Origin of the sequence: Halorubrum lipolyticum DSM 21995, from assembly GCF_000337375.1 — an archaeon.
Lineage (GTDB): Archaea > Halobacteriota > Halobacteria > Halobacteriales > Haloferacaceae > Halorubrum > Halorubrum lipolyticum.
In genome coordinates, this window is the sequence record NZ_AOJG01000017.1 from 54,144 (window position 1) to 164,598 (window position 110,455).

A 110,455-nucleotide genomic window follows, 5' to 3' on the forward strand; every position below is an offset into this window, starting at 1 on the left:
ACGATCGTTGAACTCGCGAGCGCGGCCGCCGCCGTCGACGCCGATCCGGGAGAGTACGGCCCCGAGGACTTCGCCGCGGAGTTCCGCGCCCCCGGCCACGTCCACGTGCTGCGCGGCGCTCGCGACGGTCTACGCGGCCGGACCGGGCACACGGAGCTCGGGCTCGCGATGGCCGAGGCGGTCGGCGCCGCGCCCGCCGCCGTGGTCTGCGAGATGCTCGACGACGAGACGGGCGCCGCGCTGACGCCCGCGGACGCCGAGGCGTACGCTCGCCGCCGCGGGATTCCCTACGTCGAGGGGGCCGCGCTCGTCGAGGCGCTCGAGTAAGCGACGTCCGTGCCGTGCGGTGGCGCGCCCCGGTGCGAGGGAGTCGCGAGCAGAGAGGGACCTCCAGTCCCTCATGCAGCCGGCGCGCAGCGCCGGCGACGAAGCGAGCGACGAGGCTGGGGAGGCGTGAGGTGCGGTTGCAGTGCGGATGGGTGGGACTCAAAGGGGCAGTCGCCGGCGGCTGCGCCGCCGGCTTCCAGAGGCGCGAAGCGTCTCGCTGCCGCGAGGACGAAGCACGGCGCAGCAAGCCGCGCGAGTCGTCGACGGCTGGGGCTTTGGAGGAATTCGTCGTCGGTACGCTATCAACTATTTATAAGTAAGCGGCTGGGGCGTTGGAGCTCTCACCATTGATCCGCCAGTTACGATTTATAAGCAAACGGCTGAAAACTCGGAGACATCCCGCGGGACCAGCACCGAGGTGGAAACCCAACCCCGAACATCGATCCGACACCGACCGTTCCGGAAGCCCCCGTCCGGTTGTTACAGTTTTAAGCCCGCCGACCGCAACCTCCGGGTATGGGATTCGACGAGATGGACGTCGACACGATCTGGAAGAACGGTGAGTTCCTCGACTGGGAGGACGCGACGACTCACGTTCTGACGCACGCGCTCCACTACGGGAGCGGCGTGTTCGAGGGTGTCCGCTGTTACGACACCGAGCAGGGACCGGCGATCTTCCGGTGGGACGAGCACCTCGACCGGCTGTTCGACTCCGCGAAGATGTACGACCTCGACATCGAGCACTCCCGCGAGGAGATCACCGAGGCGACGCTCGAACTGCTCGACCGGCAGGATCTTGAGTCGTGTTACATCCGGCCGATCGCCTACTACGGCTACGACTCGCTCGGCGTCTCGCCGAAGGAGTGCCCGACCGATCTGGTCGTCGCCGCGTGGCCGTGGGGCGCGTACCTCGGCGAGGAGGCGTTAACGGACGGCGTCGACGTGATGGTCTCCTCGTGGCGGAAACACGCCTCCTCGCAGGTGCCGACGAACGTCAAGACCACCGGGCTGTACGTCAACTCCATGCTGGCGGGCGAGGAGGCCCGCCGCAACGGCTACGTCGAGGCCATCGTCCTCAACAAGGAGGGCAACGTCGCCGAGGGGCCGGGCGAGAACATCTTCATGGTCAACGACGGCGAGATCTACACCACCGGCCTCGCGCAGTCGATCCTCCAAGGGATCACCCGCGACACCGTCATCGAACTGGCGGAGGAGCACGGCTACACCGTCCACGACGAGGCCGTCATCTCTCGGGGCCAGCTGTACACCGCCGACGAGCTGTTCTTCACCGGCTCCGCGGCCGAAGTGACCCCGATCCGCTCGGTCGACGACACGGAGATCGGCGCGGGCACCCGCGGCCCGGTCACCGAGGAGCTCCAGAGCGCCTTCTTCGATCTGGTGGAACGCCGGACCGACGACCACGACGACTGGTTCAAATACGTCTAGACGGGTTCTTTCCGCCGTTTTGAACGATTTTTCTCCGATATGTTGGGTCGCTTCCCCCGCGGGTCTCCCTTTTTCCCGCCGCGATTTCCGCCCCGATCAGTCGCCGTCGCTGCTCCCGTCGGTCGACGGGCGCTCGGACTCGCCCGGGGTCCCGTCGGTGCGGACGCCGCCGACGCCGCCGGGCTTGCCGGTGGTCCCCTCGGGCGGGCGCTCCTCCTCGACCGGGACCTGATGCGCGGACTCGGCGAAGCCGGCCGAGAGGACGCGCGTCATCCCCTCTTCGACGGTCTCCCCGGTTTCCTCGATTCGCTCCGGCTCGACCTCGATGACGAAGCCGGTGGTGATGTTCGGCGCGGTCGGCATGAACAGGACGATCTTCCCGTCGCGGGTCTTCTTCCCGGTCCGGAACGCGGTCATGCGGATCCCCGGCCACGTCTCGATGTACACCGGGCTCTGGAGCTCGTCGGTCCCGGAGACGGCCGTCTCGATCGCGAGCTTCGAGGCGTTGTACACCACGCGCAGCGCCGGAATCCGGTTTATCGCGCCGTCGACGGCCGACTCCGCCAGCCGGCCGAGCGTCGTCCGCATGAAGTAGCCGACCGCGAGGACGACCGTCGCGAACACCGCCAACGCGATGATCACCCTGGACACCGGCTCGAGGGGCGCGGGAATGATCGCCGGCTGGAGCCCCTCGATAAGCGGGATCGACGCGATGTACCGGTAGATCCACTGGAGGACTAAGAGCAGCACCAACAGGGGGGCCAGCACGATGAGACCGCTGGCGAAGTCGCGTTTCCACGTGGACATCTATCGAGTCGATATGTGACGGCGACCCTTAAGAGGGCTTCTACGGGACCGCACGGACGCGGTCCCTCGGCTCGCGGGCGGGCGCCCGCGACGGTCGCTCACCGCCCGACCGCTCACGATCCGATCGCTCACTGCCCGACCACCGCCCGCAGCGCGAACGTCAGGTTCTGTCTGCGCTCGCGAACCCGCCGGTAGAAGTACGAGAGCCACTTGGTCCCGTAGGGGGCGTACTGGGCCACGTCGACGCCCTGCGCGGCGAGGTCGCGCTGGGCGTCGTCGCGGACGCCCATCAGCAGCTGGACCTCGTAGCCGGTCCCGTGCTCCCGCGCGAGCCGGTCCGCCAGCGAGATCATCTCGGGGTCGTGGCTGCCGACGGCGACGCCCCGGTCCCGGCCCTCGAACAGGAGGCGGAGGTCCTCGCGGTACGCCTCGTCGACCCGCGACTTCTCTTTGTAAGCGATCGACGCCGGCTCGTCGTACGCCCCCTTCACGAGCCGGAGCTTGCCCGGCACGTCGAGGAGCCGGTCGAGGTCCTCGCGGGTGCGCTTGAGGTTCGACTGGACGCACTGGCCGACGCTCCACGGGTACTCCGCGGCGATCGACTCGAAGGCGTCGAGCGTGGCGTCGGTGGTGTCGGCGTCCTCCATGTCGCACCAGACGAACGCGTCGAGCTCGTGGGCGCGGGCGACGATCTCGCGGTAGTGCTCCTCGAAGAGGGCGTCGGACACGTCGAGTCCGATCTGAGAGGGTTTCACCGAGACGCAGGCGTCGAGCCCGCTGTCGGCGATGTCCGCCAAGAGCGCGAGGTACGCGTCGGTGTCCGCGCGCGCGTCGGCGGGGTCGTCGTAGTGCTCGCCGAGCAGGTTCAGGATGACGGCGACGCCGTCCTCGTTGCGCGCTCGGGCGTGTTCCAACGCTTCCGGGACGCTCTCGCCGGCGACGAACCGCCGCGCGATCGGAGGGATCATACCTCCCACTCGCGGCGGTAGCGACTTCACTGTTGCCGACGCGGCGGGCTTCTGGATCGGCGGTCGACCCCCGGACGTCGCCGCGATCCGGGATTTATATAGCCCAGACGGGCGAGAGTCTGGTATGATCGGTTCGCTCGTCGCGACCGCGTTCTGGGCGATGTTGCCCGCCTACGTACCGAACAACGCCGCGGTGCTGGCCGGCGGCGGCCGCCCCATCGACGGCGGCCGCGAGTGGCGCGGCGCCCGCCTGCTCGGCGACGGGAAGACGTGGCGCGGGACCGCTGTCGGCACCCTGACCGGGGTCGTCCTCGCGCTCGCGCTCAACCGTCTCGCCGAGCCCGCGAGCGCCGCGCTCGGCGTCGACCTCCCGACGTTCGCGCTCCCGGCCGCGGTCGCGCTCGCGTTCGGCGCGATGTGCGGCGACATCGGCGCCTCCTTCCTCAAGCGACGGTCTGGCCGGGAGCGCGGAGCGGCGTTTCCGGGGCTCGACCAGCTCGACTTCGTCGTCGTCGCGCTCGCGGCCGTCTTCGTCGTCGACACCGACTGGGCGCTCGCGGTGTTCACCCCGTCCGTCCTCGCGGTCGTCCTCGTGATGACGCCGATCCTCCACGTCGTCACGAACGTCGGCGCCTACGCGCTCGGGCTGAAGAACGAGCCGTGGTGAGCGCGCCGGGGCACGCGTCGCGGTGACCGCTTCGCTTCCTCGCCCCTCGTTCACACGGCACATCCGCTTGCTGTAGGTTTTTGCGCCGACGGGCACAACCGATCGATCGATGACTCCAGAACTCGACGAGATCGACCTCGACACCGTTCAGCTCGGCCGAACCGGCCTCCGGACGAGCGAGTTCCAGCTCGGCACGTGGCGGTTCGGCCGCGTGACCGAGGCGGGCAACGTGGAGATCGACGAGGCCCGCGCCCACGAGCTGCTCGACGGGTACGAGGCCGCCGGCGGCCGGTACGTCGACACCGCCGACGTGTACGGCGGCGGCGACTGCGAGCGCTGGATCGGCGACTGGCTCGCCGAGCGCGACCGCGAGCGCTACACGATCGCGTCGAAGGTGTACTGGCAGATCCGCGACGGCGACCCGAACAGCCGCGGCACGAACCGCAAGAACGTCCGCCACCGCGTGGACGCCCTCCTCGACCGGCTCGGCACCGACTACCTCGACGTGCTCTACATCCACCGGTGGGACGACGAGACGCCCGCCCGCGAGCTGATGAAGACGCTCAACGGGCTCGTGGAGTCCGGCAAGGTCCACTACCTCGGCGCCTCCACGCTCCGCCCGAACGCGTGGAAGGTCGCCCGCGCCAACGAGATCGCCCGCAACGAGGGCTGGGAGCCGTTCACGGTGCTCCAGCCGCGCTACAACCTCGTCGACCGCGAGGTCGAGGGCGACTACCTCGAGTTCGCGCGCCAACGGGACCTGGCCGTCTCCCCGTGGAGCCCGCTCGGGCAGGGGTTCCTGACCGGGAAGTACGACCGCGACGAGGACCTCCCCGAGGAGTCGAAGGCCGCCGAGTCGAGCCGCTTCCAGGAGGCGTACCTCACCGAGGCGAACTTCGACCTCCACGACGAGCTCGACGCCGTGGCCGACGAGGTCGACGCGACGCCCGCGCAGACCGCGCTCGCGTGGCTCGCCCACCGCGACGGCGTCACCGCGCCCATCGTCGGCGCGCGCACGACCGACCAGCTCGCGGAGAACCTCGCGGCCGCCGCGATCGATCTGTCCGACGAGCAGGCCGACCGGCTCACCGCCGCGAAGCCCGGCCCGTACGACGGGCTATAGGGCGCGCCGTCAGTCCCCGTTCTCCGACCGCTCCGCTTCGTCCGACCGCTCCGCTTCGTCCGACCGCTCTCCATCCTCCCCCGTCGCTTTCCCGTCCCTCCGGTCGCGCTCTCTCGCCGCCGGATCGCGCTCCGCGGGGTCGCCGTACCCGCCGCCGCCAGGCGTCCGGACCGTCACCGTCGTCCCCGGCTCCACGTCGACGGTCGCCTTCGCGGAGACGGGCTCGCCGTCGATCAGGTTCTCGCCGAGCGCGCCCGGCTCGCCGCCCTCGCGACCCGCGGGCGCGCGTCGGCGCCGCTCGGTCAACAGCGAGACCGTCGCCGCGGTCTCGACGCGGACGCTCCGTTCCAGTCCGAGCCCGCCACGATGACGCCCGTCGCCGCCGCTGTCGGGGCGGAGCGCGTATCGCTCCACCCGGAGCGGGTAGGCCGCCTCCAGCGCCTCGACTGGCGTGTTGAGCGTGTTCGTCATCCCGACCTGCACGCCGTCCATCCCGTCGATGTCGGGACGCGCGCCGAACCCGCCGCCGATCGTCTCGTAGTAGGTGAACGACTCTCCGGCGTCGGCGTCGCGGTCGCCGACGCGCTCGCCGTCTCCACTACCCTTGCCGCCCCCACCGCGGTTCCCGATCGTGAGGTTGTTCATCGTCCCCTGCCCCCCGGCGGTCACCCGGTCGGGAGCCGCCTCGCCGAGCGCCGCGAGCACCACGTCGACCGCGCGCTGGCTCGTCTCGACGTTCCCGCCGACGACCGCCGCCGGCGGCTCGGGGTTCAGGATCGATCCCTCGGGCGCCGACACCGACACCGGCTCGTAACAGCCGTGATTCGGCGGAATCGACGGGTCGGTCACGCAGCGCACGGCGAAGTAGACCGCGCTCTTCGCCACCGCGAGGGGAGCGTTGCAGTTCCCCGCGACCTGGTCGGCGCTGCCCGCGAAGTCGACCGCGAGCGACCCCCCGTCGATCGTCACCGCCGCGCGGATCGGGATGTCGGCGTCGGTGACGCCGTCGCCCTCCAGGGCGTCTTCGGCCTCGTAGGTCCCGTCCGGAAGGTCCCGGAGCGCGGCGGCCGTCCGCTCCCGCGAGTAGTCGATCACGGCGTCGAAGGCCGCTTCGAGCCGATCGCGACCGTGTTCGGCCGCGAGGTCGCGAAGCCGCTCTCCCGCTCGCTCGTTGGCGGCGAGTTGCGCCTCGAAGTCGGCGCGGCGCTCCGCCGGGTTCCGCACGTTCGCGAAGATCAGGTCGAAGGTGTCCTCGACCCGCTCTCCCCCGTCGACGAGTCGGATCGGCGGGACCCGGAGGCCCTCCTGGTAGATCTCGCGGGCGCCGGCCGGCATGCTTCCCGGGGTCATCCCGCCCACGTCGGCGTGGTGGGCGCGGGAGACGGCGAAGCCGACCGCGTCGCCGCCGAGCGCCAGCGGCGAGACGAGCGTCACGTCCGGGAGGTGCGTCCCGCCCGTGAACGGGTCGTTGAGGACGAACACGTCGCCGGGCGCGGGCTCCCGCTCGCGGACCGCCGCGACCGCCTCCGGCATCGCGCCGAGGTGGACCGGGATGTGCTCCGCCTGCGCGACCATCCGCCCGTCGGCGTCGAAGAGGGCGGTCGAGCAGTCGCGCCGCTCCGTGATGTTCGGGGAGTACGCCCCGCGGGTCAGCACCGTCCCCATCTCCTCGGCGACGCCCTCGAGCTGGTTCCGGAGGACTTCGAGCGTCACCGGGTCGATAGCGCGGTTCGAGCCGTCCGCCCCGCCGCCGCCGGTCACCGCTCGTCACCCCCGGCCGCTCCCTCGGACCCCCCGGTGCGCTCCAGCGCCACCGTCCCGTCCCGCCGGACGCGACCGCCCCACCCGGGCGGGACGACGGTCGTGCTCTCGGTGCCCGCGAGCACCGCGGGACCGCCGAGAGCCGCTTCGGGCCCGAGCGCGTCGCGGTCGTAGACGGTCGCCTCGACCGCGCCGGCGTCGGAGAAGACGACCTCGCGAGCCCCCCGCTTCGCGTCGGGCGCGCCGGTCCGCGAGACGACCGGGGGATCGACCTCGACCGTCGCCGCGACTCGGAGCGTGACCGCCTCCACCGCGGCGTCGAGCCGGTAGCCGTAGGCCCGCTCGTGGGCCGCCGCGAAGCGCTCGGCGAGCGCGGCGGGGGCGGGCGGCGCTCCGGGGTCGGCCGCCCCGTCGCTCCCGCCGCCACCCGCGTCGACGGTCAGCTCGAAGCTCTGGCCGGCGTATCGGCAGTCGGCCGCCAGCTCGACCCGCGCCGCCTCGGGTTCGGAGGCGTCGGCGAGGACGCGGTCGGTCAGCTCCGCGAAGGCGTCACCGAGGTCGCCGGCGGTCGCCGCTCCCTCGCCGGTCGACTCGGCGAGGGTGAGCCGGACGGTCCGGGCCGCGTCGTGGGTCTCGTCGGCCGCGAGCAGCCCGTACGCCGACAGCACGCCGGCCGGCCCCGGGACGAGCACGCGCTCCATCCCGAGCCGGTCGGCGAGCGCGGCGGCGTGCATCGGCCCCGCGCCGCCGAAGGCGACGAGGTCGAACGCGCGGGGGTCGCGGCCGCGCTCGACGGTCACCGACCGGATCGCCCGCGCCATCGTCGCGTTGGCGACGCGGTAGACGCCGCGGGCGGCGGCGGCGGGAGCACCGAGACCGTCGTCGCCCTCGATCCCGGCCGCGTCGGCCAGCCGTTCGAGCGCCTCGCGGGCGGCGTCGACGTCGAGCGCGAGGTCGCCGCCGAGCGCCGCGTCCGGACCGATGTAGCCGAGGAGTACGTCGGCGTCGGTGACCGTCGGGTCGGTCCCGCCCGTCCCGTAGCAGGCCGGCCCCGGCTCCGCCCCGGCGGACTCCGGGCCGACGCGGAGCGCGCCGCCGGCGTCGGTCCACGCGATCGACCCGCCGCCCGCGCCGACCGTCTCCACGTCGACCGTCGGGGTGCGGAGGGGGACGCCGGCGATCGTCGTCTCCGCGGCCCGCTCGGCGCGCCCGTCGCGCACGAGGCTCACGTCGCTCGACGTTCCCCCCATGTCGAAGGTGACGGCGGCTGCGGAGGAGGTAGAGGAGGCGCCGTCCGGCTCCTCCCCGCCGAGCGTCGCGCCGCCCGCGACCGCGGCCGCGCCGACGACGCCGGCGGCGGGTCCCGAGAGCACCGTAGTCACGGCGCTCTCACGGACCGTCTCCGCGTCGGCGACGCCCCCGTTCGAGCGCATCACCCGCGGCTCGGGGAGCCCGAGGTCCTCGGCGCCGGAGACGATCCGCCCGAGGTAGTCGTCCAGCTCCGGGGTCAGGTAGGCGTCCGCGGCGGTCGTCGCCGTGCGCTCGAACTCGCGGAACTCCGCGAGCACGTCGTGAGACGCGGAGACGGGGACCTCCAGCTCCTCGCGCAGGAGTTCGGTCACGACGGCCTCGTTCTCCGGGTGGGCGTACGCGTGCAGCAGCGAGACCGCGACGCTCTCGGCGTCGCTCTCGGCGATCTCGTCGGCCAGACCGCGGACCGACTCGGGGTCGACCGGTCGCTCGATCCCCTCGGTCGTCGCGCGCTCGTCGACCTCGAACCGACGCCGCCGAGGGACGAGTGGGACCGGCTTCTCCGCGTCGAGATCGTAGAGGGCGGGGCGGGTCTGCCGGCCGATCTCGAGCACGTCGCGGAAGCCGGCGGTGGTCACGAGCGCGGTCCGGGCGCCGTCGCGTTCGAGGAGGGCGTTGACCGAGACCGTGGTCGCGTGCGCGAAGGCGCCCACGTCGGCGGGATCGATCCCGGCCGCGTCGCAGGCCTCGCGGACGCCGTCGAGGACGCCAGCGTGTTGGGGGGTCGTCGTCGGCACCTTCGCGGTCGTGAGGTCGCCGTCGACGACCAGCGCCACGTCGGTGAACGTGCCGCCCACGTCGACGCCGAGCCTGACGGGGTGGCTGTCGTCGCCCATCCTCGGACGCTACCGCTCCGCGCAGAACTCGACGAAGTTCCGCAGAATTCTCAGCCCCGTCTCACCGCTCTTCTCCGGGTGGAACTGCGTGCCGAACACGTTGCCCGCCTCGTTGGCGACGACCGCGGGGAAGTCGACCCCGTAGTCCGCGGTGGCGACGACGGCGTCCGGGTCGTCGGGCTCGGCGTAGTAGGAGTGGACGAAGTAGGCGTACTCTCCTTCCACGCCGTCGACGAGGGGGTGGTCGCGCTCGACTTCGAGCTCGTTCCAGCCCATGTGCGGGACCTTCCGGTCCACCTCGAACCGGACGTTGGTGCCGGGGACGAGACCGAGGCCGGTCACCTCGCCTTCGCCCTCGTGGTCGGCCTCCTCGCTGGAGGTGAGGAGCATCTGCATCCCGAGGCAGATCCCGAAGAGCGGGCGGCCGGCGTCGGCGTGGTCGACCAGCGCCTCGCGGAGGGGGCCGGCGTTCTCCATCCCCTCGCGGAACGCGCCGACGCCCGGGAGGACGACGCCGTCGGCGGCCGCGAACGCCTCCGGGTCGTCGGTGATCTCGACCGACGCGCCCGCGCGCTCTAACCCGCGGGTCGCGGACCGGAGGTTCCCGAGGCCGTAGTCGACCAGAACCACGTCCGCCAGCGTCTCCGCGGGCGGTTCGAAGGTGCTCATACGCCCCCTGGGAGGGGAACGGAAAAGTCGGTTTCCCTTGTGGCAGTTCGGTGGACGCCCGTCCACTCCTGACGGGTGCGACAGCCTCAGACGGGACGCGGGCGGCGGAGCGCCGCGGCGTTCACTTCAGCATCGAGTCGGCCATCCGGCGCGGGAAGCCGGTGATGAGCTCCCAGATGCTCATCTCCACGTCGTCGGAGCGCAGCCGCGACCGGAGCCGCTGGCTGAACAGCTCGACGGAGATGATGAGCAGGAAGATGGCGAGCAGCGTCGCCATCATGTTGGTGAACCGCAGCAGGTTCTGCTGGGAGGCGAGGACGTAGCCGAGCCCGCCAGCGCCGATGACGCCGACGGTGACGCCGATCCGGACGTTGATCTCGAAGATGTACAGCGTCCACGCGATGAACGCGGTCCGGACCTGGCTCAACATGCCGAAGAAGACGATCTGCGGCTTGCTCGCGCCGGTCGTGCGCATCGCCTCGATCGGGCCGTCCTCGATCTCCTCGAGCTCGTCGACGAAGAGCCGCCCGAGGTTTCCGATGGTGTCGAACGCGATCGCGATCGCGGCCGAGGAGGGACCGAGCCCGAGGAACGGGATGAAGATGAGCGTCCAGATGATCGCCGGGACCGCCCGGATGAAGGACATGGTGCCGCGGAAGATGAAGTTGAACGGGAACGGGGTGACGCGTTCGGAGCCGAGCGTCCCGAACACCAGGGCGAACGGGAACCCGAGGATCGTCCCGACGAATCCCATCGCGAGCGTGATGCCGGCCTCGCCGAAGATCTGGAAGATTCCGAGCTCTAAGAAGAAGAACGCGTAGATGTCGGCGGGATTCGGCGGGAACTGGAACAGCAGTCCGCCGATCTCGGGGTCGTACAGCAGGCCTCCCTCTCGAATGAACTCGAGGTACCGACCGACGTCGAGGAACGGGATCACGCCGAAGTAGTCGGTGATCGGGAAGAACCCGACCAGCGACTCTCTGAACGTCTCCAGCCGCGCGTCCGGATTCAGCAGCTCCGTCGCGGCGAACGCCTGGAGCGTCGTGAACGCGAGGAACACGAACAGTCCGAGCCAGCCGAGCGCTCGGCGCCGCCGCGTCTGCTTGATGTTCTCGAACTGTTCGGTGATGCGGTTCGGAGGGTCGGTCGCAGAATCGGTACCGACGCCGGCCGATCCGCGCGCTCCGTCGGATTCCGTGGTATCTGTTGTCACTCGTAGATCAGCTCCGTTCTCGTCACGTCGTCGCAACCTCGTCGGTCTCGGCGTCGGCGTCACCGTCGTCGCTGACGAACATCCCCTCGGTGTCGATGTCGCCGTAGAGGTCGTCGATGACGTCGATCGTCAACTCGTCTCGGTACCCGTCGAACACCTTCTTCCCGTCCCGGAGACCGATGAATCGGTGTCCGAACTTCCGAGCGATGTTCACTTGATGGAGGCTACAGAAGGTCGTCAGATCACGGTCGTCGGAGGCGGTCCGGAGGTACTCCATCACGTCCTGCGCGCTGCCGGGGTCGAGGCTCGCGACCGGCTCGTCGGCGAGCAGGACGCTCGGCTGCTGGACGAGCGCGCGGGCGATGCCGACGCGCTGCTGTTGGCCGCCGCTCATGCGCCGCGCCTTCTGTTCGGCCTCCTCCAAGAGGCCGACCGTGTCGAGCGCGTCGAGCGCGCGGTGCTTCTCCTCGGTGTCCTGAAGCTGTAGCACGCTCGAAAGGAACCCGGAGCGGTGGACGCCGCCGGAGAGCGAGTTGGAGTACGCCGTCATGTCGCCGATGATGTTGTGCTGCTGGAAGATCATCGCGACATCGGGGCGGGGCTCGATCATGGGCTCGCCGTCGATCAGGATCTCGCCCTCCGTCGGGGAGAGCAGCCCGCTCAGCGTCCGGAGGAGGGTCGACTTCCCGGAGCCCGAGACGCCGAGCACGATGACGAACTCACCGGGGGGAACCTCGAAGGACACGTCGTCGAGAGCGACCGTGTCGCCGAACCGTTTCGTGAGACCGTCTACTTCGATGTAGGTCATAGAAGGAAGTTGTAGTTGGCCGCGCCGCCTACAGGTCGCTCCAGTCTAAACCGAGCTCTTGGCCGAGCTCCGCGACGGGGTCGTAGTCCTCGGTGCTCGCCTCGACGACGCCGCTGAACCAGAGCGCGTGGGCGTCGACCAGATCGAGTTCGTCCTGCTGTTCGTCGCTGAGCTCGGACTCGTCCATGTCGAGGATCTCGGGGTCGATGTTGAGCGCCTCGGCGATGTCCGCCTGCGAGTCGTGCTCGAACGCCTCCTGCTCCGCGTCGATCATCAGCTGTCGGACGTCGTCCTTGAGCGACTCCTCCCACGCGGCGTTGCTCACGATCGGCGCGCGCGGGATCGGGTCGGAGACCGAGAGGAGCCGCAGTTCGGGGTCGCTCTCGCCGGCGCCGTCGTACTCGGCAGAGATGTCGACGAACTCCTGTGACATCTCGTCGAACTGCTCTTGCGGGACGTGGGCGGCCGTGGAGAACGCGCCCGTCCCGGCGGCCGCGATCCGGTCGTCCTGGATGAGCTGTTCGCGTGCGGTCGAGTGGTCCGAGGTCCGGAGCTCGAAGTCCTCGGGCGATCCGGAGGGGGCGTTCCCGATGTCGAGCCCGGCGTTGCTGAGCATGAACAGCGGGAACAGCGTCCCGGAGACCGAGGTCGGCGCGGCCGACGCGACGACCTCGCCCTCCAGGTCGGAGAGCGACTCGATGCCGCTGTCGGCCGTCGTCGTGATGAGCGAGAAGTACTTCTCCGCGCCGTAGGCGACTCGCATCCCGGTCACGTCGATCTCGTCGGGGATCTGCGCGACCGCGCCGGGCGAGGTGTCCGCGAAGACGCGGTCGCCCTCGCCGGCCCGGCGGAGCTCCTGTGCCGTCCCGGAGTAGCTCGCGGTGGGCTGTTCGATGATCTCGATTTCGGCCTCGGACTCGAGGTACTCGAAGAGCGGCTGGTACTGGACCTGAATGTCGATCTCCTCCTCCGCGGGGTTCATGACCCACGTGATCTCGGTCGCGGAGTTGCCGGAGTCGCCCGCGGTCCCGCCGTCGCTTCCGTTACCCGACCCCCCGTCGCCGCCGTCGCCGCCGTCGCCGCCGGAACAGCCGGCGAGCGCGACCACACCGCCCGCACCCGCTGTCTTGACAAACGTACGCCGATCCGCCGACCACCTGTTGTCGGACATACAACCGGTTCTTTCGCTCACGCGACTAATCGTTTTCTATGTTTTCTATATAGATCATGAACGACCGTCTGGTCCGGGCGGCGTCCGACCGCCGGATCAGAACTCTCCCAACCGCGACTGGCCGTCGCCGCCGCCCTCCCGCCCTCCGACGCCGCTCAGTTCGCCGGCCCGTGCGATGGTCTCGAAGAACCCGTCGCGCTGGCTCCGGTCGTACAGCGTCGCCGCCGGGTGGACGGACAGCAGCACGCGCCGCGACGCCCCCGCGATCCGCGCGTCGACCACGTCGCCCGACTCCGAGGTGATCGCCACCGAGCGGTCGAGGAGGTGCTCGCTCGGGACCTTCCCGAGCGTCACGATCAGCGCGGGATCGAGCCGGTCGATCTCGCTTTCGAGGTGCCCGCGGCAGTTCGCTAACTCCTCGGTCGTCGGGTCGCGGTTGTCCGGCGGACGGCACCGCACGCAGTTCGTGATCCGCACGTCCGCCCGCGCGAGCCCGGCGTCGCGGAGCGCGTCGTCGAGCACGTCGCCGGACCGCCCGACGAACGGCTCGCCCCGCTCGTCCTCCTGTGCGCCCGGGCCCTCGCCGACGAACAGCAGCTCGGCGTCCGTCGGGCCGACGCCGTCGACGATCCGGCTCCGCGACTCGACGAGCGCCGGACAGCGCTCGCAGGACGGCACTCGGAGGTCCTCGTCGAGCGCGCCTTCGCTTTCGGTCATGGATCGAGGTGCGGCCGGGGTCGACATAAGTCCGTCCGCCTCGCGACGACGGTTCGATGCGGTAGCGTCTCGATCGCGTTGGTAGTGTCAGCTATTTATACGCGGTTGCCGGCAGAGCGGCGTCGAACGCTTCCAAAGCCCCAGCTGCGGTTTCGCCGCCGGCGACTGCCCCTGTGAGTCCCACCCATCCGCGACCGCAGCCGCACCTCACGCCTCCCCAGCCTCGTCGGTGGCCCTCCGCGTTGCTCCGGACCANCCCCAGCCTCGTCGGTGGTCCTCCGCGTTGCTCCGGACCACCGACTCCCTCGCACCGTCGTCTCGCGGCCCGCTGGGCCGCGAGCCGGGGCGCGCCACCGCCTCGTTTATTTATAAAGTACGTCCCTCCCCTCCGTCTCGCGTCTCCACGACGATCGCCCGCAGGTCGTTGACGTTGGTCCCGGTCGGCCCGGTCCACAGGAGCGCGCCCGCGTCGTCGAGGAGCGGGTACACGTCGTGCCGGTCGAGGGCGTCTCGGGCGGCGTCGGGGTCGAGCGTCGCGGCGTCCGCGATCGCTCCGGCGGCGTCGGTCGGCCCGTCCAGCCCGTCCGTGTCGACGCTCGCGACGACCACTCGGGGGGTGTCGTCGCCTCCACTCTCGTCCCCGCTTCCCTCGACGACTTCGTCCCCTAGCGGCCCCTCCGCGAGCGCCACCCCCGCGCTCGCGACGAGCTCCGCGTTCGGGCCGCCGGTCCCCGGCTCTTCCGCGTCCGCGAGCGTCACGGTCGTCTCGCCGCCGGAGAGCAGCACGGCCGGCGGCTCGACCGGAGACCCGCGGGCGGCGCACTCCTCGGCGATCGCGGCGTGGGTCGTCCCGGCCTCGCGCGCCTCGCCCCGGACGCTCGCCGAGAGCACCAGCGGCTCGTACCCCCGGTCCGCCGCGGCTTCCGCGGCCGCGTCCAGCGCCGTCCGCCCGTTGCCGACGACGAACGCCGCGCTCCGGGCGAACGCCGGGTCGCCCGCGGTCGGGGTCTCGGGCAGTTCCCCCTCGGCGCCCGCCGACAGACGCTCGCGGACGCCGGCGGGCGCGTCGAGGTCGTACCGGTCGAGGACCGCCAGGGCGTCCGCGTACGTCGAGGGGTCGGGAACGGTCGGGCCGCTCGCGATCGTGTCGAGCGGGTCGCCGATCACGTCGCTGACCGCGAGCGTGACGGTCGTCGCGGGGGCGGCCGCGCGCGCCAACCGCCCGCCCTTCACCGCCGAGCAGTGCTTCCGGACCGCGTTGATCTCGTCGATCGACGCGCCCGACGCGAGGAGCCCCGACGTGAGCGCGCGGAGGTCGCCGACCGAGATCGGGTCCGCGGGCGCGGCGAGCAGCGCGCTTCCCCCACCGGTGATAACCGCGAGAACGAGGTCGTCGGGACCGGCGCGCTCGGCGGCGTCGAGGAGCCGTCTGGCGCTCTCGGCGCCCCGGTCGCTCGGCAGCGGGTGATCGCCCGGGAGCACGTCGATCCCGTCCGCTGCCGACGCTTCGGCCGAGCCGTTTTCCGACGCCTCCGGCGGGTCGTCCGTGACGACGAGCGCCTCGTCGAGCTCTCGGTCGCTCTCGCCGAGCACGCCGGCGACCCCCTCTGCCGCGCCCGCCGTCGCCTTCCCCGCGCCGAGGAGGACGACCCGGTCGGACGCGTCGAGATCGTACTCGCCGACCGCCCCGTCGGCGTCCTCGATCCGGAGGGTCCCGTCTCGGACCGAGACGGCGTCCCGGATCAGGCGCTCCGGGAGCGCAGCCTCGATCCCCGCCGCGAGGCAGTCGAGGGCCGTCTCGCGGGCCGGCGTCCGAGCGAGTCGCTCGCGGTCGCGAAACGTCGCGGCGTCGTCGATCGCGGAGTTGTCGTCGGTCATAGCGGGGGATATCGGCGGGACGACATATATCCGACGCGGACCGGCGCCGCGATCGGCTCCGTCGGGACGTCGATCACCCCTCCGCCGTCGCCTCCCGATGCGCGCTCGCCGCGATCGCGGCGATCCGGAGCGGCTCCGGCCGGCGGAACCCCTCGCGGACCAGCCCGCGGACCGCGGCGGCCGCGTCGTCGGTCTCCACCCCGACCGCGCGGACGAACAGGGGTTCGAGGGGGTCGCCGGCGGACTCCCCCGTCTCGTCGCGCTCCACCCGAGCCCGGGGCGGTAGTGACCGGTAGATGTCGAGCCGCCGCGCGAGCGCCTCGCCGTCGAACGCCTCGCGCAAGGCCGGTTCGAGTCCGGGACTCTCCTCGTAGCTCACGCTGTAGACGGGTCGAGCGACGGCGTCGCGGATTCGCGGCAGGTCGATGAGGTTGAACCACGCGGGCGCGATCCCCGCCACGGCGACGTGGCGCACGTCTTCGCGACCGAGCCGGTCGACGAGCGCGAGCACGGCGTCGGTCGCGTCGACCCCGCCGACGGTGCAGCTCCCGAACCCGAGCCCGTCGAGGGCCCCGTCGGCGGTGACGACGGCCCCGGCTAAGTAGCTGGTTCGGTCACCGTCTGAAAACGCGATACCGAGCGTCCGGCTCGGCTGACTCACCCGATCAGGTCTCCTCGGACTTGATTTCCTGGAGCCGGTCGAGCAGCTCGTCGTTCGACGCGCCGGGCTCGTAGTCGACGGACCCCTCGTGTACCTCTTCCGCGGCTCGGACTCCGTCGTCGTCGTCGAAATCCGCGTCCAGGTCTTGGTTCTCCTGTTCGGATTCGTCGTAGCTTCCGAAGCCCATATGTGAGTAGAGCTAACACGCCGCGACGGATAAATCCCCGGGCGGATCGGGGTGGTCCGGAAACGGTCTCCCGCGGGGACTGCACGCTTTTACCCCTCGGGCGCCCTTCGTGGGCGTATGGAGCCGATCACCGTCACCGCGGACGCGGAGGAGTTCACCTGCAACGCGTACCTCGTGCCCGGCGAGGCGACGACGCTCGTGGACGCCGGCACGATGCCGGGCGTCGACGAGGTGATCGCCGACGCGCTCGAGGAGGCCGGCGTCGAGGGGCTCGACCGGGTGGTGTTGACTCACCAGCACCACGACCACGTCGGCGAGCTCGACGCGGTGCTCGACCGCTTCGACGCGACGCTCTACGCCAACGCCGCCCACCCGCGACGCGACGTGGGGATCGTCGACGGCGACGAGATCCTCGTCGGCGACGAGCCCTGCGAGGTCGTGTTCACGCCCGGCCACGCCGACGACCACGTCGCTTTGGCCGGCGACGAGCGGCTCTACTCCGGCGACGTGGTCGTCTACAACGACGGCGCGTTCGACGACGGATCCTTCGGCCGCACCGACATGGCCGGCCAGTCGCGCGAGGAGCTGATCGAGAGCCTCCACACCCTTCTCAACGTGCTCCCCGACACCGTCGAGGCGATGTACCCCGGCCACGGCGACGTCTACCGCGCGAGCGACGGCTCCGACACGGTCCGCGAGGTCATCGAGCGCGCCACCGAGCGCGCGGAGCGCCGCGAGCCGAAGTACCCCGACGAGTAGCGGGAGAACAGGCGGCCAACGCTCGCGACTGTTTATAAATAGAGATGCGGTGGCGCGCCCCGGTGAGCGGCCTCGAGGCCGCTCACCGACGGTGCGAGGGAGTCGCTGGCGCCGCTGGCGCCAGCGACGAGGCTGGGGAGGTGAGAGGTGCGGTTGCTGTGCGGTTGCAGTCGGGTGGGACTCAAAGGGGCAGCCGCGAGGCGGGCGGAGGCGTTCACGAGAGCGGAGCTCTCGTGAGCCAATCAGAACGCAGAGCGTTCTGATGACGACGTAAGGACCGCAACGAGTGAACGGAGCGAGTGACGAGGAGCACAGCGAGCGTCCGCCCGCCTCGCGGCTGGGGCTTTGGAGGTGTTCTCCGGCGATCCATGATCAATCATTTATAAATGCCCGCCGAAAAAACGCCGGTCCCGCGGAGACACACCGCTCGGACCCGCGCCACACACCGGATCGGGCCTCGATCGCGCGGACCGACCGCTCTAGAGAAGCGATCTGCAGGAGAAACGAGGGGCCGGTCGAGGACCGGTCTACGCGGCGCGGCGTTCCTTCGCCTTCGGGCGGAGCTTCGTGTAGCCGCACTTGCGGCAGCGGTCCGCGTCCGGGGAGTTGCGGGCGTTACAGCGCATGCAGATGTGTCGGTCGAGGTTGCGGCGTTCCGCGGCGTCGAAACTGGCCATACCGCTACTGTCGGGCCGACGCTGTAAAAGGTTGCGAGACGCGGCGGGTCGGGCCCGGTCGCCTCCGAGCGTCCCGAGAGCCCCGAGAGCTCGCGACGTGCTCCGTCAGGCGCCCGCTTCGGAGAGCGCGGCCTCGATGTCCTCGCGCTGGGTGACGCCGACGAACCGGTCGACGACGCCCTCGTCGTTCTCGACGATGAGGGTCGGCAGCGAGCGCACCTGGTACTGGTTGGCGACGTCCTGCTCCTCGTCGACGTTCACCTTCTGCAGCTCGAAGGCGTCGCCGAGGTCCTCCTGGATCTCCTCCAGAATCGGGTCCTGCGTCTTACACGGGCCGCACCAGTCAGCGTGAAAATCCAGCAGTCGAACAGTCATTATCCGGCGCAATCTACCGCCGGGCCGCGCATAAGGGTTTCCCACTCGCGCACGCGCCGGCGTCGAACTGCGGTCGCCGCTGTCGGATCGACGCGCCGAGCGGGCACGTACCGATCGCCGAACGAAACGTTTAGAACGCCGCCAAGCACACTCTCGGGTATGAGCAGTGGTTCCAACTCCGGCGGGCTGATGTCCAGCGCGGGGCTCGTCCGCTACTTCGACAGCGACGACCGGGACGCGATCACGATTAACCCGAAAACCGTCCTCGCGTTCTGCGTCCTCTTCGGCGTGTTCGTACAGATCCTCTCGCTGACGGCCGCATAGGTCGACCGCTCGGGGTTCGGTCCCGCTCGCCGCCCTCACCGACTTCGGCAGCTTCCCGCTTCCCGCGTTCCGCTCCGTAGCGCGCCCTTTTTGCCCGTCCCCCACCGACCGATTCCCATGCAAGCAGGCGTCATCGCCGTCCAGGGGGACGTGGCCGAACACGCCGCGGCCGTCGAGCGCGCCGCGGCCGCCCACGACGAGCCCGCGGAGATCGTCGAGGTCCGGGACTCGGGGATCGTTCCCGACTGCGACGCGCTCCTCATGCCGGGCGGGGAGTCGACGACCATCTCGCGGCTGATCCACCGAGAGGGGATCGCCCCCGAGATCCGCGACCACGTCGCGAGCGGGAAGCCCGTGCTCGCCACCTGCGCCGGGCTCATCGTCTGCTCGCGGGACGCGAAGGACGACCGCGTCGACGCGCTCGGGCTCGTCGACGTCTCCGTCGACCGCAACGCGTTCGGCCGGCAGAAGGACTCCTTCGAGGCGAAGATACCGGTGACCGGGCTCGACGACCCGTTCCACGCCGTCTTCATCCGCGCGCCGCTCATCGACGAGGTCGGCGGGGGCGTCGAGACGCTCGCGACCGTCGACGGCCGGCCGGTCGCCGTCCGGGACGGCCCCGTCGTCGCCACCGCGTTCCATCCGGAGCTCACCGACGACTCGCGGGTCCACGACCTCGCCTTCTTCCCCGAGCGGGAGGTGGTCGCGTGAGCGACCCGGACGCGGGCGGCGAAACCGGCGACGATCCGGAGGTCCCCTCCGAGGCCGTCCTCGACGAGCTGTTCGCCACCATCGAGTCGCGGAGAGAGGAGCTTCCGGAGGGGTCGTACACCGCCTCGTTGTTCACCCACGAGAAGGGCGAGAACGCCGTCTTAGAGAAGCTCGGCGAGGAGTCCACGGAGACGATCCTCGCGGCGAAGGACGACGACCTCGACGAGCTCACCTACGAGAGCGCCGACCTCGTCTACCACCTCCTCGTGCTGTTCGCGATGAAGGACCTCGACCTCGACGACCTGCGGGAGGAGCTGCGGGACCGGTTCTGACGGGCTCGACCCGTCAACGCTAGCCGATTCGGAGCTGCCGATCCGGTCCGGCGATCAGTCCGGCCGGTCGAGTTCGCCGCGGCGCTCTCCGTGCATGATCTCGCCGACGAACAGCCGGAGCTTCGACGCGAGTTCGGCCTCCGTCTCGTACGTTTCGACACGCACGTCCCAGCGAACGCTCGCCGAGCGGATCATCGCGCTCGTGACGCAGTCCTCGTGGACGAATATCAATCGGTCGCCGTGGGTTTCCGAAAGCGCTTCGAGGATGCTTCCGGCCTCCTCTCCGACACCGAAGTTGTGCCCGAGAAACGGCAGCACGAACGCCGTCGCGTTACTGTGTCGAGCGAACTCGATGCTCTGTGTCGCCGCGTCGACGGCGTCGGTGTCCACGCCGACGTCGAGCGCTAGAAACGCGTTGACCCCCGGGTGGACCCGGAGATCACCCTGTAACCGCCGTAGAAGGGCCTGCGCCGCATCGACCTCGTCTTTGCTCTGAAAGAGCCGGCGAAGCGGTCCCGGAAGATCGGCCACGTTAACCTCGCGACGTTCCCGTTCGTCGAGGATGTAGTTGAGGTTGAACGATTTGTACGGGCCCATCAGATAGAACAGAAATCGGTCGTGTCGGACGTGGCCCAACCGATCGGCTATCAGATCACGCGTGATCTCCACGCTCATGACCGATGATCTCGGCGGGACAGTATATAAAAAAGCGGTTTTTTTGGGTATGTTGGCTTGGGAAATACTAAATCGAATGCACACCGATCCGTCGATAGGATGTCGACGAACGACACGCGAACCGCCGGCGGGGAGTTCCCCGAGGATCCAGCCGATCTCCTGCCGGAAGGGAGCGTCCTCAGCCTCGACGAGTACCTCGCGATGCACGCCGCCGTGGGGCACCGAACTCGCTACGAGATTCTCTACCGCCTCGTTCACGGCGAAGAGATGAGTCCCAAGGAACTGGAAGAAGCGATCGATATCGACGACAGCACGCTCCATTACCATCTTAACAAGCTCGTGGACGTCGGGCTCGTCGAGAAGCGTCAGCGAACCGATCGAGGTCAGGACGGGCTGTACGCGTACTATCGGGCGACGGTGTTCGGCGAAGTAACACTCACCGATGGAATCGACGAACTGATCCGCGGAGAACGCGAGTTCGGTGCGATGTACGACAGTTCCGCGGACCACTGATCGGGACGACCGTTCCGCGAGCTACCGACGGCGCTACCGCTCCCGTTCGAGTTCGCGGTCGATGTCGTCGCGCTCCTCGGTCTCCAGTTCCTCGCCGATCCGGCGCTCGAACTCCGCCTCGCTGATCTGTCCCTCGACGTACTGCCGGCGGAGGCGGTCCTGTCGGCTCTCCGTGGCGTTACCGGTCGACGCCACCGAGGACGATCCCGACGTCCCGAGCGAGTCGCTCGCGGAGTAGTCCGCGTCGTCGCCGCCGAACAGCCACGCACCGGCCTTATAAAGAACGTAGACGACGCCGGCGAGCACGGCGAGCGTGACGATCCCGGAGACGATCGCCCACGCGAGACTCAAGAGCGCCGAGACCACGGAGACGACGATGCTGACCCCGATCAACACCGCGAGCCCGATCGCCGCGTAGTAGAGGGCCTTCGTGCCGTCCATACCCCGGAGTCGGGTGGCCGGCCGCAAATACCTTCTCCCGGGAGCGCTCCGCTCGTCCGTTCGTCAGAAGACTTATTCGCCGCTGCGGTCGTGACCTAGTGAAATGCATTCGGAGCCGCGGTCTTCGACGGACGTTCCGCCCACGGACGACCCGGAGGTGCGCCCGTGACCGATCGCGCCGACGCCGCGGGCGATCGGTCCGACTCCGGCGTCGACCGCCGGACCGTCCTCGGCGCGCTCGCGGGGGCCGGGAGCGCCGCGGTCGCGGGCTGTTCCGGCTCGGAACCGGACGACGCCGCGACGATCGGACTGGAGCCGGACCGGCTCGACGAGCTCGCGGCGCGGTTCGCGCCGACGCTGTACTTCGACGCCGCGGAGCCGTGGTTCCCGACCGACCCCCGACCGTACACGGTCGAGGAGGACGGCGAGACGGTCGTCGACGGGTTCGCGGCGTTCGACGGCTACCACGAGCGGTACGACGAGGCGGGCGAGCCGCCGGACCCGACCGTCTTCTACAACGGGGTCCGCTACGAGGACTCCCCGCTCGCGGTCGTCCAGTTCTGGATCTACTCCGCGTTCGACCAGTTCACGGCCAACTTCCACTGGCACGACTGGGAGGTGCTCCACGTTTTCGTCGACCTCGACACGGGCGACCCGCAGCTGTACGTCGCCAGCTCGCACTCCCGCAGCGTGCCGAACAACGAGTTCCTCGACCCCGATCCCGACGCGGTCCCTCGGATCCTCACCGAGCTCGGCTCGCACTCCAGCACCCTCTCGGTCAACGAGATCCCCGACGGCTTCCGACGGGTCGGCGAGGAGGGACTGCTCGCGGACATCACCAACACGACGATCGACACCGTCGAGGACCTGCTCGGGATCCCCATCGCGTACGGGCTCCCCCGCGACGAGGGGATGCGGCTCCCGTTCGTCGTCCCCGAGTACGAGGGCGCGCCGATCTACGAGCATCCGGACCTCCCCTCGGTCACCGCCGAGTCCCTGGTCGACGACGCCCTCTCGATCCGGTCGCTCGACGCGCTGCGGTCGCCGCCGACCGACCTCCCGCTCCGGGAGACGGGAGTCGCCTTCCGGCACGCCGACCGCGAGGACCCGGTCGCGGACGAGACCGCCGAGGAAGTGGTCGCGTACGACCTCGTCGAGACCGCCGAGCTGGAGGACATCTCGGCGTTCACCGGCCCGCAGCTCAGCTTCGAGTTTGCGGTCCCGGAGGCGGTCGAGGACGCCCTCGCCGGCCACATCACGACCACGGGCGTCCCGTGGGAGCAGCCGCGGTACGAGAACCCGGCGCGCGACGTGACCGCCGGCAACCACCGCGCGGAGCTCGCCGACCGGTACGACGCCATCGCCGACGACGAGTCGTTCGGCGCCGGAGCGGCCGAGGGACTCGACGCCGTCGTCGCCCGCGTCACGCGAGCGACCGAGAGCGACGACGCCCCCGCCGGCGAGGGGCTGACGACGACCGACGCGGTCACCGAGTCGTTCGTGCTGATCGAGAGCGACCCCGAGGCGGTCCCGACGTTCGGCGGCGGGATCGCGGTCGCGAACGGGGTCCCCGAGGGCGACCACCGGCTCACGGTCAACGGCGCCGGGCAGGCCCCCCACAGCGAGCGGCTGACCGTCTCCGCCGACGAGCCCGTGACGGCCGCCGGCGTCGACGGCGAGATCCCCCTCGTCGCCCGCGAGAACGCGACGAAAGTGGAGCTCGACGACGCGGAGAGCGACGTCGACCTGACCCGCACGGCGATCGAGGACGACTTCGCCGGCCGGATCTACGACTCCGCGATCGACGGGAGCGACGCGGTGTACGTCCACGCCGGCGGCGCGTACACGACGGAAGTGCGCGACGCCGACGACGAGATCGGGGCGTACCGGGTCAACCCGGACCCGCCGGGGTCGGGGGGCGACGACGGCGACGATTCGGACGACGGTGACGACTCCGACGGCGACGAGGGGCGGGATCCGATCCGGATCGACCGCCCCGAGACCGGGGCGGCCCCGCTCGCCGGCTACGTCGCGGACGTGGCCGAGGAGACGCGCGCCGCGGTCGCGGCGGCGGAGAGCGACGGCGATTCGGACGACGGAGACGACGATGACGACGACGGGAGCGACGACACGAGCGGCGGGAGCGGCGGCGGGAACGACTCCGCCGGCGGCCCGTCGAACGCGGTCAACGGGCTCGAACGAGCCCTCGCCGCCGCGGTCGAGGCCGCGGAACGGGCCGAGGAGCGCGCCCGCGAGGGCGACGGCGAGGGGACGGATCGCCAGCTGCAGAACGTGCTCGATCGGATCGCTCGGATCCAAGAGCGGCTCGAGGCGGCGCGCGAGGGGCTCCCGCCCGGCCTCGCGAACGCGACCGACAGGCGGGTCGAGCAGGCGACGCGGCGGGTCGAGCAGGCGCAAAACGCCGGGAAGCTGTAGGCGGCGATCCGGTTTCGGCCGGCCACACCGCCGCCCACGAGGGGGTGTGACACGCCGCACCACTGGATGGAAAGCTATACGACGCCGACCCGACCACGGGTATATAAGCAGATGTCTCAGGAGGGTTACGACCACACCGCGGTCGAGAAACGGTGGCAGGAGGCGTGGGACGACGCCTCCGTGTATCGCACGCCGGACGAGGTGGACGACCCCACCTACGTGTTGGGAATGTACCCGTATCCGTCGGGGAAGCTCCACATGGGCCACGTCCGCAACTACACGATCACGGACGCGTACGCCCGGTACCGTCGAATGCGCGGCGACGACGTGCTCCATCCGATGGGGTGGGACGCGTTCGGGCTCCCCGCCGAGAACGCCGCCAAGGAGCGGGACACCAACCCCCGCGACTGGACGTTCGACTGCATCGACACGATGCGAGGGCAGATGCGGTCGATGGGGTTCGGCTACGACTGGGACCGGGAGATCACCACCTGTACCCCCGAGTATTATCAGTGGAACCAGTGGCTGTTCCGCCGGTTCCACGAGGCGGGGCTCGTCGAGCGCCGCGACGCCGAGGTGAACTGGTGTCCCTCCTGCGAGACCGTCCTCGCCGACGAGCAGGTCGAGGGCGACGACGAGCTGTGCTGGCGCTGCGACACGCCCGTCGAGACCCGCGACCTGGACCAGTGGTTCCTGGAGATCACGGAGTACGCCGACGAGCTGATCGACGCGATCGACGAGCTGGAGGGGTGGCCCGACTCCGTGCGCCAGATGCAGCGCAACTGGATCGGCCGCCAGCACGGGACGACGCTGGACTTCGAGATCGGCGAGGCGCGAAGCGCCTCGAACGGACGCGGCGAGGGGACCGAGCCGCGGGAGTACGGCCCCGTCGAGGCGTTCACCACTCGCGTCGACACGATCCACGGCGCGACGTTCTTCGCGCTCGCGCCGGACCACCCGATCAGCGAGGAGCTGGCCGCGGAGGACGACGAGATCCATCAGTTCGTCCACCACGAGGCCGACCCCGAAGGCGACGAGCCGAACGGCGTCGCGACCGGCCTCACCGCCACCAACCCCGCCACGGGCGAGGAGATCCCCGTCTTCGTCGCCGACTTCGTCCTCTCGGACGTGGGGACGGGCGCGCTGATGGCGGTCCCCGGCCACGACGACCGCGACCACGCGTTCGCCGAGAAGATGGGCGTCGACATCGAGCCGGTGGTCGCGCCCGAACCCGACGACTGGGACGGCGAGACGGTCCCGGACGCGCCCGACGTGAGCGAGGCGGCGTTCACCGACGACGGCGTCGTCATCAACTCCGGCGAGTACAGCGGCCTCGACAGCGAGACGGCCCGCGAACGACTCACCGAAGATATCGAGAGCGCCGAGGCGACCACGCAGTACCGCCTGCGCGACTGGGGGATCTCCAGACAGCGCTACTGGGGGACCCCGATCCCGGTCGTCCACTGCGACGACTGCGGCTCGGTGCTGGTGCCCGAGGAGGACCTGCCGGTCGAACTGCCCGAGTTCATCAACACGACCGGGAACCCGCTCGACGCAGCCGAGGAGTGGAAGGCGACGACCTGCCCGGAGTGCGGCGGGCCGGCCACCCGCGAGACGGACACGATGGACACGTTCGTCGACTCCTCGTGGTACTTCCTGCGGTACGTCTCGCCCGGTGACGAAGCGGTCCCCTTCGACCTGGACCGCGCGAACGACTGGATGCCGGTCGACCAGTACGTGGGCGGCATCGAACACGCCGTGATGCACCTGCTGTACTCGCGGTTCGTCACCAAGGTGCTGGCCGACGAGGAGGGGCTCGAGCACCGCGAGCCGTTCACGAACCTGCTGGCGCAGGGGATGGTCCAGCTGGAGGGCGAGAAGATGTCCAAGTCGAAGGGGAACACGGTCTCCCCGCAGCGCATCGTCGACGAGTACGGTGCCGACACGGCCCGGCTGTTCATGATGCAGGCGGCCCAGCCCGAGCGCGACTTCGACTGGTCCGAGGAGGGCGTCAAGTCGACCCACCGCTTCCTGGCGCGGCTGACCGACCTGGTCGAGGGGTACGCGACGGGGGAGATCGCGCTCGCCGGCGACGGCGACCCAGCCGACGCCGACCGCGATGAAATCGACGACTACGTCGCCGGCGAGGTCGACGCCGCGGTCGCCATCTCGGGCGCGGAGTACGACGACCTGACGTTCAACGTCGCGCTCCGTGAGGCGCAGGACCTCGTGGGGACGCTCCGGAGCTACCGCGAGCACGCCGAGCCGCACCCGGAGACCTACGAGCGCGGGCTGGACGCGGCCGTCCGCCTGCTCGCGCCGGTCGTCCCGCACCTCGCCGAGGAGCTGTGGGAGACCCTCGGGCGCGACGGGTTCGTCGTCGAGGCCGACTGGCCGACCGCGACGGCCGACCGCGAGACGGTCGAGCGCCGCCGCCGGCTGGTCGCCAACACCCGCGAGGACGTGCGCGACATCGTCGCGGTCGCCGGCATCGAGGACCCCGAACGCATCGACGTCGTCGTCGCGCCCGACTGGAAGTACGACGCCCTCGACATCGCGATCGACAGCGACGCCGACAACCTCATTTCGGAGCTGATGCAGGAGTCCCACATCCGCGAACAGGGGGACGACGCGGCCTCGTACGGCCAGGACCTGCAGGCGAACCGCGAGGCGCTCCGAGAGACCCTGTCGGGCGACGACGAGTACGAGGCGCTGCGCGCGGCCGCGTGGCTGATCGAGCGCGAGTTCGACGCACCGGTCCGCGTCGAGCGCGCCGCGGACGCCGACGATTCGGTGGTCCGCAAGGCCGAGCCGGGTCGGCCCGCGATCGACATCGTCGAGTAGCGGCTCGGTCAGTTTTTTAAATACCTCGTCCGTCCCCGGAAGCGATTAGTCGGCGGCGGCACCCGATCGCGTATGGACGACCCCTACGCTCCCGCCCGCGACGCCCTCGCGGGCGGCGGGCTCGGCGGCGGCGCGGATGACGGGGACGCGGGCGACGCCGCCGCCTCCGACCCCGCTATCCTCGCCGCCCGCCTCGACGACAACGACCCGCTCTCCGCGTTCGCGGATCGGTACCGCGTCCCCGACGGCGTCTTATATATGGACGGCAACTCGCTCGGCCCCGCGAGCGACGCCGCCCTCGCGAGCCTCGACCGCGTCGTCGACGAGTGGCGCGACCTGCTCATCTCGGGGTGGACCGACGCCGACCCGCCGTGGTTCTCGGTCGGCGAGCGGCTCGGCGACGCGCTCGCGCCCCTCGTCGGCGCCGACCCCAGCGAGGTCGTCGTCGGCAACTCGATCACGGTGAACGTCCACACGCTCGTCGGCACCTTCCTCGACGAGCTGCTGGCGGGCAACGGGCCGGAGCGGGCCGGGTTCGAGCGGGCCGACGGCACGTGGGACCCCGCTGTCGACCCCGCCGTCCTCGTCAACGAACTCGACTTCCCCTCCGACCACTACGCGGTCCGCGCCCAACTGCGACAGCGCGGGCTCGACCCGGACGAGACGCTCCGCGTCGTCGAGAGCCGGGACGGGCGGACGATCGACCCCCGAGACGTCGAGGGCGCGCTGGCGACGCACGACGACGTGGGGATCGTCTTCATGCCGACCGCGCTCTACCGCTCGGGCCAACTGTTCGACGTGTCGCGGATCGCCCAGGCCGCCCACGAGGCGGGCGCGTACGCCGGGTTCGACGCCGCGCACTCCGCGGGCGCGGTCCCCCACGAGTTCCGGGAGGCCGGCGTCGACTTCGCGGTGTGGTGCACGTATAAATACCTCAACGCCGGACCCGGCTCTATCGGCGCGCTGTTCGTCGCGGAGCGCCACCACGGGCTCACGCCCGCCTTGGCGGGGTGGTGGGGCCACGAGAAGGCGACCCAGTTCGAGATGAACACCGAGTACACCCCGGCCGACTCGGCGGGCGCGTGGCAGATCGGAACGCCGCCGCTGCTGTCGGCCGCGCCCTTAGAGGGCTCCGTGGAGCTCCTGCGGGAGGCCGGGATCGAGCGCCTGCGCGCCAAGTCGCTGGCGCTCACCGACTTCCTCATCGCGCTCGTCGACGACCGGCTCCCGGAGGTCGGGGTCGGCACGCCCCGCGATCACGCCGCCCGCGGCGGGCACGTCGCCCTCGAACACCCCGACGCGGAGCGGCTGAGCGCGGCACTCACCGACCGCGGCGTGGTCGTCGACTTCCGGCCGCCGAACGTGGTGCGCGTCTGCCCCGCGGCACCGTACACCTCCTTCGCCGACGTGCTGGAAGTCGTCGACGGGATCGGGGCGATCCTCGATTCTGGGGCGCACGAGGAGTACGCGACGGGAGGAGGCGGAGTGACGTAGGCGATCCCTGGAATCGCTTATAAATGGCTGTGCGGTGGCGTGCGCCTGTGAGCGCCCGGAGGGCGCGAACAGCCCGCGCGAGGGAGTCGGCGCGGCGCTAATAAGCGCCGCGCCGACGAGGCTGGGGAGGTGTGAGGTTGCTGTGCGGGGCGGGGTGGGACTCAAAGGGGCAGCCGTTGCGGGCGGCGCAGGCGACACAAGCACCGCAACGAGGGAGCGAACGGAGTGAGCGACCGAGTGAGGCGCGCAGCGAGCGTGCGCCGCCCGCAACGGCTGGGGCTTTGGAGGTCTCCGCCGCCGATTCTCCCCTAGCGACCGAGAGTACAACGGTCCAACCGTCGATCACATATAAACAGAATTCGTACAGCGACGGGCTTAATCGGCCGAGCGCCCAACGTTCGACGATCAGATAATGGCGGAACCGTCGGGCATGGACGCGTTCGCGCACCTCGGGAGCGAACTCCGGGAGGCCCTTTCCGAGCAGGGATTCTCAACGCCCACCGAACCCCAGCGCGAGGCGATCCCGCCGCTCGCCGACGGGAAGAACGCCCTCGTCCTCGCGCCGACGGGGACCGGGAAGACGGAGACCGCAATGTTACCCGTCTTCGACGCGATCGTCGACGCCCGCGATTCGCCCGGCGACCAGCCCCGCGAGGGCATTTCGGCGCTCTACATCACGCCCCTCCGCGCGCTCAACCGCGACATGATGGACCGGCTGGAGTGGTGGGGCGACCGGCTCGGCGTCGAGGTCGCGGTGCGCCACGGCGACACCACCCAGTACGAGCGGTCGAAGCAGGCCGACGACCCGCCGGACGTGTTGATCACGACGCCGGAGAGCCTCCAGGCGATCCTGACGGGCTCGAAGATGCGGGTCGCCCTCGAAGACGTGGCCCACGTCGTCGTCGACGAGGTCCACGAGCTCGCCGCCGCGAAGCGCGGCGCCCAGCTGACGGTCGGGCTCGAACGCCTCCGGCGCGTGGCGGGGCCGTTCCAGCGGATCGGGCTCTCCGCGACCGTCGGCGACCCCGAGGAGGTCGGGCGTTTCCTCGTCGGCTCGGGGAAGCGCGACCCGAGCCGCGAGGGCGACCGCGCGTTCGAGATCGTCGAGGTCGCGGCCGGGACGCGGACCGACGTGCGGGTGCTCGACCCCGATATCACCGATCGCGACACGACCCTGGCCGGCGAGCTGGCGGTCGACGAGACGACCGCGAGCCACGTCCGGACGATCCGCGAGATCGTCGCCGACCACGAGTCGACCCTGATCTTCGTCAACACGCGACAGACCGCGGAGGCGCTCGGCTCGCGGTTCAAGGCGATCGCGGAGCGGGAGGCGGATACCGGAGATATCGACGATCCCACCGAGATCGAGGTCCACCACGGCTCGCTCTCGAAGGACGTGCGAATCGACGTGGAGGACCGGTTCAAGTCGGGCGAGATCGACGGGCTCGTCTGCACCTCCTCGATGGAACTCGGGATCGACGTGGGGCGCGTCGACCACGTGGTCCAGTACGGGAGCCCGCGCGAGGTCGCCCGGCTGCTCCAGCGCGTCGGGCGCGCGGGCCACCGCCGCGACCTCGTCTCCGAGGGCACCGTCGTGACGCAGGGCGGCGACGACACGCTCGAGGCGCTCGCGATCGCGCGTCGCGCCGACGCCGAGCTCGTCGAGCCCGCCGACATCCACCACGGCAGCCTCGACACGGTCGCCAATCAGATCGTCGGGGTCGTGATGGACGAGGGCGACGTGCACGCCCGCGAGGCGTACGAGACCGTCACGAGCGCGTACCCGTTCTGCGACCTCTCCGAGCCGCAGTTCCAGGAGATCGTCCGCGAACTGGACGGCAACCACCTGCTGTGGCTCGACGAGGGGTCGGACACCCTCGAGAAGTCGGGGGGTACGTGGCAGTACTTCTACGCGAACCTCTCGATGATCCCCGACGAGTCCACCTACGAGGTGTACGACATGTCCTCGCGGCGGCAGATCGGCACCTTAGACGAGCGGTTCGTCGTCAACTTCGCCGGCCCGGGCGAGACGTTCGTCCAGCGCGGCGAGATGTGGCGGATCACCGAGGTCGACGAGGAGGAGGAGCGCGTGAACGTCACGCCCATCCCGGACCCGACGGGCGAGGTCCCCTCGTGGATCGGCCGGGAGATTCCGGTCCCGAAGCCCGTCGCCGAGGAGGTCGGACGAATTCGGGGCGAGGCCGCCGCGGCGCTCAAGGCCGGCTCGACGCCCGAGGCGGTCGCGGGCGATCTGGCGGAGCGGTACCCCGCCGACGAGGGGACGATCGCGGCCGCCCTGAAGCCGGTCGTCGACCACGTCGACGCCGGCCATCCAGTCCCCACGGACCGCCGGGTCGTGATCGAGGGGAGCGCCCGCACCGTCGCGGTCAACGCCGCCTTCGGCCACGAGGTCAACGAGACGCTCGCGCGCCTGCTCGCGGCGCTCGTGGGCCAGCGCGCCGGTTCGTCGGTCGGGATGGACGTCGACCCGTACCGGATCGAGTTCGAGGTCCCCCACGGCGTCGGTCCCGGCACCTTCCGCGAGGTGCTGGAGACGACCGACCCCGACAGCTTGACGGCGTACCTCGAACTCGCCCTGAAAAACTCCGACGCGCTCAAGTTCACGCTCGCGCAGGTCGCCGCGAAGTTCGGGTCGGTCAAGCGCTACCGCGAGGGGCGGGGGCGCTTCGGCGGCGACCGCCTGCTCGCGGCGTTAGAGGGGACGCCCGTCTACGACGAGGCGCTCCGCGAGGTGTTCCACGCCGACCTCGCGGTCGCGGAGACCGCGACGCTGCTCGAGGGCGCGCAGGACGGGTCGATCGAGACCGAGATCGCCCGCGAGCGCACGCCCCTCGGGACCGCCGGGCGCTCGTCCGGCACGGAGTTCCTCGTCCCCGAGAACGCCGACGCCGACGTGATCGAGACGGTCCGCGAGCGCATTCGGAACGACCGCGTCATCCTCTTCTGTCTCCACTGCGCCGACTGGCACCGGACGACGAAGGTGCGACGCGTGCCCGATCAGCCGGAGTGTCCCGACTGCGGGTCGACCCGCGTCGCCGCGCTGAACCCGTGGGACGACGAGACGGTCGCGGCGGTCCGGGCGACCGAGAAGGACGACGAGCAGGAGCGGCGCACCGAGCGCGCCCACCGCGCCGCGAGCCTCGTCCAGACGCACGGGAAGCGCGCCGTGATCGCGCTGGCGGCTCGCGGGGTGGGACCGCACAACGCCGCGCGGATCATCAACAAGTTGCGCGATGACGAAGACGAGTTCTACCGCGACGTGCTCCGACAGGAGCGCGAGTACGCGCGGACGCAGTCGTTCTGGGACTAGACGCGTGTCGGTGTTCGATCGGGTCCCTACCGGGTGTCGACGCGATCGCCCGTTTATAAGCGGTTGTTGGCAGTGGATCGACTGCGACGGCCTCCAAAGCCCCAGCCGGGAGGACTCGCTCGCCGCTCGAACTCCTCGCCCGTCTACCCCAACACCGCGACCGCGAGAAGCATCCCGCCGGCCGCCGCGGGCGGAATGGTGAGGTTGTCGTCGACGGCGACGCCGCGGATGATCGGCGGGAGCCCGTCGGCGACCGCGGCGGGGGCGGCGCCCGCCATCGCGACGACGATTCCCACGTCGGGGCCGAACGCGGGGATCGTGAAGGGGACGGCGAGCCCGAAGCAGACGAGGAACATCGCGATCCACGCGGCGGGCCGCTTCGCCTCCGTGGCGTCGTTGTCCCCGAGCGCGCCGCTGACGGGGTCACCGACCGACAGCATCCACATCGCGGGGATCGCGAGCGTCGGCTCCAAGAGGAGGACCACGCCGGTCATGCTCACCTGATACAGCGCGTAGCCCGCGAGCGCGTCGGTCTCGTACTCCCGGGTGAGCCTCCGGTAGAGCGAGTGATCGAGCCCGACCACGAGCCGGAGGAACTCCAGCGCGAGAACGACGGCGAGCGCGGCGACGAGGAAGTAGCGCGTCTCCGTCCACGTGAGCCAGCCGAGCAGGAACGGCACCGGGTAGAGGGTCCCGCCGGAGTGCACCAGCCGCCGCTCGAACTCCACCTCGGCCCGCCACTCCGCCGCCGGAAGGGACACGAGTCAGTTGGTCTCGACGTCGGTCGCGACGGTCTCGTAGCGGTCCACCAGCGCGTCGAACTCGCCGCCCCCGCGGAGCGCGACCAGTTCCTCGGCCAGCTTCCCGGCCGGTACGCGGACCTGCGCCGCGGAGTCGCGCTCGCGGACGGTCACCGTCTCGTCGCCGTCGCCCTCGATCCCGTCGCGGTCGATCGTGACGCAGAATGGGGTACCGATCTCGTCCTGTCGGCGGTAGCGCCGGCCGATCGAGCCGGAGTCGTCGTACGCGACCGCCAGCCCCGCCTCGCGGAGGTCGGCGGCGACGCGGTCGGCCAGCTCGGTGAGCCGCTCGTCGTTGGTCACGAGCGGGAAGACCGCGGCGTCTTGGGGCGCCACCTCGGGCGCTAAGGAGAGGTACGTGCGCTCCTCGCCGTCGACCTCGTCCTCGCTGTAGGCGTGCGCCAGCAGGGTCTGGACGGTGCGGCCCACGCCGAACGAGGGCTCGACGACGTGCGGCGTGAGGTGCTCGCCGTTCTCGGTCACCGTCTCGACCGAGAAGTTCGCCACGTCGGCGTCGACCTCGTGGGTCTCCGCGCCGTCGCCCTCGCCGACCTCGACCGACACCGTCTCGCCGTCGAACGCGCCGGGGTCGCGCTCGGCGAGCGTCTCGAGCGCCTCGGCGACCGCGGCGGCGTCTCCGCCGAACTCGGGACCGAGCACGGACATGTCCGGGTCGACGGTCGCGCGCTCGACCGTCTTCGGCTCGTCGTAGCGCTTGAACACGGTGAACGCGTCGTCGCCGTACTCGCCGTGCTTCGAGAGGTCGTAGTCGGCGCGGTAGGAGAAGCCCGCGATCTCGATCCAGTCGCCGTCGACCTCGCTCTCGGCGTCCCAGCAGTCGGACGCGTAGTGGGCGCGCTCGCCCGCGAGGTGCTGGCGGAAGCGGAAGCGGTCGAGGTCGACGCCGACCCGGTCGTACCACTCTTTCGCGACGCCGAGGTAGTAGCCGACCCACGGGGAGCCGATGATCCCCTCGTCGACCGCCTCGCCGACCGTGGTCTCGACGTACTCGCCCTCGTCGGCCTCCTGTTCGGTCGCGGGGTACAGCCGGACCGACACGTCGCGCACGCGGTCCAGCGGCGGCTCGTCCGCCTCGGGGTCGATGAACTGCTCCAGTTCGGCCTGCGTGAACTCGCGCAGCCGGAGGAGCCCGCCGCGCGGCGAGATCTCGTTGCGGTAGGCGGGGCCGATCTGGGTGATCCCGAACGGGAGGTTCCCGCGGGCGTACTCCTTCAGCCGCGGGAACTCGACGAAGATCCCCTGCGCAGTCTCCGGGCGGAGGTAGCCGGGCTGGCCGTCGCCGGGGCCGATGTCGGTCGCGAACATGAGGTTGAAGTCCTCGACCGACTCGCCGGCGAGCGGGGTGCCACAGGAGGGGCAGGCGATGTCGTTGTCGGCGATGAGGTCCTCGACCTCGTCGCCCGGGAGCGCCTCTGCGTCCTCGATCTCCGTGACCGCCTCGACGAGGTGGTCGGCGCGGTGCGACTCGCCGCACTCGCCGCACTCGACGAGCATGTCGTCGAACCCCTCCAGGTGGCCGGACGCCTCGAAGACGGCCTCCGGCATGATCGTCGGCGCCTCGATCTCGCGGTTCCCCTCCCGGATGGTGAACCGGTCGCGCCACGCGTCCTCGACGTTCTTCTTCAGCGCCGCGCCCTGCGGACCGAAGGTGTAGAAGCCGGCGGTACCGCCGTACGCCCCGTTCGAGCCGAAGAAGAAGCCGCGCCGCTTCGCCAGCTCGACGATCGCCTCGGACGCCATTTATAAGCCCTCCAGCAGGTCCACGTCGCGCACGATGCCGTCGAGGTCGGTGCCGTTGACGAGCGGCACCTGCTCGATGTCGTTGCTGATGAGCTCCTGTGCGACCTCCTTCGCGGTCCGCGTCCCGCTGACCGTGACGAGGTCCGCGGTCATGAAGTGGCGCGTCGCCTCCGCCGGGATCTCGACGTTCCGGGTCGGGAGGTAGCGGGCGCCGGTCGCCTTGATCCCCTCCCAGGACCACTCGGAGTCCTGCTCGGCGATGGAGTCGCCCGTGCTGGCCTCGCCCTCGACGACGCGGGCGACCTCCAGCACGTCGACCTCGGTGAGGATGCCGGCGATCCCGGCGTCGTCGTCGAGCACCACGGCGTAGGGGACGTTCGCCAGCCCGATCTCGCGCTCGGCGACCGGGAGGGGGGTCTCCGTGTGGGTCGCGTTGACCGCGCGGGTCGCGAGCCCGCCGACCTCGGTGTCGCCGTCGATCTCGCCGCGGGCGATGGCTCGCACCACGTCGGTGACGGTGAGGATGCCGACGAGCGACTCGCCGTCGACGACCGGGAGCCGGCGAGAGCCCTCGGCGACCATCGTGGCGGCGGCGTCGCCGATCGCGTCGTCGGCGTCAACCGTCGGCACCTCCCGCATCAGCAGCGCGAGCTGGTCTTCGTCCGGCTGCTCGATCAGGTCGTCGCGGGAGACGAGCCCGCGGTACACCTCCTCGCCGTCGACGTCTTTCACGACCGGCACCGACGAGAAGCCGTACTCCTGGATGTACTCCAACACGTCGTTCCGGCTCCCCGGGATCTCGACGACGACGAGATCCGACCGCGGCGTCATGGCGTCTGATACGTTCATGCACCGTCTTTCAGCGTGCCACCTCTTGTATACTGCGAAGGTGGTTCGCGAGCGGTCGGCGGCCGGCGGCCGGATCGCGCCGCCGTTCGCCGGGTGTCGGGAGTCGCTCTCGGGGAGCGGTCTCGAAGTCGATTTCGAGAAGCGGTCTCCAGCGGCGTTCCCGGGGCTCCGAGTCGCCTCGTCCGCCTCGCGGCGGGGACTCCGACAACGAGCCAAACGGTTCTCCGACAACGAGCCAAACGGTTCTCTGACAACGAGCCAAACTGTTCGTCAGATCGACGCCCCAATCCGTCACTTCACTCGTGATCGACGACTGATACGGGCTCTCGTCCCCGATCTCTCCCTCAGATCGCGGATCCGCCGACGGCGGACGCTCTCGGTCCGGAACCCTTATACGTACTGTGAACAATTCACAACCATGTCACGGAGTTCCACCCCATGGGACGACCCGGACCCCGATCACCGCCGGACGGCGTTGCCGACGGACCCGGCCCTCGACGCGGCGGACTCACCGGACATCATGGCGTCCATCGACTCCTCGTCGTCGCGACCGGAGCTCGTGATCGCGGACCTCTCCCGGGAGAACGCGTGGGTCTCGGTGGACGAGACCGACGCCACCGTCCTCGAAGAGTGGTGTTGAGCCCCCTGGAGAAGCCGTCGCGTCCATCGTAGCCGTCGCAGCTGACCCCCGTCCGTTTTCCGTTCGAGATCACTCCGCCGCTTCGTCGGCGTCCGCTTCGGGTCGAACCCCCGCCCCGGCCTCCCACGCTCGGATCAGCGACGCGACCGTCCGACACGTCGGCGCCGACACGCCGAACCGGTCGGCGCGCTCGGTCGCGGCGCCGTAGATCGCGTCGACCTCGGTCCGGCGACCGGCGGCCACGTCCTCGCGCATCGACGACCGGTTGGCGGCGGTGTCGGCGGCGACGCGTTCGACGGCGTCGACCGCCGCCTCCTCGTCGAGCGCCACGCCGTCGGCTCGGGCGACGCGCGCGACTTCCCGCGCCGCCTCGCGGGCCGCCTCGCCGCCCGGCCCGTCGAGGGTCGCGCCGTTCGAGAGCCGGGCGAGCGCCGAGGGACCGTTGATCCCCGCGTTGACCGCGAGCTTCTCGTACCGGCGGCGGGGCATGTCCGCGGCGACGGTCGTCTCGATCCCGGCCTCGGCGAACGCGCTCCCGACGCGCTCCGCGAGCGGGTCGGTCCCCCCGGAGAGCGCCCCGACGACGACCTCGCCGATACCCGTACACGTGACCCGACCGGGCTCGACGAACCGGGCGCCGTAGCTCGCGGTGCCCGCGAGCACGGTGGGGTCGAGCGCCGCGACCAGCCGCTCCTCCGTGAGGCCGTTCTGGAGCGAGCAGACCGCGTCGTACTCGCCGGTCGCGAGCGCCCGCGCGGCCGCGTCCGTGTCGTACGCCTTCGTCGTGACCACCGCGAGGTCGGCGGAGCGGTGCGTCCCGTCGGTGAGCGCCCGGGGGCGGACGCGGGCGTCGATCTCGCCGTCGATCCGGAGCCCGTCCTCCCGGACCCGTCGCATGTGCGGGTCGCGCCCGACGAGGGTGACCTCGTGGGTCCGCGCCAGCAGCCCGCCGACGAGGCTCCCGAGCGCGCCCGCGCCGTAGACGAGGACCTCCATACGCCTTCCCACGGGGCGAGACTGAAAAGGGGTGGCGGTAGAACGATCGCTAGAGCGCCGCGCTTAGCCCTTCAGCCCGCTCCCGGTCAGGGGGACGACCACGTCGTCGTCGGGCGAGAGGACGCCGCGCTCGCGGAGTTCCCGGAGCGCCGCCGGCGCCACGGCGCAGGTCGGCTCGGTGTAAAACCCCGCGGCGTGGAGCCGGTCAAGCTCCCGCTCGGCCGCCGCCTGCGTGACCGCGAGGGCGTCGCCGTCGGTGTCGGCGACGGCGGCGAGGATCTCCCGCTTCCGGACCGGCTCGGCGATCTGGATCCCGTCGGCGGCCGCGTTGACGCGCCCCTCGGGATCGGCCGCGTCCGCGCCGTGGAGCTCGCGGACGATCGGCGCGACCCCGGCCGCCTGCGCGCCGAACAGCCGCGGGACCTCGTCGATCCAGCCCGCGCGCTCTAGGTGGCGAAACCCCCGATACGCGCCGAGGAACAGGGTGCCGTGCCCGAGCGGGGTCACGACCGCGTCGGGGGCCTCCCAGCCGCGCTGGAACGCGATCTCGTAGGCGACCGTGGCGGTCCCCTCGAAGAACGCGGGGTTCCACGCGTGGCTGGCGTACCACGCGGAACCCTCGGAGTCCCCGGAATCGCCTTCGCGTCCGCGCTCGCCCTCGCCGCCCTCGCCCAGCGCGGCCACGCACGCCTCCGTCACGTTCGCCCGGCTCCCCTCGATCCGGACCGGCTCGGCGCCGGCCCGGCGGATCGCGCGTAGCTTCGACTCCTTGACGTCGGCCGGGACGTACACCGCGGCGTCGATCCCGGCGCGCGCCGCGTACGTCGCGATCGCGGCGCCGGCGTTGCCGGAGGAGTCCTCGACGACGCGCTCGACGCCCAGTTCGCGGGCCCGGGTGAGCGTCGTCGTCGCGCCGCGGTCCTTGAACGAGCCGGTGGGAAAGACGTACTCCAGTTTGAACGCGGCGTTCCAGTCGCCGGCGCCGGGCGGTTCGCCGCTGTTCGCTCGGCCGTCCGCGTCGACGAGCGGCGTCATCCCCTCACCGAGCGTCACCCGATCGGCGGGGTCGTCGCCGACGGCGAGGAAGGCATCGAACGCCCACAGGCCGTCTCGGGCGTCTATCGAGTCCCGATCCCGGCTCTCCGGAATCGGCGGGTCGGCGAACTCCAGCGGGGCGCCGCACTCGCATCGCCACCGGTCCCGCACGGTCGCGCCGCACTCGGGACAGGCGAGGTCCCGGATCGAGCCTCGGTCGTCGGACCGGTCTCGGTCCGGGTCGCGGTCGCCGGGCATCAGTACTCGTCGACGTTGGTACCGACCGAACAGACGTACTCGCCCGCCGCGACCTGCGGGAGCCGTCGGGTGCGCCAGAAGACGCCGTCGTCGTCGGCGGTCACTCGCCCTTTCAGCTCGCCGAACACGTCGGTCACCTTGTAGAGCACGTCGCCGGTCGAGACGCGCTCGCCGAGCTCGCGCTCGAACCGGACCAGCCCGCCCGCGGGCGACCCGTACTGGTCGAAGCCGCGCGCCCTGACCTGCCGTTCGAGCGCCACGTCGCCGTCGAGGAAGCCGTAGTGGCGGAGCACGTTGAAGACGCCCTCGACGCCGTATCGGATCGACTCCTCGTCCCAGCCGACGACGCCGCCGAGCTCGGGGTCGACGGTCGGGATGCCGTGTTCCGGACCGGCGCGTGCGAGCTGTCCGTCGGGCCCCTTGATGTCGAGGACGTGGCCGCAGCCGAAGACCTTCGCCAGCTCGAGGCAGTCGCCGTGGAGATGGTGGCGAACCCCGCAGCGGACCCGCGTCTCGTTTATCATCCGGCTGGTCGATCCCTGATGGAGGTCTAAGATGAGGTCCGCCCGCTTCGCGGCCTGGAACGTCGCGTGGGCGATGCGCTCGCTCGTCGTCCCGTCCTCGTCGCCGGGGTACCCGCGGTTCATCTTCCGGTCGTCGATCGGGTTCCGGTGCTCGGCGACCTGAAACGCGAAGTAGTTGACGACGCCGACGACGAGGACGCTTCCCGACAGCTCCGCCGGGTCGAGCCGGGGGACGACGCGGTTGACAACGCCGAGCCCGTTGAGCTCGTCGCCATCGCTGACCGCCTGCAGGTACAGCGTTTCGCCGTCCTCGGCGCCGTTGATAACGGCCACCGGCAGTCGGACGGGACTCCCGTCCCGCGTCTCGCCGACCTCGAGACGGCCCGTGTCCGTCTCCCCCGGCGAGGCGCGAGCCGTTCCAAGCGTGATCATTACGCGAACGTGGGCCGGGCGCCCCTTTATCCGTTCGGTCCGCGGCGATCCCCCGACACAAGCTTTATCGCCGGGTCGCCCCAGAAGTCGGTAACGACGACCGCGTCGAATTCCGCCGCGTCGGACCCCGCCGCGGCGGTCGCGCTACCGACCGAACGCGGTCACCCCCACATGAGCATCGACATCGACCCGCTGTCCGACGCGGCCGGGATCACCGTCACGGACCACATCGAGAACACGCAGTTCGAGGTGTACACCGACCGGCCGGTGGAGCCGACAGCGAGCCCCGAGGGCGCCCACTACTTCCCGGTCGACGCGAGCGTGACCGTCGAGACCGGCGTCATCGAGATCCCCCGCGTCGCGGTGGTCGAGACGCGCTCCGGCGACGGGACGCTGCTCACCCGCGGCGACTCCTACGCGATGCCGGCCGGGACGTACCACGTCGGGATCGACCCCGCGCCGACGAAGCTGTACCTCGCGTTCGCGGCGCCCTTTTCGGTGTCGACGACGGAGCGAACGACCCGGATCGACCTCGACGCCCCCGCCGAGGTCACGCTCGGGTTCCGGTCGCTCCACCAGGTGCCGGCGGGGACGATCGAGACCCCCACCGACCCCGAGTCGCTGATGGACGCCGTCTCGCTGCTCGGCTCCGCGCTCCAGACGACGAGCCCGGAGCGGTCGTTCCCCACCCTCCGCGGGCATCCGCCCCTGATCGAGCCCGGCGAGGAGTTCCGCGTCCCCGACCGGGTCGAACCGCTCGACTCCGGGGTTCGAATCGTCGTCCCGCCGGAGTACCGCTACCTCTACCCGGTGGTCTCGCTGGCGTACTACTTCGCCGCCGACGTGGTCCCGGGTGACACCCCCCGGATCGAGGGCGCCGGCTGGACGCACGCCTTGGAACCCGACTTCGAGCGTCGGACCGCCGAGGTGCTCCGGCAGGCGTTCCACTTCGACTGCCTCGCGCGCACGGAGGGGTTCTACCCGGTCGACCTCCACGAGCGCGAGACCACCGATCTCGACCTCGACTGGGGTCGCCTGTACGACCTCCCGCTCGCGGAGCGGCTCGGCGAGTACCTCGACGTGCCCTTCGAGCGCGTCGAGCCGGAGCTCCCCCAGTGGACGCTGACGACCGACGTGCGCCCCGACCCCGAGAACGTGGAGATGCTCCCGTTCGTGGCCGGCGAGCTGTCGATCGTCCGGTCTCCCGAGACGGTGACTCCCGCGACGGCCGGCGAGGGCGGCGGGCTCGGGTTCTTCCGCGGGCCGGGGACCGGAACCGGCCGCGCGCCGACTGACGCGGCGCCCCTCGGACCGGACGAGTTCGTGCGGGGCGCCGCGGAGGCCGAACCCATCCGCGGCGTCGAAACCGAACCCACCCGCGGCGTCGGCGCCTCCTCGGAGCGCGGCGCGGTGGCGGCCGACACCGACTTCGTGCGGCCCGAGCCCGTCGACACGGTCGAGCACGCGTGGATCGGCGCCGGCGTCCCGCTCGACGCCAACAAGGCCACCCTCGACGCCTACCACCGCCGGCTGGAGGCCGGCGCGGTCGAGCAGTCGCGGATCTCCGTGCTCGTCGTCTGCAACGACGAGCAGATGCGCGAGGAGGGCGAGGTCGCCGACTTGTACGGTCTCCGCGACATGGTCCAGTTCGACATCGAGGTGCGCCACGACCTCACCCGCGAGGAGATGCGCGAGACCCTCCAGTCCGACGTCGACTTCCTGCACTACATCGGCCACGTCGACGACCGCGGGATGCAGTGCACCGACGAGTACCTCGACCTCACGGCCGCCGACCTCGACGTCGGCGTCAGCGCCTTCCTGCTCAACGCCTGTCAGTCGTACCAGCAGGGCGAGGCCCTCGTCCACCGCGGCTCGCGCGGCGGCATCGTCACCCTCTCCGACGTGGCGAACTCGCCGGCGACCCAGCTCGGCCGCATCATCGCCCGCCTGATGAACAGCGGCTTCAACCTCCGCACCGCGCTCCACGTCGCCAAGCGGGAGCTGATCACCGGCCACCAGTACATCGTCGTCGGCGACGGGGGGACGACGATCTGTCAGAGTCGGAGTGGTGCGGCTGTTGTCGTTAATATAAAAAATGACGACGCACCTTGGTCGCTATCTGTCAAAGTATATCCAAATGGACCATATGGCTCTGGTTCGCTAGCTACTCCAAATATCCGTTCTAACTTCATCAATTATTATGTTCCTGGGAGTATGGAACTAACTGAGGTAAAGGATACGCAGCTGGAACAGTTCCTCAATTTGGAAGTACTACCGGTATTTGTTGAAGAAGGCTTAATTTGGAGCGATGGATTCGATTAATTACGGGCCAGGGGTAGTTGCCACTGCGTTCGCCGCCGCGGGCGCCGCCTGCGTCAGCAGGAGGAGCGCGGTGAACAGGACGCCGGCCATCTTCGGGTGCTCTGCCACGTAGTCTGCAACACTTTCGTGCATATTACACAGAATATCGCGTGATATTAACATCAAAACCGTTTTGCGGTAACTATTCTCAGATATTTAAATACTTATGAATAGTGAATTAATAGCTACAGTCGAGATGCGTGCCAGTCCGTTCGCTCTGTCGCCACCTATGACCGCCGTCGTGAAGCCGGTTTCGAGGGGTCGGCCTCCCGTTTTTTCAGCCTCCCCGTCGGAGGGAGAGTCATGACCGACGTTCAGGCAGCGATCCGCGACGCGTTCGAGCACACCGACTACGACCTCGGCGACGTCGCCGTCAACCGCCGGCAGGTCCGGGTGCCGGTGCTCCAGCAGGGCGCCGACCCCGAGGCGCTCACCGCGGTGATCGAGGAGGCGCTCGGCGCGGACGCGGTCGTCTCTCCGACCGTCACCACCGAGGCCATCGACGGCGAGGACACCATCGGGACCGTCGTCTCGTTCCGGTACCGACCGTGAGCGGGTCGCAGAGCCGATCGGTGCCGTCTACCGCCCCCTCGAAGCGTAACGCGGTACGGTTAACAGTGCGGTGGTTGAACACACGGGTCGTACGATGACGGCCGACGACGGACACGACGGCGCGCAGTACCTCGCCGGATCGCCCGTCCGGGTCGCGATGCTCCGGGCGCTTCGCGAGGAGCCGCGCCGGCCGGCGGACCTCACGGCCGCGGTCGACGCGACCCGCACGACGGTCCAGCGCATCCTCTCCGGGTTCCGCGAGCGCGACTGGGTCGTCAAACGGGACGCGGCCTACCACGTGACGCCGACCGGGGCCCGGATCCACGACGCGTACGAGACGCTGCTCGACGAGGTCGAGGTCGCCGACCGATACGGGCAGTTCGCCGCCGACCTCGAACGCGTCGGCGCCGACTTCCCTCCCTCGGCGATCGGCACCGGAGAGCTGACCATCGCGGCCGACCGGAACCCGCTCGCCGCCGTCGACCGACTCACCGAGCTGCTGCGCGAGGGGTGCGGCTCGGAGATCCGCGCGGTCTCGCCCATCGTCATCCAGCAGTTCAACGACGCCGCCGCGGAGGCGATCGACGCGGGCGCCGAGGTCGAACTCGTCATCGATCGGGACGTGGTCGCGGAGTCGATCGCGGAGTTCGGCGCGGCGACCGACCGGGCGCTCCACGACGACGGTGCGACGGTGTACGTCTGCTCCGAGCCGGTCGAATACGGGATCTTCCGGCACGACGACGTCGCGTGCGTGACGGCCTACGACCGCAGAAACAACCCTCGTTGCGTGCTCGAATCGACGGACTCGGATGTGATCGAGTGGGTCGACGACCGGTTCGAGTCGTTCGTCGACGAGGCCCAGCTCCTCTCCGCCGTCGTCGAGAACGCGTGAGTCGGCTACCGTTCCGCCCGTCCGTCGTCTGCCGCGTCCCCGGCGTCGTCGCTGTCGTCCTCCGGTTCGAAGTTGACGGGCACGACCGTCGGGTGATCGATGGCGACGGACGACTGGCTGTGTGCGCTCATTGCTCTACGTACCCGTAGGCGACCCGGTCTCAAAAAATTACCCATGGGCATAACGCATCCGCAACGCGGATCGGTATGCCTGAAAGTTATGAAAACGGTCTTGTCGGCACCGCCTCCGGTTCCGGTTCGGCCTACTGGAACTCTTCGTCGTACAGGTCCTGCGCGTGTTCGATCGCGTCTTTCGCGGCCTGCTTGTCCTCCCACCCGAGGGTCTCGACCTCCTTGCCCGCTTCGAGGTTCTTGTACGTCGAGAAGAACTCGTCAATCTCGTCGCGGATCTGCTGGGGGATGTCCTCGAGGTCGTCGATGTGGTCGAAGCGCGGGTCCTCGGTCGGCACCGCGATCACCTTGTCGTCCTGCTCGCCGTCGTCGTCCATCTTCATCAGCGCGACGGGACGGGCCTCGACGACGCAGCCGGGGAACGTCTGGTCCTCGACGAGCACCATCACGTCGAAGGGGTCCTCGTCGTCGTAGTACGACTGCGGGATGAAGCCGTAGTCGTACGGGTAGTGGACGTTCGAGTGCAGCACGCGGTCGAGGACGACGCCGGGGATGTCCTTGTCGTACTCGTACTTGTTCCGCTCGCCTTTGAGACACTCCACGACGGCGTAGATCTCGTCCGGCGCGTTCGGTCCCGTCTCGAGATCTTCCCAGAGGTTGACCATGTGGGGTGTACTCCGTCCATCGCTCGCAAAGTCCTTTCGGGTTCTCGTCGCGGCGGTCGCCCGGCCGCTACCGACCGCCCGGCCGCTACCGACCGCCCGGCCGCTACCGACCGCCCAGCCACCCCCCGAACGACGTTGATTCCGGCGAGAAGCGCCGAGATCTCGGGTGGCACATCTGGCCCGAACGGCCCGATTCGATCGACGATCTGTCGGAGATTCCCGGCCGAACTCGGAGATCGCTCGATATCGAGGTTCGACCGGATCGGCGCCCTCGAAGTCGCTCTCCCGAGTAGCGGTGTGATTCGCCGGATTAACTCCTGATGAAGTATTTAAACGTTCGTGAACCTTGAGAAAGGTTATAAGTTCGGGTTCCCTTCACCCAACTATGTCAGAGGCACAATCAGTCACTGATGAATCAACGACGCGGACGGCGGCGGACCTGACGGCGTTCCAACAGAACATCCTCGCGATCCTCTCGGAAGAGCCCATGTACGGGCTCGCGATCAAGCGCGAGCTGGAGTCGTACTACGGCTCCGAGGTAAACCACGGGCGGCTCTACCCGAACCTCGACGACCTCGTGGAGGACGGGCTCGTCGAGAAGAGCGAACTCGACAAGCGGACCAACCAGTACGAGCTCACCGAGGCGGGCCACGACGCGGTCCTCGGCCAGTTGGAGTGGGTCCTCGACCGGTTCGTCACCGACGAGGCGCGCGCCGACGAGGTCCGCGCGCTCCTCGGCGAGTAACGACGGCCGCGTCGCAGGCGTACCGAGCGGAAAACCGACACTTTTGGCACACGAGCGCGGTGAAAACCGCGCGCGCTCGACACCCGAGCGACGGCTCCGTGGGGCTCCGCGGGCCTCGGCCTACGACTCCTCGGGACCGTCCACGTCCGCCGCGACCGACTCGATCACGTCCAGCGATTCGTCGAGGACCGCCAGCTGCTCGTCGCTCGGCCAGCCGTTCCGCGGGAAGTACTCCTCGCGGAACTCCTCGCGCACCTCGGGGGTCGCGTCGTCGACCGCGCGCACGTAGTGGTTACTCATGAACGCCGCGAAGCTCCGGGCGGTGTCGGCGTGGACCGCGTCGTGCGCGTCGGCGACCGCGTCGGCGACCGCGTCGTTGTACGCGGCGACCTCGCGGTAGCGGTCGGCGTCGCCCGGCCCCGACAGCGACACCTCGACGGCCCGGTCCGTCGTCTCGATCCGGTCGAGCTGTACCGTGCCGTCGTCCATCCACTCGTCGGGGTACAACACCAGGGTGTCGTCCTCGTCGCGGAGCCGCGGGACGTAGCCGTGCTCGTCGACCAGCTCGTCGCGGCGCTCGCGGTAGAACGCGGCGGCCGACTCGTCCTCGGTCCGTCGGGCGAGCCGGGTGAGCCGCTCCGCCTCGTCGACGGTCTCGGCCGGCACGTCGGGGACGCGGTCGGCGTCGCCGCCCTCGGCCGCTCTGTCGTCGGTCGCTCCGCCGCCGGTCGCTCCGTCGTCGTCAGTCTCCGCCGCCATCACCTCGCGCGCCCGTTCCTTCGCCCACTCCGGGGGCTCGTCGTTAGTTCGCGTCATCGAGTGCCTCGTTCGCCAGATCGTCGGCGCGCTCGTTTATCTCTCGCGGAACGTGACCGATCGACCACCGGTCGAACCGCGCGAGAAGCTCCCGGACGCGGACCCGCCGCTCGCGGAGCTCCGGGTCGTTGGCGTTCCACTCGCCGCGCACCTGCTTGACGATCAGCTGGGAGTCGCCGCGGACGTCGATCTCGTCGAAGCCGTACTCGTCGGCGGCCTCCAGCGCCCGGATCAGCGCGGCGTACTCGGCCTGATTGTTGGTGGCGCGGCCGATTCGCTCGCCGCCCTCGGCGACGATCCCGTCGGACGTGACCAGACACCAGCCCACCCCGGCCGGACCGGGGTTCCCGCGCGAGGCGCCGTCGAAGTAGACGTGCGCCCGCCCGCCGCCCTCGTTCAGCAGGGCGGTCAGGCGAGCGGGATCGCTCCCCTGCACGACGACCTTGTCGTCGTACGCGACGGCGACGGCGCCCTCCCGCTCCGCGCGCCACCGCTCGTGGGCGGTGTTCCCCTCGTCGATCCGGACGCCGGCGTCCGCCAAGCGGGACCGCGCGGTCGCCGGATCGCAGTCGATCGTCGGCATTCGATCGCGTTCCGCGCTCGCGGGACAAAGGGCTGTCCGTCCGCCGCGGGAGTCCGCGGTTCGAGTTGAATGCCAGTGTGTGACACAGCAACACCTTAACGAACTTTTAAGTTAATCCGTTAGGATAGTATATAAATGCGATGACACGGCCAACCCGGCAACGGGATCACGACCGGCAGCGTGTGCGGGACGAGGACGCCGACGAGACTGAAACCGACGCCGAGGGGGTCGACGCGGCGGAGTTGGACCCCGACGAACTGGACCCGGAGGACTTCGATCCGGAGGAGCTCACCCGGACGGCCGACGGGGAGCTGATACACGAGGAAACGGGACTCATTGTCGAAGAGGAACAGATCGATCCCGGTCCGGAGTGGCGCGCGTTCAACCACTCGGAGCGGCAGTCGAAGTCGCGCGTCGGCGCCCCGACGACGAAGACGATGCACGACAAGGGGCTGACGACGACGATCGACTGGAAGGACAAGGACGCGTACGGTCGCTCCATCTCCTCGAAGAAGCGGTCGCAGATGCACCGCCTGCGCAAGTGGCAGGAGCGGATTCGGACGAAGGACGCGGGCGAGCGCAACCTCCAGTTCGCGCTCTCGGAGATCGACCGGATGGCCAGCGCGCTCGGCGTCCCGCGGTCGGTCCGCGAGGTCGCCTCCGTCATCTATCGCCGGGCGTTGAACGAGGACCTCATCCGCGGGCGGTCGATCGAGGGCGTCTCCACCGCCGCCCTCTACGCCGCCTGTCGCAAGGAGGGGATCCCGCGTTCGCTCGAGGAGATCTCCGACGTGTCGCGGGTCGAACGCAAGGAGATCGGGCGGACCTACCGCTACATCTCTCAGGAGCTCGGCCTGGAGATGCGGCCCGTCGACCCCAAGAAGTACGTCCCCCGCTTCTCCTCCGAGCTCGAGCTGAGCGAGGAGGTGCAGTCGAAGGCCAACGAGATCATCGAGACGACCGCCGAGAAAGGGCTGCTCTCCGGGAAGTCTCCGACCGGGTACGCCGCGGCAGCGATCTACGCCGCCTCCCTGCTCTGTAACGAGAAGAAGACCCAGCGCGAGGTCGCCGACGTCGCGCAGGTCACCGAGGTCACCATCCGCAACCGGTACCAGGAGCAGATCNGCTCTGTAACGAGAAGAAGACCCAGCGCGAGGTCGCCGACGTCGCGCAGGTCACCGAGGTCACCATCCGCAACCGGTACCAGGAGCAGATCGAGGCGATGGGGATCCACAGCTAGGCGTCGCGGGGCGGTCCCCCGGTCGCGTTCTTCTCTCTCGCTAGCAACGTTCAAGCCGGCGCGGGACCAACCCCGATCCGAATGCGGCTCGACGAGTTCATCGAGTTCGAGGCGAACGAGCGCGCCGAGCGGCGGCGCCTCGCCGCCGAGAAGGATTACGGCATCCTCGACCACCTCGACTCCTTCGAGCGGCGCTTCGAGGAGCACGTCTCCGACGACGCCGTGGTCGGAAGCGTCTCCCCCTCCATCTTCGTCGGGCGCGCGAACTACCCGAACGTCTCGACCGGGCTGCTCTCCCCGGTCGGCCGCGAGGAGCGCGCCGAGCGCTTCGAGACCTCGGCGGCGTGGTACGACGAGGGCGTCTCCATCAGCGACGTGTTCGACCGGCGGACCAGCCTGCTCAACTCGACGCGGGGGGTCGACGTGGCGGACGCCGGCGCGACCGGCGGCGTCAAATCCCTCGGCGGCGGGCCGGCCGAGAGCGTCCACGACGCGTGGGACGGGTGGCTCGGCGTTCAACGGGAGGTCGCGATCGCGGACCGCCCGGTCGACGTGGAGATCGGGCTCGACGGTTCTCCTGACTTGGACTTCGATATCGGCACGGAGGACATCAAGACGCCGACCGGCCCGCGCGCCGCGGCCCGGACCGCCGACCTCGGCGAGAACCCCCACGTCCCGCGCCCGGTGAAAAAGACCCTCGAGGACGACGACTGGCGCGCCGAGGGCGCGATGACGTACCTCTACCGCCGCGGGTTCGACGTGTACGAGATCAACACGATCCTCTCCGCGGGCGCGCTCGGGCAGGGCGAGAACCGCCGGCTCGTCCCGACGCGCTGGTCGATCACGGCCGTCGACGACACGGTCGGCCAGTTCCTCCGCGGGTCGATCCGCGACAACCCGACGGTCGACCGGATCGAGGTCCACCGCAACGAGTACCTCGGCAACGCCTTCTGGGTGGTCTTGGTCCCCGGACGCTGGGAGTACGAGCTCGTCGAGATGAAGTCGCCCGGATCGATCTGGAACCCCGACCCCGAGGCGGGGGTGTATCTCGCGGCCGCCAGCGAGGGGCGCGAGGGCCGGACCGGCTACGTCGAGGAGACGGCCGGCGCCTACTACGCGGCCCGGATGGGCGTCCTCGAACACCTCGACGACCGCGGACGGCAGGCGAAGGCGCTCGTGTTGCGGCACGTCTCCGACGACTACTGGGGGCCGGTCGGCGTCTGGCAGGTGCGCGAGGCGGTCCGGAACGCCTTCGAGGGCGAACGCGGTACCGCCGAGACGTTCGGTGAGGCGGTCCGCGGCGTCGCCGACCACCTCCCGGTCTCGCTCGGTCGCCTCCGGCGGAAGTCGACGATGGCGGCCGGACTGCAGGCGAACCTCGGCGACTTCGTCGACCGAGGGTGAGAAGTCGGGTGCGGTGAGGCTCGCCGCTCGCCCCCGATCGTTTTAGTCGCGTCGCCGAATCGGTGGTCTCATGGTCTCGACGGTCCCCGCGCTCGGCGGAATCCCCGGCGGCCCCGAGCTGCTGATCATCCTCATCATCCTCGTGGTCTTCGTCGCGGTCCCCGCGGTCGCCGTCGCGGGCGTCGTGTTGCTTCTCACGCTGCGGTCGGACGACGACGGGGTGGACGCCGAGCGGATCGCGGAGCTCGAGGCGGAGGTCGAACGGATCCGCGAGACGGTGGACGACGACCCGGACGAGCGCGACGGCGAAGATCGCTTATAAGCGAACGAGGCGGCGGCGCCGGGGTCGCCGGCGGCTTCGCCGCCGATCCGGCGTCAGCGGTTTATGACCGACCGGGATGAGCGCCAACAGCACCGCCGGGAGGAGAAGCGTCGGCACCGGGAGGAACGGCCACGGGTCGTGTCCGGCCGTCTCTGTCGAGCCAGTCTGTCTGTTCAGATAAACACACAGCATCAACCGCAGCGACGACGACCGATCTCACGTACGGTCGGGAACACGATTATACCGACTCATCCCCCACGTCGACCCATGAGTCTCTCGCTCGACGCCGACCAGCTCGACCGGTACTCCAGGCACGTGATCATGGACGAAGTCGGCCCGGAGGGGCAAAAGCGGCTCCTCGACGGGCGCGCCTTGGTAGTTGGGGCCGGCGGGCTCGGCGCGCCGGTCATCCAGTACCTCGCGGCCGCGGGCGTCGGCACCCTCGGGGTCGTCGACGACGACGTCGTCGAGCGCTCGAACCTCCAGCGACAGGTGATCCACGGCGACGCCGACGTGGGCGAACCGAAGGTCGAGTCGGCGGCGCGGTACGTCGACCGGCTCAACCCCGACATCGACGTGGAGACGTACGAGACGCGGCTCGACGAGGGGAACGTCCGCGACCTGCTCGACGGCTACGACCTCGTCGTCGACTGCGCGGACAACTTCCGCACGCGGTACGTCGTCAACGACGCGGCCCGGATCGAGGGGCTTCCCGTCGTCCACGGCGCCATCTACAAGTTCGAGGGACAGGCGACGACGCTCGTCCCCGACGGCCCCTGCTACCGGTGTCTGTTCCCGGAAGCGCCGGAGCCGGGGACCGTCCCCGACTGCGCGGCGACGGGCGTGCTCGGCGTGCTTCCCGGCACGGTCGGGTGTATCCAGGCGACCGAGGCGATCAAGCTCCTGCTCGACGCGGGCGAGGCGCTCGAGGGGCGCGTGCTCTTCTACGACGCGATGGACATGACCTTCGAATCCGTGCCGTACCAGCGGAACCCCGACTGCCCGGTCTGTGGCGGCGACGGCATCGAGACGATCGAGGGGATCGATTACTCGGGCGGGTGTCGCGTCGACGCGGACTGAGCGCGTCGCGGTGGAACCGCGACGGAACGACGGCCCGCCGCGATAGCGGCGGACTCACAGCGATCGGTTCGGCATCGCCGCGTCCGCGGCGCCGCCCGCCCCCTCGTCAACGAACCCGGAGCGGACGCACCAGCGACAGTACCGGTAGCCCGTCCGGTTCTCCGCCCCGCAGTGTCGGCAGACGACCGTCTCGTCGGCGGCGTCGAGCGGCGGCGGCTCGCCCGGCGGACCCGACTCCCCAGCGGGCACCGCGAAATCCGTGGCGCCGTCGCGGGACTGCCCCGGGTGTGTCCCGGTCCCAGCCTCGTGGTCGGTCCCCGGGTCGACCCCGCTCTCGGGATCGGACCCGCGGTCGCGGTCCCGCCTCACGTCGAACGTCGCGTCCTCGGACGGGCCCCGCGCCGAGCCGAAGAAGTCGGTCGGGTTCCGGTCTCCCCGCGTGAACAGCCACGCGAACGCGAGGTTGATCAGGGCCACCGCGCCGAGGATCGCGACGAGCGGGGCGATTTCTGCACCCGTCATGTGCCGCGTGTTAGCACGCGAGGGATATAGGCGCAACGGTGGTGGCGGGGGCGCGGCGCCACCGGGAGAGCGACGCGTTCCCGGGTCACTTTAGGGACGCCCGTCGAAGGCGAACGCGTATGAAGGAGACAGTCCACACCGACGCGGCCCCCGCGGCGGTCGGCGCGTACAGTCAGGCGACGACGAACGGCGACCTCGTGTTCACGGCCGGGCAGATCCCGCTGACGCCGGACGGCGACCTCCTCGACGACGCGTCGATCGCCGTCCAGACCGAGCGGGCGCTCGACAACCTCGTGGCCGTGCTCGACGAGGCGGGGGCCGAGCCCGCGGACGTGCTCAAAACGACGGTCTTCCTCGCCGACATCGACGACTTCGACGAGATGAACGAGACGTACGCGGGCTACTTCGAGGAGTCGCCGCCCGCCCGGTCGGCCGTGCAGGCCGGGGCGCTCCCGAAGGGCGTCGGCGTGGAGATCGAGGCCGTCGCCGTCGTCGAGTAGATGGCCGACGACTCCGTCGGGGGGACCACAGAGCCGCCCGGCGTCCCGGCGACCCCGCGGGCGAGGGCGTGGTCGGCCGCGCTGTGGGGGCTCGGCGGCGGGTTCGCGTTCCTCGTGCTCGCGCAGGGGTACCTGCTCCTCGACGGCGACCTCCCCTTCGGGTACGCCGGGCTGTTCGCGCTCGCGGGGGCGATCGCCGCCGCGTCCGGCGGGATCGCGTACGCGACCGAACACCGACTCCACGCGAAAAGAAGGACTTAACAGTCTCACCGGATTATCTCGGACCGAGCCAGGATGGCCGAGTGGTAAGGCGCACGCCTGGAAAGCGTGTTCCCTTCCGGGATCGGGGGTTCAAATCCCTCTCCTGGCGCTTCACTGTCGCAACAACGAGCGAGGAGCGACTGCGACGAGCGAGTACCGCGACAGTGAAGCGCCAGCGCATTTGAACCCTGTCAGTCGCGCACAGCGAACGTAGTGAGCGAGCACGTCTAATTTCGGTTCAAATCCCTCTCCTGGCGTCTTTCGCTGTCGCAACAACGAGCGAGGAGCGACCGCGACGAGCGAGTACCGCGACAGCGAAGCGACGCCGTTCGGCCGCCTCGCGGACGTTCCCGCACACCGACACAAGACTCATAAGTGTGGGTAGTGTTGACACGGATGACGATGCCAGACACGAAATCAGGTCGCGAGCAGAAAGGGAGGAACAAGCGCCGGCAGTTAGAGAGTCACCTCAACCGACGCGAGCTCGACGCCGCCGACGAACCGCCGGAACCGACGCTCGACGAGGTCGACTCGGAGTACCTCACCGAGACCGACGAGCTCGATCGGTGACCGCTCGCGGCCGACCCCGCTTCTCCGTTCTCGTTCGGTAGTTCGGACCGACGCCCTCACAGCGACGACCCGACAGCAACAGATCAGTAGCGACGCCCCGACAGCGACATCTCGATAGCGACGGCCCGACAACCACTGGTCAATAGCGACGGCCCGACAGCAAAGCACAGTACGGAGGCCCTCCGGAATCGACGACACCGCTGAAAGAGTATATAAACGCCCGAGATGAGGGCGGTCGAGCGCGATACAGTTGCGTGCTAACTATACACATAATATTCCGTCGAGAGCCGCGGAGTCATGCGCTTTTCGCGGCGAACTCGCGGGACGCGAGCGACGGGACAAGACGCCAGCCAACGACACATTTATATAGAATCACAATCAATCAAACGCTGTATGAGCCAGCGAATGCAGCAGGGTCAGCCGATGATCATCATGGGCGACGACGCCCAGCGCGTCAAGGACAAGGACGCACAGGAGTACAACATCTCCGCGGCGCGCGGCGTCGCCGAGTCCGTACGCTCGACGCTCGGACCGAAAGGGATGGACAAGATGCTCGTCGACTCGATGGGCGACGTCACCATCACGAACGACGGCGTCACCATCCTGCAGACGATGGACATCGACAACCCGACCGCCGAGATGATCGTCGAAGTCGCCGAGACGCAGGAGGACGAGGCCGGCGACGGCACGACGAGCGCGGTCGCTATCGCGGGCGAGCTTCTCAAGAACGCCGAGGACCTCCTCGAGCAGGACATCCACCCGACAGCCGTCATCAAGGGCTTCAACCTCGCGAGCGAGTACGCCCGCGAACAGGTCGACGAGGTCGCCACACGGGTCGACCCCGACGACACCGAGACCCTGAAAAGCGTCGCCGAGACGTCGATGACCGGCAAGGGCGCGGAGCTCGATAAGGACACGCTCGCCGACCTCGTCGTCCGCGCGATCCAGGGCGTCACCGTCGAGGCCGACGACGGCTCCCACGTCGTCGACCTGGCGAACCTCAACATCGAGACGCGCACCGGGCGCGCCGCCGGCGAGTCCCGGCTGCTCTCGGGCGCCGTCATCGACAAGGACCCCGTCCACGACGACATGCCGACCGACTTCGAGGACGCGAACGTCCTCCTCCTCAACGACCCGATCGAGGTCGAGGAGGCCGACGTGGACACCGCCGTCAACGTCGACTCGCCTGACCAGCTCCAGCGCTTCCTCGATCAGGAGGAAGAGCAGCTCCGCGACAAGGTCGACAAGATCGTCGAGAGCGGTGCCGACGTGGTCTTCTGCCAGAAGGGGATCGACGACCTCGCGCAGCACTACCTCGCGAAGGAGGGCATCCTCGCGGTCCGCCGGACGAAGAAGTCCGACCTGTCCTTCCTCAAGAACGTGCTCGGCGCGCCGATCGTCAGCGACCTCGACTCGCTCACCGCCGACGACCTCGCGGTCGGCACGGTCACGCGCGACGCCGAGGAGGAGCTGTTCTACGTCGAGGGCGAGGACGCCCACGGCGTCACCCTCCTGCTGTACGGCACCACCGAGCACGTCGTCGACGAGCTCGAGCGCGGTATTCAGGACGCCATCGACGTGGTCTCGACGACCGTCTCCGACGGGCGGACCCTGCCCGGCGGCGGCGCCATCGAGGTCGAGCTCGCCCGCCGGCTGCGCGACTACGCCGACTCCGTCGAGGGGCGCGAGCAGCTCGCCGTCGAGGCGTTCGCCGACTCGCTCGAACTGATCCCGCGCGTGCTCGCCGAGAACGCCGGGCTGGACGCCATCGACCTGCTCGTCGACCTCCGCGCGGCCCACGAGGCCGGCGACACCGACGCGGGACTCAACGTCTTCTCCGGCGAGGTCGAGAACACGACCGAGGCCGGCGTCGTCGAGACGGCCCACGCGAAGGAGCAGGCGATCGCCTCCGCCGCCGAGGCCGCGAACCTCGTCCTGAAAATCGACGACATCATCTCCGCGGGCGACCTCTCGACCGGCGGCGACGGCGACGAGGGCGGCGCCCCCGCCGGCGGTATGGGCGGCATGGGCGGCATGGGCGGTGCGATGTAACCACTCGGTAGGTTACTTACACTCCCGAGACGTCTCTCCGGCCGCGTACCGTACTCGAACACGCACGCTCGCGTTCCCCCGTTTTCGTTTTTTGGCGCTGTTGAAATCCGTCGCAGTTGAGACAGCGATTCCGGCGGCAACGCTACGATAATTAAAAGCCCGTGAGCGACGGTGACGGTCACTTATAAACTAACGTGGCGGTGGCGCGCCCCGGTGAGCGGCCCTTTGGGCCGCGAACCGCGAGGGACCTTCGGTCCCTCTGGCAGCCGGCGGCGGAGCCGCCGGCGACGCCGGCGCGAGGGAGTCGCGACCGAAGGGAGCGACGAGGCTGGGGAGGCGTGAGGCTGTGCGGTGCGGTCGGGTGGGACTCAAAGGGGCAGTCGGTGAGGCGGGCGCAGGGGACGCAAGGACCACAGGGAGTGAGCGAAGCGAGCGACCGAGGACCGCAGCGAGCGTGCGCCCGCCTCACCGACTGGGGCTTTGGAGGTGTTCACCGTCGAGCCACCGTCAACAATTACTTATAAGCGATCGACGAGGACGTGAGAGAGATCCACCGCGGAGTTGTCGATCACGACAGCCGCAGCGCCAGTCACTCGCTCACCACAGCCGGGGATAGCTTCGACGACGCCGACATCGCCACTACGCGACTGATAAACGAAGAGAAGTCGGTCGGGGTCGGAACCGCGGTCGGCTTACTTGCCCTGACGGTCGTTGCCGGTGACGCTCGGGCGGGTCTTCTCCGTACCCTTCCCGCGCGTGCGCTGGCCGCGACCCTTGGTGCCGGCGGAGGTGAGCCCGCGGAAGGCGCGCCCCTTGTGGTCGTCGGACGCGATCCAGCCGAGGTCGCCGTCGTTCTCGATCGCGGGGTGGTTCGGGTCCACCAGGATCACTTCGTGCCACTTCTGGGAGCCGTCCTCGCCGACCCAGTAGGAGTTGAGCACGCGGAGGTTCCGGTACTTGCGCGAGGCGCGCTCCTCCGAGATGCGCTGGATCGACTTGCGACGCGAGAGCCGGTTGACGCCCTGCCGCTTCGAGCGGCGACCCGCCTTGTGTCGCTGCTTGCGCGAGCCGCCCTTGCGGACGCTCACGCGGGCGACGACGACGCCCTGCTTCGCCTTGTAGCCCAGCTCGCGGGCCTTGTCCAGGCGGGTGGGGCGCTCGATGCGCTCGATGGCGCCCTCGTCGCGCCACTCCTGTTTGCGCTGCCACTGCAGCTCTGCCAGTTTCCCCTCCTTGGGGGACCGCCACGCCTCCTTGATGTGCGAGTAGAAGCTTCGTGCCATATGTTGTCCGCGGACGGTTGCGATTCAGCCGCGAAGCGGCCACATGTCGTCTCGTCCCGGGGCGCGACGTCGACGATCGCGTCGGCGTCGAGGCCGGCCCCGGCGGCGAGTGCCCGCTGTGTCCGCACCAGCGAGTTGCCCGTATTTCCCGCGGTTCGCCCTTAACCGCTTCGCTACGGCGTTCGCGTGGGGATAGGTGGCACGCGGTGATCGTGGCACGCGGTGATCGGCGTAGCACTCGGCGATCGGCTACACCGACGACGCCGAAGCGCTCGCAAGCTCGACTCGACCATCCCGGCGCCGAGCCCGCGACCGCGTCGCGCGGGTCGACGGCGCTTGCGCGCGGTGGGCGAGACGGGAGGCTCCCTGTGCGTCGACGCCGCCCACCCGCGGGGTCTTTAGGGCGATCGGCGACGTAGCTCTCACCGGGCGCGGTCGGACGCGACGACGCCGCCCCGGGTAGGGGGTCGCGTCCGGCCGCGCCGCACGCTCCCTCTCGACGCCGGGATCGCGCGTCTTTGCGACGCGTTCCGGGCGTCGACGGCGACGCGCGCGGCCGCCCGCCCGCGATCGACTGCGAGACCCGCAGAGGCACACACCGCGAACGCGGTCCGCATGTCGGGTCCGGTCGGTTCGAGGGCGACGGCCGCGAGCGTCGGCGAAATTCATATATTGTGTGAAATACAACGAGCGGTAGCGCTATGCCCCGAACGACCGCCACCATCCCGGACGACCTCACCGACCTGATCGACGGTGCCGTCGAGGCGGGCATCTTCGAGAACAAGAGCGACGCGATCCGCCACGTTATCCGGGAATACTTCGAGTCGAACCCGGACGCCCGGATCGCTGCCGCGGTGTCGCTGTACGCCGACGAGACGATCACGCTCGGGACCGCCGCCAGACTCGCGGGCGTCGACCGATTCGAGATGCGGGACATCATCCGGGAGGAGGGCGTCGAACTCCGGATCGGCCCCGAGGACATGGCCGACGCGAGAAGCGAAATCGACACCGCCCGCGACTTGGAATGACGCGACCACCGGCCGAAGCGATCGTGCTCGACACCAGTGTACTCTCCAACTTCGCTCACGTCGATCGGCTCGACCTCCTCGTGAGCCTTCCCCGCGTCGTCACCGTCGCCGCCGTCGAGCGAGAGCTCGAAATCGGGCGTCGAAACTCACCCGTATCTCGACGCGGCTCTCGCGGCGCTCGACGCGACCGTCCCGGTCGTTGCACCGTCCCCCGCATCGACGCGTATCGAGGCGGAACTGCGCGAGACGCTCGATCCGGGAGAGGCGCAAGCCCTAGCCGTCACCGATTCGATCGATGGCACGATCGTCACCGACGACGGCGACGCACGCGAGACCGCGAGACAACACGACGTGGCGGTGACCGGATCGATCGGGGTTCTCGTCCGCGCCGTCGAATCAGGCGATCTCACCCGGAGACAGCGGACAGCTACCTCAAACGCTGGATCGACGACGCCGGGTTCCGGTCGCCCGCCCGCGACATCGACGCGTTTCTCGATCGGTGACGGAGACGTGATAGACTCCGTTATCGACTCGCAGGGCGTGACCGACTCGCAGGACGTGACCGACCCGCAGAGCGTGATCCCTGAGATGGCCCAAGGGCTCGGCGCGAACGGAAGGAAAAAAGAAAGCGAGATCGACCCGGCGCCCGCCGGTCAGCGGTGCCCCGAGGCGATCAGAGCGCCGCCTGCATGGCTTCGATCGTCGCCTGCACGCCGAAGTAGAGGACGTACAGCAGGATCAGGACGATCGGGACTCGGAGCAGCCAGATCCAGATCGCGCTGAGCGCGTCGCCGCCGCGCGTACCCCGCTGGAACTCGTCGACCGCGTCGGCGGCGTACACCCAGCCGACGAAGACCGCGAGCAGGAGCCCGCCGCCGATGAGCAGCACCTGGTTGGCGAGCACGTCGTACGCGTTGAGGTACCGTATGTCGATCGCGGTCGGGATCCCGATGAGGAAGATCGCGACCGCGAGCCCGACGGTCGCGGGCTTCCGATCGACGTCGAACGTCTCGGTGACGTACGCGACGATCACCTCGAGGATACTGAACGCGCTCGTGACCGCGGCCATGAACAGCGCGACGTAGAACACCGTGCCGACCGCTCGCCCGGCCGGGAACTCGGCGAACGCGGTCCCGAGCGCCACGAACACCGTCCCCGGGCCGCCCGTCCCCGGGTCGACGCCCTGCGAGAACAGGAACGGGAAGATCGCGAGCCCGGCAAGGAGCGCGATGGACGTGTCGACGACGAGGATGATCAGGCTGTCGTTGAGCAGGCTGCGGTCCTCGCCGAGGTAGGAGGCGTACGTGACCATCACGCCCATCCCGAGCGAGAGGGTGAAGAAGGCCTGTCCGGCCGCGTCGGGCAGCAGCGCGAGCGCGTCGCCGAGCAGCGTCGAGACGTCCGGCGACAGGTAGAAGGCGTACCCCTCGGCCGCCCCCTCCAGCGTCGCGCCGTAGCCGGCGAGGACCACGAGCAGGACGACGACGCTCGGGATCATGAACTTCGCCGCGCGCTCGAGTCCGCTCCGAACGCCGAGCACGACGATGCCGGCGACGAACGCCATGAACAGCGCGTCGAAGGCGATCGCGTTCGCCCCGGCCGACGCCGACTCGAAGTACGCCGCGGGGTCGCTGGTGTACGCCCCCGTGACGCTCGCGATGATGTACTGGATCACCCAGCCGCCGACCACGCTGTAGTACGACAGGATGACGAAGCCGGCGAGCGCGCCGAGCCCGCCGATGAACCGCCAGTTCGATCGGCCGAGCTCCTCGAACGCGCCGATCACGTTCCGGTTCGACCGGCGCCCGATCACGAACTCCGCCAGCACGAGCGGGAGCCCGACCCCGACGACGAGGAGGAGATACGCGACGAGGAACGCCGCGCCGCCCGACTCGGCGGTGAGGAAGGGGAACCGCCAGATGTTTCCGAGCCCCACGGCGCTGCCCGCCGCCGCGAGGATGAATCCCGCCCGCGTTGCCCACGACTCTCGTTGTACCATACTCGACGGATATCGGCGGATTGACCGTATAAAAACGTTCGATTCCGAGGCGTCGACCGGCCGTCTCGGCGGGCGAGACGCGTCAGATCGACGACGAGTCAGGTCGACGACGCGAGACGCTGAGCTCGACTCCCGACCACCGACCACCGATCGTCGGAGCGTCGTTCGGGGGACCGCTGCGTCGGCGACGGCGAGCCGTCCGGAACGACGCGCTTTAATCACCCCTCAATAATCTTCAGATAGTACTATGAGAGTATCACAGTGGCGGAGAGACGACACGATCGGTCGGGAACCGACGGCGTATTTAAAACGAGTCCCATGCCGAAGATAAGCGTCGAGATCCCGGGCGAGCTGCTCGACGACCTCGACGACCACGTCGGCGACGACGGGAAGTTCGTGAACCGCAGCGACGCGGTCCGCGCGTCGATCCGCAAGACGCTCGACGTGCTCGACGAGATCGACGCCCGCCACGACCGGCTCGACGACGGGTCCGACGGGCGCTCGTCGGAGCCCGCCGGAGGCGACGATGAGTGAGGGGACGGCGACGCGAGCGGGAGGCGACGGGCCCTTCGCGGTCGACCCGCTCGACCGCTCCGCCGTGGCCGCCGTCTCGCTGATCACGCTGTTCGTCGTGGCCTTGGCCACCGCGCAGCTCACGGCCGCGAAGGTGCTCGCCCTCCCGCTCCCGTTCGCGCTCCCGGTGGTCGGCCCCGAGATCACGCTGCCGGGCGCCGCGCTCGCGTACGCGCTGACGTTCCTCGCGTCCGACTGCTACGCCGAGCTGTACGGTCGCCGCGCGACGCAGGTGGTCGTCAACGTCGCCTTCCTCGCGAACTTCCTCGTGCTCGCGTTGGTCTGGTCGACCCTCGCCGCGCCGGGCGTCGATCCCGAGGTCGCCGCCGCCTTCGACACCGCCCTCGGTCCCGCGGCCAACATCGTCGCCGGGAGCCTGCTCGCGTACGTCGTGAGCCAGAACTGGGACGTGTTCGTCTTCCACGCGATCCGCGACCGCACCGGCGAACGGCTGCTATGGCTGCGCAACGTCGCCTCGACCGCCAGCAGTCAGGCCATCGACACCGCCATCTTCGTCGGCGTCGCGTTCTACGCCGCTCCCCTCGCACTCGGCTCCGGGGACCCGCTCCCCGCGAGCGTCCTCCTCGCGCTCGGGCTCGGCCAGTACCTCCTCAAGCTCGCGATCGCCGTCCTCGACACGCCGATCGTCTACCTCGTCGTCGGCGCCGTGCGCGAGTAGCTCCGGCCTGACCCGGACCGGGCCGATCCGGTTCGCGATCCGTGTTCACTCACTCGACGGCGAGCGAGCGCGCCGGCGACGACGGGAGGTCCGCGGGGATCCGCTCGAACGACTCGCCGGCGTCGCGGGTCCGGTAGAGCCCGTCGTCGTGGACCGCCCAGATCGCCCCGTCCGTCCGCCCGCTCGCGAGGACCGCCGGGTAGGTCCCCTCACCGGTCGGGATCCCTCGGTCGTCGAGGCGCTCGAAGCGGGGGCCCGAGCCGGACGCCGCGTCCCGGTCCCTCTCGGCGTCGAGGGGAGCCGAGACCCGCCGGTAGAGGTACGCCTCGCCGCGGCGGTGCGCCGCCGTCGCGCCCGGGGCCGCGCTCACGAGCGCCGTCTCGGGGTCGCCGGGGTCGACCGCGAGCCCCCAGACGTACCCGTGGTCGAGCCCGCGGTCGACGACGCTCCACGAGTCGCCGCGGTCGTCGCTCTCCGCGAACCCGTCGCCGGCGGCCGCGTACACCCGGTCCGGCGCGGACGGATGCGTTGCGAGCGCGTGGTTGTCGCGTCGGGAGCCCTCGGGCCGGTCGAGCCACGTCTCCCCGCCGTCCGGGGTCACGACCAGCGCCCCGGCCTCGACCCCGACGAACCACCGCTCCGGGTCGGCCGGGCACGGCTCGATCCACCGGACGTGGTGAGTGTCGGGTCGGGGCGGGTACGACCACTCGGACGCGGAGGGGACCCCGCTGAGCCCGCCGACCCGCTCGACGGTCTCCCCGCCGTCCGTCGACCGGTACGCCCGCGAGGGCTCCGTGCCGACCCAGACGACGGCGGGGTCGTGCGGGCTGGTCGCGACCGCGGTGACCGCCGCCGGTCCGGACCCGCCGGGACCGAGGGTCTCGGCGGCGACGCGCTCGAAGCGCTCCCCGCCGTCCGTCGAGCGGAACAGCCCCGCGTCGGACGTCCCGGCGAGCACCCGAACGTAGTCGGCGTCCTCGGAGCCGGGACGCTCGCCGTTCCCGCCGGTCGGAGCGACCGAGAGGCACTCGACCGCCCGGTCCGCCAGTCTGACCGAGACCGACCCCGTCTCGGGGTCGACGACGCGGAGTCCGTCGGCGTAGCCCGCGTAGACGCGCGTGTCCATGGTCGGCGTTCGACGCGCGGCGCCAAAAGCCTTCGACGGGCGCAAGAGACTTACCCGACGCCCCCGTGCGAACAATACACATGGATCTCCGCGTGCAGGGGGACGTCCCCCCCGACCCCTTTCTCGGCGCCGCCGACCTGTTCGAGACCGAGTGTTCCCTCGACGACCCGGTCCACGTGAAGGTGCGCGAGGACCCCGACGAGCGGACGTGGGCCGGCCACTACGACGGCTACCACGTCCTGAACGTCTCGAAGCGCGCCGCCACCAGCGCGATGGCCCGCGAGCTCGCCGTCCACGAGCTGTCGCACATGGCCCGCTACGAGGAGGGCCACGCCTCCCACGTCCAGTCGACGGAGGAGGCGTTGTACCTCGGGCTGTCGGGCGAAACGGTGGAGCGCCGGAAGCTCGCGCACTGCTACCAGATCGCAAATCACATGAAGGACATCTACGCCGACGACATCACCCTCTCCGTCGCGCCCGCGAACAAGCTCCTCGGCTTCCTCGAATCGACGCTCGCGGCCGCCGTCGCCGACCGCCCCCAGGTCTCCCGCGACGGCTCCCCGCCGGTCACGGGGGGCGCGGACCCGGAGATCACCGCGGTCAACGCCGCGTTCGCGCTCGCCTTAGTCGAGCGCCACGACATCGCCGGTCCGGACCACCGCATCTACGACCTCGCGCGGGCGGCCGGCAGCGACACCGACGCCGTCGACGTCGACGCGTTCAAGCAGCGGTTCCTCGCGCTCGGTCCCGACCCCTCCGAGAGCGACTACCGGAAGGCGCTCGTCGCGGCCGCCCGGGCGTACGCGGTTTAAAAACAAGCAACGGACCGCACCGAGAGCCGCTTTCGGATCGCGCTCGATCAGCGGGAGAACCGACAGACGGCGACGATTAGTTATAAATCGATATGTGGTCGGCGTCGCCGGCGCTGCGCGCCGGCTGCAAGCGAGAGCGTCGCTCTCGCCCTGCGCACCTGTGAGCGCCCACCCGGCGCGAACAGCGTCGCGCGAGGTCGCCGCCGGCTGGGGCTTTGGAGGTCATCACCGCCGATCCGCAGTTACCGATCAGTTATAACTGATCGACAAAATCACGAAATCCGCGCTCCCTCAGGCCACCGTTCGCGTCCGACTCCTACTCCGCGTCGTTCGGGGTGGCTTCGGGCTCGCCGCCCGACTCGAACGCGTCGCCCTCGGCGACCGCGCCGTCCGCCTCCGCGCCGTCGAGGACGGTGACGCGCGCGGACATGATCCGGGTGTTGTCGACGCGCTCGATCCGGATCTGGATCTCGTCGAACTCGATCTCCTCGCCCTCCTCGACGAGGCGCCCGGCGCGGTTGAACACGAAGCCGGCGAGCGTCTCGAACTCCTCGCCCTCGGGGAGGTCGATCCCGAGCATCTCGTTGACCTCGTCGATGTTCACCTCGCCCTGCACGATCGCGACGTTGTCCTCTAAGAACTCCACCGGGGCCTCCTCGTCGCCCTCCAGGATCTCGCCGACGATCTCCTCGACCATGTCCTCCAAGGTGATGATCCCCTCCGTGGTCCCGAACTCGTCGATGACGGTGACCATCTGGAGGCGGTTGTCCTGCATCTCCGCGAGCAGCTCGTCGGCGTTCTTCGACTCGGGGACGTGCAGCGTCGGCTTGACGACGCGCTCCAGCGAGGGCTCGCCCTCGGAGTAGCGCAGCTCGCGCACCAGGTCGCGCACGGTCACGACGCCGATGATGTTGTCGAGGTTCCCCTCGTAGACGGGGACGCGCTCGTGGTCGGCCTGGATGCACGTCTCGATCGCCTCCTCGACGGAGGAGTCCTTCGCGACCGCGGTGACGTCGAGGCGGGGCGTCATCACCTCCTTCGCGATGGTGTTGTTGAACCGGAAGATGCGGTCGAGCATCTCCCGCTCCTCCTCCTCGATGACCCCCTCGCGCTCGCCCGTCTCGATGATGTCCTGAATCTCGTCGCGGGTGACGTACGTCGACTCGATGGCGGCCGAACCGCCGATGACCTTGTTGACTCCCTTCACGATGTAGTCGAACAGAACGACGAGCGGGTACAGCGCGTACTCCGAGAGCTTCAGCGGGCGGGCGATCCGGAGCGCCCACGACTCGGTGTTCTCGACGGCGTACGACTTGGGTGCGCTCTCGCCGAAGATCAGCACGAGCGTCGTGATTCCGAACGTCGTCGCCAGCACGGACTGACCGCTGGAGAGGAAGAAGCCGAACAGCGCGGTCGCGATGGAGGTCATCGCGACGTTGACGATGTTGTTACCGACGAGGATCGTCACCAGCAGCCGGTGGGGGTTCTCTTTCATGTCGCGGATCGTCTCCGCGCCCGAGACGCCCTCGTCGACGAGGCTGTCCACGCGGTGTTGTGGCAGCGAGAACATCGCGATCTCCGACGAGGAGAAGAACGCGGACAGACCGATCAGCACCACGATCGCGAGGACGCCGAGGGCGATCACCGCGTTGTCCCCCGGCAGCGGCAGCTGTAGCAGATCGGTCGTCAGCGTGCTCGACGACAAGCCCATGTTCATTCGTCTTCCGTCGGCGGATGGTTAAAGGATTACCTTCGACGACCCGGGTCGCCGGACGATCCGACGGATCGACGACGGAGTCGGCGGGCGAGCGGCGGGTCGCCGTCGACCGCGCGGGGAACGCACGGAGCGTGCCGGGGCCGACACGGTTACACGTCCCGCGGCCGAATCGACGCCCATGACGAAGCCACAGATCACCCTGTACAGGCTGCAGGCGTGCCCCTTCTGCGAGCGGGTCGTCCGCACCCTGAACGAACTGGGTCTGGAGTACCGATCGCGGTACGTCGAGCCGATGCACTCCGAGCGCAACGTCGTCAAGCGCGTCTCCGGGGCGCGCAGCGTCCCCGCCATCGTCGACCGCGAGACGGGCGTGACGATGTCCGAGAGCGCGAACATCGTCGAGTACCTACAGGGGACCTACGGCGAGGGAGGTGCCTGAGATGGTCGACTTCGACGTCGTCTCCCTGCCCGAGACGGAGCACGTCGCCGAGGGCGACACGGCGCCCGACTTCACCCGCCCCCTCGTCGACGACGAGTACTGGGAGGACCGCGCGCTCGGCGAGGTCGTCGACGGGCCGACGCTCCTGCTGTTCCACCCGATGGACGGCGCCTTCCAGGGGACGTACCTCTACAACACGGTCGACGACCACGGCTGGGCCGACGACCTCGACGTGATCGGCCTCTCCATCTCCACGCCGTACGCCCACAAGCGCCTGCTCGCCGAGCGCGCCGACGGCGTCCGGATCTTCTCCGATCCGGGCGCGGGCGTGATCGAGGAGTACGGCCTCGCACACGACATCGACGGTATGACCGGAATCACCGAGTCGCGGCCGGCCGTCTTCCTCCTCGACGCCGACCGCACCGTCGAGTTCGCGTGGGTCGCGAGCGAACACCCCGATTTCCCGGACGCCGAGGCGCTCGACGACGCGGTCGAACGGCTCGTCGACTGAGTCGGAACGAGACGGGAGGCCGGTCCGCGTTGCCCTACTCGTCACCCTTTTTCGCGACCGCCACGAACGGGGAGCCGTGACAACGGACAGCGATGCCCTCCGACGAGCCGTTGAGGCGATCGCCGAGGGCGACCTCGTGGTCTACCCGACGGAGACGGTGTACGGGCTCGGCGCCGACGCCCTCGACCCCGCCGCCGTCGAACGGGTGTTCGAACTGAAGGGCCGAGAGCGCTCGAACCCGCTCTCGCTCGGCGTTCCGAGCGTCGACGCCGCGCTTCGCTACACGAGGCCCACCGAGTTCGCGGTCGCGTTCGCTCGGGCCTTCCTCCCCGGCCCGGTGACGGTGATCGTCGAGCGGGGGGACGCGGTTCCGGACGCGCTCACTGCCGGGCGCGACCGGGTCGGGATTCGCGTGCCGGACCACCCGATCGCCCGCGACCTGCTCCGGGAGACCGGACCGCTCACCGCGACGAGCGCGAACGTCTCCGGGCGCGGGAGCGTCACCCACCCCGACGACCTCGACGACCGGATCCGCGAGGGGGTCGCGGCCGTCGTCGACGGCGGCGAGACGCCCGGCACCGAAAGCACCGTCGTCGACCCCGAGACGAGGACGATCCACCGGCGCGGCGCGATGGCCGGCGCGATCGAGGCGTGGCTGGACGACCCGCCGGTGGACGGATAGAAGAGTCGACGACCGTTCAGACCGACAGTTCGCCCTTCGCTTTGATCACGTCGAGCTCCGCGGCGTCGACCGTGTCGACGTCGAGCCAGTGGGGGACGTACTCGCGTTTGTCGTACGCCTCGCGCTCGTCTTCGGTGCCGACGGTACACCAGAGCTGGGGCTCGTCCGGGCCGTGCCAGCCGCCCTGGACGTTGATGCCGAAACACACCAGCTCCTCGCCCTCGTACTCGATCACCGCGTCCCGCCGGATCCCGGGGTCGCCGCGAATGATGAGGTGTTGCATACCCCGTCGTTTGCGGGTTCCGTGCTTAATCGCTTCGATACGCCGGATCGCTCGGCGGTGACCGGTGGACGTGAACGCCGTCAGCCGGAGTAGTAGTACTCGCCCTCGCGCTTCTGTGAGCTGTCGAGCTGCGAGCCCGGCTTGTTGATCCGCGGGCGACCCGTCCGCTCGTCGCGTCGGAAGGTGATGTCGAGGTCGGCGAGGAACTCGTTCATCCCGTCGCGCATCTCCTGTGGCGGGGTCGCGTGGCCGCGCTCGGCCGGCTCGCCGTCGAACACCATCAGGCGGTCCGCGAGGAGGTCGATCATGTAGATGTCGTGGTCGATCACCATCACGGTCGCGTCGTGGTTCTCCGCGTAGCGGCGAATGGCGGTCGTCGCGCGCACCCGCTGTTCGACGTCGAGGTGTGCGGAGGGCTCGTCGAGGAGGTAGAGGTCGGCGTCCTCGGAGAGACACGCCGCGATGGCGACGCGCTGGCGCTCCCCGCCCGAGAGGTCCGAGAGGTTCTGTTCCATCACGCGGTCGAGCTGGAGCGGCTGGGCGATCTCCGTGTTCCAGTAGGAGCTGCCGAACTCGTCGGTGATGGAGGAGAGGAACGCGTCGACGCGCATCGGCTGGTCGATCTCGATGTACTGCGGCTTGTACGCGATGTCGAGCGCGAAGTCGAGTTCGCCGTCGTCCGGCTCCAGCGACCCGGCGAACAGCTTCGCGAGCGTCGACTTCCCGATCCCGTTCGGGCCGACCACGCCGAGCACCTCGGAGCGGTTGATCGCGCCGCCCTCGACGTGTAGCTCGAACTCGCCCTCGCCGTACGACTTCGAGAGCTCGGGGTACTCGATCAGCGTCTCGCTCCGCGAGGCGACCCGCGGGGCGTGCTCCTCGAAGGTGATCGCGGACGGCCGGATCCGCATGTTCTCGTTGTTGAGGTACCCCTTCAGGTACTCGTTGATCCCGTTGCGGACCGACTTGGGGTCCGTGACGACGCCGTACGCACCGGGCTCCCCGTACGCGACGTGGAGGGTGTCGGCCAACAGGTCGAGGATGGCGAGGTCGTGTTCGACGACGAGCATCGAGCGCTCGGCGGCGTCGTCGTCCGCCAGTTCGCGGATGAGCCGGGCGACGATCATCCGCTGGCCGATGTCGAGGTACGGCGTGATCTCGTCGAGGAAGTAGAAGTCGGCGTCGCGCGCGAGACACGCCGCAATGGCGACGCGCTGGAGCTCGCCGCCGGAGATGGAGTCGATGTCCTGGTCCATCACCGGACGGATGTTGAGCCGGTCGATCAGCTCGTCGAGCGCGCCGCGCTCGTCGGTTCGCTCCAACAGCTCGCGGGTGTTGCCGTCGAACTGGTTCGGGATCTGGTCGACGTACTGCGGCTTGCGGGCCACCGTCACGTCGCCCTCTTTCAGCGATTGGAGGTAGTTCTGGAGCCCGGTGCCGCGGAACCGGTCGAGCACGCGCTCCCAGTCGCCGTCGGCCTCGTGGTCGCCGAGGTTCGGGACCATCTCGCCGGCGAGCGCGTGGACCGCCGTCGACTTCCCGATCCCGTTCGGACCGAGGATGCCGGTGACGTTGCCCGGCTCCGGGGTCGGAAGCCCGTACAGCGAGAAGGCGTTATCGCCGTAGCGGTGGACCGGCTCCTCGTCGAGCTCGGAGGGGAGATTGATGATCTCGATCGCGTCGAAGGGGCACTTCTCGACGCAGATCCCGCAGGTCTCGCCGAGGCAGATCTCCTCGGAGATGTGGATCTGGTCCGGGTCGCCCTCGACGGCGTCCTCGCCGCGTTCCGTGATACACTCCTTGCCCGTCCGGTTGGGCGGACAGTAGTTCGCGCACTCGTAGTTACACCGGTCGGGCTGACACCGATCGAGGTCCACGACCGCGATACTGTCGTCCGCCATCTCAGGCCACCAGTTGGACGCCGGCCGTCGCAAGCACGGTGTAGCTGATGAACCACAGCGTGAACGTCAGAAACGCCACGTAGAGGTTGTCCTTCACTCCGAAGTCGCCGACGCCGATCACCTTGTACAGCGGATACTGGACGAGCACGAACGCGCCCATCACCAGCACGACGGTGGTACTGGCGGCATCGACCGGATCCGTCCCGACGTACGCGGCCGAGACGACGCCGGCGGCGATCCCCGCGAGACAGCAGATCGTCGTGACGACCACGCTTCGGGTATGGCCCGATATCCCCGAGTCGTCGCTCATACCAGTCGATCCGCGAGCGCAGGTGAAAAGCCGTTCGTTCCGTCCGGCGGGCCGTCTCGGTGGCCTACCGATCGAGACGCTGCCCGCGGTCGAGCCCGGCAGCCGGCCGGTCCGCGAAGCGCGCGCGAGCGCCATCGCTGACTGACTGGTCAGTCCAGCGGGAGATTACCAGAAAAAATTGCTGGTTATTGCGACGGCAACCAGCAATAAACACCGGTATCTGGAACAAAACCCCCGATCGAACGGGGTGACGCATCAACATTTATGACGGTGTGCGGTTTCGATTCGTAACGATGGAAGGAACCCAAACGGAGGGGCTCGACGACCTCCCGCCGAGCGCCAAGCTCGTCTTCAAGGTGCTCGAGTACAACGGGCCGTTGACCCAGAAGGGGATCGTCCAAGAGTCGATGCTGTCGGCCCGAACCGTCCGCTACGCGCTCGAACGCTTGGAGGGGATCGGTGTCGTCGACGAGGACGTGTACTTCGCGGACGCCCGGCAGAACCTCTACAAGCTCACCGAGCCGGCACAGGAGTTCACCGGCGACGAGAGCGACGCCTCCTGTACCGCCGACTGACTGCGTCTCTCATCTTCTACCGGCCGCTCTCTTCGGACAGGTCCCGGGCACCTCTCGCGGCCTCGGCGACGGTGAGCGCGATGGCGACGAGCAGCGCGAACGTCGCCGCCAGCACGAACGCCAACAGGAGGAACCACACGTCCGGACCGAACAGCGGGTAGTCCCGGGTGTCGATCACCGGTCCGAGGAGCTCCAGCGTCCGGACCGCGTACAGGAGGACCGCGAAGAGCGCGCCGACGACGAGCCCGACGCGGGCGTTCCGGTAGAACGCCAGCGATTCCAAGAGCACGAGCATCGGCGGTTTGGTCGACCGGTCGACCGAGCTATCGTCGCTCACGGGCGCCCTAGCGAGCGCGCGCGCAAAGAGTCATCGAAAGCCGAGCCGGACGGATCGAAGAACGAAGCGGAGAGAGGTGACCGGACGTGAGTGTCACGATCGAAAATTGGTGTCTCAGGAGCTGAAAACGCGAGAAAGCCGTCAAGTAGGCGGAGGGCAAACGACCGGGCATGGCCAGAGTCGTGCTGTCGGCGTTCCCGATGATCGATCCGGAGACGTACCGCGAGGTCCTCGACGAGGCGGTCGACGAGCCCGTCGAGATCGAAGTCGCCGAACTCGGGTCGACCGAGAACCTGATCGAGGCGGCGGGGGGCGCCGACGCGGTCGTGACGGACATCAACACGCCGGTCACCGCCGAGGCGCTCGACGCGCTGGGCCTCCGAGTGGTCGTCCGGTCGGCCGTCGGCGTGGACAACATCGACGTCGAGGCCGCCGCCGCCAAGGGCGTCACCGTCACCCGCGTCCCCGACTACTGCACCGACGAGGTGGCGACGCACTCCGTCTCGCTGCTTCTCAGTTGCCTCCGCTCGTTGAAGCGGTACGACGACGATGTCACCGACGGCGGTTGGAACTGGGAGGCCGGGCGACCGATCCGTCGCGTGAGCGCGTCGACCGTCGGGTTCGTCTCGTTCGGTCCGATCGCGCAGCGGGCGGCCGAACAGCTCTCCGGGTTCGGCGCCGACCTCGTCGCCTACGACCCGTTCGTCGAGGCCGACGAGATGGCGGAGTTCGGCGTCGAGAAGGCGGCGTTCGACGAGCTGTTCGACCGCGCCGACCACGTCGGCGTCTACGCGCCGCTGACGGACGCGACCCGGGGAATGGTCGACGCCGACGCGCTCGACCGCCTCGACGAGGACTCGGTGGTCGTGAACGTGAGCCGCGGGCCGGTCGTGGACGCCGACGCGCTGCTCGACGCGCTGGAGGCGGGGGCGATCAAGGGCGCCGGCCTCGACGTGCTCGCCGAGGAACCGCCGGAGGACGACCCGCTCGTCGGTCGCGACGACACGGTCGTCACGCCGCACGCCGCGTGGTACAGCGAAGAGGCCCGCGACGACTTGAACCGGAGCGGCGCCGCCGACGTGGCGGCCGTGCTCAACGGGGAGATCCCGGAAGGGCGGGTCGATCCGGAGGCCGACTGGCTGTAGCGGGGAAAGCCGCGACCGCGGACGTGGTCACAGCCGGTCGAGCGCGTCGAAGCCGTCCCCGTCGCCGCCGTCGCCGTCGGTCGAACCGCCTCCGCCGTCCGATCCCGCCTTGGCCGCGTCGAGCGCGCCGTCGTCGAGGCCCGCCGCGAGCCCGGGACCGAGGTCGTAGGTGTCGCGCACCGTCTGGGCCAACACGCCCTCGCGGTCGAAGACGACGTAGACGGCGACGAAGTCGTGGGCGGCCGGTCGGAGGACGAACACCTCGCGGGGGGCGTCGCCGTCGCGCGACTCGTTGACCCGCGCGACGAGCGGTTCGATCGGGAGTCGACCCGCCCGGATGTCGGCGAACGCGTCGCTCCCCGGGGCGTCCGCGAACAGGTACAGCGCGCCGTTCGGCTCGCCGTCGTTCGACCGGGTCGTGACCGAGCCGATCGCCTCGCCGGCCGAGCGGATCTGGTCCCACGCGTCGACGGCGGCCTCGAACATCCCCTCCACGTCGTCCGCGAAGCGGAATCGGCTCTCCCGGACGACCTCGACGTCGACGAATCGGGCCGACCCGTCGGTCCACGCCAGCGTCGCGTCGACGACGAACCCCGGCTCCAGCGACGCCACGCGGTCGGCGAGATCGTCGTCGTATCCCTCAGCGGCGGCGTACAGCGGGTCGAACCGGTCCTCGGCGTCGGGAGCGGTCGGATCGATCGACCCCTCCGGATGTTCGACGAGGACGAACTCCTCGGGCGGGTCGGACGGCCCGGTCCCGTCGATGTCGGGGCGCGGGCGGCGGTCGTGGACGCGGAAGCGGCCGCTCGTCGTCGGTTCCATACCCGAGGGTCGGGCGGCGAGCGGAAAAGCCGGTCGGAACGGGAGGGCGCGTCGAGGACACCGCAGACACCGCGGACACCGACCGCCCGGGATCCGTGTCGTTATGGGGCGGGCAACCTAACCAAACGGTAAATGGGGATCCTCGAGGACAAGTCGAACGCCCGGGTGTTCTACAAGTACCTCTCGAAGGTGTACGACAAGATCAACTGGTTCAACTGGAACGAGGAGATGCGCGCGGAGGCGCTCTCGTGGCTGGAGTTCGGCGACGAGCCGACGGTCCTCGACGTGGGTTGTGGAACCGGGTTCGGCACCGAGGGACTGCTCGAACACGCCGACGACATCCACGGGCTCGACCAGAGCGTCCACCAGATGGAGAAGGCGTTCGAGAAGTTCGGGAAACACGACCTGGTGAACTTCTACCGCGGCGACGCAGAGCGGCTCCCGTTCCGCGACGACACGTTCGACATCGTCTGGTCCTCGGGGTCGATCGAGTACTGGCCGAACCCGGTCGAGGGGCTCCGAGAGCTCCGCCGCGTCGCGAAGCCGGGCGGACAGGTGCTCGTCGTCGGCCCCGACTACCCGCACAACCGCGTCCTCCAGCGGGTCGCCGACGCGATCATGCTCTTCTACGACGAGGACGAGGCCGACCGGATGTTCGAGGCGGCCGGCTACGAGACCTACGAACACCACATCCAGCAGTCGACGCCCCGGAGTCCGCGCGCGATCACGACGGTCGCTCGGGTCCCCGAGGAGTAGCGGGCGGCGCTCGGAGGTTCGATTCTTTATCGCGGCTCAACGACCGTCTCCAGCGTCGCGACCGGCAGCCCGTCGACCGAGACCTCGACGGTCACGGTCCGGCCGGGTTCGACCGCCGGATCGTTCGTCTCCGCGACCCGGAACGACGCCGACCCGCCGACGCGCCAGTCGCCGTCGGTCGCGGCGTTGAACGCGCCCGTCGGTCCGGGGTGGAACCCCGCGGCCGAGAAGAACGGGACCGGAGGCTGTCGGGTGAGCGGCTCGCCGTCGACGCGCACCCGGACCTCCAGCTCGGTCGCGTCGAGCGCGTCGCCGCCGCGGTGCGTGACCGTGATCCGGTCGTCGGTCGCCGACAGCGAGAGCGAGGCCGTCGGCGCCGGCTCGGGCGGGGCGTCGATAGCCGCGGTCACGACGCCGCCCGCGAGCGCGACCGTGATGGCGAGCAGCAGGACGCCGGCGATCGGCGTGAGCGCGCGCTCGGAGCGGTCGAATCGGTCGGCGGTCGGGTCCCGCGGCGGTCCGTCGTCGGTGTCGATTGACACGGAGGGGCTGTCGCGGGATCCGGGAAAAACGTCGGGACCGGCGGTGGCGTCCTACTCGTCGGTATCGTCGACCGGGCGCGGCGTCGCGATGGGGTCGAGGTCGTCGACGAAGACGGCGCGGGGCTCGTCGACGACGGTGACTCGGTATGAGTCCGCGGGCGAGAGCGTCCGCACTACGCCGTCCGCGTCGGTGGTGCCGATCGCTTGGCTGTCGCCGCCTCCGACGCTCTTCGTGACGGTGACGTCGGGGACGGGTTCGCCCGTCTCTTCGTCCCGAACGGTCACCGTCACCGGGCCACCGGCGTAGCTGCGGTCGACGGTGACGTTGAAGCCGTCGCCGGTCTCGGAGGCGGTCTCGGTGTCGGGGAACGCGTCGAGCGCGAGGCGCTGGTGCTCCACGAACACCTGACTCGTCCCGCCGCTGACGAAGGTGCGGAGGAGCCCGAACTCGTGCGGGATGGTGATCCGCTGGACCGAGCCGGCCCCGAACGCGTCGGGCTCGCGGAGCGACGCCGTCTCCGGGTAGGCGGCGGACGTGGCCTCGATCGCCTCGTCGTTGCTGATCGCTCCGCCCCCGCGGTCCCACCGGTCGACCCGGAAGACTTCCCGGACGTACTCCCCGTCGGCGATCGTCGCCAGCACGACCGACCGGTCGCTCGACTCGACGTACACCTCGGTGGCCGACACCTCGCCGCGCGCGGCCGAGAGCGCGAACTCGCGGACGGGGCCCTCGTACACCTGCAGCCCCACCTGGAGCTCGTCGAGTCGGGTCGGGGAGCTGAACCCGTCCGTCTCCGCCGCGAGCGCGTCGAGTTCGTCGAGCCGCTCGTCGTACTCGCGGGCGGTCGCGGCGATGCGGACGAGCTCGTCGAGGAGCTCTCGGTCGGAGAGGTTGCCGGTCGCGTGGGCGCTGAACGCCTCCGTCTGTCGGCTGTTGAGCGTCACTTCGTCGCGCTCGACACGGTTGATCGCGGCGAGGATCCGGCGCTGCCGTTCCGCGCTCGTCTCGGCGGCCTCGATCCGGTCGACGACCGCCGCGGTCTCCATGGCGGCGTCGGTCTCGCCGACGGAGAACCCGACCGACGAGCCGAGGTTCGCACCGCGGGCCGAGGCGCCGACGCGCGTGTCGACGTCGCTCGGCGTGGACAGCGTCCGGAAGGTGAGGTTCGCCGGATCGACCTGCCGACGGTCGCGGTCCTCGCCGACGCGCTCGGCGGCGCCGTCGGCGGGCGATCCGATGTTGGCGCCGGTCGAGTCGACGCCGTCGGCGGCGGGAGCGGTGCCCTCGGCGGCGGGAGCGGTGCCCTCGGCGGCGGGGTCGATACCCTCGGTAGCGGAGTCGGCGACCGCTCCCGCGACGGCCGCCGGCGACACCGCGCCGGCGATCGGCGCGAGGAGAAGCAGCACCGCGAGGGAGATCGGGAGGGCTCTCATACCGTGTCGATTCGGGTCGCGATATAAAAAAGCCACCTCAACGGACCGACGCGATCCGAAGCCTGTCGGAACTCGGGTCGACAGCCGGGCGGAACTCGGGTCGACAGCCCCCCAAACTCGGGTCGACTCGTGGCGTTCACGATCGGCCGCGTCCGACGAACCCGTCCACCCGTTCGTCGTCGACGGCGCGGTTCGGACGGGCAAAATGTGCGATGGAAAGCGTTTTGCCCGGCGCCTGAGTGCCCTGATCTGTATGCGGAACGCCCCGTCTCGCGCTCTCCTCGTCGGGTTGGTGGCCGTCGCGCTCGTCGCGAGCGGCGCCGCGCCCGTGGTGGGAGACACGCCCTCGCCCTCGCCTTCCCTCGACGCCGATCCCTCCGGGATCGACCCGTGGGCCGTCGACCCGTCGGCCGTCGACTCGTCGGCCGTCGAACAGATCGACGAACCGTTCGACCCGACCACGGCGACGCGGATCCGGATCGAGCCGACGCCGGACCGCGACGCCCAGTGGACCGTCTCGGTCAGATACGCGCTCGCCGACGAGACCGACCGCGCGGCGTTCGACGCGGCCGGCGACCGGTTCCTCGAGGGGGAAGTCGGTCCCGACGCGGCGATGTTCGAGGGCTTCGCCCGCGAGGCGAGTCGGAATGTCGACCGGAGGATGCGGATCGTGGACGTCGACCGCGAGGTCGACGTCCACGACGACCCCTCGTCGTTCGACGTGACGAGCGACGAGACGGCGGCGGTCGGCGAGCTCCGGCTGACGTTCGTCTGGACCGATTTCCTCGACGAAGACGGTGAGAACCTCGTGCTGGGCGACGCGCTGACCACCCCGAACGACGGGACGTGGCTGCTCTCGCTGGAGGCCGGACAGACCCTCGAAGTGACGACGCCGGAGGGGTACACCGTCACGGGGACGCCGAGCACGGCCGTGGCGCAGCTCTCGGACGGCGACGTCATCATCGAGGGGGCCCAGACCTTCCAGGAGGACGACCCCGTCGTGATCGTCTACGGGCCCGCGGGCACGGCCGCTCCCCCGTGGACGATGATCACCGCCGCGATCGTTGTCGCCGCGGTGCTCATCGCCGGGAGTGTCGTCGGGTACCGGCGGATGGACCGCGGCTCCGCCGCTGTGGCGGACGAGAGCGCCAACGGCGGGGGCGTCGACAGCGACGGGGACGGACCCGCCGACCCCGGCCCGCACGGCGCCACAGCCGGCGCCGCAGCCGGCGCCGCAGCCGGTTCGGACTCGACGGTCGACGGCTCGGAGGGCGACGACGCCGGGGCCGAGGAAGAAGCGGAGGACCTCTCGCTGCTGTCCGACGAGGAGCGCGTCGAGCGCCTCCTCGAGGACAACGGCGGACGGATGCGACAGGCCGACATCGTCGCGGAGACCGGCTGGTCGGACGCGAAGGTGTCGCAGCTGCTCTCCGCGATGGCCGACTCGGGGCGCGTGGAGAAGCTCCGGCTGGGGCGCGAGAACCTGATCTCGATCCCGGACGGAGAGGACGGCGACGGTGGAAGCGGCGCGGCTGACGACAGCGGCGACAGCGGTGAAAACGGCGCTGCTGACGACGGCGACGGCGGATTCGAGACCTGAGGTCGGCGGCCGGGGATCAGACTGAAGGGGAGGGGAACGCGGAAACCGCTCGCCCGCTGTGAGGCGTTCCGAAAGCTCTTACAGGTCGAACGACGGAGTATCGATCATGAAAGTTCTGGTGACAGTCAAGGAGGTCGCGGAGCCGGACGACGACTTCGCGATCGAGGGCACCGACATCGCGGAGGCGGACCTCGAGTACGACCTCAACGAGTGGGACGACTACGCGGTCGAGGCGGCGGTGCAGCTGGCCGAGGCGGGAATCGCGGACGAGGTCGTCGCCGTCACCATCGGCCCCGAGCGCGCCGAGGAGACGATCCGGATGGCGCTCGCGAAGGGCGCCGACCGCGCCGTGCGCGTCTGGGACGACGCCTTCGAAGAGGGCTTTTCGGACGTGGCCGCGAAGGTCACGACGTTCGAGGCGGTCGTCGAGGCGGAGGAGCCCGACCTCGTGCTCGGCGGCGTCCAGGCCGCGGACACCGGGTTCGGCGCGACGGGCGTCGCGCTCGCGGAGCGAATCGGCTTCGAGCACGCGGCCGTCGTCAACGACCTCGAGGTCGACGCCGACGCGGGCGTCGCGCGCGTCCACCGCGAGCTGGAGGGCGGCGTCGAGGAGCTGACCGACGTGGACCTCCCCGCCGTGTTAACCGTCCAGACCGGGCTCAACGAGCCGAGATACGCGAGCCTGCGCGGCATCCGGCAGGCCCAGCGTAAGGAGATCGACGCGAAGGACCTGGCCGACCTCGGACTGTCGGCCGCCGACGTGGAGAGCGCGCTGGCGATCACCTCGATGTACGAGCCGGAGAGCGAGTCCGACGCCGAGATCATCGAGGGCGACGCCGGCGAGGCGGCGGGTCGGCTCGCCGAGGTCCTGCGGGAGAAGGGGGTGAGCGCGTGATGTCGGACGTGCTCGTCGTCTCGGAACACCGGCGCGGGGAGCTTCGTGACGTCTCCTACGAAGCTATCACGGCCGGGCGCGAGCTGGCCGACGCGCGCGGCGGCGACCTCCGCGTCGCGGCGATCGGCGGCGACGTCGACGGCTTCGCCGAGGACCTGAACCGCGAGGGCGTCGACGCGGTCCACGCCGTCGCCAACGGCGAGGAGTTCGACCACAACGTCTACCAGTCGGCGGTCGGGGCGCTGCTCGAGAGGACCGACGCGGGGACCGTCGTGATCCCGAACTCGGTCAACGGGCTGGACTATGCGCCCGCCGTCGCCGAGGAACACGACCTCCCGCTGGTGACCGACGCGATCGGCTTCGAGTACGACGACGGGCTGACCGTCACCCGCGAGATGTACGGCTCGAAGGTGGAGACGACGGTCGACGTGGACGGCGACCGCTTCGTCCTCACCGTCCGGGGCGGCGAGTGGGCGCCCGCAGAGGGGGTCGGCGACGCGACGGTCGAGTCGGTCGAGGTCGACCACCCCGAGTCCGGCGCGCGCGTCACGGGCTTCGAGGAGGTCGCCGGCGGCGACGTCGACATCTCGGAGGCGGACGTGCTCGTCTCCGTCGGTCGCGGTATCGAGGAGGAGGAGAACCTCGAACTCGTCGAGGAGCTCGCCGACGCGCTCGGCGCGACCCTCTCCGCCTCCCGGCCGATCGTCGACAACGGCTGGCTCCCGAAAAACCGGCAGGTCGGGCAGAGCGGGAAGGTCGTCACGCCCGACGTGTACATCGCGATCGGCATCTCCGGCGCGGTCCAGCACGTCGCCGGCATGAAGGGGTCGGACACGATCGTCGCGATCAACACCGACCCGAACGCGCCCATCTTCGACATCGCCGACTACGGCGTCGTCGGGGACCTGTTCGACGTGGTTCCCGAACTCATCGACGAGTTCGCGTAGTCGCCACCGACTTACGATGACCCCGATCCGCGCCGCCGTCCCGACCGCCGAAGAGGCGAGAGCGCTGCTCGCCGGGGTTCGGCGGACGGTCGAGCTCGATATCGACGCGATGGCCGCGGAGCTGGCGGACGACGAGCCGGACGCGGCGCTGCTCGATCTCGTTTCGGCTCCGTTCGCGTCGGTCTCCGACGTGGACGACCGACTGGCGCGGACCGAGTCGTACCTCCGCGAGCGCGGCGACCGGCGCGCGGTGTTTCTCACGGTGTACAGTCGGATGACGGCGACCGTCCGGACCGCGATCGACGACGGGGCGTTCCTCGACCCCGAGTGGACCGCGTCGTACCTCGTCGCGTTCGCGGAGCGCTACCGGCGGGCGCTGGTCGCGTTCGAGCTGCGGGCGTTCGAGTCGCTCCCGCGCCCGTGGCTGATCGCCTTCGCCGCCGCGGCTCGGGGCGAGACGCTCGTCGCGCAGGACGCCCTGCTCGGGATCAACGCGCACATCACCTACGACCTCACGTACACGCTCGGCGACGTGGGCATCGATCCGGACCGGGACGCCAAACGCGAGGACCACGATCGGATAAACGCGATCCTCGCTCGGCTCGCCCAGACCGCGCAGGACGCGCTCGTCGAGGCGTACGCCGCGGTCGAGATCGCGGGGGTCGACCGGCTGCTCGACCCCCTCGACGACCGGCTGGCCCTGCTCGGGCTGAAGGGAACCCGGGAGTTCGCGTGGCGGAACGCCGTCCTGCGCGCCGACCTGCCGGCGTGGATCGGCGAGCCGTACGTCGACTGGCGGACCGAGACCGTCGCGACCGGCGCCGCGGCGATCGCGCTCGCACCCGACATCGGCGTCGACGCGAGCGCACGCCTGCGAGACGCGGAGGCCGGCGTCGACGCGGGAGGCGCGTTCTACGACGCGATCCGGCGCCGGATGTAGGGGACGGCGGGGGAGCAGCCCCGTCCGGGCGCGTCCCGTTCTCGGGGCGTTTATCACCCCGCCGACCCTCCGATCCGCCATGAGCGAGGCCGACGAGCAGACGGTCGCGACCGCGACCGGCCGGGAGATCTGGATCGAGAAATACCGGCCGCAGTCGCTCGACGACATCCACGGACAGGAGGCGATCGTCGAACGACTTCAGAGCTACATCGACCAGGACGACATCCCGCACCTGCTCTTTTCGGGGCCCGCCGGCGTCGGGAAGACCACCGCCGCCACCGCCATCGCCCGCCAGGTGTACGGCGAGGACAACTGGCGCGGGAACTTCCTCGAACTCAACGCCTCCGACCAGCGCGGGATCGACGTGGTCCGCGACCGGATCAAGGGGTTCGCACGGTCGTCGTTCGGCGGCGACTTCCGGATCGTCTTTCTTGATGAGGCGGACTCGTTGTGCGTGCCGCCAGGAACCGAGGTCGTCACGGGGTATCCGTCGAGTCCGGAGGTCAAGCCCATCGAGAAAGTGAGTGCGGAGGGCGAACCGATCCCGTCCGTCGATTTCGAGACCAACGAGATACAGTCCGACAAAGGGAGACTCGTCGACTCTGGTACCGCGGACTTCCTCGAAGTGGAACTGGAAGACGGTCGAACCACGATCGCGAGTCCAACTCACCCGTTTTTCGTGGTCGGCAAAGACGGGAGACTCGTAGAGAAGGAACTCAGAGAACTATCGCCAGGGGACGAAATCGCGGACTTCAAAGACGAGGTCGGGGTGTCTCAGTGCGAGATCTGTGAGTCGTGGACGGCGGGACGCTTCTGTTCCATCAAGTGCAAAAATGAGGGCCACAGCCAGGAGATGCGCGGGGACGGGAACCCGATGCACGGGACCGAATGGTCCGATGAACGGAGAAAGAAGATCGTCGAGAAACTCTCAGACGGTCGCTTTGCCGGAAGTAACAACCCGAATTACGGCGGGGATTTCCACGGCGTCAACGTGTGGGAGATGGATAAGGAAACGGTGGACCGAGTCCGCGAGGCAATCAGCGAGATGCGGTCGGGAACGTCGTGGGAGGAGTGGGTCGTCGACGCGGACCCCGACGAGGTAAAAGCAGACATCGGTGCGGCCACGGTCGAGTGGTGGGAAAACTTGGACGACGACGAGAGGCAGGCGGTAATCGACAAGAGCATCGAAAACTGTGACTACCCCGTTTGCGACATCAGCGGTGACAATAATCCGATGCGCGATCCGGAAGTCGCAGAGAAGGTCTCCGAAGCGCTGAAAGGCCACGAACCGACCGGCGGCAACATCAGACACAGCGACGAACTCGGACACTTGGTTCGATCCGACTGGGAGTACGATGTCGCGAAGGCGCTGCAGGAGGCAGGCATCGAGTACGAGTACGAACCGGCGTTCGAGCTGTCTGACTCCGTATACCATCCCGATTTCCTACTCGGAGAGACGGTCATCGAGGTCAAGGGAGTCGCCGAGCTGTGGGGGCAGACCGAGAAAGTCGAGGAGTTCCTCGAAACGTACGGAGACGAGTACACCTACGTCGTCGTCGGCGACGGCGCCATGCCTCACCACGAGCACTACGAGAAAGAGGAGTTCGAACCGGCGGTCGTCACGGACGGCGGACTACAGAGCGTTCAGACGGTCGCGATCGAGAGCATCGAGTACAGCCATCGCGGCAAGGCGTACAACATTACCATGGAGGACACTCCCAACTTCATGCTCGCGAACGGAGTGTTAACGCACAACACCGATGACGCTCAGTCAGCATTACGCCGGACGATGGAGCAGTTCTCCGACAACACGCGCTTCATCCTCTCGTGTAACTACTCGTCGAAGATCATCGACCCGATCCAGTCGCGCTGCGCCGTCTTCCGCTTCTCGCCGCTCTCGGACGCGGCCGTCGCCGCGCAGACCCGCGAGATCGCGGCGGCGGAGGGGATCGAGGTGACCGACGAGGGGGTCGACGCCTTGGTGTACGCCGCGGACGGCGACATGCGCCGCGCGATCAACTCCCTGCAGGCGGCGGCGACGACCGGCGACGTGGTCGACGAGGAGGCGGTGTACGCGATCACGGCGACCGCGCGGCCCGAGGAGATCGAGTCGATGGTGACGAACGCCTTAGAGGGCGACTTCTCGCGGGCGCGGGCGACGCTCGATCAGCTCCTCACGGAGACGGGGATGGCCGGCGGCGACGTGATCGACCAGCTCCACCGCTCCGTCTGGGAGTTCGACCTGAGCGAGCGCGAGGCAGTCGCGCTGATGGAGCGGATCGGCGAGGCCGACTACCGGATCGCCGAGGGCGCCAACGAGCAGGTGCAGTTGGAGTCGCTGCTCGCGTCGCTATCGTTAGAGGAATAGGCGATCTTAGCGGATACCGGAATCGATTTGTGTACCTGCTCGGCGGGTGTGTGTGGCGAGTTTGGCGTCACTTATAAATAGATGTTACTGGCGGATCGACGACGAACACCGCCAAAGCCCCAGCCGCGAGGACTCGCGCGGCTCGTTGCGGTACTTACGTCGCCGTGCTTCGTCCTCACGGCTGCCCCTTTGAGCCCCACCCCGCCCGCACAGCGACCGCAGCCTCATGCCCCCCCAGCCTCGTCGGCCACTCTCCGCTTCGCTTCGAGTGGCCGACTCCCTCGCGCGGTGCTGCTCGCGGGTCGATGGCCCGCTCGCAGGCGCGCGCCACCGCAACGTGTTCATATATAAATCGGCGTTGCGTCTCGTGGCGCGCTTTTTAAGCCGGGCGCGCACCGACGGCGAGTATGCTCGTCGTCGTCTCGGACACCCATTCGCGCGAGGAGACGAAACTGCAGGGCCGGACCGCGGAGGCGGTCCGCGAGGCCGACCTCGTCGTCCACGCCGGCGACTTCTACCGCGAGCCGGTCCTCGACGCGTTCGAGTCGGCCTCGCGGACCCTCCGAGCCGTCTACGGCAACAACGCCGACGCGGCGATCCGCGACCGGCTTCCCGAAGTGCTGACCGCGGAGTACGCCGGCGTCCGGTTCACCGTCACGCACCGACACCGCAGCGGGGACACCGGGCTCGTGATGCTCGCCCGGGAGCGCGGCGCCGACGCCGTGATCTGCGGACACAGCCACCGCCCCCGGTTCGACGACTCGGGCGCGCTTCCGATTCTGAACCCCGGGAGCCACGCCCAGCCCCGCGGGAACCGACCGGCGCACGCGGAGCTCGAACCGGCGTCGGAGGGCGAGAGCGCGCTGGACGGACGGCTCGTCACGCCGGACGGCGAGGTGTTCGAGGAGTTCCGGATCGCGCCGTAGCCGGCGTCCCGGCCGGACGGCGCGGCCGACGCGGGAGAAGCGGCGCCCGCCGAACGGGGGGAGGGTGTCGGCGGGCGGACGCGACGCCCCGCCTGTCGGCCACTCCGGAGAGCGCGGACAGGAGAGGGGGGTGGGGGAGGGAGACCCGAGCGGGCGGGCGTCGTGTGCCGTCGCGGCTCGCCGGTCGGTGACCGATCGTGGGGTGAGGGCCGAAGCGGGGGTCGCATCGACATCTTGTGGCGGTGATAGCTTATACGTAGCTTATGCACAAAGGCGCGTTTTAGTAATCGATCGACGACCGGAGCGGGGGCCCGGAACCGGCGGACGACCGGGCTGCCGAAACGCATAACACCGTCCCGACGGATTCGAGTGTATGCTCCCGGTCGAACCGTTGTTCGTCGTGATCCTCGTCGCCTTGCTCGGATTCTTCTTCTTCGGGTTCCTGCTCGTCCGGCGCACTCTGACGGGGCTCCGCGAAGGGTACGACGACGGACAGCGGTAACATGGTCGTCGTAACTGTCGCCACCCTCGGCGTCGCCGCCGTCGCCAGCCTCTTTATGGCGTGGTCGATCGGCGCCGGCTCCTCGGGGTCGACGCCGTTCGCGCCGGCGGTCGGTGCCAACGCAATCTCGGTGATGCGCGCGGGGCTCGTCGTCGGCGTGTTGGGGCTGCTCGGCGCGATTCTGCAGGGCGCGAACGTGACGGAAGCGGTGGGGACGGAGCTGATCGGCGGCGTGACCCTCACGGCCGGTGCAGCCATCGTCGCGCTGCTCACCGCGGCCGCGCTCGTCGCGATCGGCGTGTTCGCCGGCTACCCGATCGCGACCGCCTTCACCGTCACCGGTGCGGTCGTCGGCGTCGGGATCGCGATGGGCGGCGACCCGGCGTGGGCGAAGTACACCGAGATCCTCACGCTGTGGGTGCTCACCCCGTTCGTCGGCGGCGGCGTCGCGTACGCCGTCGCGCGGCTCCTCATCGGCGATCGGCTCCCCGAACGGCCCCTCACCGCCGCGCTCGCCGGCGTCGTGGGCGCGATCGTCGCGAACGTCGGGTTCGCGCTGCTCGGGCCCCCGGGCGAGCAGGCGTCGCTGTCGGAGGCGCTCGGTCCCGGACTCGGGGTCGGCGCGATCGGCACGCCCATCGTCACGGTCGCGGTGGCGGCGGTCGTCGCGCTCGCGGTGTACGCCGACCTCGGTCGCGACCGCGCGGGCGCCCAGCGGCGGTTCCTCCTCGCGATGGGCGGGCTCGTCGCCTTCTCGGCCGGCGGCTCGCAGGTCGGGCTCGCGATCGGCCCGCTCGTCCCGATCTTCAGCGAGGTCGGTGTCCCGCTGTGGGCGCTGCTCGTCGGCGGCGGCGCGGGGCTGCTCGTCGGGTCGTGGACCGGCGCCCCGCGGATGATCAAAGCGATCGCGCAGGACTACGCCTCGATGGGCCCGCGGCGGTCGATCTCGGCGCTCATTCCGTCGTTCGCGATCGCGCAGATCGCCGTCGCGTTCGGAATCCCCGTCTCGTTCAACGAGATCATCGTCTCCGCCATCGTCGGCGCGGGCTACGCCGCCGGCGACGCGGGCGTGAGCCGATCGAAGATGGGGTACACGGTGTTCGCGTGGGTCGCGTCGCTCGTCGGATCGCTGGCGCTCGGGTTCGGCGTGTACACCGCCGTGCAGTTCGTGCTGTGACGAGTGACCGGAGCGTCTGGGGCGGTGTTCGCTTATAAACGGCTGCCGTCGCTTACTCTTCTAGCTCCGCGAACACGGCGTCGACCATCTCGCCGGTGTCGGCGATGATCGCGTCCATCTCCTCGTCGTCGGTCGGGAGCCCGAGGAGCCGCGCGGTCTTCATGATCGAGATGTGGTAGACGACCTGCTCGCCGGGCGCCGTCTCCCAGATCACCATGTTACAGGGGAACAGACCGCCGATCCGCCCGTCGGTCGCGTCGAGCGCGCGGTCCGCCATCGCGGGGTTGCAGGCGCCGAGGACGTAGTAGGGGTCGCGGTCCGCGTCGACCTTCTCGTTGAGCATCTCGGACGGGGAGAACTCCACCGGGATCCCGAACCCCGCGTCGAGACACACCTCGCGGACGCGCTCGATCGCCGACTCGTGATCGGTCTCCAGCGTCGTCTGCGTCTCGCCGTACTCCTCGGGGTCGAGTTCGTGCGGATCGAACGGGATCGACATATCACGAATCCGCGTCGCCCGGACAAAAAGCTCGCGGCGGCGGAGGGGGACGAGCGAAGCGGCGAAGGCGGAAGCCGAAGGCGAACGGGGACCGGCTACTCGGTCGCGACCGGGCCGCGTCCGACGACCGCCTCGACCTCCGTCACGAACTCGCTCCGGCTCTCGAACAGCGGGACCTCGGAGTCCGCGAGCACGTCGTCGAGGTCGCGTGCGCCCTTCGGAGTGCGGATCGTCGCGTCGCCCTCCTGGGCGCGCAGGTCGCTGCGCTTCGCGGGCCACGTGAGCCGCGATGCGACGCGGGCGATCGGCTCGCCCGCCACGTCCGGCCCCTCGCCAAGCTCGACGGCCGGCTCCTCCGCCTCCTCCGCCTCGGCCTCGTCGGTGTCGCTCATACCCCGCGCTTTCGCTCCGTCGACACTAATGGTTTCGATGCCGACCGGCACGGACCCGACGCGGGCCCCGTGCGAGACCGGTCGCCCGGAATAATTGCGTGACAAATATATGGATCGTCGGCAAGTTGTGACTGGGATCACACACACGATTCCCGCGACCGCGTGCCGGAACGGCGCGCGCTGGTTCCCGCCACCACTTCCCGCGTATTTCGACTCGCCTCACCGGCTCTGCCTCTCCTCACCGGCTCTGCCTCTCCTCACCGACTCCGCCACCCCTCACCGCCAGCCGCGGTCGGTGTCGTTCAGTCGTTCGCACCCGTCTCCGGTGACGACGACGAGGTCCTCGATCCGACAGCCGAACCGCCCGTCGAGGTAGATCCCCGGCTCCACCGAGAAGACCATTCCCGGCTCCAGCTCCCGGTCGTTGCCGGCCACGACGTACGGCTCCTCGTGGACGTCGAGCCCCACCCCGTGACCGGTGCGGTGGAAGAACGCGTCGCCGTACCCGGCGTCCTCGATGACCTCGCGCGCGGCCCGGTCGATCACCTCGGCGGCGACGCCCGGTTCGACCGCCTCGACGGCGGCGGCCTGCGCCTCCCGGACGGTCTCGTGGACGCGCTCGTACTCGGCCGGCGGCTCGCGGTCGAAGACGAGCGTCCGCGTCTGGTCGGAGGGGTAGCCGTCGACCCGGGTGCCGAAGTCGAGCACGACCGGCTCGCCCGCCCGGATCTCGCGGTCGCCGCAGCCGTGGTGCGGCTTCGCCCCGTTCGGCCCCGCGCCGACGATCGTCTCGAACGAGGTCCCCTCGCCGCCGTGGGCGGCCAGCCGGTCGGCGACCCAGTCGGCGAGGTCGCACTCGGTCATCCCGAGCGCGTCCGCGCCGAGCTCGCGGAGGTCCCGGACCGTCTCGTCGGCGGCGACCGCGGCCGCGCGCATCGCGTCCAACTCGGCCTCGTCCTTCCGCACGCGGAGGTCGGCGAGCGCCTCGCTCGCGAGCCCCCACGCCGCGTCGGGCGCGGCGCTCCGGAGGTCCTGCGTGAACGTCGCCCACATCGTGTCGTCGACGAGAAGTCGCCCCTCGCGGAGCCCGAGGTCGCCGAGCAGGTCCCGGACGGCGACGGTCGGGTCGTCGCCGTCGGCCCACGTCCGGACCGCGTCGACGGTGGTCTCCTCCCGGACCTGCGTCTCGTAGAGGGCCGGAACGAGGAACTCCGGTTCGGGGAGGGAGGCCCCATCCGTCGCGCGGTCGCCCGCCGGCACGACGAGCAGGAGGTGTCGCTCGCCCGGCTCCTCGGCGAAGCCGGTGAGGTACTGGAGGTTCCGACTGGGGAAACAGACGAGCCCGTCGGCGCCGGTCTCCCGGAGCCGCGCCGCCGCGCGCTCGCGCCGTTCCGCGTGGACGTCTTCGGTCACGTTCGCACTCGGACCGGCGGTCGTTTATAAGTAGGGATGCGTTGAGGGACGGCAAGCGCCCCATAACGATATGCGAAGCGTCCCACGAGCGGGTATGAGCATCCAGAAGGGCTCGACGTTCGACTGCCCCGAGTGCGACGTGACCGCACCCTCGGCGTCGGTGCCGTACGACGCCCTCGGCTACGCCGTCTGTCCGGTCTGTTCGCACGCGACGGCCCCGGGAACGGGTGAGGAGTGACCGGAGCGTCGCGTTCCCGTCGGCGGTCGCGAACCGCGCCGTTTTAGCCGCGCCGCCCGCCCTCTCCGGTATGGCTTGGTCGCTGGGACGCGAGGACGACGTGATCACCGAGTGGGAACGCTCCGACGGCTACGCGACGGTCCGGCTCCGCGAGCGCGGCGACGGCGGGTTCGTCGTCCGCCTCGACGTGATGGAACAGGCCGCCGACGAGTCGGCCTACGAGCGCGAGCGGTTCGACGACCGCGAGGCGGCGCTCGACCGCGCGGCGGCGTGGCGAGAGGAGCGCGACGTCGATTGATCGGCAGCGCCGACTGGTCCACAACGTCGACTGATCGGTAGCTGTCCGGCCGGCAGCGTCCATCGACCGACAACGACGACCCGGCGACCGGGCCGGCGGTCAGGGGAGCGACACCGCGTCATCGAGGAACGCCTGACACTCGATCGTCCGGCCGTCGGGGTCTTCGGCGAAGAACTGATAAATGTCGTAGCGCTCGTTCTCGCGCGGCGTCTCGACGGCGCCGGCGCCGGGCGCCTCGGCGAGCCGCTCCCGGGCCTCATCGACCCCCTCGCGGTCCGGGTACACGAACGTGAGCGTCCCGCAGTCGTCGGTGCGGTCGCGCTCACAGAACCCGAACAGCATGTTGTCATACCCCAAGATTGTGCAGTCGAGCTGTTCGAGCCGCACCGCGGCGCCCATCGTCTCGCGGTAGAACTCGACGACTGCGTCGTGCCGCTCCGTCGCGTGAAAGACGATTCCGGACATGGCTCCGAGAACGGGTACGGGGCACTTCACGGCACCGGGCGGCGTCCCGGCGTTTCGGTCCGGTCTCTCGGTCCAGCGTTTCGGTCCGGTCTCTCGGTCCAGCGTTTCGGTCCGGTCTCTCGGTCCAGCGTTTCGGTCNGCGTTTCGGTCCGGTCTCTCGGTCCAGCGTTTCGGTCCGGTCTCTCGGTCCAGCGTTTCGGTCCGGTCTCTCGGTCCAGCGTTTCGGTCCGACATCTCGGCCCGGTGTCTCCCAAAGAGCGCCGCCGAGGAACGTGGCTTTTTATTCTCGCTGGGGTATGGGTCACCATGAGCGAACGAACGCGTCGCGACTGGCTCCGGGCCCTCGGCGCGGCGAGCACCGCGGGCGTCGTGGGGCTCGCCGGGTGCTCCGCCTTCGACGCCGGCGGGGAGACCGAGGACGACACCTCCGGGAACGGCGGCTCCGGAGACGGGAGCGACGGCGGGGGTTCAGACGGGGCCGACCGCCCGACCGCGGGCCCCGACGACGGAGTGAAAACGCAGTTCCGGCAGGGGCTCCGGAACACCGGGTACGTCGACGCGGCGATCCCCGAGGCCGTCGAGACCGCGTGGGAACTGCCGGCGAACCGCGGCGACCACTCGGCCTCGAAGGGGAGCCCGATCGAGGCGCCGAACGGGGCGATCGTGCTCGCGGACGACACCGGCCGGGTGCAGTCGATCGCGCCGGACGGATCGGTGAACTGGGCGACCTCGATCAGCGACGACGACCGCGGCAGCCACGGGACGCCGGCGATCGCGGACGGGAGCCTGTACGTCGGCACCTACGACGGCGTGGTCTCGGCGGTGGCGCTCGACGACGGCGAGGTCCTGTGGCAGACCGACGCCGGCGACGCGGCCGCCGCCAGCCCGACCTACCTCGACGGGAAGCTCTACGTCGCCATCGAACACGCGACGCCGAGCGGGAGCGTCGTCAAGATGGACGCGGAAAGCGGCGAGATCGAGTGGCGCGACGAGCGACCCACGAACCACCCGCACTCGACGGTCGCGATCGATCGGGAGCACGGCCGCCTCATCTTCGGCTCCAACGACGGCCACTGCTACGCGTGGTCGTTCCCCGATCTGGAGCGCGAGTGGGCCTACGACACCGGCGGCGACGTGAAGCTCCCGCTCGCGATCAGCGAGGGGATCGCGGTCGTCCCCTCGTGGGCGGGGACCGTCACGGGGCTCGACGTCGAGGACGGCTCGATGCTGTGGGAGTTCGAGACCGACGGGGGCGAGACGGCGAAGGGCGAACCCGACCCGGGAAGCACGGGCGGCGTCATGTGCGCTCCCGCGGTCCACGACGGCGAGGTGTACGTCGGGAGCCACGACAGCAACGCCTACGCGATCGACCTCGAGACCGGCGAGAAGCTGTGGTCCACGCCGACGGGCGGCTGGATCACGGGGAGCGCGGTCGCCACGAACGACCACGTGCTCGTCGGCTCGTACGACGCGAAGCTGTACGCGCTCGACCGCGACGACGGCTCGGTCACCTGGACGGCCGAGGGCCGCGGCGACGTGACCAGCGCGCCGTTCGTGACCGACGACGCGATCTACTACGCGGAGCGCGCCCCGGAGGGCTCCGACGAGGCCGGGATGTGCTACAAGCTCGTGGCGAGAGAGTAGCGGCGAGAGTCACCGCTCCGGGTGGGTCGGCCCGTCGAACCCGCCGCGGACGAGCGGCTTCGCGACGTGACGCCGGGCGCTCGGCGGGACCTCGTACCAGCCGGGCGCTAACTCGCGCTCGATCGGCTCTTCGACCTTCCCGGGCGCGTCGGTGCCGCAGTCTCGACAGCGATACCCCTGCCCCCGCCCGGCCGAGGACATCGACCGCCCGCAGTCGGGGCAGGTCGGCACGGCGGGCTCCGTCTCGACGAGGTCGCGCACGGCGAATTTCTCGAGTTTCAACGTCGCAGTGACCACACCGCGACCCGCTCCGTCGCGTTCGCCGTTCCCGCCGTCTCCGGCGTCGCCCTCGGCCGCCCGCACCTCGTGCTCGCCGCACACCGTCACCCGGTCGCCGGGGCGGAGGGCGCGCACGCGGTCGCGGAACCGGCCGGTCGGTTTAAATGCGACACACCGGAGGCCCGAGGAGGAGCCGTCGCCCGGCGCCGCCGCGTCGACGTGGACGTGCCCCCCGCGTTTCGTCTCCGGCTCGCCCGCGACGACGGCGTCGACGCGGTACCCCGCGCCGTCGCGGAGGTCCCCGATCGCACCGGGGGCGAGGTGGGCGTCCGTACCCTGGTTCGTCAGGAACGTCGCGGCGCGCTCGACCGGCTCGGAGGCGATCGCCTCGGCGACCTCGCGGCACGCGTCGGCGTCGTCGCCGCGGATCCCGTGGAGGATCGGGCCGGGGGCGTTCGGGACGCAGACCGCCTCCCCCGTCGCGCGGTCGACGGTGTCCCAGACGGTCGGGTACCCGAGGTCGGCGGCCGCGAAGACGCTCTCGACGTCGACGTCGCGGGGCGTGCCGCAGCGGTCGAGCTCGCGGTAGGAGATGCGCTCGACGGTCCAGTCGTCGAACGCGGCGGGGGCGCCGACCGCCGCGAGCGCACCGATCCGGCCGCGTCCCGCGACGGCCTCCGCCTCGGTCTCCCCGCCGGATCCGAACGCCGCGTGGCGGAACCCGTGCTCGTCCGCCAGTTCGAGCGCCTCGTCGAGCGAGAGGCGGTGCCGGAGCGCGCGGCGGGCGAAGCGGGTCACGTCGGGGGGGATCGTCGCAGCGCTCGGCTCGGGGGAGTCACCGGCCACATCGAGGTCGGCCACGTCGAGGTCAGCGACGACGACGCCGGGCGAGGTCCGGGGGTCGTCGACCGCGGCGAACTCCCGGACGGTCTCCGCGGCGAGGTCGAACGAGGTCTCCGCGTCGACGCCGGAGACGTGGAGCGCGACCGCAGCGTTGCCCCGGGTCTTGTGTTTCACCGCGGGGTTGAGTCGGACGAGGAGCCGGCGACGGACGCGACCGCCGGCCGCGTCGAGCCGCTCGGCCAGCCGCGCGCCGACGTACGTCGTGCACATCCCGCGCTCGCGGGAGTCGGTGTCGTCGACGGCGACGATGGGCATACCGGCTATTTCGCGCTCCCGGACAAACCGGTTTCGGGCGGGGACGAGGGGAGCGCCGTCGAACGAATATATAACTGCATCGGCACCCCGATCGGCGAAATCGCATGCGGGCAGCGATTTGGCGCGCGTACAACTGACACAACGCATATATACGGCGAGCCGCTTATCTCGACTATGTCCCGGACTGCGCTGATCGAGAACGTCACCGCGATGCTGGAGGACGCGGGCTTCCTCGTCAGCGATCGGTGTGCGGTCCGGCCCAAGAGCTTCGACGTGGCGGCGCGGCGCGACGAGGACCTCGTCCTCCTGAAGATCCTCGGGAACGTCGACGCGCTCGACGCGGAGACGGGCGCGGAGATGCGCCGGCTCGGCGAGTACCTGCAGGCGACGCCGATGGTGATCGGGGTCCGGACCCGCGACGAGGAGCTGAAGCCCGGAGTCGTCTACTTTCGGCACGGCGTCCCGGTGGTCAACCCCGACACCGCCTACGACCTGTTCGTCGAGGGGATGCCCCCGCTCATCTACGCGGCCCCCGGCGGGCTCTACGTCAGCCTCGACGGCGACCTGCTGGCCGACGAGCGCGAGGAACGCGGCTGGTCGCTCGGCCGCCTCGCCACCGAGCTCGGCGTCTCGCGCCGCACCGTCTCGAAGTACGAGGACGGGATGAACGCCTCCATCGAGGTGGCGATCCAGCTGGAGGAGCTGTTCAACGAGCCGTTCTCCAGCCCGGTCGACGTGCTGGACGGCGCCGACGAGGTCCGCGACGCCGACCCGACCCCCTCGGCGCCCGAGACCGACCCCGACGACGAGCACGTTCTCCACGTGCTCACGAACGCGGGCTTCACCGTCCACCCGACCGCGCGCGCGCCGTTTAAAGCCGTCTCCGAGGACGAGGGGAGCGCCGTGACGCGGGTACTCACCGGCCACTCGACGTTCACCCCGGCGGCGGAGAAGCGCGCCCGGATCATGTCCTCGATCGGCGAGGTCGCGCGGACCCGCTCGGTCTACTTCACCGAGGAGGACGAGAAGCGCGAGTCGGTCGACGGCACCGCGCTCGTCTCCTGCGAGGAGCTCGCCGGCATCTCCGACCCCGAGGAGATCCGCGAGCTCATCCGCGACCGGGCGAAGGCGCCGTCCGAGGCCTAACGAGGCCCCCGGTTCTTCCGTTCTTCCGGGCTGTCAAGAGCGCGACGACCGCTACCGCCCGAGCAGCCGGCTGAAGAAACCGCCCTCGTTATCGTCCTCGTCGTCCTCGTCGTCCTCTCCCTCTGAGAGGGCGGTGTGCATCGTCCCGGTGTCGTCGTCGCGGAACGGGACGCTGCCGGCGAGCTCGTCGTCCGGGTCGGACTCGAGCTCCTCGTCGGGCTTCGGTCCCGTCTCGGCGCTCGGTTCCGGCGCGGATTCCGACTCTCGGTCCGTCTCGGGAGTCTCGTCCGCCGACGGCTCCGCGGGGCTTTCGGTATCCGCAGGCCCGGCGGCGGCCGCATCCTCGCCGGGGGCCTCGGCGTCCGCCGGTCCGTCGCTCGACGACTCGCTGCCCCCGGTCGAGTCGGGGGTCTCGTCGCCTTCCTCGTCGAAGCGCTCCGCTTCAGGGCCCGATTCGATCATCGCCTCGAGGTCGTCGCCGTCGACGTGGGCCTCACCGACCGTCTCCGTCTCTCCGCCGACGGCGCCGCTCTCGGCGGCCTCCGGGTCGCTCTCGGCGTCGTCTTCGGCGGGGTCACCGGGGTCAGCATCCTCGGCCTCTCCGATATCCTCGACGGGCGATTCCGCGGCGACGATGATGTCCTCCTCGTCGCCCGGCTCGCCGAGGCCGCCTTGGTCGGAGTCGGCGACGATGATCTCCTCCTCGTCCAGCGAAACGTCAGTTCCTCCGGAGTCGTCTGTCTCAGCCGCTTCGTCCGGGTCGGCGCTCTCGTCCGGTCCCTCGGCGTCCGGCGGAGAGCCGTCTTCGCCCGCGTTCGTCTCGTCGTCGGCCTCCGCGTCTTCCGTCGTCGCGTCGACGGCGGCGAGCCCCGGACCGTCGATCGCCGCGCCGGTCAGCGCGCGCGTCAGGTCCCGGTACGCGCGGGTCGCCGCCGCGTCCGGAGCGAAGAGGGGGAGCGCCCGGTCCGCCTCCGCCGCGCGCAACACCGCGTCGTCCTCGGGGATCCGGCCGATCACGGGGGTGGCGAGCGTCTCTTCCACCGCGTCGATCGGGCCGTCGTCCGCGGCGGTCGCGGGGTCGAGGCGGGTGATCGCGGCGCCGGCGACGGAGCCGCCGAGCCGCTCGGTCAGCTGGCGCGTCTTCTCGGTGTCTCCGAGGGCGCTCCGCTCGGCGGTGGAGACGAGCAGGGTCTCGTCCGCGAGCCCGAGCGGGAGCGTGGAGTCGTGGGAGAGGCCGGCGCCGGCGTCGACGAACACGTAGTCGGCGTCGTCGAAGGCGTCGACGACATCCCGGAGCCCGGAGGGCTCGGCCGCCGCGTACGCGTCGAGGTCCGCCGCGCCGGGGACGACGCGGAGGCCGGCCGGCCCCTCGTGGACCGCGTCGGGGGGGTCGGCCGCCCCCGCCAGCACGTCGTGGAGGGTGATCCCGCCGGGGGTCACGCCCACGGCCGCCGCGAGGTTCGCCATGCCGAGGTCGGCGTCGATCGCGACGACGTCGGCGCCCGAGTCGGCCAGGAGCGTCGCCACCGCCGCGGTCGTGGTGGTCTTCCCGACCCCACCTTTCGCCGACGCGACCGCATACACCGTTGCCATACGGTGAGGGTCCGGCGACTGGTACTTAAAGGTAGGCGGCGGCGGGGCGATCGCGGCGGCGTTTCCGCGCGGTGGGCCGCCCGAATCGGCGGAAGCGCGCGCGCACTTTCGCAAACACCTTATACGTCGCTTGTGGAGTTTCAGGCGATTAGTAGCATGGCGAGACCAGAGGTGCTCGACCGGATCAAGGAGGCTGAAACGGAGGCGGACGAGATCATCGCGGAGGCGGAATCGGACGCCGACGAGCGCCTCGCCGAGGCTCGACAACGCGCGGAGGAGATCCGCGCGGAGGCCGAGGAAGAGGCGGACTCCGAGGCCGACGACCGGCTGGCGGCGGCCCGCGAGGAGATCGAGGAACGCCGCGAGGAGATCCTCGAATCGGGTCGTGCCGACCGCGACGAGCTCGAACGCGAGGCCCGCGACCGCGTGGACTCGGCCGTCGACTACGCCGTCGAACGGTTCGAAGAAGCGGTGAACCAACAGGCCGAGGAGGCGGTGGATGCTCAGGCCTGAGCGGATGAGCAAGGTGTCGGTGACGGGCTCGAAGCGCGTCATCGACGACGTGATCGAGGCGACGTACGAACACCACTCCCTGCACGTCACCGACTACGACGAGCGCTACGAGGGCTTCTCGCCCGGCGAGTCGCTCGACGGCGCCGAGACCGTCAACGAGAAGCTCGTCACCGTGCGCTCGCTGGAGAGCATCCTCGACATCGAGGGCGACGAGGCCGACGGGGTCCGCCCGCTCGACGACGAGGAGCTCGAGGCGGAGCTCGCCGACGTGCGCGATCGCGTCAACGATCTCAACGACCGCCGCGACGAGCTCCGTGGCGAGATCCGCGATCGGGAGGAGGAGATCGAGCGGATGGAGCCGTTCGCGGATCTGGGGATCGAGCTCGACCTGCTCGGCGGCTACGACTCGCTCGAGGTCGTCGTCGGGGAGGCGAAGCCGGAGGCGGTCGAAGCGGCGCTCGCCGACGCGGAGGGGATCGACTCCTTCGAGGTGTTCGCCGGGAGCGACGTCGTCGCGATCTTCGCGCGGCCCGCCGACGGCGCCGAGGAGGGCGTCCTGCAGGACTCGCTCGTGGGCGTCGATATCGCGCTGCTCGAGGTGCCGGACGCGGACGCGAGCCCGAGCGACTACGTCGCGGAGCTGGAGCGCGAACGCGAGGAGCTCCAGAACGACCTCACCGAGGTCGAAGCGAAGCTCGCGGCGGTGAAAGAGGAGGCGGCCGGCTTCCTGCTGCGCGCCGAAGAGCAGCTCACCATCGAGGCCGAGAAGAAGCAGGCGCCACTCTCCTTCGCGACCACCGAGAACGCCTTCATCGCTGAGGGGTGGGTCCCGACCGAGACGTTCCCCGACCTGCAGGCGGCCATCGCCGACGCGGTCGGCGACCACGCCGAGGTAGAGGAGCTCGAGCGCGCGTCGTTCACACCCGACGGCGACCACCACACCGAGGCGGTCGCGGACGGCGGCGCCGAGCCCGAGGCGGCCACGGACGGCGGCCACGCGACCCACGGCAGCGACGACCCGCCGGTCGTCCAGGACAACGGGGGCGCGGCCGGCCCCTTCGAGGTGCTCGTGCGAGGTTTCGGGCGGCCGAAGTACTCGGAGTTCGACCCGACGCTTCTGGTCTTCCTCACGTTCCCGCTCATGTTCGGCTTCATGATCGGCGACGTGGGGTACGGCGTGCTGTACGCCGCCATCGGCGTCTTCCTGTACCGCAACTACGAGGGGACGTTCCGCGAACTCGGCGCCGTCGCGCTGTGGGCCGGCGGCTTCACGATCCTGTTCGGTATCTACTTCGGGATCGACGTGTTCGGCTACCACGCCTACCAGCTGCTGCCGGGTGACGTCCACTGGCCGGTGGCCGGAAAGGGGCTCTCGCCCGCCGACATCGACTGGGCGCTGTCGTTCCTCGTCGCCAGCGTGCTGTTCGGGCTCGTGCATCTGAACGTGGGGCACATCCTCTCGTTCGTGAGCAACTACCAGCAGCACGACCTGAAACACGCGATGTACGAGGGCGGCTCGTGGCTGCTGATCCTCAACGGCGCGTGGATCTGGATCTTCAGCCAGCACCTCCCCGGCCCGAAGCCGGAGTTCCTGTTCGAGTCGTTCTCGATACTCACCTTCGGGGCGGTGTCGTTCGGCGGCTTCCCGGTCGCCGTCGGGTACGCCGCCATCGTGGCGGTCCTCCTAGGAATTGTCCTGCTCGCGATCGGCGAGCCGCCGGAGCTCGCCGAGGTGCTCGCACCGATCGTCAACGTGATTTCGTACGCCCGGATCATGGCGGTGCTGCTCGCGAAGGGCGGGATGGCGCTCGCGGTGAACCTGCTCGCGTTCGGCGCGTACATCGACGGCGGCGGAGACGGGAGCTTCCACTTCATCTTCAGCGCCGACTACCTCGCCGAGGTCCAGAACACCGCTGACTACGAGCTGGTCTTCGCGGGGATGACGACCGCGTTCGACCCGGCATCGATCGGCGCAGTCGGCGTCCTCGCGCTCGTCGCCGGGATCGTCGTCGCGATCGTCGGCCACATCGTCGTCCTCGCGCTCGGGGTCACCTCCGCCGGCATTCAGGCGGTGCGCCTCGAGTACGTGGAGTTCTTCGGGAACTTCTATCAGGGCGGCGGAGACTCGTACCTGCCGTTCGGCTACGACCGGCAGTACACCGCCGAGGACGACTGACCGCAGCGTCCGCAGATCGCTGACGCGGTCCGGTTCGTCCGGCGTTCGACTTCGGGATTCGCCTCCGCGTTCGCCGCCATCGTCGGTGCACGGAGCACGGGAATGGCCGTCGTTAGTCGCACTTTTGTCCGAATCAGGGGCGCTCTATTCGGTCGTTTTGGGAAGCTTTATGACCACTGTGGCGGCAACTAGCAACTGTTCGGAGACGAGCAACCGCAACTACTACCAATGCTTGAAGCTACCAACGAACTCGGGAACGTCGCACTGCAGGCCGGTGGAACGCTGACTGACGCCAACGCCGCGGCAGCACTCGCTGTCGGGCTGGCGGCGCTCGGTGCGGGCTACGCCGAGCGGGGTATCGGTTCCGCGGCCGTCGGCGCGATGGCCGAGGACGACGATCTGTTCGTCAACGGGCTCATCCTGACTGTCCTTCCCGAGACGATCGTCATCCTCGCGCTCGTCGTCGTCTTCATCGTCTAAGCGGCACTCCCTTTCACACCAATGAGTTTGGACACTGTCGTTGAGGACGTTCGAGACGAAGCCCGCGCGCGTGCAGAGGAAATCCGTGAGGCGGCGGAGTCCGAGGCAGACGAGATCGTCGCCGAGGCGGAGGCCGACGCCGAGCGCATCCGCGAAGAGCGGCTCGCCGAGGTCGATCGACAGATCGACCAGGAGCGCGAGCAGACGCTCTCCTCGGCCAAACTCGAGGCCAAACAGGAGCGGCTCGGCGCCCGTCGAGACGTCTTGGAGGACGTCTACGACGACGTCGAGGCCGCCATCGAGGGGCTCGACGGCGACCGCCGCCGCGAGCTGACCGAGACGCTGCTCGACGCGACCCTCGCGGAGTTCGACGACGACGAAGACGTCGCCGTCTACACCCGTCCCGAGGACGTCGAGCTCGTCGAGGAGCTCGTCGAGGACCGCAACGCCGCGGTCGACGGCGAGGTCGACTGCCTCGGCGGCGTCGTCGCCGAGAGCGACACCTCTCGCGTTCGCGTGAACAACACGTTCGACTCGATCCTGGAATCCGTCTGGGACGACGAGTTGAAGAACATCTCGGAGCAGCTGTTCGACCAATGAGCGCCGTCGGGAGCTCGAACCCAGAGTACGTCGTCGCGCGGGTTCGTGCCCGCCGCGGCAGCCTCTACGGCGACGAGGAGTACCGGAAGCTGACCCGGATGGGCCCGGCGGAGATCGCCCGGTTCATGGAGGAGTCGAGCTACGGCGCGGACATCAACGCGCTCGGCAGCCGCCATGGCGGCGTGGACCTGATCGAGTACGCGTTGAACCGGAACCTCGCCGAGCAGTTCGACGACATCCTCGACTGGAGCGAGGGGTCGCTGTACGACCTGATCGCCCGGTACCTCCGCAAGTTCGACGCGTGGAACGTGAAGACGGTCATCCGCGGCGTCTACACGGACGCGGACCAGTCGGCGATCGAGGTCGACCTGATCCGCGCCGGCGAGTTCGACGACCGCCGGATCCGGCGCCTGCTGGAGGCCGACTCGATCGACGCCGTCGTCGAGGTGCTCGAAGACACGATCTACGGGGACCCGCTGCGGGAGGCGTACGCCGAGTACGAGGAGACCGACACGCTCGTTCCGCTGGAGAACGCCGTCGACCGCGCGTTTTACGAGCGGCTCCTGTCGGGGCTCGGCAACGCCGAACCGACCCGACAGTACGAGGCGTTCCTCAGGGCGGAGGTCGACTTCCGGAACGCGACGAACGCCCTCCGGCTCGCCCGGTCGGGCGCGGACATCGACCCCGCGGCGTACTTCATCGAGGGCGGCGAGCTGTTCACTCGCGACTCGCTCGCGCGGCTCGCGCGGAACCTCGACGAGCTCGTGGAGTACATCGGGGACAGCCAGTACGGCGAGGAGCTCGGTCCGGCGCTGCGCGAACTCGAGGAGGCGGACAGCCTCATCGCGTTCGAGCACGCGACCGACGCCGCGCTGCTGGCGTACGGCGACCGGCTCGGGACGATCCACCCGGTGTCGGTCACCCCGATCATCTCCTACATCCTCGCGAAGGAGCGCGAGGTGGAGAACATCCGAGCGATCGCCCGCGGGAAGGAGGCCGGGTTGCCGGCCGACCAGATCGAATCGGAGCTGGTGATAACATGAGCCAGGAGATCGCCGTCGTCGGGAGCCCCGAGTTCACGACCGGGTTCCGGCTCGCCGGCGTGCGGAAGTTCGAGAACGTACCGGACGACGAGAAGGACGAGCGGCTCGACGACGCCGTCGAACGGACCCTCGACGACGAGGGAACCGGCATCATCGTGATGCACGAGGACGACCTCGGCCACCTCTCGCGGGGGACCCGTGAGGCGGTGGAGGGGAGCATCGAACCCGTGCTCGTGACGCTCGGCGGGTCCGGCGCCGGCAGCGGCGGGCTGCGCGACCAGATCAAACGAGCCATCGGGATCGACCTGATGGAGGAGGACGACTAATATGAGTAAAGCAGAATCCACGGAGACCACCATCAGCGAAGACGGTGTTATCCAAAGCGTGAGCGGTCCGGTCGTGAGCGCCCGCGACCTCGACGCCCGCATGAACGACGTCGTCTACGTCGGCGACGAAGGCCTCATGGGGGAAGTGATCGAGATCGAAGGCGACATCACGACCGTTCAGGTGTACGAGGAGACCTCCGGGGTCGCCCCCGGCGAACCCGTCGAGAACACGGGCGAGCCGCTGTCGGTCGACCTTGGTCCGGGAATGCTGGACGCCATCTACGACGGCGTCCAGCGCCCCCTGGACGTGCTGGAGGGCAAGATGGGCAGTCCGTACCTCGACCGCGGGGTCGACGCGCCCGGCATCGACCTCGAGAAGGAGTGGGAGTTCGAGCCCACCGTCGAGGTCGGCGACGAGGTCGGCCGCGGCGACGTGGTCGGCGTCGTCGAGGAGACGGTCACCATCGACCACAAGGTGATGGTGCCGCCGGACGCCCTCGAGGAGGATGAGACCACCGAGGTCGCCGCTATCGAGGCGGGCTCGTTCGACGTCACCGAGACGGTGGCCGAGCTCGCCAACGGGACGGACGTCTCGATGCACCAGGAGTGGCCCGTCCGCGAGGCGCGCCCCTCCGAGAACAAGAAGACGCCCCGGACGCCGCTGGTGTCCGGGCAGCGCATCCTCGACGGCCTGTTCCCCATCGCGAAGGGCGGGACGGCCGCGATCCCGGGGCCGTTCGGCTCCGGAAAGACGGTCACCCAGCACCAGCTCGCGAAGTACGCCGACGCGGACATCATCGTCTACGTCGGCTGCGGCGAGCGCGGCAACGAGATGACCGAGGTCATCGAGGACTTCCCCGAGCTGGAGGACCCGGCCAACGGCAACCCGCTGATGGCCCGCACCTCGCTCATCGCGAACACGTCGAACATGCCCGTCGCGGCGCGTGAGTCCTGCATTTACACGGGGATCACGATCGCCGAGTACTACCGCGACATGGGGTACGACGTGGCGCTGATGGCCGACTCCACCTCGCGGTGGGCGGAGGCCATGCGCGAGATCTCCTCCCGGCTGGAGGAGATGCCCGGCGAGGNGAGGGGTACCCCGCGTACCTCGCCGCCCGGCTCGCGCAGTTCTACGAGCGCGCCGGCTACTTCGAGAACGTCAACGGGACGGAGGGGTCCGTCTCGGCGATCGGCGCGGTGTCGCCGCCCGGCGGCGACTTCTCCGAGCCGGTCACCCAGAACACCCTGCGCATCGTGAAGACGTTCTGGGCGCTCGACGCGGACCTGGCGGAGCGCCGCCACTTCCCGTCGATCAACTGGAACGAGTCGTACTCGCTGTACAAAGACCAGCTCGATCCGTGGTTCGAGAACGAGGTCGCCGACGACTGGGCCGAGAAGCGCCAGTGGGCGGTCGACGTGCTCGACGAGGAGACCGAGCTGCAGGAGATCGTCCAGCTCGTCGGGAAGGACGCCCTGCCCGACGACCAGCAGCTCACCCTGGAGGTCGCCCGCTACCTGCGCGAGGCGTACCTCCAGCAGAACGCGTTCCACCCGGTGGACACGTACTGCCCGCCGGAGAAGACGTACCTCATGCTGACGACGATCGAGACGTTCAACGACGAGGCGTTCAGAGCGCTCGAGGCGGGCGTCCCCGTCGAGGAGATCGTCGACACCGAGGCCGCCCCCCGGATCAACCGGATCGGCGTCCAGGAGGACTACGAGGAGTACGTCGAGGAGCTCAAAGCGGAGATCACCGAGGAACTCCGGAGCCTCTACTAACATGAAAGAGTATCAGACCATCACCGAGATCAGCGGTCCCCTCGTGTACGCCGAGGTCGACGAGGCCATCGGCTACGACGAGATCGTCGAGATCGAGACGGCACAGGGGGAGACGCTGCGCGGACAGGTGCTCGAATCCTCGGAGGGCGTCGTCGCCATCCAGGTGTTCGAGGGCACCTCCGGTATCGACCAGAACGCGTCCGTCCGCTTCCTGGGCGAGACGATGAAGATGCCCGTCACCGAGGACCTCCTCGGACGGGTCCTCGACGGCTCCGGCCGGCCGATCGACGACGGCCCGGAGATCGTCCCCGAGGAGCGACAGGACATCGTCGGCGCGGCGATCAACCCGTACTCCCGGGAGTACCCCGAGGAGTTCATCGAGACGGGCGTCTCCGCGATCGACGGGATGAACACCCTCGTCCGCGGCCAGAAGCTCCCGATCTTCTCGAGCTCCGGCCAGCCGCACAGCGAGCTGGCGATGCAGATCGCCCGGCAGGCCAGCGTGCCCGAAGAGGAGGAGGGCGACGACGAGGAGAGCTCCGAGTTCGCCGTCATCTTCGGCGCGATGGGGATCACCCAGGAGGAGGCCAACGAGTTCATGCAGGACTTCGAGCGCACCGGCGCCTTAGAGCGCTCCGTCGTCTTCATGAACCTCGCGGACGACCCCGCCGTCGAGCGGACGGTCACCCCGCGGATGGTGCTCACCACGGCCGAGTACCTCGCCTTCGAGAAGGACTACCACGTCCTCGTCATCCTGACGGACATGACCAACTACTGCGAGGCGCTCCGCGAGATCGGGGCGGCCCGCGAGGAGGTCCCGGGGCGACGCGGCTACCCCGGATACATGTACACCGACCTGGCGCAGCTGTACGAGCGCGCCGGCCGGATTCAGGGGCGTGACGGCTCGGTGACGCAGATCCCGATCCTCACGATGCCGGGCGACGACGACACCCACCCGATCCCGGACCTGACCGGGTACATCACGGAGGGGCAGATCTACGTCGACCCCGACCTGAACAGCCAGGGCCTGCAGCCGCCGATCAACGTCCTCCCCAGCCTGTCGCGGCTGATGGACGACGGGATCGGCGAGGGGCTCACCCGCGAGGACCACGCCGACGTGAAAGACCAGATGTTCGCGGCGTACGCGGAGGGCGAGGACCTGCGCGACCTCGTGAACATCGTCGGTCGCGAGGCGCTGTCGGAGCTCGACAACAAGTACCTCGACTTCGCGGACGCCTTCGAGTCGGAGTTCGTCGACCAGGGCTTCGACCAGAACCGCGACATCGAAGAGACGCTCTCCATCGGCTGGGACCTGCTCTCGATGCTTCCGAAGGACGCCCTCAACCGGATCGACGAGGAGTTCATCGAGGAGTACTACCGGGAAGAGGACTCGGAGCGGCAGGTCGTCGAAGCGGCCGACTGACGCGGCACCTTCTCTCTACTCTTTCGCACTCCACCACCGCGAGCGGTCGCGCCGAGCGACTGCGTCGGGAACCGACGGCAGAGCGGCGCAGTCACCGAAGCGATCGGTCTCGGATATCCCGCCGGCAACTCCTCGCCGCTTACTCCTCGTCGACCGGGTCGTCGCCGACGGCGAGGTCGATCACGTTCTCGCGGCCGAGCCGGAGCTTCTCCACCTCGCCGTCGTCGGCCATCCGCGAGAGCACGCGCGAGGTCTTCGACTTCGACCAGCCGAACTCCGCGACCATGTCGGACTGCTTCATGCGCCCGCCGCGCTCTCGGAGGGCGCGCCTGACCTGATCCTCGTCCGTGAGAAGTTCCGTATCGATCGCCTCGGACTCCTCGTTGGGGACAGCGTCCGCGGGCTCGTTCCCGGTGGAGTCGCGCCCCGCAGACCCTGCGAGAGCGGCGGCAGCTGCGGTCGAACCGCCGTTCGCCGAGGCGGCGGCGTTCGGCTGTCCGGCGTCGCTCGGTCCGGACTCGTCGGCCGGTGATCGGTCGTCGATCTCCGAGCCGGCGAGACCGAGCCGACCGGTCCGCAGGACGTAGGTGGCGAATCCGACCGCCGCGACGAGAACGATGGCGGCGAGCGCGGCGAACAGGGTCGCGTTGCCGGCGCCGCCCGGACCAGCCTCGCCGTCGGCGCCATCGCTACCGGCGTCGCCTCCGCCGCCGCCGGTCGTCGCCGGTACGGCGCGAACGCTCGGCCGGCCCTCACCGAAGTCCTCGCGACCGCGCCACTCGACCGTCCCGTCACCGGCGTCCGCGGGATCCGGATCGGCAGACTCGACCGCGTACCCCTCCGGCGCCGAGACGGTCAGCGCGTCGTCGTCGTCGATGAAGAATCCCCCGGCGAAGACGTCGCCGACGACGACCGCGTCGCCCTCGACCGCGGCGAAGCCGGTCCACGTGAACCGGAAGCTGACGACGCCCCAGCGCCGGGGAACCTCTTGGATCCCGGTCTCGGCCTCGAAATCGGTCGCGCGCATCTCGCGGTCCGACGACTCGTTCGCGGCCGCGACGGCGCCGGACATCCGCTCGGCGAACGGGTTGAGGTAGCGGCTCGTGTTCGCGCGGAACCGCTCTTGGAACCGCTCGTACTCCGCCGCGTCGGAGTCGTTTTCGAGCCGCGTTCGGAGGGTGATCTCCCACGTCGCCGAGCCGTCGGTGGCGAGATCGATCCGGGTGATCGTGTTGTCCGGCGCGGGCTGGTCGTCCGTTTGGGGGACCGCGGCCGACTGCGCGCCCGCCGGAGCGACGAGCGCGACGGCCGCCAGACAGCAGGCGACGACGAGGAGGGCGGCGATCGATCCGGCCGTCCGATCGCGTCGACTCATTAGTGTACGGTTTTCCGCCGCCGAGGTTAAACCCACAGATCGTCTCGAAGCGGCGCCGTGAAACGCGGTGCAAATCGGCGCAACGGTCGGTCGTCGAGGCGAAACGCGGCGAAACGGAGGGCAACAGACCGCCACGGTCGACTCGGTATATGTGGGTGGCGTCCGTCGGCGAGTCCGTAATGCACGGCACACGACTCCTGACGGTTCTGGTGGCGCTGGGGCTCATCGTGGGCTCCGTGCCGGGCGGCGCGGTCGGGGCAGCCGGCGCCGCCGACGCGGCGGACGTCGACTCGCCCGACGGGGCGATAGAGCGTCTCGACGCGTCGACCGCCTCCACACAGACGGACGGAAACGCGACGAACGACGGAAACGCGAACGACAGCGACGGCGACGGCGCGTCGAGAGCGACGGTCGGACAGCAGCTCGCGACGATCATCGCCGTCACCGACGACGAGGTGTCGGGCGACGTGACGGCGTCGTCGCTCGACGCGGCGCTCGAGGACGCGAACGAGTCCGAACGAGCGGCGGTTCTCGCGGAGCGGTCCGCCGCGCTTCGCGAGCGCGCCGACGAGATCGTCGCCGACCAGCGCGAGGCGCGCGTCGCCTACGAGGACGGCGAGATAACTCGCGGCGAGTTCGCACAGCGGCTCGCGGTCCTCGCCGGACAGGCTCGGACGGTCGACCGCGGCTTCGAGCGGGTCGCGGAGGGCGCCGACGGCACCTCCGGAATCGAGCTTCGGGCGGCCGGCTACGATCGGGGCGCGAACGCCGACGCCCGGGAGCGACTCACCCGCGTGACGGGGACCGGTGCGAGCGCGCTGCTCGCGCAGTACACCGGTGAGCGCGCCGGCGAGTTCTCGCTGGAGGTCGACGGCGGCGTCTCCATCGAAGTCGAGAGCGACGGCGGCGAGCGGTCGCGCGAGATCGAGCGCGACCAGCCCGGTGACGGGAGCTTCAACGTGACACAGAGCGAGGCGCTCACCGCCGCCACCGCACAGCTGTCGACCGACGACGACGGCGAGTGGACGCTCCGGTCCGCCGATCGCAACGAGGACGACGGCTACTACGAGTTCGAGTTCACCTTCTTCGGCCCGGAGACGACCGGCGAGGCCGAAGTGAGCGTCGACGGCCAGACCGGCGAAGCGTTCGAGTTCGAGGAAGAGCTCGAACCGCGTGAGCAGGACGGCGGCGACGCCGACGAGACCCCCCTCTCGATCTCGATCGCCAACGGCACGGCCGAGCCGGGCGCGACGGTGACGCTCCGCGTGACGGCCGCCGGCGAACCCGTCGAGGGCGCGACCGTCGAACTGGACGACCAGGACGCCGGAACGACCGACGCGGACGGGCGGATTACGGTGACGCTGCCCGACGACGAGGAGGTCGACATCGAGGTCGAAGATGGCGACCGCGAGGGCGAACTTGAGGTCACGCTCCGGACGGGGGCCGGCGGCGACGGCGACGACGACCTCGGCGAACGGCTCGCCGTGGACGGTTCCGTCGAGAACGAGACCGTCGAGGTCTCGGTGACCTACGACGGCGAGGGCGTCGGGGGCGTCTCCGCCTACGTCGACGACGAACTGGTCGGAACGACCGACGCGGACGGGACCCTCTCGTTCGACGCGCCCGGCGTCGACGACGAGCTGGAGGTCACGCTGGAAAAGGGCGCGTTCGAAGCCGAACTCGAGTTCGAGGTCGGTGCGGACGGCACGCTCGTGGCCGGCGACATCGATGTCGACGAGCGCGACGCGGACGACGAAGACGACGACGCGGACGGCGACGACGCGGACGGCGACGACGCGGACGATGCGGACGACGAAGACCTCTCAGTCGCCGTCGTCTCCGGCGACCCCGCTCCCGGTGCGACGGTGACGGTGGAGGTGACCGACGCCGACGGCGAGCCCGTCGAGGGCGCGAGCGTCGAGGTCGAAGGCGAGTCGGTCGGAACGACCGACGCGGACGGACGGATCGCGGTGACGCTCCCGACCGACGACGACGAAGTCGAGGTCGAGGTCGAAGACGGCGACCGCGAGGGCGAACTCGAGATCGAGTTCGACGCGGACGATGAGGACGAGGCCGACGCCGATGACACGGAGGACGCCGATGACGCGGAGGACGCCGACGATGAAGGTGACGACAATGACGACGACAGAGACGACGACGATGAAGACGACGATGCTGACGACGACAGAGACGACGATGATGAAGATGACGACGATGACGACGACGAGGAGGACGAGTGATTCGTTCTCGCGGTCGGATCGTTGCCGTCGCCGCCGCCGTCGCGTCGGTCGCGGTGATCGGCGCGTTCCTCGCACCGGGCGTCGCGGCGCTCGACGGACCGGGAACGGAGCCGGCGGTCGAAGAGGGGTCGTCGTTCGTCGTCGCGCTCGACGCGGACGGCGACGCGACGGTCGCGCTCGTGTTGACGTACGACCTCGCTGACGCCGACGACGAGGCGGCGTTCGAGGAGCTTCGCGAGCGCCCCGAGAACGTCACGGATCGGTTCGACGACCGCATGACGCGGATCGCCGAGCGGACCGCGGCCGAGACGGGACGCGAGATGAGCGTCTCCGACGTGCGGGCCGAGGTCGAGTCGACGGACGGGACGGGCGTCGTTCGACTCTCGGCGACGTGGGCGAACCTCGCCGCGGTCGACGGCGACCGGCTGGTCGTGAGCGAGCCGTTCGAAAGCGCGTTCCGTCCGGACCGACCGTTCGTGCTCGTCGCGCCCGACGGGTACGTGCTCGCCGACGCCACGGTCGAGGCGGACGCGACGACTCGGACGGACGGAACCGGCGCCGCAATCGCCGAGTGGAGCCCCGGCACGGACTTGTCCGGGTTCTCGGCCGCGTTCGCGCCCGCGGAGACCGGCGGCGTCACCGAGGGGTCGCTGCCGACACCGCTGGTCCCGACGCTGGCGCTCCTCGCGGCGGGACTGCTCGGCTACGCTGGCTGGCGACGGGCGTAGTCGGAGCGAGCTGTAGCGGGCTGTGAGACCGATCGCCACGGGTCCCACCGGGTCGCGCCCCCGTCGTCGGCCCCACCGGACCCGAACGGGGACCGCCATCCCGAATTCCGCCGTCGGGAGCGGTCGCCCGTCGCTGTCAGAGGCACGCGGCCCGTCCCGGGGTCACTTTTTACCTGAATTGAGGCGCTAAGGCCCCTTCCTCAACGAACGAGCGAAGCGAGTGAGTAGGGAGGGGATACAGCGTTCACAAGAGCGGAGCTCTTGTGCGCGGACGAGACGCTCTGCGTCTCGTCAACGCCGCACGGATTTTAAACACGTTCGACGCTCGGCCCACAGGCCCACGCAACGAAACAACTATGCGCACAGATACGCATAATGCGTATGTAGTGAGGCGGAAGAACATCACCATCCGCGAAGACCAAGCCGAGTGGGTCGAGGAGAACCATCTTAACCTCTCGTCGTTCGTTCGCGGACAACTTGACGAACTCATCGAAGAACGCTCGTGAAATACAACTACAGGTATCGACTCCGACCGTCCGACGCTCTCGAAGAACAGTTAGCGTGGACTGTCGATACCTGTAGACAGGTCTACAACCACTTTCTCCACCGACTCAACCGCACCGACGACACCTCGGCATACTCCGAGCAGAAGCTCCTGCCGAGTCTCAAGAAGTGGTGGAGAGACCTGAAAAGCGTTCACTCGAAGGTACTACAGAAGGTCGTGCAACGGCTGTACGACAACCTCTCGACACTACGAGAGCGCAAAGAGAACGGCTACCGCGTCGGGATGCTCAAGTGGAAGGCACCGGGCGAGTACCGCAGTTTCACCTACAGTCAATCCGGCTTCAAGCTCAAGAACACGGGCGGTCGGACGCGACTGTGGCTCTCAAAACTCGGAGAAATCCCGCTCACCTTCCACCGCGACCTCCCCGACGACGCCGACATTAAGACCGTCACGGTCAAGCAAGAACCTACCGGGAAGTGGTACGCCATTCTCGGCATCGAGACGCCCGACGACCCGCCGGAGAAGCCGGAGAATCCCGAGAACTGCGTCGGTATCGACGTGGGGATTCTCAAGTACGCCCACGACACCGACGGAACCGCCGTCGAATCCCTCGACCTGTCCGACGAACGCGAACGTTTGGAACGCGCACAGCGCGACCTCTCGCGGAAACAGCACGGGGCGGACAATTGGGAGAAACAGCGTCGGGTCGTGGCAGAACGCCACGCCGAGTTGAAGAACAAGCGCCGCGACTTCCTTCACAAACTCTCGAACTACTACGCTCGAGAGTACGACTTCGTGGCCGTCGAGGACTTGGACGCGAAGGGGTTGGTCGAACTACCGGGCAACTCGCGGAACCGGGCAGGTGCGGCGTGGGGGACGTTCCTGCGGATGCTCAAATACAAGTGCGAACGCGAAGGAACGCACTTCGTTGCTGTGAATCCGCGCGGAACGACGAAAGAGTGTGCGTCCTGTGGCGTTTCGACCGAGAAACCGTTGTGGGTGCGCGAACACTCCTGCCCGGCGTGTGGGTTCGAGGCGGACAGAGACGCGAACGCAGCGTGGAATATTCTTTCTCGCGGTGTGAAGAAGCGGTTAGGAGCGGGACGCTCCGAATCAACGCCTGTGGAGACTGCGCTCCCTATGTCCTCGGTTGTGGATGCAAAGCGCGTCGTGGAAACAGGAAGCCCCACCCTCAAGCGCGAGGGCGTCAGCCCGAGCGGTAGGGTGGGGTAGTTCACTCTGCTACGACCGACGGATCCGTCGCTGTTCGACTGCCGATCCGCCCCGTGAGCACGTCACGACTGAAAAGAATTATCCGCCTCGGAGCGGAACCGTTCCCCAACAAGATGGCCAAGGACGTCAAACCGACACGGAAGAACCTGATGGCGATCGAGGACCGCATCGAGCTCTCCGAGCGCGGTCACGACACGCTCGAACAGAAGCGTGACGGCCTCATCATGGAGTTCATGGACATCCTCGATCAGGCGCAAGACGTCCGGTCGGACGTGTCCGAGAACTACGAGACGGCTCAGCGCAAGATCGACATGGCCCGCGCGATGGAAGGCGACGTCGCCGTCCGCGGCGCGGCCGCGGCGCTGAAAGAGCACCCCGAGATCACGACCCAGTCGAAGAACATCATGGGCGTCGTGGTCCCGCAGATCGAGTCCTCGAAGGTGCGGAAGAGCCTCGACGAGCGGGGGTACGGGTTGCTCGGCTCCTCCGCCCGGATCGACGAGGCGGCCGACGCCTACGAGGAGCTGTTGGAGAAGGTCATCCTCGCCGCCGAGGTCGAGACGGCGATGAAGAAGATGCTCACGGAGATCGAGACCACGAAGCGCCGCGTGAACGCCCTCGAGTTCACGCTGCTTCCGACCCTCTACGAGAACCAGGAGTACATCGAGCAGAAGCTCGAAGAACAGGAGCGCGAAGAGATCTTCCGCATGAAGAAGATCAAAGCGAAAAAGGAGGAGGAGGAGAAGGCGGAGGCCGAGGCGGCCGCCGAGGCCGAGGCCGCGGCGGTCGAGGATCCCGAGCCCGCGGACTGACGTCCTCGAACTCTCGTTCTCACGTCGATCGATCGCCACGCTTCAGTTTCCATGTCCTGTCCCCACTGCGACGCCGACGTCGTCGCGTTCGCCGTCCCGCCCGCGCTCCGCGAGCACGCGCCGGATCCCCTGACCGCGATCTGCACGCGGTGTCTCCTGACGTTCCCGGCCGCCGAAGCCGACGTGACGCTCGACGAGCGTTCCACCGACGACACAGACCCCGACTTCTCCGCGGTCGATCCCGCGTTCCCCGCCGGCGAGGCGGGCGTCGCGCTCGCGCTCGCCTGCGGTCACCTCGAGTCGCTCGCGCTCAACCGGGCGTCGATCGAGGCGCTCGTCGAGCACGCGGAGCGGTCGGGGGCGGACGCCTTCGCCTTCTTCGAGCGACTCGACGCCGACGACGCCGCGTTCGACCTCGAACGGCGGCGGGCGGCGCTGCTCGACATGGTGTAGCGGCTCTGTTGTAATCCCCAGCGAGTGAGACACCCTGATCCCGTGGCGATCGGTGCGGACACGGCGGTGATCGATAGCGGGAGTAGGTATAGGACGTCGTGAGTGAGGTCATTTATAAGCGATCGAGTGGTGTTGCTGTCGGCTCTTTATAACTGATTGATGATGGATCGGCGGCGAACACCTCCAAAGCCCCAGCGGCGACGGCTCGCGCGGCTTGCTGTGCTCCTCGGTCGCTGCGCTCTCTGCGGTGCTTCCGTCGCCGAGCTTCGCCCTCGCGGCAGCGAGGCGCTTCGCGCCTCTGGAAGCCGGCGGCGTTGCCGCCGGCGACTGCCCCTTTGAGTCCCACCCACCCGCAACCGCACCGCACCTCACGCCTCCCCAGCCTCGTCGGTCCCCTGCGGCGACCGACTCCCTCGCACCGGCGGTTCGCGGCCCTGCGGGCCGCTCACCGGGGTGCGCCACCGCACCGTTTGTTTATAAGCGATCGTCGCCGTCGCTCATATCCTTTTAAATACTGGATCGACGCCATCGATCTGCAATACCTACTCCCGCTATCGATCAAGACGGACCGCTCAGTGGCTACTGTTTCACCCGGCTCTGTTCTCGTCTTGGCCGTCGTTGATATCGATTCCGTCGGGATCGTTCCACTCGTCGTCCTCGTCGTCCTCGTCGTCCGCCTCGGTCCCGGCCGGACCGAGCCCCTTCTCTCCGCGCCGGCGCTCGTGGACGGCGAGGCCGGCCTTGCGCGCGTCGTTCCCCTGCGCGTAGGGGTCCTCGGACGGGTCGTAGTCGAGTTCGCCGCGCTCGAACACGTACGCGAAGAAGCCGAACAGCGGGACGAAGAAGGCGATGAGCGCCCACTTCCGCCGGTCCATCCCGTGGTTCGGCGCGTCGAGGTACGCGTAGGCCGCGAAGGCGACGAGCCACACGAGCGGGACGCCGACGAGGATGACGGCGACGAGCGGTTGCATACTCTCGCTTCGACCTCGACGATATAAACGCACGGGTCAGATCCACGACGCGCACGGGACGGCTCCGCCGAACTCGAACGCCCGCGCGACCGCCGAAGGACACTATCCCGTCGGCCACGTACCCCCTCTATGCACGTGTTCTGGCACCGCCGCGACCCGCGCACCCGCGACAACGCGGGGCTCGCGGCGGCCGCACGGGCGGGGACCGTCCTCCCCGTGTTCGTCTACGACGCCGATCTGTTCGAGACGCTGGGCGGGCGCCAACGTGCGTTCGTCCGCCGCCACGTCGAGCGACTGGAGGCGCGTTACCGCGAACTCGGGAGCGACCTCGTCGTCCGCGTCGGCGATCCCGAGGAGGTCCTCGTCGACCTCGCCGACGAGCACGGCGCCGAGACCGCGTGGTACAACGAGTACTACAGTCCGGCTCGGCGCGATCGGCAGCGGGCCGTCGACGCGGCGCTCGGGAGCGCCGGAGTCGTGACCGAGGGACACACCGACGCGGTGTTGGTCGACCCGAGTCGGCTTGCGGAGCGGTACCCGAACCACGGCCGGTTCCGCGAGGACTGGGACGCCGTTCCGAAGCGGGACCCGTATCCGGAGCCCGAACCGGCGGCGCTCGCGACCGTGCGCGACGGGGGGACGATCCCGGAACGAGACGCCGACATCGTCTCGGAACGAGACGCCGACATCGACCTCCCGAAGGCGGGGTACGAGGCCGCCCGCGAGCGGTTCGACGGCTTTCTCGACTGCGGTATCCGGTCGTACGCCGACACGCGCGACGACCTCGCGCGGGCCGTCGAGGCGCCGACCCACGCGGTCTCACGTATGTCGCCGTACCTCGCGGCGGGCGCGATCGGGATCCGGGAGGTGTGGGCGGAGGCGACCGCCGCGTTCGAGGCGGCGACGGGCGACGAGCGCCGGAACGTCGACAAGTACCGCGACGAGCTGTCGTGGCGCGAGCAGATGTACCACCTGCTGTACTACAACCCCGATCTGGGCGCGGCGAACTACAAGTCGTTCCCGAACGCGATCGCGTGGCGCGAGTCCGACGCGGACTTCGAGGCGTGGACGCGCGGCGAGACCGGGTACCCGCTCGTCGACGCCGGGATGCGCCAGCTGAACGCGGAGGGGTATGTCCACAACCGCCCGCGGCAGGTGGTCGCGAGCTTCCTGACGAAACACCTCCTGATCGACTGGCGGCGCGGGGCGCGCTACTTCACGAAGCGGCTGATCGACCACGACCACGCCTCGAACCACGGCGCGTGGCAGTGGACCGCCTCGACCGGCACCGACTCCGTCGACGTCCGCATCTTCGACCCGGTGGCGCAAATGGCGAAGTACGACGACGACGCGGCGTTCGTGAAAGAGTACGTCCCCGAACTGCGAGACGTGCCGGCCGACAGGGTCGTCGACTGGCCGACGCTCTCGCGGGCCGAGCGCGAGGAGCTCGCCCACGACTATCCGCACCCGATCGTCGACCGGAACGAGGGGTACGAGCGCGCGCAACGCGTTTTCGAGGAGGCGCTCGGCAAGCGGTGACGCCGAGGGAACCGGACTCCGTTTCGGAACCGAGTCCTTTTGTGAGTCGCCGAGAACACCGCGCTCATGTCCCCCGTCACGATCGACGACGTCGAGGCCGCCGCCGAGCGGCTCGCCGGCACCGACATCGTCCAGCGCACGCCCGTCGAGCGGAGTCGGTCGCTGAGCGAGCGGTGCGGCGCCGACGTGCGCCTCAAGATGGAGCACCTCCAGCGCACCGGCTCGTTCAAGACGCGCGGCGCGTACAACGCGATCTCGCTGGCGATCGGCGGGTCGGGAGCGGGGAGCGACGAGCCCGCGATCGAGCGCGTCGTGGCCGCGAGCGCGGGCAACCACGCGCAGGGGGTGGCGCTGGCGGCGGCGGACGCCGGGATCGACGCGACGATCGTGATGCCGGAGTCGGCGCCGGCGGCGAAGATCGAGGCGACCCGCGGGTACGGCGCCGAGGTCGTGCTCCGCGGGAGCGCGTTCCCCGAGGCGATGGCGCACGCGCAGACGCTCGTCGACGACTCCGGGACGCGGTTCGTCCACGCGTTCGACGATCCGGACGTGGTCGCCGGACAGGGGACGCTGGGGCTGGAGGTGCTCGACCAGGTGCCCGACGCCGACACCGTCCTCGTCCCGGTCGGCGGCGGCGGGCTCGCGGGGGGGGTCGCGGCCGCGGTCAAGGCGCGGTCGCCGGAGACGCGAGTCGTGGGAGTTCAGACCGAGGGCGCCTCGACGCTCTCGGAGAGCCTCGCGGCCGGCGAACTCGTGGCGCGCGAGGAGCCGGACACCATCGCGGACGGCATCGCGACCGGCGGGCTGAGCGACCTCACCTTCGGGCTCTTGAGAGAACACCTCGACGACGTGGTGGTCGTCAGCGACGACGACGTGGCGGCCGCGATTCTGCTCCTCTTGGAGCGCGCGAAGCAGCTGATCGAGGGCGCGGGCGCGACCGCCGCGGCCGCCCTGTTAAATGACGACGCCGTCGACGAGCTCGGTCTGGCCGGCGAGACGGTGGTTCCGCTGCTCTGTGGCGGTAACATCGACGTGACGACGCTGAAAGAGGTGGTGACGCACGCCCTCGTGGACCGCGACCAGCTGATTGAACTCGCCGTTCGGATCGACGACACGCCCGGGACGATGGGGGAGATCAGCACCCTGATCGGCGCGGAGCGCGCGAACATCCGGACGGTCCGTCACGAGCGCAGTCGGCCGGACCTGCCGGTCGGCGACGCCGACCTCGTGTTCGAGGTGGAGACCAACGGCCCGGCGCACGTCGACCGGGTCCTGAGGGCGGTTCGCGAGGCGGGCTACGAGGTGGAGTGGACGACGCAGGAGGCGTGAGGGAGAGGGTCGTCACATTATAAATGGAACTGCGGTGGCA

107 protein-coding genes, 1 tRNA gene and 6 pseudogenes (1 of these 114 running past the window's edge) are annotated in these 110,455 nt (G+C 69.6%); 67 read left to right on the forward strand and 47 right to left on the reverse strand.

The features are described from left to right. Together ribB and C469_RS06830 are read left to right on the forward strand one after the other, a co-directional pair. Window positions 1-327, forward strand: partial view of a 3,4-dihydroxy-2-butanone-4-phosphate synthase gene (gene ribB, locus C469_RS06825; RefSeq protein WP_008005042.1) — the 3' portion only. Its footprint begins 399 nt before the window's first position; only the last 327 of its 726 coding nucleotides appear in the window; the start codon falls outside the window, past its left edge; the stop codon is at window positions 325-327. A 516-nt stretch (window positions 328-843) separates the two neighbouring features. Next, window positions 844-1,773 carry a branched-chain amino acid transaminase gene (locus C469_RS06830; protein ID WP_008005043.1) on the forward strand — a complete coding sequence of 310 codons (930 nt, stop codon included), beginning with the start codon at window positions 844-846 and terminating at the stop codon, window positions 1,771-1,773. Window positions 1,774-1,869: 96 nt separating this feature from the next. Here C469_RS06830 and C469_RS06835 read toward each other — a convergent pair whose 3' ends face one another. Together C469_RS06835 and C469_RS06840 are read right to left on the reverse strand one after the other, a co-directional pair. Then, entirely contained in the window at window positions 1,870-2,580 is a 711-nt protein-coding gene (locus C469_RS06835; RefSeq protein WP_008005044.1) for a DUF502 domain-containing protein, read from the reverse strand. A gap of 128 nt (window positions 2,581-2,708) precedes the next feature. Then, window positions 2,709-3,548 carry a proline dehydrogenase family protein gene (locus tag C469_RS06840; protein ID WP_008005045.1) on the reverse strand — a complete coding sequence of 280 codons (840 nt, stop codon included), beginning with the start codon at window positions 3,546-3,548 and terminating at the stop codon, window positions 2,709-2,711. A gap of 124 nt (window positions 3,549-3,672) precedes the next feature. Here C469_RS06840 and C469_RS06845 point away from each other — a divergent pair, with 124 nt between their 5' ends. Both C469_RS06845 and C469_RS06850 read left to right on the forward strand, forming a co-directional pair. After that, window positions 3,673-4,215: a CDP-2,3-bis-(O-geranylgeranyl)-sn-glycerol synthase gene (locus C469_RS06845; protein ID WP_008005046.1), complete on the forward strand. Its 543-nt coding sequence runs from the start codon at window positions 3,673-3,675 to the stop codon at window positions 4,213-4,215. A 109-nt stretch (window positions 4,216-4,324) separates the two neighbouring features. Continuing rightward, window positions 4,325-5,338, forward strand: coding sequence for an aldo/keto reductase (locus C469_RS06850; RefSeq protein WP_008005047.1), 1,014 nt, complete (start codon window positions 4,325-4,327; stop codon window positions 5,336-5,338). Between the two features lie 9 nt (window positions 5,339-5,347). Here C469_RS06850 and C469_RS06855 read toward each other — a convergent pair whose 3' ends face one another. The 10 genes from C469_RS06855 to C469_RS06900 all read right to left on the reverse strand — a co-directional run bounded on the left by C469_RS06855 (window position 5,348) and on the right by C469_RS06900 (window position 16,550). Further along, the gene (locus C469_RS06855) at window positions 5,348-7,099 is read right to left on the reverse strand and encodes a hydantoinase B/oxoprolinase family protein (RefSeq protein WP_008005048.1); all 1,752 of its coding nucleotides are present in this window, start codon (window positions 7,097-7,099) and stop codon (window positions 5,348-5,350) included. Next, the gene (locus tag C469_RS06860; RefSeq protein ID WP_008005049.1) at window positions 7,096-9,246 is read right to left on the reverse strand and encodes a hydantoinase/oxoprolinase family protein; all 2,151 of its coding nucleotides are present in this window, start codon (window positions 9,244-9,246) and stop codon (window positions 7,096-7,098) included. The genes C469_RS06855 and C469_RS06860 overlap by 4 nt, the downstream gene beginning before the upstream one ends. Window positions 9,247-9,255: 9 nt before the next feature. Next, on the reverse strand, window positions 9,256-9,915 hold the full coding sequence (hisH, locus tag C469_RS06865) for an imidazole glycerol phosphate synthase subunit HisH (RefSeq protein WP_008005050.1): 660 nt from the start codon (window positions 9,913-9,915) through the stop codon (window positions 9,256-9,258). A gap of 121 nt (window positions 9,916-10,036) precedes the next feature. After that, window positions 10,037-11,128, reverse strand: coding sequence for a phosphonate ABC transporter, permease protein PhnE (phnE, locus tag C469_RS06870; RefSeq protein ID WP_008005051.1), 1,092 nt, complete (start codon window positions 11,126-11,128; stop codon window positions 10,037-10,039). A 22-nt stretch (window positions 11,129-11,150) separates the two neighbouring features. Next, window positions 11,151-11,936, reverse strand: a complete 786-nt coding sequence (locus tag C469_RS06875; protein WP_008005052.1) for a phosphonate ABC transporter ATP-binding protein — start codon at window positions 11,934-11,936, stop codon at window positions 11,151-11,153. A 28-nt stretch (window positions 11,937-11,964) separates the two neighbouring features. After that, the gene (locus C469_RS06880; RefSeq protein ID WP_049911105.1) at window positions 11,965-13,107 is read right to left on the reverse strand and encodes a PhnD/SsuA/transferrin family substrate-binding protein; all 1,143 of its coding nucleotides are present in this window, start codon (window positions 13,105-13,107) and stop codon (window positions 11,965-11,967) included. A 96-nt stretch (window positions 13,108-13,203) separates the two neighbouring features. Then, window positions 13,204-13,824 carry a uracil-DNA glycosylase gene (locus C469_RS06885; protein ID WP_008005054.1) on the reverse strand — a complete coding sequence of 207 codons (621 nt, stop codon included), beginning with the start codon at window positions 13,822-13,824 and terminating at the stop codon, window positions 13,204-13,206. Window positions 13,825-14,190: 366 nt separating this feature from the next. Further along, window positions 14,191-15,702 carry a glycerate kinase type-2 family protein gene (locus C469_RS06890; RefSeq protein WP_008005056.1) on the reverse strand — a complete coding sequence of 504 codons (1,512 nt, stop codon included), beginning with the start codon at window positions 15,700-15,702 and terminating at the stop codon, window positions 14,191-14,193. Between the two features lie 73 nt (window positions 15,703-15,775). Next, window positions 15,776-16,363, reverse strand: coding sequence for an endonuclease dU (locus C469_RS06895; RefSeq protein WP_008005058.1), 588 nt, complete (start codon window positions 16,361-16,363; stop codon window positions 15,776-15,778). A gap of 4 nt (window positions 16,364-16,367) precedes the next feature. Then, window positions 16,368-16,550 (reverse strand): DUF5786 family protein, encoded by a 183-nt coding sequence (locus C469_RS06900; RefSeq protein ID WP_004049114.1) that lies wholly within the window; start codon window positions 16,548-16,550, stop codon window positions 16,368-16,370. A 117-nt stretch (window positions 16,551-16,667) separates the two neighbouring features. Here C469_RS06900 and C469_RS06905 point away from each other — a divergent pair, with 117 nt between their 5' ends. After that, entirely contained in the window at window positions 16,668-17,309 is a 642-nt protein-coding gene (locus C469_RS06905; protein WP_008005061.1) for an MBL fold metallo-hydrolase, read from the forward strand. Window positions 17,310-17,836: 527 nt separating this feature from the next. Here C469_RS06905 and C469_RS06910 read toward each other — a convergent pair. Together C469_RS06910 and C469_RS06915 are read right to left on the reverse strand one after the other, a co-directional pair. Continuing rightward, window positions 17,837-17,986: a 50S ribosomal protein L40e gene (locus C469_RS06910; protein ID WP_004049145.1), complete on the reverse strand. Its 150-nt coding sequence runs from the start codon at window positions 17,984-17,986 to the stop codon at window positions 17,837-17,839. Between the two features lie 105 nt (window positions 17,987-18,091). Next, a complete protein-coding gene (locus C469_RS06915) occupies window positions 18,092-18,361 on the reverse strand; it encodes a thioredoxin family protein (protein WP_008005064.1) in 270 nt (89 codons plus the stop codon). Window positions 18,362-18,520: 159 nt separating this feature from the next. On the opposite strand from C469_RS06915, the gene C469_RS06920 reads away from it, so the two are divergent. The 3 genes from C469_RS06920 (at window position 18,521) to hisE (ending at window position 19,728) form a co-directional block, all read left to right on the forward strand. Then, a complete protein-coding gene (locus tag C469_RS06920) occupies window positions 18,521-18,685 on the forward strand; it encodes a preprotein translocase subunit Sec61beta (protein WP_008005065.1) in 165 nt (54 codons plus the stop codon). A gap of 117 nt (window positions 18,686-18,802) precedes the next feature. Further along, window positions 18,803-19,396, forward strand: coding sequence for a pyridoxal 5'-phosphate synthase glutaminase subunit PdxT (gene pdxT, locus C469_RS06925; RefSeq protein ID WP_008005068.1), 594 nt, complete (start codon window positions 18,803-18,805; stop codon window positions 19,394-19,396). Next, window positions 19,393-19,728, forward strand: a complete 336-nt coding sequence (gene hisE, locus C469_RS06930; RefSeq protein WP_008005069.1) for a phosphoribosyl-ATP diphosphatase — start codon at window positions 19,393-19,395, stop codon at window positions 19,726-19,728. Before pdxT ends, hisE begins: the two co-directional genes overlap by 4 nt. A gap of 54 nt (window positions 19,729-19,782) precedes the next feature. Here hisE and C469_RS06935 read toward each other — a convergent pair whose 3' ends face one another. After that, window positions 19,783-20,403 (reverse strand): DUF7509 family protein, encoded by a 621-nt coding sequence (locus C469_RS06935; protein ID WP_008005071.1) that lies wholly within the window; start codon window positions 20,401-20,403, stop codon window positions 19,783-19,785. Window positions 20,404-20,502: 99 nt separating this feature from the next. On the opposite strand from C469_RS06935, the gene C469_RS06940 reads away from it, so the two are divergent. After that, window positions 20,503-20,916, forward strand: coding sequence for an ArsR/SmtB family transcription factor (locus C469_RS06940; protein ID WP_008005072.1), 414 nt, complete (start codon window positions 20,503-20,505; stop codon window positions 20,914-20,916). Between the two features lie 33 nt (window positions 20,917-20,949). On the opposite strand, the gene C469_RS06945 is transcribed toward C469_RS06940, so the two are convergent. Continuing rightward, window positions 20,950-21,357 (reverse strand): hypothetical protein, encoded by a 408-nt coding sequence (locus C469_RS06945; RefSeq protein ID WP_008005074.1) that lies wholly within the window; start codon window positions 21,355-21,357, stop codon window positions 20,950-20,952. A 165-nt stretch (window positions 21,358-21,522) separates the two neighbouring features. Here C469_RS06945 and C469_RS06950 point away from each other — a divergent pair, with 165 nt between their 5' ends. The 4 genes from C469_RS06950 (at window position 21,523) to C469_RS06965 (ending at window position 31,462) form a co-directional block, all read left to right on the forward strand. Next, complete coding sequence (locus C469_RS06950) at window positions 21,523-23,793, forward strand: hypothetical protein (protein WP_008005076.1); 2,271 nt, start codon at window positions 21,523-21,525, stop codon at window positions 23,791-23,793. A 111-nt stretch (window positions 23,794-23,904) separates the two neighbouring features. After that, window positions 23,905-26,637 (forward strand): leucine--tRNA ligase, encoded by a 2,733-nt coding sequence (gene leuS, locus C469_RS06955; protein WP_008005078.1) that lies wholly within the window; start codon window positions 23,905-23,907, stop codon window positions 26,635-26,637. 72 nt (window positions 26,638-26,709) lie between these two features. Further along, window positions 26,710-28,131 (forward strand): kynureninase, encoded by a 1,422-nt coding sequence (kynU, locus tag C469_RS06960; RefSeq protein ID WP_008005079.1) that lies wholly within the window; start codon window positions 26,710-26,712, stop codon window positions 28,129-28,131. A gap of 412 nt (window positions 28,132-28,543) precedes the next feature. Continuing rightward, window positions 28,544-31,462, forward strand: coding sequence for a DEAD/DEAH box helicase (locus tag C469_RS06965; RefSeq protein WP_187127444.1), 2,919 nt, complete (start codon window positions 28,544-28,546; stop codon window positions 31,460-31,462). Between the two features lie 143 nt (window positions 31,463-31,605). Here C469_RS06965 and C469_RS06970 read toward each other — a convergent pair whose 3' ends face one another. From C469_RS06970 to C469_RS06980, 3 genes are read right to left on the reverse strand one after another with little or no spacing between them, the layout of a single operon-like run. Next, complete coding sequence (locus C469_RS06970; protein WP_008005082.1) at window positions 31,606-32,223, reverse strand: hypothetical protein; 618 nt, start codon at window positions 32,221-32,223, stop codon at window positions 31,606-31,608. A gap of 3 nt (window positions 32,224-32,226) precedes the next feature. Further along, on the reverse strand, window positions 32,227-34,023 hold the full coding sequence (gene glyS, locus C469_RS06975) for a glycine--tRNA ligase (RefSeq protein WP_008005085.1): 1,797 nt from the start codon (window positions 34,021-34,023) through the stop codon (window positions 32,227-32,229). After that, window positions 34,024-34,872, reverse strand: coding sequence for a CBS domain-containing protein (locus C469_RS06980; RefSeq protein WP_008005087.1), 849 nt, complete (start codon window positions 34,870-34,872; stop codon window positions 34,024-34,026). A gap of 418 nt (window positions 34,873-35,290) precedes the next feature. Here C469_RS06980 and C469_RS06985 point away from each other — a divergent pair, with 418 nt between their 5' ends. After that, window positions 35,291-35,512, forward strand: coding sequence for a DUF7556 family protein (locus tag C469_RS06985; RefSeq protein ID WP_049911107.1), 222 nt, complete (start codon window positions 35,291-35,293; stop codon window positions 35,510-35,512). A 69-nt stretch (window positions 35,513-35,581) separates the two neighbouring features. Here C469_RS06985 and C469_RS06990 read toward each other — a convergent pair whose 3' ends face one another. The 3 genes from C469_RS06990 to C469_RS07000 form a co-directional block, all read right to left on the reverse strand. Then, window positions 35,582-36,508 (reverse strand): ketopantoate reductase family protein, encoded by a 927-nt coding sequence (locus C469_RS06990; protein WP_008005091.1) that lies wholly within the window; start codon window positions 36,506-36,508, stop codon window positions 35,582-35,584. A gap of 63 nt (window positions 36,509-36,571) precedes the next feature. Further along, window positions 36,572-37,801 (reverse strand): threonine synthase, encoded by a 1,230-nt coding sequence (locus C469_RS06995; protein WP_008005092.1) that lies wholly within the window; start codon window positions 37,799-37,801, stop codon window positions 36,572-36,574. Next, window positions 37,801-38,757 carry a succinylglutamate desuccinylase/aspartoacylase family protein gene (locus C469_RS07000; RefSeq protein ID WP_008005094.1) on the reverse strand — a complete coding sequence of 319 codons (957 nt, stop codon included), beginning with the start codon at window positions 38,755-38,757 and terminating at the stop codon, window positions 37,801-37,803. The genes C469_RS06995 and C469_RS07000 overlap by 1 nt, the downstream gene beginning before the upstream one ends. A gap of 171 nt (window positions 38,758-38,928) precedes the next feature. On the opposite strand from C469_RS07000, the gene C469_RS07005 reads away from it, so the two are divergent. Next, window positions 38,929-41,079 carry a caspase family protein gene (locus C469_RS07005; RefSeq protein ID WP_008005096.1) on the forward strand — a complete coding sequence of 717 codons (2,151 nt, stop codon included), beginning with the start codon at window positions 38,929-38,931 and terminating at the stop codon, window positions 41,077-41,079. Here the strand turns inward: C469_RS07005 and C469_RS17615 are convergent, their stop codons facing one another. Beyond that, window positions 41,080-41,211 (reverse strand): DUF7503 family protein, encoded by a 132-nt coding sequence (locus C469_RS17615; RefSeq protein WP_008005097.1) that lies wholly within the window; start codon window positions 41,209-41,211, stop codon window positions 41,080-41,082. 210 nt (window positions 41,212-41,421) lie between these two features. On the opposite strand from C469_RS17615, the gene C469_RS07010 reads away from it, so the two are divergent. Both C469_RS07010 and C469_RS07015 read left to right on the forward strand, forming a co-directional pair. Then, window positions 41,422-41,670: a hypothetical protein gene (locus C469_RS07010; RefSeq protein ID WP_008005099.1), complete on the forward strand. Its 249-nt coding sequence runs from the start codon at window positions 41,422-41,424 to the stop codon at window positions 41,668-41,670. A 94-nt stretch (window positions 41,671-41,764) separates the two neighbouring features. Further along, window positions 41,765-42,562: a helix-turn-helix transcriptional regulator gene (locus C469_RS07015; protein WP_008005103.1), complete on the forward strand. Its 798-nt coding sequence runs from the start codon at window positions 41,765-41,767 to the stop codon at window positions 42,560-42,562. Window positions 42,563-42,567: 5 nt separating this feature from the next. On the opposite strand, the gene C469_RS17620 is transcribed toward C469_RS07015, so the two are convergent. Beyond that, window positions 42,568-42,693 (reverse strand): hypothetical protein, encoded by a 126-nt coding sequence (locus C469_RS17620; protein WP_008005105.1) that lies wholly within the window; start codon window positions 42,691-42,693, stop codon window positions 42,568-42,570. A gap of 131 nt (window positions 42,694-42,824) precedes the next feature. Further along, on the reverse strand, window positions 42,825-43,358 hold the full coding sequence (locus C469_RS07020) for an inorganic diphosphatase (protein WP_008005106.1): 534 nt from the start codon (window positions 43,356-43,358) through the stop codon (window positions 42,825-42,827). Window positions 43,359-43,743: 385 nt separating this feature from the next. On the opposite strand from C469_RS07020, the gene C469_RS07025 reads away from it, so the two are divergent. Then, a complete protein-coding gene (locus C469_RS07025; protein ID WP_008005108.1) occupies window positions 43,744-44,103 on the forward strand; it encodes a PadR family transcriptional regulator in 360 nt (119 codons plus the stop codon). A gap of 120 nt (window positions 44,104-44,223) precedes the next feature. Here C469_RS07025 and C469_RS07030 read toward each other — a convergent pair whose 3' ends face one another. Together C469_RS07030 and rnhA are read right to left on the reverse strand one after the other, a co-directional pair. Continuing rightward, window positions 44,224-44,919, reverse strand: a complete 696-nt coding sequence (locus C469_RS07030) for a DUF7108 domain-containing protein (RefSeq protein WP_008005110.1) — start codon at window positions 44,917-44,919, stop codon at window positions 44,224-44,226. Beyond that, window positions 44,906-45,502 (reverse strand): ribonuclease HI, encoded by a 597-nt coding sequence (rnhA, locus tag C469_RS07035; RefSeq protein ID WP_008005112.1) that lies wholly within the window; start codon window positions 45,500-45,502, stop codon window positions 44,906-44,908. Before rnhA ends, C469_RS07030 begins: the two co-directional genes overlap by 14 nt. A gap of 140 nt (window positions 45,503-45,642) precedes the next feature. Here rnhA and C469_RS16295 point away from each other — a divergent pair. The 5 genes and pseudogenes from C469_RS16295 to ubaA form a co-directional block, all read left to right on the forward strand. Then, a pseudogene (locus tag C469_RS16295) lies at window positions 45,643-46,635 on the forward strand (transcription initiation factor IIB); the annotation flags it as partial. Window positions 46,636-46,670: 35 nt separating this feature from the next. Further along, a pseudogene (locus C469_RS17740) lies at window positions 46,671-46,742 on the forward strand (transcription factor TFIIB); the annotation flags it as partial. An 81-nt stretch (window positions 46,743-46,823) separates the two neighbouring features. Further along, window positions 46,824-48,146 (forward strand): DNA repair protein NreA, encoded by a 1,323-nt coding sequence (gene nreA / locus C469_RS07050; protein ID WP_008005115.1) that lies wholly within the window; start codon window positions 46,824-46,826, stop codon window positions 48,144-48,146. A 70-nt stretch (window positions 48,147-48,216) separates the two neighbouring features. Continuing rightward, the gene (locus tag C469_RS07055) at window positions 48,217-48,468 is read left to right on the forward strand and encodes a hypothetical protein (protein ID WP_008005116.1); all 252 of its coding nucleotides are present in this window, start codon (window positions 48,217-48,219) and stop codon (window positions 48,466-48,468) included. Between the two features lie 267 nt (window positions 48,469-48,735). Beyond that, the gene (gene ubaA / locus C469_RS07060; protein WP_008005118.1) at window positions 48,736-49,548 is read left to right on the forward strand and encodes an SAMP-activating enzyme E1; all 813 of its coding nucleotides are present in this window, start codon (window positions 48,736-48,738) and stop codon (window positions 49,546-49,548) included. A 54-nt stretch (window positions 49,549-49,602) separates the two neighbouring features. Here ubaA and C469_RS07065 read toward each other — a convergent pair whose 3' ends face one another. Further along, window positions 49,603-50,070, reverse strand: a complete 468-nt coding sequence (locus C469_RS07065) for a DUF7577 domain-containing protein (RefSeq protein WP_008005121.1) — start codon at window positions 50,068-50,070, stop codon at window positions 49,603-49,605. A 119-nt stretch (window positions 50,071-50,189) separates the two neighbouring features. Here C469_RS07065 and C469_RS07070 point away from each other — a divergent pair, with 119 nt between their 5' ends. From C469_RS07070 to thsB, 5 genes are all read left to right on the forward strand, one after another. After that, window positions 50,190-50,570 (forward strand): Rid family detoxifying hydrolase, encoded by a 381-nt coding sequence (locus C469_RS07070; RefSeq protein ID WP_008005122.1) that lies wholly within the window; start codon window positions 50,190-50,192, stop codon window positions 50,568-50,570. Further along, on the forward strand, window positions 50,571-50,831 hold the full coding sequence (locus tag C469_RS07075) for a hypothetical protein (RefSeq protein ID WP_008005124.1): 261 nt from the start codon (window positions 50,571-50,573) through the stop codon (window positions 50,829-50,831). A 27-nt stretch (window positions 50,832-50,858) separates the two neighbouring features. Beyond that, window positions 50,859-50,940, forward strand: a tRNA-Ser gene (locus tag C469_RS07080). Between the two features lie 293 nt (window positions 50,941-51,233). Then, window positions 51,234-51,401: a hypothetical protein gene (locus tag C469_RS17155; RefSeq protein ID WP_169330828.1), complete on the forward strand. Its 168-nt coding sequence runs from the start codon at window positions 51,234-51,236 to the stop codon at window positions 51,399-51,401. A 405-nt stretch (window positions 51,402-51,806) separates the two neighbouring features. After that, window positions 51,807-53,453, forward strand: a complete 1,647-nt coding sequence (thsB, locus tag C469_RS07085) for a thermosome subunit beta (RefSeq protein WP_008005126.1) — start codon at window positions 51,807-51,809, stop codon at window positions 53,451-53,453. Between the two features lie 692 nt (window positions 53,454-54,145). On the opposite strand, the gene C469_RS07090 is transcribed toward thsB, so the two are convergent. Beyond that, the gene (locus C469_RS07090; RefSeq protein ID WP_008005127.1) at window positions 54,146-54,736 is read right to left on the reverse strand and encodes a 50S ribosomal protein L15e; all 591 of its coding nucleotides are present in this window, start codon (window positions 54,734-54,736) and stop codon (window positions 54,146-54,148) included. 701 nt (window positions 54,737-55,437) lie between these two features. Here C469_RS07090 and C469_RS07095 point away from each other — a divergent pair. After that, window positions 55,438-55,764: a UPF0175 family protein gene (locus tag C469_RS07095; protein WP_008005129.1), complete on the forward strand. Its 327-nt coding sequence runs from the start codon at window positions 55,438-55,440 to the stop codon at window positions 55,762-55,764. A 673-nt stretch (window positions 55,765-56,437) separates the two neighbouring features. Here C469_RS07095 and C469_RS07100 read toward each other — a convergent pair. Further along, the gene (locus tag C469_RS07100; RefSeq protein WP_008005131.1) at window positions 56,438-57,763 is read right to left on the reverse strand and encodes a sodium-dependent transporter; all 1,326 of its coding nucleotides are present in this window, start codon (window positions 57,761-57,763) and stop codon (window positions 56,438-56,440) included. A 318-nt stretch (window positions 57,764-58,081) separates the two neighbouring features. On the opposite strand from C469_RS07100, the gene C469_RS07105 reads away from it, so the two are divergent. Further along, window positions 58,082-58,297 (forward strand): hypothetical protein, encoded by a 216-nt coding sequence (locus C469_RS07105; RefSeq protein ID WP_008005132.1) that lies wholly within the window; start codon window positions 58,082-58,084, stop codon window positions 58,295-58,297. Beyond that, window positions 58,290-59,015, forward strand: a complete 726-nt coding sequence (locus tag C469_RS07110) for a queuosine precursor transporter (protein WP_008005133.1) — start codon at window positions 58,290-58,292, stop codon at window positions 59,013-59,015. Before C469_RS07105 ends, C469_RS07110 begins: the two co-directional genes overlap by 8 nt. A 49-nt stretch (window positions 59,016-59,064) precedes the next feature. Here the strand turns inward: C469_RS07110 and C469_RS07115 are convergent, their stop codons facing one another. After that, window positions 59,065-60,141 (reverse strand): WD40/YVTN/BNR-like repeat-containing protein, encoded by a 1,077-nt coding sequence (locus C469_RS07115; protein WP_008005134.1) that lies wholly within the window; start codon window positions 60,139-60,141, stop codon window positions 59,065-59,067. A gap of 80 nt (window positions 60,142-60,221) precedes the next feature. Here C469_RS07115 and C469_RS07120 point away from each other — a divergent pair, with 80 nt between their 5' ends. Next, window positions 60,222-60,953, forward strand: coding sequence for a DUF5781 family protein (locus tag C469_RS07120; RefSeq protein ID WP_008005135.1), 732 nt, complete (start codon window positions 60,222-60,224; stop codon window positions 60,951-60,953). A gap of 316 nt (window positions 60,954-61,269) precedes the next feature. Here C469_RS07120 and C469_RS07125 read toward each other — a convergent pair whose 3' ends face one another. Then, window positions 61,270-62,664: a hemolysin family protein gene (locus tag C469_RS07125; protein ID WP_008005136.1), complete on the reverse strand. Its 1,395-nt coding sequence runs from the start codon at window positions 62,662-62,664 to the stop codon at window positions 61,270-61,272. Between the two features lie 184 nt (window positions 62,665-62,848). Between C469_RS07125 and C469_RS07130 the strand changes: the two genes are divergently transcribed. From C469_RS07130 to C469_RS07140, 3 genes are all read left to right on the forward strand, one after another. Further along, the gene (locus C469_RS07130; RefSeq protein WP_008005137.1) at window positions 62,849-63,109 is read left to right on the forward strand and encodes a glutaredoxin family protein; all 261 of its coding nucleotides are present in this window, start codon (window positions 62,849-62,851) and stop codon (window positions 63,107-63,109) included. A 1-nt stretch (window position 63,110) separates the two neighbouring features. Then, window positions 63,111-63,620 (forward strand): redoxin domain-containing protein, encoded by a 510-nt coding sequence (locus C469_RS07135; RefSeq protein ID WP_008005139.1) that lies wholly within the window; start codon window positions 63,111-63,113, stop codon window positions 63,618-63,620. A gap of 76 nt (window positions 63,621-63,696) precedes the next feature. Next, on the forward strand, window positions 63,697-64,302 hold the full coding sequence (locus C469_RS07140; RefSeq protein WP_008005141.1) for an L-threonylcarbamoyladenylate synthase: 606 nt from the start codon (window positions 63,697-63,699) through the stop codon (window positions 64,300-64,302). Between the two features lie 16 nt (window positions 64,303-64,318). Here the strand turns inward: C469_RS07140 and C469_RS07145 are convergent, their stop codons facing one another. From C469_RS07145 to C469_RS07155, 3 genes are all read right to left on the reverse strand, one after another. Beyond that, window positions 64,319-64,585: an HAH_0734 family protein gene (locus tag C469_RS07145; RefSeq protein WP_008005142.1), complete on the reverse strand. Its 267-nt coding sequence runs from the start codon at window positions 64,583-64,585 to the stop codon at window positions 64,319-64,321. An 80-nt stretch (window positions 64,586-64,665) separates the two neighbouring features. Further along, window positions 64,666-66,486, reverse strand: coding sequence for a ribosome biogenesis/translation initiation ATPase RLI (locus C469_RS07150; protein WP_008005144.1), 1,821 nt, complete (start codon window positions 66,484-66,486; stop codon window positions 64,666-64,668). 1 nt (window position 66,487) lies between these two features. Continuing rightward, complete coding sequence (locus C469_RS07155; protein WP_008005146.1) at window positions 66,488-66,796, reverse strand: EMC6-like membrane protein; 309 nt, start codon at window positions 66,794-66,796, stop codon at window positions 66,488-66,490. A gap of 293 nt (window positions 66,797-67,089) precedes the next feature. Between C469_RS07155 and C469_RS07160 the strand changes: the two genes are divergently transcribed. Further along, entirely contained in the window at window positions 67,090-67,371 is a 282-nt protein-coding gene (locus tag C469_RS07160) for a MarR family transcriptional regulator (protein WP_007997999.1), read from the forward strand. Between the two features lie 16 nt (window positions 67,372-67,387). Here the strand turns inward: C469_RS07160 and C469_RS07165 are convergent, their stop codons facing one another. Further along, window positions 67,388-67,708, reverse strand: coding sequence for a DUF7536 family protein (locus C469_RS07165; protein WP_008005149.1), 321 nt, complete (start codon window positions 67,706-67,708; stop codon window positions 67,388-67,390). Window positions 67,709-67,878: 170 nt separating this feature from the next. On the opposite strand from C469_RS07165, the gene C469_RS07170 reads away from it, so the two are divergent. Continuing rightward, window positions 67,879-68,853, forward strand: a complete 975-nt coding sequence (locus C469_RS07170) for a C-terminal binding protein (protein ID WP_008005150.1) — start codon at window positions 67,879-67,881, stop codon at window positions 68,851-68,853. Between the two features lie 27 nt (window positions 68,854-68,880). On the opposite strand, the gene C469_RS07175 is transcribed toward C469_RS07170, so the two are convergent. Continuing rightward, on the reverse strand, window positions 68,881-69,675 hold the full coding sequence (locus C469_RS07175; RefSeq protein WP_008005152.1) for a DUF6663 family protein: 795 nt from the start codon (window positions 69,673-69,675) through the stop codon (window positions 68,881-68,883). A 132-nt stretch (window positions 69,676-69,807) separates the two neighbouring features. Between C469_RS07175 and C469_RS07180 the strand changes: the two genes are divergently transcribed. Continuing rightward, entirely contained in the window at window positions 69,808-70,431 is a 624-nt protein-coding gene (locus tag C469_RS07180) for a methyltransferase domain-containing protein (RefSeq protein ID WP_008005154.1), read from the forward strand. A gap of 26 nt (window positions 70,432-70,457) precedes the next feature. On the opposite strand, the gene C469_RS07185 is transcribed toward C469_RS07180, so the two are convergent. Beyond that, window positions 70,458-70,973 (reverse strand): type IV pilin N-terminal domain-containing protein, encoded by a 516-nt coding sequence (locus C469_RS07185; protein ID WP_008005156.1) that lies wholly within the window; start codon window positions 70,971-70,973, stop codon window positions 70,458-70,460. Window positions 70,974-71,024: 51 nt separating this feature from the next. Continuing rightward, a complete protein-coding gene (locus C469_RS07190) occupies window positions 71,025-72,407 on the reverse strand; it encodes a DUF7094 domain-containing protein (protein ID WP_008005159.1) in 1,383 nt (460 codons plus the stop codon). Window positions 72,408-72,660: 253 nt separating this feature from the next. On the opposite strand from C469_RS07190, the gene C469_RS07195 reads away from it, so the two are divergent. From C469_RS07195 to C469_RS07225, 10 genes and pseudogenes are all read left to right on the forward strand, one after another. Beyond that, a complete protein-coding gene (locus C469_RS07195; protein ID WP_008005161.1) occupies window positions 72,661-74,007 on the forward strand; it encodes a helix-turn-helix transcriptional regulator in 1,347 nt (448 codons plus the stop codon). A 106-nt stretch (window positions 74,008-74,113) separates the two neighbouring features. Further along, window positions 74,114-74,902 carry an electron transfer flavoprotein subunit beta/FixA family protein gene (locus C469_RS07200; RefSeq protein WP_008005163.1) on the forward strand — a complete coding sequence of 263 codons (789 nt, stop codon included), beginning with the start codon at window positions 74,114-74,116 and terminating at the stop codon, window positions 74,900-74,902. Further along, on the forward strand, window positions 74,902-75,849 hold the full coding sequence (locus C469_RS07205) for an electron transfer flavoprotein subunit alpha/FixB family protein (RefSeq protein ID WP_008005166.1): 948 nt from the start codon (window positions 74,902-74,904) through the stop codon (window positions 75,847-75,849). The genes C469_RS07200 and C469_RS07205 overlap by 1 nt, the downstream gene beginning before the upstream one ends. A gap of 16 nt (window positions 75,850-75,865) precedes the next feature. Then, window positions 75,866-76,789, forward strand: coding sequence for a DUF5995 family protein (locus C469_RS07210; RefSeq protein ID WP_008005168.1), 924 nt, complete (start codon window positions 75,866-75,868; stop codon window positions 76,787-76,789). Between the two features lie 79 nt (window positions 76,790-76,868). Continuing rightward, window positions 76,869-77,240, forward strand: a pseudogene (locus C469_RS17475) (AAA family ATPase); the annotation flags it as partial. Between the two features lie 69 nt (window positions 77,241-77,309). Continuing rightward, window positions 77,310-78,542: pseudogene (locus C469_RS17480) on the forward strand (replication factor C small subunit); the annotation flags it as partial. A gap of 3 nt (window positions 78,543-78,545) precedes the next feature. Then, window positions 78,546-79,157: pseudogene (locus tag C469_RS17485) on the forward strand (replication factor C small subunit); the annotation flags it as partial. A 407-nt stretch (window positions 79,158-79,564) separates the two neighbouring features. Next, window positions 79,565-80,083 (forward strand): metallophosphoesterase, encoded by a 519-nt coding sequence (locus C469_RS07220; RefSeq protein WP_008005172.1) that lies wholly within the window; start codon window positions 79,565-79,567, stop codon window positions 80,081-80,083. A 373-nt stretch (window positions 80,084-80,456) separates the two neighbouring features. Further along, a complete protein-coding gene (locus C469_RS17625) occupies window positions 80,457-80,585 on the forward strand; it encodes a DUF7859 family protein (RefSeq protein ID WP_008005173.1) in 129 nt (42 codons plus the stop codon). Window position 80,586: 1 nt separating this feature from the next. Beyond that, entirely contained in the window at window positions 80,587-81,762 is a 1,176-nt protein-coding gene (locus C469_RS07225) for an inorganic phosphate transporter (protein WP_008005175.1), read from the forward strand. Window positions 81,763-81,814: 52 nt separating this feature from the next. On the opposite strand, the gene C469_RS07230 is transcribed toward C469_RS07225, so the two are convergent. The 3 genes from C469_RS07230 to C469_RS07240 form a co-directional block, all read right to left on the reverse strand. After that, a complete protein-coding gene (locus C469_RS07230) occupies window positions 81,815-82,261 on the reverse strand; it encodes a DUF302 domain-containing protein (RefSeq protein WP_008005178.1) in 447 nt (148 codons plus the stop codon). A gap of 95 nt (window positions 82,262-82,356) precedes the next feature. After that, window positions 82,357-82,653 (reverse strand): DUF5789 family protein, encoded by a 297-nt coding sequence (locus C469_RS07235; RefSeq protein WP_008005180.1) that lies wholly within the window; start codon window positions 82,651-82,653, stop codon window positions 82,357-82,359. Window positions 82,654-82,929: 276 nt separating this feature from the next. Continuing rightward, complete coding sequence (locus tag C469_RS07240; RefSeq protein ID WP_008005183.1) at window positions 82,930-84,066, reverse strand: aminopeptidase P family protein; 1,137 nt, start codon at window positions 84,064-84,066, stop codon at window positions 82,930-82,932. A 94-nt stretch (window positions 84,067-84,160) separates the two neighbouring features. Here C469_RS07240 and C469_RS17160 point away from each other — a divergent pair, with 94 nt between their 5' ends. Continuing rightward, window positions 84,161-84,304, forward strand: a complete 144-nt coding sequence (locus C469_RS17160; RefSeq protein WP_008005185.1) for a hypothetical protein — start codon at window positions 84,161-84,163, stop codon at window positions 84,302-84,304. A 70-nt stretch (window positions 84,305-84,374) separates the two neighbouring features. Continuing rightward, the gene (locus tag C469_RS07245; RefSeq protein ID WP_049911113.1) at window positions 84,375-84,602 is read left to right on the forward strand and encodes a DUF7543 family protein; all 228 of its coding nucleotides are present in this window, start codon (window positions 84,375-84,377) and stop codon (window positions 84,600-84,602) included. Between the two features lie 99 nt (window positions 84,603-84,701). Here the strand turns inward: C469_RS07245 and C469_RS07250 are convergent, their stop codons facing one another. Then, window positions 84,702-85,067, reverse strand: coding sequence for a VOC family protein (locus C469_RS07250; protein ID WP_049911122.1), 366 nt, complete (start codon window positions 85,065-85,067; stop codon window positions 84,702-84,704). A gap of 306 nt (window positions 85,068-85,373) precedes the next feature. Here C469_RS07250 and C469_RS07255 point away from each other — a divergent pair, with 306 nt between their 5' ends. Continuing rightward, window positions 85,374-86,711, forward strand: coding sequence for an outer membrane protein assembly factor BamB family protein (locus tag C469_RS07255; RefSeq protein WP_008005192.1), 1,338 nt, complete (start codon window positions 85,374-85,376; stop codon window positions 86,709-86,711). 9 nt (window positions 86,712-86,720) lie between these two features. On the opposite strand, the gene C469_RS07260 is transcribed toward C469_RS07255, so the two are convergent. Continuing rightward, window positions 86,721-88,148: a tRNA(Ile)(2)-agmatinylcytidine synthase gene (locus tag C469_RS07260; protein ID WP_008005193.1), complete on the reverse strand. Its 1,428-nt coding sequence runs from the start codon at window positions 88,146-88,148 to the stop codon at window positions 86,721-86,723. 174 nt (window positions 88,149-88,322) lie between these two features. On the opposite strand from C469_RS07260, the gene C469_RS07265 reads away from it, so the two are divergent. Continuing rightward, on the forward strand, window positions 88,323-89,294 hold the full coding sequence (locus C469_RS07265) for a transcriptional regulator (protein ID WP_008005194.1): 972 nt from the start codon (window positions 88,323-88,325) through the stop codon (window positions 89,292-89,294). A gap of 51 nt (window positions 89,295-89,345) precedes the next feature. On the opposite strand, the gene C469_RS07270 is transcribed toward C469_RS07265, so the two are convergent. Next, on the reverse strand, window positions 89,346-90,887 hold the full coding sequence (locus tag C469_RS07270; RefSeq protein WP_008005196.1) for a MinD/ParA family ATP-binding protein: 1,542 nt from the start codon (window positions 90,885-90,887) through the stop codon (window positions 89,346-89,348). Window positions 90,888-91,043: 156 nt separating this feature from the next. Here C469_RS07270 and ahaH point away from each other — a divergent pair, with 156 nt between their 5' ends. The 8 genes and pseudogenes from ahaH (at window position 91,044) to C469_RS07310 (ending at window position 99,230) form a co-directional block, all read left to right on the forward strand. Then, entirely contained in the window at window positions 91,044-91,400 is a 357-nt protein-coding gene (gene ahaH, locus C469_RS07275; RefSeq protein WP_008005198.1) for an ATP synthase archaeal subunit H, read from the forward strand. Next, window positions 91,387-93,576: a V-type ATP synthase subunit I gene (locus C469_RS07280; RefSeq protein WP_008005200.1), complete on the forward strand. Its 2,190-nt coding sequence runs from the start codon at window positions 91,387-91,389 to the stop codon at window positions 93,574-93,576. Before ahaH ends, C469_RS07280 begins: the two co-directional genes overlap by 14 nt. A gap of 228 nt (window positions 93,577-93,804) precedes the next feature. After that, window positions 93,805-94,056: a hypothetical protein gene (locus tag C469_RS07285; RefSeq protein WP_004049078.1), complete on the forward strand. Its 252-nt coding sequence runs from the start codon at window positions 93,805-93,807 to the stop codon at window positions 94,054-94,056. A 21-nt stretch (window positions 94,057-94,077) separates the two neighbouring features. Then, on the forward strand, window positions 94,078-94,656 hold the full coding sequence (locus C469_RS07290; RefSeq protein WP_008005203.1) for a V-type ATP synthase subunit E: 579 nt from the start codon (window positions 94,078-94,080) through the stop codon (window positions 94,654-94,656). Further along, entirely contained in the window at window positions 94,653-95,699 is a 1,047-nt protein-coding gene (locus C469_RS07295; protein WP_008005205.1) for a V-type ATP synthase subunit C, read from the forward strand. The genes C469_RS07290 and C469_RS07295 overlap by 4 nt, the downstream gene beginning before the upstream one ends. Then, window positions 95,696-96,025 carry a V-type ATP synthase subunit F gene (locus C469_RS07300; RefSeq protein WP_008005206.1) on the forward strand — a complete coding sequence of 110 codons (330 nt, stop codon included), beginning with the start codon at window positions 95,696-95,698 and terminating at the stop codon, window positions 96,023-96,025. Before C469_RS07295 ends, C469_RS07300 begins: the two co-directional genes overlap by 4 nt. 1 nt (window position 96,026) lies before the next feature. Further along, window positions 96,027-97,807: pseudogene (locus C469_RS07305) on the forward strand (ATP synthase subunit A). A 1-nt stretch (window position 97,808) separates the two neighbouring features. Beyond that, the gene (locus C469_RS07310) at window positions 97,809-99,230 is read left to right on the forward strand and encodes a V-type ATP synthase subunit B (RefSeq protein WP_008005208.1); all 1,422 of its coding nucleotides are present in this window, start codon (window positions 97,809-97,811) and stop codon (window positions 99,228-99,230) included. Window positions 99,231-99,369: 139 nt separating this feature from the next. Here C469_RS07310 and C469_RS07315 read toward each other — a convergent pair whose 3' ends face one another. Then, the gene (locus tag C469_RS07315) at window positions 99,370-100,605 is read right to left on the reverse strand and encodes a DUF7345 domain-containing protein (RefSeq protein WP_008005211.1); all 1,236 of its coding nucleotides are present in this window, start codon (window positions 100,603-100,605) and stop codon (window positions 99,370-99,372) included. 179 nt (window positions 100,606-100,784) lie between these two features. Between C469_RS07315 and C469_RS07320 the strand changes: the two genes are divergently transcribed. The 5 genes from C469_RS07320 to C469_RS07340 all read left to right on the forward strand — a co-directional run bounded on the left by C469_RS07320 (window position 100,785) and on the right by C469_RS07340 (window position 106,576). Then, window positions 100,785-102,845, forward strand: coding sequence for a DUF7096 domain-containing protein (locus tag C469_RS07320; protein WP_147587263.1), 2,061 nt, complete (start codon window positions 100,785-100,787; stop codon window positions 102,843-102,845). Beyond that, window positions 102,842-103,573 carry a DUF7345 domain-containing protein gene (locus C469_RS07325; RefSeq protein ID WP_008005216.1) on the forward strand — a complete coding sequence of 244 codons (732 nt, stop codon included), beginning with the start codon at window positions 102,842-102,844 and terminating at the stop codon, window positions 103,571-103,573. Before C469_RS07320 ends, C469_RS07325 begins: the two co-directional genes overlap by 4 nt. Before the next feature lie 502 nt (window positions 103,574-104,075). Beyond that, a complete protein-coding gene (locus C469_RS07330) occupies window positions 104,076-105,311 on the forward strand; it encodes an RNA-guided endonuclease InsQ/TnpB family protein (protein ID WP_008005221.1) in 1,236 nt (411 codons plus the stop codon). Window positions 105,312-105,424: 113 nt separating this feature from the next. After that, window positions 105,425-106,123 carry a V-type ATP synthase subunit D gene (locus C469_RS07335; protein WP_008005222.1) on the forward strand — a complete coding sequence of 233 codons (699 nt, stop codon included), beginning with the start codon at window positions 105,425-105,427 and terminating at the stop codon, window positions 106,121-106,123. Between the two features lie 51 nt (window positions 106,124-106,174). Next, on the forward strand, window positions 106,175-106,576 hold the full coding sequence (locus tag C469_RS07340) for a DUF6276 family protein (RefSeq protein WP_008005223.1): 402 nt from the start codon (window positions 106,175-106,177) through the stop codon (window positions 106,574-106,576). A 587-nt stretch (window positions 106,577-107,163) separates the two neighbouring features. Here C469_RS07340 and C469_RS07345 read toward each other — a convergent pair. Then, window positions 107,164-107,547 (reverse strand): hypothetical protein, encoded by a 384-nt coding sequence (locus C469_RS07345; protein ID WP_008005225.1) that lies wholly within the window; start codon window positions 107,545-107,547, stop codon window positions 107,164-107,166. A 129-nt stretch (window positions 107,548-107,676) separates the two neighbouring features. Here C469_RS07345 and C469_RS07350 point away from each other — a divergent pair, with 129 nt between their 5' ends. After that, the gene (locus tag C469_RS07350) at window positions 107,677-109,086 is read left to right on the forward strand and encodes a cryptochrome/photolyase family protein (RefSeq protein WP_008005226.1); all 1,410 of its coding nucleotides are present in this window, start codon (window positions 107,677-107,679) and stop codon (window positions 109,084-109,086) included. A 66-nt stretch (window positions 109,087-109,152) separates the two neighbouring features. Beyond that, window positions 109,153-110,415: a threonine ammonia-lyase gene (ilvA, locus tag C469_RS07355; protein ID WP_008005228.1), complete on the forward strand. Its 1,263-nt coding sequence runs from the start codon at window positions 109,153-109,155 to the stop codon at window positions 110,413-110,415. Window positions 110,416-110,455 lie beyond the last annotated feature (40 nt).

Excerpts from the sequence above, each read along its gene's own strand:
- C469_RS06830 (WP_008005043.1), top strand. The coding sequence starts at position 844 with ATGGGATTCGACGAGATGGACGTCGACACGATCTGGAAGAACGGTGAG.
- C469_RS06835 (WP_008005044.1), bottom strand. The coding sequence starts at position 2,580 with ATGTCCACGTGGAAACGCGACTTCGCCAGCGGTCTCATCGTGCTGGCC.
- C469_RS06840 (WP_008005045.1), bottom strand. The coding sequence starts at position 3,548 with ATGATCCCTCCGATCGCGCGGCGGTTCGTCGCCGGCGAGAGCGTCCCG.
- C469_RS06845 (WP_008005046.1), top strand. The coding sequence starts at position 3,673 with ATGATCGGTTCGCTCGTCGCGACCGCGTTCTGGGCGATGTTGCCCGCC.
- C469_RS06850 (WP_008005047.1), top strand. The coding sequence starts at position 4,325 with ATGACTCCAGAACTCGACGAGATCGACCTCGACACCGTTCAGCTCGGC.
- C469_RS06860 (WP_008005049.1), bottom strand. The coding sequence starts at position 9,246 with ATGGGCGACGACAGCCACCCCGTCAGGCTCGGCGTCGACGTGGGCGGC.
- hisH (WP_008005050.1), bottom strand. The coding sequence starts at position 9,915 with ATGAGCACCTTCGAACCGCCCGCGGAGACGCTGGCGGACGTGGTTCTG.
- C469_RS06875 (WP_008005052.1), bottom strand. The coding sequence starts at position 11,936 with ATGACCTACATCGAAGTAGACGGTCTCACGAAACGGTTCGGCGACACG.
- C469_RS06880 (WP_049911105.1), bottom strand. The coding sequence starts at position 13,107 with ATGTCCGACAACAGGTGGTCGGCGGATCGGCGTACGTTTGTCAAGACA.
- C469_RS06885 (WP_008005054.1), bottom strand. The coding sequence starts at position 13,824 with ATGACCGAAAGCGAAGGCGCGCTCGACGAGGACCTCCGAGTGCCGTCC.
- C469_RS06890 (WP_008005056.1), bottom strand. The coding sequence starts at position 15,702 with ATGACCGACGACAACTCCGCGATCGACGACGCCGCGACGTTTCGCGAC.
- C469_RS06900 (WP_004049114.1), bottom strand. The coding sequence starts at position 16,550 with ATGGGCTTCGGAAGCTACGACGAATCCGAACAGGAGAACCAAGACCTG.
- C469_RS06905 (WP_008005061.1), top strand. The coding sequence starts at position 16,668 with ATGGAGCCGATCACCGTCACCGCGGACGCGGAGGAGTTCACCTGCAAC.
- C469_RS06910 (WP_004049145.1), bottom strand. The coding sequence starts at position 17,986 with ATGGCCAGTTTCGACGCCGCGGAACGCCGCAACCTCGACCGACACATC.
- C469_RS06915 (WP_008005064.1), bottom strand. The coding sequence starts at position 18,361 with ATGACTGTTCGACTGCTGGATTTTCACGCTGACTGGTGCGGCCCGTGT.
- C469_RS06920 (WP_008005065.1), top strand. The coding sequence starts at position 18,521 with ATGAGCAGTGGTTCCAACTCCGGCGGGCTGATGTCCAGCGCGGGGCTC.
- pdxT (WP_008005068.1), top strand. The coding sequence starts at position 18,803 with ATGCAAGCAGGCGTCATCGCCGTCCAGGGGGACGTGGCCGAACACGCC.
- C469_RS06935 (WP_008005071.1), bottom strand. The coding sequence starts at position 20,403 with ATGAGCGTGGAGATCACGCGTGATCTGATAGCCGATCGGTTGGGCCAC.
- C469_RS06940 (WP_008005072.1), top strand. The coding sequence starts at position 20,503 with ATGTCGACGAACGACACGCGAACCGCCGGCGGGGAGTTCCCCGAGGAT.
- C469_RS06945 (WP_008005074.1), bottom strand. The coding sequence starts at position 21,357 with ATGGACGGCACGAAGGCCCTCTACTACGCGGCGATCGGGCTCGCGGTG.
- leuS (WP_008005078.1), top strand. The coding sequence starts at position 23,905 with ATGTCTCAGGAGGGTTACGACCACACCGCGGTCGAGAAACGGTGGCAG.
- kynU (WP_008005079.1), top strand. The coding sequence starts at position 26,710 with ATGGACGACCCCTACGCTCCCGCCCGCGACGCCCTCGCGGGCGGCGGG.
- C469_RS06965 (WP_187127444.1), top strand. The coding sequence starts at position 28,544 with ATGGCGGAACCGTCGGGCATGGACGCGTTCGCGCACCTCGGGAGCGAA.
- glyS (WP_008005085.1), bottom strand. The coding sequence starts at position 34,023 with ATGGCGTCCGAGGCGATCGTCGAGCTGGCGAAGCGGCGCGGCTTCTTC.
- C469_RS06980 (WP_008005087.1), bottom strand. The coding sequence starts at position 34,872 with ATGAACGTATCAGACGCCATGACGCCGCGGTCGGATCTCGTCGTCGTC.
- C469_RS06985 (WP_049911107.1), top strand. The coding sequence starts at position 35,291 with ATGTCACGGAGTTCCACCCCATGGGACGACCCGGACCCCGATCACCGC.
- C469_RS06990 (WP_008005091.1), bottom strand. The coding sequence starts at position 36,508 with ATGGAGGTCCTCGTCTACGGCGCGGGCGCGCTCGGGAGCCTCGTCGGC.
- C469_RS06995 (WP_008005092.1), bottom strand. The coding sequence starts at position 37,801 with ATGCCCGGCGACCGCGACCCGGACCGAGACCGGTCCGACGACCGAGGC.
- C469_RS07000 (WP_008005094.1), bottom strand. The coding sequence starts at position 38,757 with ATGATCACGCTTGGAACGGCTCGCGCCTCGCCGGGGGAGACGGACACG.
- C469_RS07005 (WP_008005096.1), top strand. The coding sequence starts at position 38,929 with ATGAGCATCGACATCGACCCGCTGTCCGACGCGGCCGGGATCACCGTC.
- C469_RS17615 (WP_008005097.1), bottom strand. The coding sequence starts at position 41,211 with ATGCACGAAAGTGTTGCAGACTACGTGGCAGAGCACCCGAAGATGGCC.
- C469_RS07010 (WP_008005099.1), top strand. The coding sequence starts at position 41,422 with ATGACCGACGTTCAGGCAGCGATCCGCGACGCGTTCGAGCACACCGAC.
- C469_RS07015 (WP_008005103.1), top strand. The coding sequence starts at position 41,765 with ATGACGGCCGACGACGGACACGACGGCGCGCAGTACCTCGCCGGATCG.
- C469_RS17620 (WP_008005105.1), bottom strand. The coding sequence starts at position 42,693 with ATGAGCGCACACAGCCAGTCGTCCGTCGCCATCGATCACCCGACGGTC.
- C469_RS07020 (WP_008005106.1), bottom strand. The coding sequence starts at position 43,358 with ATGGTCAACCTCTGGGAAGATCTCGAGACGGGACCGAACGCGCCGGAC.
- C469_RS07025 (WP_008005108.1), top strand. The coding sequence starts at position 43,744 with ATGTCAGAGGCACAATCAGTCACTGATGAATCAACGACGCGGACGGCG.
- C469_RS07030 (WP_008005110.1), bottom strand. The coding sequence starts at position 44,919 with ATGACGCGAACTAACGACGAGCCCCCGGAGTGGGCGAAGGAACGGGCG.
- rnhA (WP_008005112.1), bottom strand. The coding sequence starts at position 45,502 with ATGCCGACGATCGACTGCGATCCGGCGACCGCGCGGTCCCGCTTGGCG.
- nreA (WP_008005115.1), top strand. The coding sequence starts at position 46,824 with ATGCGGCTCGACGAGTTCATCGAGTTCGAGGCGAACGAGCGCGCCGAG.
- C469_RS07055 (WP_008005116.1), top strand. The coding sequence starts at position 48,217 with ATGGTCTCGACGGTCCCCGCGCTCGGCGGAATCCCCGGCGGCCCCGAG.
- ubaA (WP_008005118.1), top strand. The coding sequence starts at position 48,736 with ATGAGTCTCTCGCTCGACGCCGACCAGCTCGACCGGTACTCCAGGCAC.
- C469_RS07065 (WP_008005121.1), bottom strand. The coding sequence starts at position 50,070 with ATGACGGGTGCAGAAATCGCCCCGCTCGTCGCGATCCTCGGCGCGGTG.
- C469_RS07070 (WP_008005122.1), top strand. The coding sequence starts at position 50,190 with ATGAAGGAGACAGTCCACACCGACGCGGCCCCCGCGGCGGTCGGCGCG.
- C469_RS07075 (WP_008005124.1), top strand. The coding sequence starts at position 50,571 with ATGGCCGACGACTCCGTCGGGGGGACCACAGAGCCGCCCGGCGTCCCG.
- C469_RS17155 (WP_169330828.1), top strand. The coding sequence starts at position 51,234 with ATGCCAGACACGAAATCAGGTCGCGAGCAGAAAGGGAGGAACAAGCGC.
- thsB (WP_008005126.1), top strand. The coding sequence starts at position 51,807 with ATGCAGCAGGGTCAGCCGATGATCATCATGGGCGACGACGCCCAGCGC.
- C469_RS07090 (WP_008005127.1), bottom strand. The coding sequence starts at position 54,736 with ATGGCACGAAGCTTCTACTCGCACATCAAGGAGGCGTGGCGGTCCCCC.
- C469_RS07095 (WP_008005129.1), top strand. The coding sequence starts at position 55,438 with ATGCCCCGAACGACCGCCACCATCCCGGACGACCTCACCGACCTGATC.
- C469_RS07100 (WP_008005131.1), bottom strand. The coding sequence starts at position 57,763 with ATGGTACAACGAGAGTCGTGGGCAACGCGGGCGGGATTCATCCTCGCG.
- C469_RS07105 (WP_008005132.1), top strand. The coding sequence starts at position 58,082 with ATGCCGAAGATAAGCGTCGAGATCCCGGGCGAGCTGCTCGACGACCTC.
- C469_RS07110 (WP_008005133.1), top strand. The coding sequence starts at position 58,290 with ATGAGTGAGGGGACGGCGACGCGAGCGGGAGGCGACGGGCCCTTCGCG.
- C469_RS07115 (WP_008005134.1), bottom strand. The coding sequence starts at position 60,141 with ATGGACACGCGCGTCTACGCGGGCTACGCCGACGGACTCCGCGTCGTC.
- C469_RS07120 (WP_008005135.1), top strand. The coding sequence starts at position 60,222 with ATGGATCTCCGCGTGCAGGGGGACGTCCCCCCCGACCCCTTTCTCGGC.
- C469_RS07125 (WP_008005136.1), bottom strand. The coding sequence starts at position 62,664 with ATGGGCTTGTCGTCGAGCACGCTGACGACCGATCTGCTACAGCTGCCG.
- C469_RS07130 (WP_008005137.1), top strand. The coding sequence starts at position 62,849 with ATGACGAAGCCACAGATCACCCTGTACAGGCTGCAGGCGTGCCCCTTC.
- C469_RS07135 (WP_008005139.1), top strand. The coding sequence starts at position 63,111 with ATGGTCGACTTCGACGTCGTCTCCCTGCCCGAGACGGAGCACGTCGCC.
- C469_RS07145 (WP_008005142.1), bottom strand. The coding sequence starts at position 64,585 with ATGCAACACCTCATCATTCGCGGCGACCCCGGGATCCGGCGGGACGCG.
- C469_RS07150 (WP_008005144.1), bottom strand. The coding sequence starts at position 66,486 with ATGGCGGACGACAGTATCGCGGTCGTGGACCTCGATCGGTGTCAGCCC.
- C469_RS07155 (WP_008005146.1), bottom strand. The coding sequence starts at position 66,796 with ATGAGCGACGACTCGGGGATATCGGGCCATACCCGAAGCGTGGTCGTC.
- C469_RS07160 (WP_007997999.1), top strand. The coding sequence starts at position 67,090 with ATGGAAGGAACCCAAACGGAGGGGCTCGACGACCTCCCGCCGAGCGCC.
- C469_RS07170 (WP_008005150.1), top strand. The coding sequence starts at position 67,879 with ATGGCCAGAGTCGTGCTGTCGGCGTTCCCGATGATCGATCCGGAGACG.
- C469_RS07175 (WP_008005152.1), bottom strand. The coding sequence starts at position 69,675 with ATGGAACCGACGACGAGCGGCCGCTTCCGCGTCCACGACCGCCGCCCG.
- C469_RS07180 (WP_008005154.1), top strand. The coding sequence starts at position 69,808 with ATGGGGATCCTCGAGGACAAGTCGAACGCCCGGGTGTTCTACAAGTAC.
- C469_RS07190 (WP_008005159.1), bottom strand. The coding sequence starts at position 72,407 with ATGAGAGCCCTCCCGATCTCCCTCGCGGTGCTGCTTCTCCTCGCGCCG.
- C469_RS07195 (WP_008005161.1), top strand. The coding sequence starts at position 72,661 with ATGCGGAACGCCCCGTCTCGCGCTCTCCTCGTCGGGTTGGTGGCCGTC.
- C469_RS07200 (WP_008005163.1), top strand. The coding sequence starts at position 74,114 with ATGAAAGTTCTGGTGACAGTCAAGGAGGTCGCGGAGCCGGACGACGAC.
- C469_RS07205 (WP_008005166.1), top strand. The coding sequence starts at position 74,902 with ATGTCGGACGTGCTCGTCGTCTCGGAACACCGGCGCGGGGAGCTTCGT.
- C469_RS07210 (WP_008005168.1), top strand. The coding sequence starts at position 75,866 with ATGACCCCGATCCGCGCCGCCGTCCCGACCGCCGAAGAGGCGAGAGCG.
- C469_RS07220 (WP_008005172.1), top strand. The coding sequence starts at position 79,565 with ATGCTCGTCGTCGTCTCGGACACCCATTCGCGCGAGGAGACGAAACTG.
- C469_RS17625 (WP_008005173.1), top strand. The coding sequence starts at position 80,457 with ATGCTCCCGGTCGAACCGTTGTTCGTCGTGATCCTCGTCGCCTTGCTC.
- C469_RS07225 (WP_008005175.1), top strand. The coding sequence starts at position 80,587 with ATGGTCGTCGTAACTGTCGCCACCCTCGGCGTCGCCGCCGTCGCCAGC.
- C469_RS07230 (WP_008005178.1), bottom strand. The coding sequence starts at position 82,261 with ATGTCGATCCCGTTCGATCCGCACGAACTCGACCCCGAGGAGTACGGC.
- C469_RS07235 (WP_008005180.1), bottom strand. The coding sequence starts at position 82,653 with ATGAGCGACACCGACGAGGCCGAGGCGGAGGAGGCGGAGGAGCCGGCC.
- C469_RS17160 (WP_008005185.1), top strand. The coding sequence starts at position 84,161 with ATGAGCATCCAGAAGGGCTCGACGTTCGACTGCCCCGAGTGCGACGTG.
- C469_RS07245 (WP_049911113.1), top strand. The coding sequence starts at position 84,375 with ATGGCTTGGTCGCTGGGACGCGAGGACGACGTGATCACCGAGTGGGAA.
- C469_RS07250 (WP_049911122.1), bottom strand. The coding sequence starts at position 85,067 with ATGTCCGGAATCGTCTTTCACGCGACGGAGCGGCACGACGCAGTCGTC.
- C469_RS07255 (WP_008005192.1), top strand. The coding sequence starts at position 85,374 with ATGAGCGAACGAACGCGTCGCGACTGGCTCCGGGCCCTCGGCGCGGCG.
- C469_RS07260 (WP_008005193.1), bottom strand. The coding sequence starts at position 88,148 with ATGCCCATCGTCGCCGTCGACGACACCGACTCCCGCGAGCGCGGGATG.
- C469_RS07265 (WP_008005194.1), top strand. The coding sequence starts at position 88,323 with ATGTCCCGGACTGCGCTGATCGAGAACGTCACCGCGATGCTGGAGGAC.
- C469_RS07270 (WP_008005196.1), bottom strand. The coding sequence starts at position 90,887 with ATGGCAACGGTGTATGCGGTCGCGTCGGCGAAAGGTGGGGTCGGGAAG.
- ahaH (WP_008005198.1), top strand. The coding sequence starts at position 91,044 with ATGGCGAGACCAGAGGTGCTCGACCGGATCAAGGAGGCTGAAACGGAG.
- C469_RS07280 (WP_008005200.1), top strand. The coding sequence starts at position 91,387 with ATGCTCAGGCCTGAGCGGATGAGCAAGGTGTCGGTGACGGGCTCGAAG.
- C469_RS07285 (WP_004049078.1), top strand. The coding sequence starts at position 93,805 with ATGCTTGAAGCTACCAACGAACTCGGGAACGTCGCACTGCAGGCCGGT.
- C469_RS07290 (WP_008005203.1), top strand. The coding sequence starts at position 94,078 with ATGAGTTTGGACACTGTCGTTGAGGACGTTCGAGACGAAGCCCGCGCG.
- C469_RS07295 (WP_008005205.1), top strand. The coding sequence starts at position 94,653 with ATGAGCGCCGTCGGGAGCTCGAACCCAGAGTACGTCGTCGCGCGGGTT.
- C469_RS07300 (WP_008005206.1), top strand. The coding sequence starts at position 95,696 with ATGAGCCAGGAGATCGCCGTCGTCGGGAGCCCCGAGTTCACGACCGGG.
- C469_RS07310 (WP_008005208.1), top strand. The coding sequence starts at position 97,809 with ATGAAAGAGTATCAGACCATCACCGAGATCAGCGGTCCCCTCGTGTAC.
- C469_RS07315 (WP_008005211.1), bottom strand. The coding sequence starts at position 100,605 with ATGAGTCGACGCGATCGGACGGCCGGATCGATCGCCGCCCTCCTCGTC.
- C469_RS07320 (WP_147587263.1), top strand. The coding sequence starts at position 100,785 with ATGCACGGCACACGACTCCTGACGGTTCTGGTGGCGCTGGGGCTCATC.
- C469_RS07335 (WP_008005222.1), top strand. The coding sequence starts at position 105,425 with ATGGCCAAGGACGTCAAACCGACACGGAAGAACCTGATGGCGATCGAG.
- C469_RS07340 (WP_008005223.1), top strand. The coding sequence starts at position 106,175 with ATGTCCTGTCCCCACTGCGACGCCGACGTCGTCGCGTTCGCCGTCCCG.
- C469_RS07345 (WP_008005225.1), bottom strand. The coding sequence starts at position 107,547 with ATGCAACCGCTCGTCGCCGTCATCCTCGTCGGCGTCCCGCTCGTGTGG.
- C469_RS07350 (WP_008005226.1), top strand. The coding sequence starts at position 107,677 with ATGCACGTGTTCTGGCACCGCCGCGACCCGCGCACCCGCGACAACGCG.
- ilvA (WP_008005228.1), top strand. The coding sequence starts at position 109,153 with ATGTCCCCCGTCACGATCGACGACGTCGAGGCCGCCGCCGAGCGGCTC.